The organism is Paenibacillus sp. FSL R5-0473 (genome assembly GCF_038004565.1).
Taxonomy (GTDB): domain Bacteria; phylum Bacillota; class Bacilli; order Paenibacillales; family Paenibacillaceae; genus Paenibacillus; species Paenibacillus amylolyticus.
The window spans coordinates 6,286,182-6,401,524 of record NZ_JBBORL010000001.1; the positions used below are offsets into that span (position 1 = coordinate 6,286,182).

Below are 115,343 nucleotides of genomic sequence, written 5' to 3' on the forward strand. Positions count from 1 at the left end.
ATCAGGTGGCGGACGGTTTGGATATCGCCAAGGCACACTATGGTTGGCGCTTTGGTTCCCTGTCTGGTGGGGAGCAGACTCGGGTGGTGCTGGCTTCACAGCTAATCGTAAGACCCGACCTGTTATTGCTGGATGAGCCGACAAACCATCTTGATCTGGAGCGGGTTGAGTGGCTGGAAGGATTTTTACGAGAATATCCCGGCACCATTGTCCTGATCTCGCATGATCGCTATTTTCTGGATCGGGTCGTGAATCGAACACTGGAGCTGGAGGATGGAGAAGCGGAAACATCTGCTGGCGGTTATACGGAATATATGAAAGTGAAGGAACAACGGCTGTTGCAGCAATTCGAGGAGTTCAAGGAGCAACAGAAGGTTATCAAGAAAATGAAGGAAACAATTCGCCAGTTAGAGGAGTGGGGCCGGGTTGGTGGGAATGAAAAGTTCTTCAGACGGGCGGCTTCTATGCGCAAGGCGCTGGAGCGGATGGAACAGGTGAAGCGTCCTGTACTGGAGCGCCGCAATGCCGAGTTCGATGTGCGTCCTACGGATCGAACGGGTAAACGGGTAGCGGTATTGGAACAGGTCGAGAAGAGCTATGGCGAGCGTGAAATCCTGCGCGGAATCTCGGGTCTGTTGGAATATGGGGATAAAATTGCACTCATTGGACGCAATGGCTCCGGCAAGACGACCCTGTTCAAGCTGTTGCTTGGTGACGAGCAGCCCAATGCGGGCAAGCTGGAGTGGGGAGCACGCGTGGATGTAGGGTATCTGGCTCAACAGGAGGAACCCACGAATCCAAAGCTGAACGTACTCGAATACTTCCGTCTGGAAGCAGGCGTGGAAGAGGGAGAGGCTCGCGGAATTCTGGCCCGATACCTGTTCTATGGAGCGGATGTATTCCGCTCTGTCGGGCAATTATCTGGTGGGGAATGGACGCGTCTGCGGCTAGCTCTGCTGGTGCAGCGCAAACCCAATGTACTGTTGCTCGATGAGCCAACCAACCATCTGGATATCGCATCGAGAGAAGCGCTGGAAGAGTCACTGGTTGATTTTGAAGGAACCGTACTTGCCATCTCGCATGATCGGTACTTCGTCAATCGCCTCGCTTCCCGTGTGTGGGAACTGGAGGACGGTCAGATGACCGCTTACCTGGGAGACTATGAGGCGTATCGTGAGAAGAAGCTTGATTTGCAAGCTCGTGCGGCGGCGACAACTCAGGCTACAGCAGGCGTGGGCGTTTCTTCTCGTGGGAACACCAAGTCAGAGATGAAGTCAGGTTTAACGTCCGCGCCCGGCGGGACTGCCAGATCAGGGAAGAAGCCAGGAGCAACCTCGACAATGAACGGATCCACTGTTGTAGCTGCCGGTGGAAGTCATGATCATAAAGCTTCTACTGAATCAGGTAAGGCGTTGACTCCTTCGGCAGCAACTGCATCGAAACATAGAAGTGGCAGTGGCAACCAACAATCTGCGGAGAAGCTGGAACAGACGTTGGCTCGTCTTGAGGCAGAGATTCAGGTGCTGGATCAACAGTTGGAAATGGTGCAGAACAATCCGCTTGAACTGGAACAAATCTGGAATGATCGCGAGCAATTGTCCGCTGAATATAATGATGTATTGGCACAGTGGGCTGAGTTATAAGTCAGAATGGCATGAGCATAAGATTAAACAAGTGCGGTCGGAGAGTCTTCTCCGGCCTTTTTGAACTGAATTACATACCAAACGCGGAATCCACTTGTTAGCCAAGTTTCGTTGATCCAGAAACGGGCGTGAAAACCTGTTCTATTTTAGTTAAACCACATAATGCATTATCATCAACAGTGCCTCGAACAGTAGCTTTTATTACATGTCATGGTGAATAAAATCAATTTCATAAATCACTAAAAATGGAGTTTTGTAACTAGACATAGACAAATTAAACCATTTTGATCTATGTCTAGCCTTGATTTGAAGCAGCTAAAGGTACTATGAAATTGATTCACTAGTGTAACTTTTTTCCTTCGGATGCGTTAAATACGTTTGTATGAATTGAAACGGCTCACCTAAGAGCTCGCAAAAAGGGAGGTTATCGGTATCTATTATTCATTGACGTATCGGAGTTGGTCGGATGATCGACAAGCGGAGACAGGGGTGCTGGAACAGACTTCAGTCACACGAGATGAACTGTTCATGCGCAAACTGGTGGATGCCACCTTGGTGAAAAACAAACTCTGGGCGCATCTGTCCAATGAATGCCAGGATGGGCGGGAACATGCAGTATATGTAACGCCATATGACCAACAGATGCCGGATGTGTACGGTGCGGCGATTGCGGACGCTGCGCTGGCAATGTGCAAAATGTCCTCCATGTACAGTGCAGAGTATATGCTGTGGAATGGAAGATCATTTCAGGAGTTGGAGCTCACAGCGTCATCCACCTATACGATGGAGCTTGCCGAGCAACTGCTGGACCATTACATGGTTCGCAGTGGCAAGACGTATGAGTTCCTGTATTCCGTGCTGGATGCAGATCGCAAGAAAGTATTGTTTTATATGAAAGAGGTGGATCTGTGATGAGTGACCAAGAGCGGGGGCAAGCATCGAAACCCGGGTCAAAAGCAAAGCTGGTTGCTTTCTCCCTGATGCTGGCGGTTCCTGCCGTGTTATCCGGTTGTGGCAGCAACAATGATGAATGTGACCCGGAGTATGATACCGGATGTGAATATGATTCCAGCAGTGGGCACTATTACTACGGTGGGTCGTCATATCGAAGCAATAAGGACAGTAACAGCTCCTATAGCAAATCCAAGTCCAAATCAAGCGGCTTCGGTAGCTTCTTCCGCAGCTCGGGAGGATAACCGGATGAGGCAAGTGGTTCAACTGCCGTTAAGTCACGAAGAGGTATTTCAGGGTGAAACGGAACAACAGATTCCATATCATCGAATGTACGGGAAGCAATATTGTGTGCCAGCATTAACGGTCTACTCTCCCTCGGAGGTGCTGGAACTGCATACCGCAGCCGAGGCGGTAGACGGCATTTACTGTAAAGTGATGCGATTTATCCAGCAATATATGCCGGATTCTTTTTTAGAGCATCAGTTGGGTATTCATCCGGGGCTTATCCCGGCGGCACGTATGGAGTTGGTAACTGGAGGCATTACCCGTCAGGACTGGATTATCGGAGAAGCTGGGCCCAAGTGTATTGAAAATAATACGGACACTCCAACGGGCATACCGGAGGCTGCTGCATTGGAAAATATCCTGGTCGGTCTTGCTGAGGATGCCGCGTTAACTGCGCCATCTGCCGAGATGGATACACGTATTCGGGAATGTTTCAAGATGTGGCTGGAATTCTATACAGAGCAGGGATTAAAGGGTCCGGTGACATTCACTTCTTTTGGTGAACATGTCGAAGACCGAACGAATACGGAATACCTGATGAGACGTTGTCAGGAAGCGGGATACGAAGTCTTCTATGCTCCACTTGAGGAACTGGAGATTGTTCCGGGAGAGGCGCTTTACCATAAGGGTCGGGAGATTAATCTACTGTATCGCCTTTATCCACTGGAGTATCTGATCGATGATCGGGATGAGACGACAGGGGTGGAGATTGGGGCTGCGCTGCTTGAACTTGTACGGGAGGGACGACTAGGCCTGATGAATCCGGTTCAGCATGTACTGATGCAGAGCAAAGGTTTCATGGCGGCAATCTGGTCGCTCTACGAGCGGAACGAGCAAACCCCGGAATATTGCGGGTTTACCCTCTTTGATGAAGCAGAGATGGACGTGATTTCCCGATATCTGCTGCCCACCTATTTTTCGGCAGAGCCTTTCGAGCTGAACGCCACGCCATATGTAGCGAAGAGTTATTGGGGGCGCGAAGGCAGAGGAACTCTTTTGCTGGATGAAGGAACGGACAATGCCTTTGGAAAGCAGGATATGGAGCATCCTCTTAACGAGGCGCTGGAATCCAATCTTGCATCTGGGGCAACAGACGAGGATGAAGAGATCACAGCTTATTACGAAAATCAGCCCAAAATCTATCAGCAACTGGTTCCGATGGAACAGGTTGTGATCGAGACGGAAGCTGGAGCATACAGCGGCTATCTGCTTACAGGGGTGTTTGTTATCGGTGGGCGTTTGGCTGGGATACTACCACGGGTCGGGGAGAAAGTAACCGGAGATATGGCCTATTATTGCGCGGCTACGGTTCGTGAACGGATGAATGATGAGGAGGAGAAGGAATGGAAAACTTGGGATTAAACCTCGTGAATGTGGCGGTGGGTGTAGGCATTCTGCTGGTGGTATTGGTATGTGGATATTTCGCTTTTAGCAAATTGACCCGGTATAACGATAGTGAGGAAATCGCCAAAGGTAACGAGGCGGCAGGCATGTACATGGGCAGCAAATTGCTGGGGCTGTGTATTATTGTGGGCATGGTATCTTTCTCGACGCATTCGTGGCTGGATATGCTGCTGTGGTCGGCGTTTGGAATTATTGTGCTGTGCCTGGTCTATATTATATTTGATTTCCTGATTCCGAAGATGCGGGTGTGTGACGAAATTGCACGAGGCAATATGGCGGTAGCACAGCTGCTGCGTTCGATTATCATCGGCGTTTCCATCGTCATCGGTACGTTTTTGATGTAAAATAAGACATAGTGTTTTATGGAGTTTACTATCAAACGGAAGAAGGAGCGCGGCATCATGAGAAGAGTCATCATCGATACAGATACAGCAGGAGACGATACGATTGCGATCCTGACGGCATTGCATCACTTTCAGGTGGAAGGCATCACCATTACGGGCGGTAACGTACAATTCGACCAGGAGGTTGAAAATGCCCTGTACACGGTACAGGTTGCTGGACATGGCGGCAAGGTACCTGTGTATAAAGGTTGCGAGCGTCCGCTAATGGCCTACGGTAAAGCTCAGCACCGCACAGTGGAAGATGTGCATGGCAATGATGGCATGGGCGGCGCGCATTTCCCGAAGGCGGATCAGCGTCCCGAGAGCGGGCATGCGGTTGATTTTATCATTGAGAAGGTGCACGCACATCCGGGCGAAATTGAACTTCTGGCGATTGCCCCGTTGACTAATATTGCAATGGCGATTCAGAAAGACCCTACGATTATTCCGGAGATTGCTCACCTGTACATCATGGGCGGAACGAATAATGCACTGGGCAATATCACACCGGCGGCGGAGTATAACTTCTACGTGGACCCGGAAGCAGCGAAAATTGTACTGCATGCAGGCATTCCAATCACGATGGTTGGCTGGGAGATGTGCACGCAATATTCAGTGATGGACGATGACGATCATGCAGAGATTGCGGCTCTGGGTACATCGGGTGCCGATTTCTTCACTGCAATCAACAAAGTGGTTATGCAGTTCAACAAGTCGGTACATAAACTCAATGGCACCACTCATCCGGATACATTGTTGATGGCTGTAGCGGCAGATGAATCCATCATGACCAAGTCGGGTCAATATTATGTGGATGTGGAAGCGGCAGGAGAACTGACACGTGGATACAGTGTGGTTGATATCAACGGACGTTTTGGCAAAGAGCCGAATGTACGTGTCTGTGAAGCCATTGATCGGCCCAAATTCAAATCTATGCTTCTGGACGTTCTCTCAGCGATCCAATAAAACGCAAGAATTTAACTGCAGGAAAAAGAAGAAAATCCGTGCCTATCCCAGGTACGGATTTTTTATTGCCTATTTTAATCTAACTCTGCTGCAACAAAAACGAGCGAATGCCTGTCGTGACCAGATCATGGTCTTCCTCATCAGGCAAACCCGATACTGTAATGGTGCCGACCTGTCCCTCATTTTCCAGAATCAGCGGGAAAGCACCACCAGCCAGAACATAGTCCGATGCAGGCAGATTGAAGTCTTGCTCAAGTGTCTGGTTTTCGCTTCTCAACCGCAGGGCGGTATGCCAAGAACTGGAGGAGAAATGATTCACCACGTTGTTTTTGCGTCGAATCCAGTCTTCGTTGTCGGGATGAGTGCCTTCCATCGCATGCAAAAAGAGACGATGCCCCTCCAGGGTGATGTCGATGGTCACGGCTTGGGAACGACGCTTCGCTTCTTCAACCAGATGCAGGCCAAGGTTAAGTGCCATTTCAGAATCAAATGTGTCAAATACCAAGTCCTTTTCTTCCTGTTGCATTTCCTTTAATTTCTCTGTCGTGGTCAGGTTCAAATTACAGGCATCCCCTTTACGTATATGATTGATGTCTACATTCGACATGGATTAGTGTAGTCCCTTCTGGATGCAGTCTGAACGATGTTAGTGGACGTTATTTGCGTGGTTAAAGACCGTTCATTTGGAGACCGTACATCGGCTGTGGTAAAGTGAAGGGAAACTAATATACATAACTCTTAAAGTTAAAATAAGTTATTGCTACGTAGGCAGGAGGAGAAGCACGATGCTGTTTTATTTTGTAGCACTGCTGGTGACTTTGGTGGACCAGGGAACCAAGATTGCAGTGAGGATGTATATGGAAGTTGGCGACGTCATGAGACTGGGTAACTCAGGCATGCAGTTACAGCATTACGAGAACAGTGGAATGGCGGGCAGCATGTTTCAGGGAAATGCGCGTTTGTTTGGTGTGATTGCTGTTCTGTTCATAGCAGGCATGCTGTATTACCGGAGTAAAGGTGAGATTCGCGGTTTCTGGATGCAAGCTGGCGCGGGTTTTATGGTTGGCGGGGCGTTGGGAAATGCAATCGATCGATTTATCTATGCCCGGGTAACGGATTTCCTCGTATTTCCGTCAGGACGCGGGATTTTGAATCTCGCTGATGTCGCAATTAACATCGGTGTGGTCATGATTATCATTGGCATGTTGATTCGTGCATATCAGAGTTATCGGGCCAAGCGTTTACGTAATGCTTTGCCGAAAGCAGAACGTTCGTAATAGGTTGGATAAAAGCGTTACAGTGGCTGAATATAAGCTTATTAAATGAGGGACATTGGATATCATCCAGTGTCCTTTTTGTTATGCCTGATTCAGGTCATGGGAAGAACTGCCGTGATTCATTTTTACCGAAACCGTTTTAGAAATAATAAAGACCTATATCATCCATTCAGATTGAAGTCGGTTTGGAAGGATTAACCAAATGGTTATTTCACCATTTGAATGGGTAAATTCTTACGTATAAAGCTGAGGGAGGTACAACATGAGAACAACGCTTACCAAGGCTCTCGGGACAATGTTGCTGTGTGGAATGATGGCTGTACTTTTATCTTCCTGTACCAGTGGAGATAGCGCGAATGGCAAAGTGCAGATTGAATTTTTCCAGAACAAGCCTGAAGCCAAAACAACCTTTGATGAATTAATTAAAACGTTTAATGCGGAGCATGACGATATCCAAGTGACACAGGTGAATCCGCCCGATGCGGAGACAGTACTGAAGACGCGTGTCGTCAAAAATGATATCCCGGATATTATGGCCATGGGGGCAACCGACACCTATTCCATTCTGGCCCAGAGTGATATTTTCACCGATCTGACGGATAGCACATTACTCCAGACGATTGATCCGAACTACATACAAATGCTGAATGATCTCACAGGTATGGACGAAGTGACTGGTATTCCTTACGCGACTAATGCAAACGGCATCATGTACAACAAAACGCTGTTTAAGGAAATGGGATTGGATGTGCCCAAGACGTGGGATGAACTCATTACGACCGCCCAAAAGATTAAGGATGCAGGTGAGATTCCATTTTATTTCACATACAAGGATGACTGGCAGACGAGCCTGCCGTTCAATGCACTAGCCTCCAATCTGGTCGGTATTGATTTCTACCAAGAGCGACGCGATAACAAAGTGACGTTCAAGGAGAAGTACCGCGAGGTAGCTGAGAAGCAACTGGAACTCATGAAATACGGTCACGGCGATAACTTTGGTAAAGCTTATTCGGACGGTAACCGTGCCTTTGCTAACGGTGAAGCCTTCATGTACATCCAGGGAACCTGGGCCATCTCGGAGATTCGCAAAGCGAACCCAAATGTTGACATCGGTTTCTTCCCATTCCCTACGGGCAACGATGCAAGCGAGATCAAGCTGGTGAACGGGATCGACTCCCTGTTTACCATTGCGGAGGACACGCCTAATCGCGAGCAGGCAGAGACGTTTATTGCGTTTCTATTAGAGCCTGAAAATATCGGAAGATACATTGACGAACAGACGCTGTTCTCTGCGGTAAAAGGCGTGAAGCAGGATGATCCTGCCGTACAGGAATTGATGCCTTATATCGAGAAGGGCAAGGTTATTGACTTTCCCGATCACTATATTCCGGCTGCCGTGCAGCTGAATTCCATCGTACAGTCCTTTTTGCAGAACCAAAACATCGACAACTATCTAGATACACTCGACAAAGAATGGGACAAGGTTGCTAATCGGCGCTAAGCCTTGTCAGAAGGAGGATGGAGTATGAACAAGCGTATCGCACCTTATTACTGGATGACGGTTCCGGCGGTTGTATTGTTCTTTGTATTTATGACGCTGCCGGCCCTCCAGGGCATCTATTATTCATTTACGAATTATAACGGATTCGGGAAAGAGTATGATTTTGTTGGTTTCAAAAACTATTTCAACTTGTTCCAGGATGACAATGTAGGCAATGCCTACTGGTTTACGTTCAAATTTGCGATCGTGGTGACGATCCTGACCAATATTCTGAGCCTGCTCATTGCACTCGGGCTGAATGCCAAGATTAAGTTCCGTAACTTTTTCCGCGGAATCTACTTCCTGCCCAATATTCTGAGTGTGCTGATCGTAGGTTACATATTTAACTACCTGTTCTCCAACGTATTCCCGATCTGGGGACAAAATCTGGGCATCAATGCGCTATCCACCAACATTCTCGGCAGCGAGAGTCTGGCTTGGATCGGTATCGTCATTGTTGCAGTATGGCAATCGGTGGCCCTGAATACAATTCTGTATTTGGCTGGTCTGCAAACGATACCAACGACACTATACGAGGCATCCAACCTCGACGGCGCAGGCAAATGGCGTGAATTCTGGAGTATTACCTTCCCGCTCATTGCTCCATTCTTCACCATTAATATGGTGCTGGCGATGAAAAATTCACTTATGGTCTTCGACCAAATCGTAGCCTTGACCAACGGTGGTCCCGGACGGGCGACGCAGTCCATCTCCCATCTGATCTACACCGGTGGATTTGAAGGCGGCGAATATGCATATCAATCTGCGAACTCGGTTATTTACTTCATCGTTATTGCGGTGATTTCAATCCTGCAAATCCGGTTCCTGCAAAGAAGGGAGATGGATCTGTAATGAGAAGCCGTACACGAATCAATTGGCCCGTTATGTTGCTTGTTGTGTTGGGTACCTTGTTTATCCTGTTCCCATTGTATATGACCGTTACGATTGCTTTGAAAAATCCGGAACAGATGGCCCAATCGGTCTTTGCCATTCCGACCACACTTCATTGGGAGAATTTTGCGAGGGCCATCGACATGACAAACTTCTTCCAATCGTTCCGTAACAGTGCAATCGTTACCGCATCCACCGTGCTTTTGACGTTGCTCAGTAACTCGATGGTAGCCTATGCGATTGCACGGAATATGGAGAAACGCAAGTTTTTCAAAGGACTCTATTATTACTTCGTTAGCGCGATGTTCATTCCGTTCCCAATCATCATGCTGCCGATTGTTAAACTGACCGCATCGCTGGAGATGACAAATCTGGTAGGTCTGATTCTGCTTCACACGGTCTATGGTCTGGCATTCAACGTATTTGTGTACGTTGGATACATCCGTTCCATTCCGGTAGCGCTGGAGGAAGCGGCATTTGTGGATGGGGCGACAACCTGGGGCACGTTCTGGAAAATCATTTTCCCGCTCATGGCACCCATCAGTGCCACGGTTGGTATTCTGACATGCCTATCCACGTACAACGATTTCTTGCTGCCACTCATTATTATCAGTGATCCGGGACAATACACGCTGCCGCTGGTACAGTATGTATTCCAAGGACAGTTTAATACCGAGTTTAACCTTGCGTTTGCATCCTACTTGCTCGCGTTACTGCCGATGATTATCATCTACCTGTTTGCGCAGAAGTGGATCATCAACGGGGTTACACAAGGGTCTGTAAAATAACTGAAGATGTGTCACAGAAAAGGATATGTGTGAAGGGATGTGAACAAAGAGAGGTGGACTTTAAAAGTCCCCTCTCTTTTTTTTGATCCTTTTCATTTAACGTTTGGGAACTCTTCGGGAGGATTGATTAACCTGTAAAACTATGCTATTTTTTAGTCGTTAGTTTAATCGGTAAACAAAGGCTAAGAGAGAAGAAGAGTAAGTTTTATTTCTGCAAGCGCTTTAACTATATAAATTGAACTAAAAATTTGCACGAGAACGGAGAGGGCAGAAATAACCTGAAAAAACGGAGCTAAAAGCTTTCTGAAAGAAAGATGCATCGGAAGCATATGCTTCGCCTTTATCACCGGATTTTCCCCTTTAAAAAGGGAATCAAAAAATCTGGGGATAACAGCGATTGGAAGGTTATTCTGTCATCGTAGTGGCTAGTGTAAATATTCTTTTGTTCATTTTATATAGAAGAACTGAATAGGTAGATAATCCGGCATCGTTTGTACCCAGTCTTCAAGAGCACGGGCGTAAGGTGGTGGGTTCTTTTACATGCCAAAAAGAGAGGAGAATGGGGAAGTTGCACGGGAAAAAAGGACATTTTAACTCACTTCGGAATCAGATCTTCATTGGTTTTGTTATGGTGATGCTTGTTGTTCTTTTGCTCGCAGGCATATCGGCCTATGATCGGGTAGCTGCCCTGCTGAAAAGCAATGCGGAGAAACATATTCATCAAACCGCCGTCCAAGCCAGTGGAAGATTGGATGCACTCATTGCACAAGTGAATTCGCTGACCGCCCAAGTGGCGGATGATTCATACGTGCAGCGTCTGCTTAGCGATGAGAAACAAGGCAACCCGGCAACCTTTAATCAGCGCCAAGCTCTCTTGCAGATTGCAGGCAGTTATCAGTCTTTCATCAACGGAGCGCAGAGTATGGAGATATACACCACGGGTTATAACCGCATCTTTCCGATGGATGACCGATCCCTCGATCTCAGAGTGGAGCGCAACTGGATCAACCTGGCGGATGAAGGAAAAGGCAGACTGGTATGGGCAGGCGCTGACCCTGAAGATCCGGGTGTGCTCCTGGCTATTCGGCGGATTAACCTGCTGGATCATTCTTTCGAACATGGAGGTTATGTGGTGGTGCGGATGCAGCGCAGTTTTTTTCAACTCAATGATTCGAATGGGACAGATGGTTCGCAGGACTCTATCATGCTCTTGGATGGGGCAGGCGAAGTGGTGACTTCCGATCTGGAGATTAATCTCAATCCCAAAGCCATATTGGACAGCGGATCAGTCGTGCAGAACGGGGAGGAATCCTATATCGTCGTCCGGCAAAAATCGGAGTTAACGGGATGGACACTTGCTGTCCTGACCCCGCTGCGGGAGACAACGGAAGGTGTATCCATCCTGAGAACAGCGTTGCTCGTCTCGGGAATGATTGGTGTTGTTTTGTTCCTTATCATGTCCTTCTTTCTGTCCACAATGATTACACGTCCACTCATACGGCTGATGCGGGCCATGCGCAGTGCACAGCCAGGAGCAATGAGACCTAATCTAATGGTCAGCTCTACGATGGAGATCAATGAACTCAACGACGTATATAACCAGATGGTCTACAGGCAGAATGAATTGACCCGTGTGGTTCATGAGAAGGAAGTCATGCAGTCCCGGGCTGAGCTGAAGGCGTTGCAGTCTCAGATTAATCCCCATTTTCTATTCAACACACTGGAGGCATTCTATTGGTCCCTTGAGGAGAAGGGAGACGAGGAGATGGCACGTATGGTTGTGGCCATGTCCCGATTATTTCGTTATATCATCTCCAGTTCGCAGCAGGATGAATGGGTTACGATTGCCGACGAGCTGGAACACGCCGAGCGTTATCTTCAAATTATGCAGATGCGGTTGGGAGAGAGAATGCAATGGGAGATTCAGCTGAGTGATACGGTGCGTAAGGTCGCAATACCGAAACTGCTCATACAGCCCTTAGTGGAAAATGCGATTCTCCATGGGATTGAAAGTAAACTGGGCCCGGGAAAGATAAGCGTCCATGTGGATGCTTCGACCGAGGAGAATCTGGTTCGCATTGAGGTTCGGGATGATGGTCCCGGTATGGATGAATCACGGCTTCAATCTGTAATTCATGCCTTACATGGTGGCCCCGCTGTATCTAACAAGGGTACAGGCGTAGGTCTAATCAACGTACATCGGCGACTGAAGCTTTACTTTGGCAGCCAACTTGGCGAACGTTGCAAGCTTTCTATAACAAGTAAGGTTGGGGAAGGAACTGTCATTTGCTTTGAGATTCCCATGGGAACGGAGGGGTGCATATGATTCATGACAAAACGATTCTTATCGTGGATGATGAGCCGCGTACAAGAGAGGGTATTCGCAAAACACTGGAAGGATGGTCGGCAGGACGAAATCACATTCAGACTGCAGAAAGTGGCGTCGAGGCTGTGGAATGGCTCAAGAAAAAGCCGGCAGATCTGTTAATAACGGATATTCGCATGCCGGAATTCTCTGGCTTGTCTCTGATTGAAGCCATTCAGCACTTTTCGAACAAGCCTGTTGTCCTGATTATGTCTGGACATGCCGATTTTCAGTATGCCCAGCAGGCCATTAAGTTGGGTGTTGTGGAGTATATGTTGAAACCGATTGATAAGGAACAATTGCTGCAGACCGTCGAAAAAGCCTTGAAGTTTAGCGAACAACAGCGACGTATTCAAACGATGCAGGAAATGGTTGACCCTAAGTTGCTGGATGTTAAAGAGCGCGGGGAGCAGAGGCTCAATAGCCAGATCAGTGAAGCTTTGGCCTATGTGGATGCCCATCTGGGTGAACATGTGACCATGCGTGAAATCGCTGATCTACTCCATCTCAACTCCAGTTACTTCAGCGTATTGTTCAAGGAACAGATCGGCATCAATTTTAGTGAATATCTTACCCGCAAACGCATTCAGCGCGCGAAGGAGTTGCTTGTACAGACAACGATGCCCATCTCGGAGATTGCCGAACAGGTGGGTTATCAGACGGATAAGTATTTTATCACAGTATTTAAAAGTCTTGAGGGGCTTAGTCCAAGCAAATATCGGCATTCCCTATCTGAACGAAATAACAAATAACCTCAAAAAAGTGGAGTTTTTCCAAATTACTCTGGTCTTATAGGTGTGATAGGCCCGTGCTACAATTTGGTTAAAGCGGTTACATTAACCGAAAAAACCAAGGGGGTTGGAATAATGAGCAAAAAGACGATGGCCATTCTTCTGTCATGGACGCTGGTTCTCGCCGTAATTTTATCCGGATGTAACAGTTCAAGTTCGGATGAAGAGGGTGAAACAGGCAGCAACGGCACAGATGGGAAAGTAACCCTCAAATTCATGCACCTCTGGCCAGCAGGCAGTTCCGCACAGCAAAACAAACTGGTCAACGATATCATCAAGCAGTATCAAACGGATCATCCGAATGTAACCATTAAGCAGGAAGTGCTGGAGAATGAACAATATAAGAACAAATTGAAAATTCTGTCGGCATCCAATGAACTTCCCGATGTTGGTGTAACTTGGGCTGCTGGATTTCTGGAGCCTTATGTGAAGGGGAACCTGTTCGCACCGGTCGATGATCTGCTGAGTGACTCGCTGGGCGAGAAATTCATAGCCGGAACAACAGAAGCTTATGCGATAGACGGTAAAACATATGCGCTACCAATTGAGTTGAATATCTCCCCCATTTATTATAACAAAGCCATTTTTGCAAAATATAACTTGCAGCCGCCAGCAACGTACGATGAATTCCTGAGTGTGCTGAAGACATTGACAGAGAACGGTGAGGTTCCGATCGCACTGGGCAATAAAGACCGCTGGACCGGCTCACTCTGGTATATGTATCTGGCGAATCGGTTAGGTGGAGATGCACTGGAAAAGGCGATCAATGGCTCTGGCAAGTTTGATGATCCTGCGCTGACTCAAGCTGCTGCCGAGGTACAAAAACTGGTGGATATGAATGCTTTCAACAAAGGCTTCAACGGGTTGTCTAACGATGAGGGCAAATCCGAATTCATGAACGAAAAAGCTGCCATGTATCTGATGGGTACCTGGGAACTGCCAAACTTTACGACCAACCCGGACATCCCGCAGGAATTTAAAGACAAGATCGGATTTTTCAAATTCCCAACGATGGAAGATGGCAAGAGCGATATTAACAGCTGGGTAGGTGGTCCAGGTGTAGGACTGTTCGTGGCCCAGAACTCCAAAGTGAAGGAAGAAGCGCAGAAGTTTGTGCAATACTTTGTGGAAAAATGGGGTGAAAGTTCGGTAACTGAAGCAGGCGTCATCCCGGCTACCAAAGTGGATACGGCGGCAGTACAGCTGCCACAGCTCTATATTGACCTGCTGAACGAATTGAACCAGGCCAGCAGCCTTACACTCTTTGCAGATGTACAGATGAAACCGGCAGCCGCTCAGGCACATCTGGACATGATTCAAGCATTGTTTGGCAAAGCGGTGACACCAGAGGATTTTGTGAAGAATCATCAGGCTGCAATTGATAAAGGCAATTGACGTACACGTGCTTGAACGCTTGAAGGGAGGATAATGTGATGGACAAAGTCATGTCTAACCGTCTCGTTGCTGCGTTGTACGTGCTTCCTGCACTGCTTCTGCTGCTGGTCTTGGTCTACATCCCGATCGTGCTCACCGGGTATTATGGGTTGATGCAATGGGACGGGATCGGTGCAATGACCTTTATTGGATTGGATAATTACGCCAGACTGCTTCAAGACGGGACATTCTGGCAGAGTGCGAACCATACTTTTTTGCTTGCTTTGTTCTCTGCGCTGAGTCTGATCGGTTATCTGATGATTGCTTTGGTGCTGTCAGGCAAGATCAAGGGGGCCAATCTGTTCCGTAAAATATATTTGATCCCGATGCTGCTGTCTTCGGTCGCGATCGCCCAGTTATGGCTGAAGATCTATCATCCCAGCAATGGTGTGCTAAACACCTTTCTGGAAGCGATCGGCTTCAGCAATCCGCCAGCCTGGCTGGCGGAGCCATCCCTGGTGTTGTATGCACTGTTCGTGCCGATTCTATGGCAGTATGCAGGCTTCTATATTTTGATCTATTATGCGGCCCTCAAAAATATTCCGGAATCTCTGGTGGAAGCAGCCCGGATTGATGGAGCAAGCCCTTGGCAGATCGCTTTTCGAATCAAGCTGCCCCTTATTACAGAAGTCATCAAGGTGACTGTGGTACTGGCTGTGGTAGGCTCACTCAAGTATTTTGATCTCATCTACGTGATGACCGATGGCGGACCGAATGGTTCCAGCGAAGTGATGGCCTCCTATATGTATCGTCAGGCGTTCCGTAGCTTCGACTTTGGTTACGGCAGTGCTGTAGGGTTCTTCCTGCTCTTGATCTGTCTGCTTGTTACCTGGCTGCTTCGAAAAGCGACAGCATCCAAAGATACGATCCAGTATTCCTGACGCTAGTTCGTGTCTGAAAACTCGCTGAAGTGCATCTTTTACCGCCTTTTCGCCCCCTGCTGCGTCACTTTCCCTTGACGTGCCCCGGCACGCCTGCGGAAAATTTCCTTGCTTGGAACGAAAATTCGGCAAAATCTGCCACCTTCGGAGTTTCCAGACACGCCCTAGTGAAATGAAAGGAGGTCCATCCCGGTGAAGACGGATACGGCCGTTAGATTGCCAACTTACCCGGGGACAAGCCGAGGTTCGGCATGGTTAAGGAGATTTGGCTATATTCTGCTGTATTTCCTTTTGTCCCTGGTAGCTTTGCTGCAAATTTTACCTTTGGTATGGCTACTGTTGTTCTCGCTTAAAAATAATCAGGAAGTATTCGACATGGCGCCTTTTTCCCTTCCTGCCACTCCGCGTTGGGAAAACTATGTCAAGGTATGGACAGAGGGAAATATCAGCTTGTACTTCTTCAACAGTGTATGGATTACGGTGGTCTCGGTGGTGATCACCGTGCTGTTCGCCAGTCTGGTGACCTTTGCCATTACACGTATGCGCTGGAAAGGTCGTTCGCTGGTGCTGGGGCTGTTCATGGTGGGTCTGATGATCCCTGTACACTCCACGTTGATCCCGCTGTTCAGCTTGTTCCTGAAGCTTCATCTCACAGATCATCCTTTGTCAGTCATCCTGTCTTATATTGCCTTTAATATGCCAATTACCATTATGATTCTACTTGGATTCTACTACGCTCTCCCCCGGGAAGTGGAAGAAGCCGCAGTGATGGATGGTTGCTCCGTGCATCGGATTTTCTTTCGGATTGTGCTGCCGATGACGTCTTCGGTCATTTCCACAACGGCGATCATTAACATGATCTATAACTGGAATGAATTCATCTTTGTTAATACGTTCATCAGTACAGATTCGTACAAAACCCTGACTGTTGGGGTACAGAACTTTATTGGTCAATACACAACGGATTGGGGAGCCATTGGTGCAACGCTGATGATTAGCATTATGCCAATCCTGATTGCTTTTCTCATCTTGAGTAATCGAATTGTGGAGGGCATTGCTGCGGGTTCTGTTAAAGGTTAAAAGGTTGAGGGTCCAAGGTCCTTCCATTACTTGCTTAAAAGCGAGTTGGGAGGGGCCTTTTTTGTCTTCTGAAACCTCTGATAAGCTTACGGAAATGGGGCTTTATGAAAGCAGTGAAAATACCTATTTATGGAATTACAAAAAACTTTCAACTATTTTCGCAAAACTACTGCATTTTCAAACCACCTGTGCTAACATACCCTAAGAATTAAAGCCCACATGGGAAAGGTGAGAAAATGACAGCAATATCCTCAACCAAAGAGTCCCTTCGTTCTGATGCCAAGGATCTGAATCTGATTCGACTTACATGGCCTATTTTCTTGGAACTCTTCTTATTTATGTTGATGGGGAGCGTGGATACGCTCATGCTCAGCTCGGTGTCCGATAATGCGGTCTCCGGCGTTGGAGCAGCCAATCAGATTATTTCTATCGCTATACTTGTATTGGAAGTCATTGGACATGGTGCTGCGATTGTAGTCGCACAATATATCGGATCCAAAAAGTTAAGTGAAGCAGCACAAGTTACGGGTAATGCGATCACACTGAATCTTATCGTAGGTCTGGTCCTGAGCGGAATTTTCCTTCTGTTCGGAGGACATTTGTTATCACTCCTGAACATTCAAGGCGAAATTTATGATTTTGCCCGTTCGTATATAAATATCGTTGGTGGCGGTATCTTCCTTCAGGCGCTCATTAATGCGCTGGCTGCGACGATTCGTACACATGGTTACACCAAAGAAACGATGTATGTTGCTGTATTCATGAACGTGATTCACGTTGTTGGTAACTATGCATTGATCTTTGGACACTTCGGCCTGCCGAAGCTTGGGGTGGAAGGGGCAGCGATCTCCACAGTGGGAAGCCGGTTTATCTGCCTGCTGATCTTCTTCTGGTTGTTGTATCGTGTGAGCGAGGTGCGGGTGGATTTTGAATACTACATTAAGTTGTCCAAGAAATTCATTGGCAAAATTCTGCGGATTGGCATTCCGTCTGCGATGGAATCGATGGTATATCATTCCTGCCAGCTCGTGTTCACGCTGTATGTGACCTATCTGGGCGCAGAAGCTATGGCAACCAAGCAGTATGCGGGTAATATCTCCAGCTATATCTACTTGTTCAGCATGGCGATTGGTATGGGGACATCGATCATTGTAGGTCGGCTTGTGGGTGCGCGGCGCAAAGACGATGCGTACAAACGTGTTTTTGACAGTGTAAAATGGGCCCTTCTTGCCACGGTTATCATTGATGTAATCATCATTTTTTTCCGTGTACCGCTGATGAGCATCTTTACGGATAATCCGGAAATTATCAAGCTGGGGGCTCAAGTGATTCTGCTCAGTCTTTTGCTCGAAACCGGGCGTACCTGCAATATTGTGATCATTGGTTCCCTGCGTGCGGCAGGGGATGCAAAGTTCCCGGTATACATGGGTCTGATCTCCATGGTCTGCATGAGTCTGCCTCTGGGATACCTGCTCATATTCAAGCTTCATCTGGGGCTCGCTGGTGTGTGGCTTGCCATTGCGGCGGATGAGTGGACCCGCGCGGTCATTATGTACTTCCGCTGGAAGAGTAGAGCTTGGGAGAAACATGAACTGGTGGAGCATGATGATGAAGAGACCGTTCCTCAGACTGTTCCTGCCGTTTAGGACAGCGAACACTAAAATTATCGATCAATCATCACTGAGAAAGGGAGCAACGATCCTTTGCTCGTTTTTTTGTTGAGCCAAGGATCAAGCTTCAATTTCCAAAATAATGACCAAAACGCGCAGTGTTACTTCCTATCCGAACAACGGAGAGCCGGTCCCGAGGTAACCGAATAAAGGCCGCTACGTTGCTTGGATAGTAGCGGTAACTAATTGTATTGCAGAGCTTGATGATAATGAATCGTGGATGCGTCTAGGGTCAGTAAATGATCGTTTTTTTTAATTTATTTTATCAATAATACTTGATCCCATTCAGGACTTTTATCCGATAATAATGATGCCAAGACCAGAGAGACCCCAGCTGCTCCGTTTAAAAGGCCTGCTTCATCAATATATTGAAGTTTATTATCAATCCAGTTTATGTCGCAATATCCAAATATAGAGTCCGGCTTGTAGAAATCTAGAGTCTTTTCTACAAGGCGGTCACGCATCATTCTTAAACGTTCTTCTCCGGTTTCAGAGTACATCCGTTGGATGAGTAGAAGCCAACCTGAAAGGCCATGACAAACGGTTGGTGAGATTAGCCCTCCGTCCATCTCTATGCGTTTTTCCATATCCAGATATGATTCAAGTGCAAGATTAGATAATTCTTTATTTTCCAAAGCATTGCCTGCCAACCATATTGCACGTGCAATTCCAGGAGTTCCGTAGCACCACGAATCTCTTGGATGCATTTTATTTTCAACATGCAGATGACCTAATTTCCATTCTTCATAAGAAACCCTGCCAGGCCAGTATATTCCATCTTCACCATTGACCTTCCACTGAACAAGCCAATCAGTTAGTTTACTTAATTGATCCTTAAAGGGTTCGGCAGGTAGTCCTTTAAGGATCGCAATGCTCATAAGTGCAATGGGCCCTGCTATTCCATGGGAAAGTCCTAAATTGAAGTTTCCAGAAGGATACTGATTTGTCTCACTAGCATGAAATTGGCTCCGAGCAGAAATATGCCATCCTGGGACGGTTTCTTCTCCTATTTCCTTTTTTGCACAATATAATTTGAACCAATTTACAATCTGTTCCCATACCTTTTTCATTCCCGGGCGATCATAATATGATAAAATAACTCTTCCAAGCCCACTTAGACCAAGAATCGTATCATAATCTCCTATTTTTAAATCAGTACTTCCCCAATTTTCAACTAGTTCATCAACTTTTTTAATTGCTAGTTCTTCCATCCAAGTTGCAATACCTTCTGTCATTGACTGGTAACGGGTGCCTCTCCGGGATAGGGAACGTATGGCCACTAGAACACCAGGCAATCCGCCGTATAATGACAAATCATGCAACCCCGTTTGTTCAAGCTTATTCTGCAATTCCTTTAAATACTGATGCCCTACATAATCCCAACCAGCATCCGGTTGGAGATAATCCAATTCACCCATTAATAGACAAATTCCGGAATGTCCGTTACTTAGACTTTCTTCCGTCCACCGTTCTACTTCGAATCCATCAACTGCTAATATAGAATTTTGAGATTTCATTGAAATTTCGCTTGGAGTTTTATATCTGTTTGCAACAGACGCCAAAGTGCTTGCAACGTTGTTTCTTAAGTCGCCTTCTAAGCCCAACCATCTATCCAGATTAGGGTTTATTACAATACTCAATGCTGATATACCTCCTCAATGTTGTTTTCCTGAAAGGTCTTAGCTTGTATACGATACATCTCTGCATACGTACCATTATCATTAAGCAATTTCTCGTGTGTTCCCTGTTCGATAATCTCACCGTTCTCCATGACAATTATTTGATGAGCAAGGCGTGCAGAAGATAGCCGATGCGTAATGAATACACCGATCTTATCTTTCATTAAATCAAGAAATAACTCCAACAAATCTCGTTCTGCAACCGGGTCCAAAAACGCGCTAGGTTCATCTAAAATGTATAAATCGGCATTACGCATGAAAGCTCTGGCTATGGCTAACCTCTGCCATTGACCACCAGATAATTGCTGACCTTCTTCAAACCATTTACCCAACTGCGTATCAAGGCCTTGGGGCAAAGAATGGATTACATCATCAATAGATGCGTACTTGGCTGCATTTAGTATCATTTCGTCTTGGTCCAACTGATCCAATGAACCAAAACCTATGTTGCTTCTGGCGGACATTTCATAATGAACGAAATCTTGAAAAACAGTACCGATTTTTTTTTGATACATATTCAGATCATAATCGGTTATGTTTTTTCCGTTTATGATAATTTCACCTTCGTAATTGTCATAAAGTTGCATTAATACTTTCATTAACGTTGTTTTTCCCGATCCGTTTTTCCCAACTATTGCTATGGTCTGCCCCCTTCGTAACGATAAGGAAATGTTCTTCAACGCTATCTTGTCATTCCCAGTGTACTGAAAAGAAACATTCTTGAGTTCTAGGTGTTCTAAGCTAAAATCAGATTTTTTGTTTTGCAGAGAAGATCGAGCAACAGGGTCAGATGTTGGTAACTCAAAGAACAGGAACAATTGCTCCATATAGAGATGATTTTGGGAAAATTGCAATAAACTCCTCATTATGGATTGTATCTGACTTTGTGTAAGTACTATTGCCTGAATATACCCGTACAAACTGCCAATCATCAAGGTACTTAACAAAGTTTCTTGAATGACAAACCAAACCAACCAAAGCATTACTGCAAGCTCGAAAAAATTGTAAATAAATGTGTGTTTAGTTAGCTTTCCTAACATTCTCTTGTCTACTTTATAAAAGCTTTCGAGCAATTCAGAGTAACGGTTGAGTAAATGAGTGCTCAATTGAAAAACCTTAACTTCCTTAACTGCTCGATCATTTGTAAGCAAATGCGTCAGATACCATGATTGACGATATAAAGGGGTCCTTTTCATATAGATATCGAATTGTTGTTTGTTTAATTTGAATAAAGAATACAGTGATGTCAAAGAGACTACGAGAATGATCGGTACAGTCCACCATTTCCATAGAAACAACCAAGTTGAAGATGAAATTACAGTGATAAGACCAGAGATAATACCTGCTAATTGGCTATATAGCTGATATGGCCGAAATGCTGCTTCCTGAGTTGCACGTTTTAATTGATCGTTGATAGACGAATTTTCGAAGTCAGCAAGTCCAAGTTGTGTTGATTTTTTCCCGATCATGATATTCAAAGACTTCGCTAATGATGCTTCTAAATTCCCCTCCACATTGGTTTGTCCTGAATTAATGATTAATTTTACTGCGTACACAATAACAAACAAGATAAAAGGTATGCGTACTAGATCCGCTCCATGCATCAAAGAATATGAAATCCCATTCAACATATTCTGCATTACAACCAAACTAAAAAAGGGAATCAAACCTTGCAGGATATGCAATATTGCACTAATTATGAACAATACTTTATTAGTCTGAAAAATTAGTGAAAATAACTTCATGCTGCTTTTCGCTGAATTCCACATAATGACTCCATTTTCCGTTTATAAATTTTTTGTTTACAAAAAAAAAATCATATCCTGCTCAAATTTTCTGTTCTTTTTCTTTTATGGTATTGTATCAAGCTGTTCATCGCATGGCGTGTCAATATCATTATTTTCTGTTCCAGCTTTCGATCAGTTCCAACTAGTCGATTCAAGTGCATGTGAATAATGCTAAACACGATGTCATCTTTGCTATTTGTCAATGAAACTTCTGAACGATGTTGCTCCAGCTTTTGATAGTATGTTAAACAGCTGTTTGCTCTTGCTTCGAAAACTGGCAATAATTCTTGTGAAAAGTTTCCTGAAGCAGAGGTTTGGGAAGCATTCAAACAAAAAAAAGTATTAAGCATATCCATATATGTGATGCGTATCTTACGAAAATCTTGAAGGTAATCTTTAACATCAAACTTTTCATTTAAAGTTTCGAAACATTCACTTTTGTTGTACCCTAAATGAGTAAGAAGATGAATTACACTAAGTACACCTATTTGTTCAATCTCAAGCTCACGTCTCTCGAAACGGTTTAGACGAATTAATCCAGCCACCACATAACTATCTTCGGAGAACAGAGATTCTGCTAACTTCATTAACTCAATTCCGCCATATCTTTCTATTTCAGGTTCATAAGTTTCTAAGGTGAATTTTGTTATATAACCATCCTTAAACCACTCGTCACTCCATTTTTGAAATAATTGAGCGAATAGCTGAGATTTATCATTGGATTTAAACTTGAACCTTACCCTAACATGCGGATCAGGATCGGCGTAGCGTATAAAATAAGCTTGTTCTATTAAACCAGTATCTTTAGCTTCGTTCACACATTCCTCCCAATAAAGAGCAAGGAATTCATTTTGTCTGCTATCCAATCCATATAATTTAGCATAAAACCACTCATTGCCAGGAAGATAGATATCTTTCTCTAAACCCCCTCTGTCCGATAGCGTTTTGAAAGGGAAAAGGAATGAACTGCCTTTCGGCATAGCATCATCTATAATGAGTGGAAACACAAATTCAGCAGCTAAACAACCATCACTACGATTGATAGGCGAATTTTCAAATCCACCGACGTGTTCGATTAAATTGATATGTCGTGTTGTTTTTAAATTTTTTAATAATTCATTTAGATGTAGCGGATGGTCCAAATCCAGCAAAATGCGATAATCTGAATCAATTAAATAAACATATCTTGGAACATTCCATTCACTCAAGAATATTAAAACCCAATTTTTTAATTTATCTGCATTAATACTTTCTTTTAGATTACTAATTGGGTAACGAAGACTCCATTTTGCGGGAGACAACACAATTTTTTTGTATTGAATTCGTGGCATAAATGGAGCATGCATCAAATACCCAAAGTCTGGGGCGGACCATTGATCAAATCTCATCAAGCCAACCTCCATCAGGAATCTATAGATGTTCGGCGCATGATGATAATTGAACATATGACCTGCGATTGGAATTACTTCTTTGTTTTGGGATACGGACCTAATATATAACCTTCCTTCTCTCGCACCTACGACAAGATCAGACATAGCTATGATTTGTTCGTTTGGAGTTATCGAACCATGACTAAGCGAAAGTTCATGGTCACGGTAGTTCTTCGTAAGCATTACATTCGCAGATTTACCCGAAGTGGGAAGAAAAGATGTTTCCGCCCACATTACATCAGGGTACAAGTCCTTTTCCTTTTTTGAAATCAGTGTTAAATCTTTTTGGAGATTGGGTTCAAGGATATCTAAAAAACGACCAAAAGTTTTCCCCGCTCCGTTTGAACCAGGATTGGGCGCCAACACCAGTTTGTACTCCCCACGATCAAGACTGTTTTGATCCATCGTGTGAAGGGAAAAATACAATTCCATAGATGGTAACGGTGGCAATTGGGCATCATTGAATTCTTCCAGTTGTTGTATAACGTTTTCATCCAACTCCACTGTATGTTGGCCTTTATGTATTGCAGATACCAACAGTTCCATAAATAATTGTTCCTGTTTCATTTTACCCTGAGAATCCCTGCGCTTTAACGCATATGAGTTCTTACGATTTTCAGGATAACGGTACGTCGCTGGAGCACCCAATCCAAGCTCATCATCAATCAATTCTAAAACGGGGACTTCTTTATGATCGCCATACTTTTCTAAAAAATCTTCTACATACTTTTTCAGGTGCTCTTCTGAATAGTGTGAAAGCATATTAAGTATGTATGCTGCCTCTTCCACGTCCTTGCGAATATGCTCATTGAGTCTGATAGACTGATCTGCAAGTGACAAATCAACTTGCATAGTGGGTGTCTCCATCGGAATTAGATCATTCGTCAGTCTACTAAGTTGTTCGAAAGTCTCTACCCCTTTTCCAACAGCAGTCTCGTTATAAAACATTATTGTTTCGTGAATCTCATACAATTTTTTTCCGATATCATTTACTCCCTGCAGCCCATCCACAAGGCTGAAAACATGGTGGAATGGATCTTTATCTACAGTGGATGGTCGCAGTTCAGTAAGGAGGAACTCTTCTTTTATGAGTTGTTGCAGGTAATTATTGATAATTTCGCGGTCTGTTCCCGGAAACTCCAGCTCCATTTGGTTTAATACCTTGGAAAACTTTTGGGGTGTAGACAAATAATTCATAATCCAGTCAAATACAATGGTCGCCTTAACAGAAATGCTATCATTTGCTCCACTCTTCATTTTCCCATATCTCGTTAAGAAGGGTAGCTTAGCCCTATTACCTTGTTTATATATTAATGCATTTGGGTAAATAGTTAGTTGTTCCAATATCTGTGGATCGTTTTCGAGTTGTTCTATTAGTTTGAGAATCCATCCCATATCAGGTCGTGCTCGTTTACGATAATGAGATATCTCCTTAATATCAAGTTGAGATTCGGCTGAGAACCTTCCAACAGTAATGCCTGAGAATAATCCAAAAGGGGTAGGTCTACTCATCATCCGGATTACATACTTCATTACGCTTGATACAACTTGCGCTTCAGTCACATTAGGCTTATTGTTGAATTCATCAATTTTAGAAAGTGATCTGTATAGGCTAGGGCTTGCAACAAGGATCGCTTCCCTGATCTCAGGTTTACGAGATAGTTTTATCAAATTTTCCAAAGAATAACTAGCAACATTCTCAATAAGAGAATGTTGCTCGGGGAAACAAGAAAAAAATTCATTTAAGGGTAAAACTGGAGTTCTCAACATGAAAAAATCCAGAGTTTTATACGAATAACGTTTCATCATATTCTCCTCCCACTAGATACCAGACATGAGAACCTTCTCATATTACTTTCCTTTGCCAACCCCAAAAACTGATTGTCCCAAAAAGAATGCTGGATCCAGTTAAATATAGCCAAAAACTGATTGAACCTCCTGATTGAAGAGAAAGCAAAATTGGACGAAAAGGGTCAAATAAAAAAACCAATTCTGTTGCTATATAATGATAAAGTACAATAGATAATCCAAAAATCACGAGAAAGGCTATGATTGGTCTTGAGATAAACACACAGATAGCACTACAGAATAGTAACTTAGCAAGACAGGTAAGTAGAAAAATACCATAAAATTTGATCGTATACCATTCTGCTGGTAACCTTCCTACTTCATTCTTAAAACCGTAAAGTGCTGCTGTATCGCTGCTGGAAAAAAAGGCTTTTGATCCAATCATAGAAATAATGTAAACAATTCCGATCCCAACAACAGTCGTTGCAGCCAGCGCCAATAGTTTTCCCAGCCAAAGTTCGAACCGTCGGTATGGACGAAGTGCATACAATCTGTATGCGCCAGAATTCAATTCGCCACTTAACTGATCAATATAAAAAATAGGCAGCATTGCGGCCATCATTAATAATGACATTCCATCCATCATAAACCAGGGAGCGTTAAGATTGTTTAGCATAATACTGCCTTCTCCAAAACGAAATACTCCCTTTTGTGATGAGCTTAAACCCCAAATATTGAAAATAATTACAATTAAAAAAGAGGAGAATAGTACAATTTTAGACTTTTTTTTCCAGTCTCGTTCCAATTCACTAATCCATATGCCTAACATGTTTACCCCCTAATATAAGTAGTCACTTCTCACAAAGCGATGGTAGGCTCCCCACAGGAAAACAATAAGATGTACAACGACAACGGATAATATAGCCACAATTACACTCATATTTCCGTCTATAACTTCGTTCAAACCAGTATGTTGCAGAAAAGGTATCAAGGAATAGGTAATGCAGAGTTCTAATAGAGGAATGTCACTGAATAATGCCGCAAGTTGAATAACTGCACCGTCCAGTAACAATGATGCTAAAATGTAAAGCATACAGCCTCCGATAGCATATGTGACATTTTTGCTGTACATCGAAATACAAATAAACAAACTGGATATCCCCAAGAGTGAAACAAATGCAAACCCGTAATATACAAAAGTGTAGCTAAGAGCCTCAAGAGAATAATTCAGCAAACCATTTTCATTGAACTGAAAAAAATAACCAGTAACTATCAGACAAACTGCAAACAAGATGAGCATCAGAACAATACAAACACAAATCAATAATAGTTTGCTGAAAAAGATTTGCCTGCGGGTAAATTGACGAAGAAAAACATACCTCAACTGACCGCCTCTATATTCCTCGGTGAATATAGAAGCTGCAAATACAGCCATAATGATATCAACGGGAAAATACAAGTTATTTCGTAAACCTGTAAGAACAAATAGCTGAGATAGAGTATCATGATCAACTTGAAGCGTTTCAAAAAAACTAGCTGTCATATAAGCAAGACCAGGGATAGCCAAAACCAATAGCCATGTCCAACGTTTGGACCAAAGTCGTTCCCACTCACTATTGAATAACGTAATCATGCTCTCATTAACTCCACGAAAGCATCTTCTAACCTTTCGCCATCACGGATCAACTCGGCAGTAGGACCTTTCCAAATAACTTTTCCACTTTTTATGATTATTAATTCATCACACATCTGCTGGAGCTCATCCAGTAAATGGCTTGAGATAAAAAAAGCGTAGTTAAATTCGTTTCTCAAACTAAGGATGATATCTCTTAATGCTCTCATCCCCATGGGATCAAGACCGTTAGAGGGTTCATCTAGAAGTAGAAGTTTCGGGTTTCCTAGCAGTGCCTGAGCAATTCCCAAACGTTGCTTCATTCCAAGCGAGTACCCCTTAACTCGATCATTCGCTCTATCTCCCAACCCAACCCTTTCAAGCAACTCTTGAATATGATTTTCCCTATCAGATTTAGGCAGATCAGGATGAAGTCGTGCCAAATTGCGCAATACTTGCCTACCTGTCATATACTCGAAAAAAATGGGCGATTCTATAATTGCTCCCACCTGTGCCAATGCATTTTTTCGGTTTTTGTTTATTTCGTATGAATCTATCTTTACATGGCCATTACTTGGATGCATCAATCCTGTCATCATGCGCATCATCGTAGTTTTGCCTGCACCATTCGGGCCAATAAAACCATAAATTTTTCCTTTTTCCAAGTTGAACGAAGTATCTTGAATGATTTCACGTTTGCCTATCACTTTAGTTAGATTGTTGACTTCCATAACAATATCAGGCATTATGACCCTCCTTCTAGAGCGTTTCTTCAAATGGATTAAATGGTAATACATGAGATAATTATGTTAAATGCGTACAAGATACGAAATTCACTAGAGAAAATTGTGTCTAATTCAAGATTTGTCCACCTGAACGAAAACCACAAGGAGGACGTCTCGCAGCCATACCAGTCATTCCCAAAATAAAAAATCGCCAATTGATCCTAAAATATGATTGTGATATCTACAAAGAGTCATTGGGTGGAATGCTTCTTTATTAAAGTAAAGAGTTATCTTCGTTTGGAGAATCGTTATGATAAATTAACGTGTACATTCAAGTCTCTTTTTAGCTTTGGTGTCCATTATGGTGCAGCTTGCTTAAACTTGAAGACACGCTCTAGTAAAAAAAATGTTGTTCAAAATAACAAGAAGAGACTTATTCAGTCTCTTCAAGTAGTTGAACGAAAAAATATGATTGTGAAAAAATTAACAAAGTGCTCCAATATTAGAGAAACATTTTACTCCTGCAGTAGGAGCGCAAGTATTGGCAGTTCTTGTTTGCTCTCCGCAACCACCAGTACAGTTCCAAATACTTAAAGCTTGTGGCTGAACTGTACCTTCTGATTTTTTAATTTGTACATCAAGATCAAAGATTCCTTTTTCCATTTTCGTTACACTCCTCTAATTTTTTTGAAAATTCGAATTATGTAATATCCTAGGTGATGTATGAAAAAATATAAAAAGATCGTCATCTTTCTATATATTCCATAAAAAAGTATTAACATAAAACAATGTAACATGAGGAAATAATAAAGTAAAGAATATAATTCCAAATATTGAATTTATATCAAATTAAGGATGATTATCATAAAACTAAATAGGGGATATGTGCACTTATTATACATTTAATACAATATTGGAATTATAATAAATATATATTCTTATAATCAAATATTTTACATAATTTAATTCTGGAAATCTAGTCAATAGTGAGTTTTTTAGCAGTAACGATTGATAGTGTTGGCGAATCCGTGACTCCTTGTTAACATAGATGCAGAAAGCGTTTGATGACATTACAGCAAAGGATGAATCCCATGAATAAAAAAGTGCTCGTGGTAGATGACGAATCAAGCATCGTCAGTGCCATTGCTTACGCGCTGCGGCGGGAAGGATATGAAGTAGATACTGCGAGTGACGGCGAAGAGGCCTTGGTCAAGGTCGCATCGTTTCACCCACAGGTCATGATTCTGGACGTGATGATGCCAAGGCTTGATGGATACGGCGTATGCCGCAGGCTGGAGGACCGGGATGATATCGGCATTATTTTGCTAACAGTCAAAAATGATATCGTGGACAAAATCGTTGGTCTGGAGATGGGCGCGGATGATTACATGACCAAACCATTCGAGATCCGTGAACTGCTCGCAAGGGTGAAAGCGCTCATGCGCCGTGTCGAGAAAAGCAGTCCACCACCTGACGATTCGAAGAATCAGGCCATCGTGAATGGCACACTGCGTATTCATGTTGCTCACCGCACGGTGACCGTGAATGAGGAGAAGCTGGATCTGACACCAAAAGAGTTCGACCTGCTGACCATTCTTATGTCCAATCCCGAGCGTGTGTACACACGAGACGATCTGCTGGATCGAGTGTGGGGCATGGAGTATGCGGGTGGTACACGAACCGTAGACATTCACATCCAGCGTTTGCGTAAAAAAATTGGAGATACGGATCAGCAAAAATTACAGACTGTATACGGGATTGGCTACAAAGCATCTGCACCTGAAACAGGCGGGGCCATATGAGAGTCAGCATCAAGCTGAAGTTCAGTGTTTTTCTGGCAGCATTGCTTATCCTGACGGTGGTTGTGCTTAGTTCACTGGTCCTGCGCGGTATTGAACGCAATCAGCAGTCACAGATTGAAGGTATCTTATCACAGCAGACACGACTGGTGAATCTGAATGTGCGACAAGCCTACTATACGGAGTCCGTTCATCTTGAACAGGACGTTTTTTTACAACAAAACGGCCGCAGGCTTGCACAGGAACTGGCCAACTCTACCGGATTGCCGATAGCGCTTTATGATATGAAAGGCCAGCAAGTCGGCTCATCGATCAGCTCTGGGGAGAGTGCGATTGTTCAGGATACGCTCAACTATGCACTGCAAAATAAAATTGCCTATCATGAACAAGGGGATACCTTGCTCTATGCCGCACCACTGGACGGTCCGGACGGACAGATGGGTGCCGTATGGATGCAATATCCGGTCCAAAGCTACCATGAATTCTATACTCGCATCCTTCAATTGTTCATATGGGCAGGAATTACCGTTGTTGCGCTGAGCTTCATATTAGGTTATCTGTTCTACAATCGGTTTGCCGTTGCGATTACTCGGCTGAAAAAGTCCGCAGATTCCATTCGCGAAGGGAATTACATTACGGAGTCTCCTTTAAAGCGCAAGGATGAGTTGGGGGAGCTGGGGCAGGGCATTTATTATATGAGTACATCCATTCAGCAAAATATCACAGCCATGCATGCGGAGCAGCAGAAGCTGCAACTGGCGATTGAGAAACTTCAGGCGCTGGAACAGCAGCAGAAACAATATATCGGTAACATTAGCCATGAATTCAAGACACCACTGACATCGATCAAAGCTTATGTGGAGCTGCTCGACATGTATAAGGATGATCCGCAACTGCTTGATGATGCCACGAGTAACATTGGCAAAGAAACGGAGCGGCTGTACGAGATGGTCGAGAAAGTACTACATTTATCTGCTCTGGAGAAGTATGACTTCGAGAACCAGGCCGAAGATGTAGAGGTCAGCGCTCTGCTGGAGGATGCCTGTGGCCGGATGCGTGGGAAAGCGGAGAAGTTTGCGCTGAACATGGAACTGGATCTTGAACCGGCGGTGATCCGCAGCGATCGGGAGAGTCTTATGCATATTTTCATCAACATGCTGGATAATGCCATCAAATATAACGTTCCGGATGGTGTGATCCGGGTGAAGAATGAATTACGGATGCAGGAGCGTCAAGCAGTCATTCGCATCTACAACTCGGGTACGCCGATTCCGGCAGAGGCGCGGGAGAAAATTTTTGAACCCTTTTACACCGTGAACAAAGACAGAGCCAGAAAAACCGGCGGAACCGGACTGGGGCTATCTCTCGTGAAGCAGTTTGTTGAAAAACAGGGCGGTACAATCACCCTGCTGTCGGGCGATCCAGAAGATGGGGAAGGTGTGACGTTCCAGCTCATGTTCCCTTTGGCTGATTCAAGTTTACAAGTTCGAAACAAGTCTGAATAACTTTGGAAGTATGCGATGTATATGCTTGGTCTATAGCAAGAGAAACCAGGGGGGACCATCATGAATTGGAAACAAGCAGCTATGGGCACGTTCGGAGCCATTGCCCTGTTAACGACAGCGGCATGCGGGGGAACAACGGAGCCGGGGGGCAACGCACAAGGCGGGAAAACGGGCACGGATATTACGGTAAAAGATAATACCAACACGTCCGTGTACCAGAGCTTCAAGCTGGAGAAAATTGATAAATTGCCGAATATGCGCGGGATCGCATGGCTAAGTGACGACTGGATTGTATCCGACAAAGAGAACAAGTCCTTGAAACCCGTCACGGTTGAAGGCCAGGAAAGATACCCGCATAATTTATATATGTATGATCTGACGAAAGGCACAGACACGCCGCTCAAAGAAAGTGAAGCCAGTCTGGGTGCACCGCTGGTATCACCGGATGGTCAGTACCTGTTCTACCGCGAGCCGGAGGAAAATACGGGCAAAGGCTACTTCCTGAACCTGCATAACGGGGAGACAACCCCTGCTGGCAAGGAGGATGGATTCATCCAAGAAGGCGCATGGCTGGATAATGAACATGTCGTTTTCCCCAATATGAAGGGTGATCTGATCTCGGCAAGTGTGGACGGTACAACGAAAGTGCTGGTGGAGACAGGTAATTTCAATGTGCGGAGTATCAAGGTGTCAGGCAATATGCTCTATTATATTACGGGCGAAGATGGCCAGTTGAATGCATACGATGCGAAGACGGGTGACGTGAAACAGGTGCTGAAAAGTGTGGAGTGGGTCATCCCTTCTAATGATGGAACAAGGCTTGCGATTGTGAAAAGAACAGCGGATACCAAACGGGCGCTGGTGCTCACCGATCTGGAAGGCAATGAGAAGGCCACTCTCGCCAGAGGTACACAGGTTTTCGGCACAAGCTGGTCGGGTGATGATTCCAAGATTGCATACACCATCAATTCTGAGAATGATAATGAGAAAGGGCTATTTGTCTCCAACACGGAGTCGGCAGAACAGTTCCAGATCTCGGCCGATATGGACAACGCTTCTGACCCACTCGCCTGGAGCCCGAAAGGAAATAAAATCCTGTTATCGCAGGCGGTATTGGAGATTGAATCGTATCACTTTGTAACCTCGGTCATTACGATCTCGGAATAGGGTGAATGGTGCAGAAAGATATGTTCCATATCTTTCATGCCTTTCTATACATTTATATTGACTAAGCTGTTCCGCTTCCGATAAACTAGAATGCAGGAATAAAAGTCGAATGTCAGGCAGCAGTTCGAGACGATGTTTCGGGCGGCTGTTTATTTTCTTTTTAACAGTAAGGGTGCAAAGTAGTCGTCTTGCCGGATGATCCGGCTAATAACAACATGGAATAGGAACAGGTGATATACATGTGTAACAGCGCGTACCGCGTGCTTTTATATTATAAGTTCGTGAAGATTGAAGACCCCGAGACGTTTACACAAGAGCATCTGCAATACTGTAAGGACCTTGGTGTGAAAGGCCGTATTCTGATCGCATCCGAAGGCATTAACGGTACGGTATCCGGAACGCCAGAACAGACGGAACAGTACATGAAAGACATGCTGGCTAATCCGCTATTCAGCGACATGGTGTTCAAGATTGATGATGTCGAGGAGCATGCGTTCAAAAAAATCTTTGTTCGTCACAAAGCAGAGCTGGTAACCTTCCGTGTGGAAGATGAACTTGACCCAAATGTGACTAGCGGCAAACGCCTTTCGCCGAAAGAGTTCCATGAACATCTGCAACGTGATGACGTTATCGTTATCGATGGTCGCAATGATTATGAATACGAAATTGGTCATTTCCGCGGGGCCATCCGTCCAGATGTGGAGTCGTTCCGTGAGTTTCCGGAGTGGATTCGGGAGAACCTGGGTGACATGAAAGACAAAACGATTATTACCTATTGCACTGGCGGCATTCGCTGCGAGAAGCTGACTGGGTTCATGATCAATGAAGGATTCCAGGACGTGGCTCAATTGGACGGTGGTATTGTCACGTACGGTAAAGATCCGGAAGTACAAGGCCATCTGTTCGATGGTAAGTGTTACGTGTTTGACGAGCGGATCTCTGTACCGATTAACCGGACAGAAGAGGATGTTGTCATTGCCAGCTGTTATCACTGTGGAACGACACATGACCGATATATTAATTGTCCAACCTGCAACCTACAGCATGTAAGCTGTGAGGATTGCGAAGAGACGCATAACCGCTTTTGCTCGGATGCCTGCCGGGAGGCAGCACCGGTACACGCATAAGCAGGAGAGCAGGTGCTGATCGTGAAGCGCGAAGAGGAACGAACGACGCGTGAACGGATTTTGTTCATGCTGAAGCAGCAAGGTACATTGACCGCGAGGGAAATGACAGCTGATCTGGGTCTGACCGGCATGGCCATTCGCCGTCATCTGACGGCACTGGAGCAGGACGGCTGGATTGAGGTTCGGGAGGCCCGGGCTACGGCCGGACGTCCGTCCTCGGTGTACCAATTGACGGTACGTGGGGACAGCTTTTTTCCAAAATCATATTCCTCCCTTACGCTGGAACTGCTTGAAGAATTGTCTGACTCAGCCGGGAGCGGTGTGGTAGATGCATTGTTCGAGAGTCGCCGGGACAAGTTGCTTCGCAGCGGATTGCCACAGATGGAGGGCCAGGATCTGGCTGGACGGGTGGAGGAACTCGCTCGAATCCAGAATGCCAACGGATATATGGCGGATGCGTCTAGAGATGCAGATGGAACCTACGTCATTACGGAAATGAACTGCCCGATTGTGCAAGTCGCGAGTGTCTACAAGCAGGCTTGCCGCTGTGAACTGGAACTGTTCCGCTCGCTACTTCAAGCTGAGGTGGAGCGTACCGAATGTTACGCCGATGGCGGCAAAAGGTGCAAGTATGAGATTCGCGAAGCGTCGGGGAATTAACTGGGTGAGAGTTTGAAAAAAAGATAATAAAAGATATTCAAAGTGTAAAGAAGAAGAGATGGTATCGAGTTTCGTCGAGGCCATCTCTTTTTTTATATCCTGCGTTACGTGAAACTGTATGAAAGAAATTTCTCTAACGAACCCTATAGACGCTATTTTCCTTTCCAAAGATCTTTTCAAAATTTAACGAATCGTAAAGGCGCTATTTTGCTTAATTTGGCCGATTCTCGGTATCGAATTCTAATATTAGAATGAATAACGAGTGTGAGGTTCGTTAGGATTTGCATATCGTGATTATTCCCCCAATAAGATGTCTCGGGTTCGTTAGCATTGGAGAAAGGGCAATTTTATTGTTTGGCGCTAACACGTTGGCTTGGTGCAGCTGGTCAACGTGATGCGCTAAGCACATTACAGCTTCTTGACTAGGCAACTCGCATAACTTGCGGGTTGCTTTTTTTCTTTATGTAATGTTTTCTATCACAACCATACGATGAAACTAAATTGGAAGCGGTTCAACCATTGACGGATATCGGGACGCCCCTTAATATTAGGGGAACAATAAAACACCAACACGGGTCATGGACTTCAGTCGCATGAGAAAAGTCTATATTTGTCTGCTTTTGTCGATCAAAGCAACAATGCGTTGAAGCGTTTGTTTTGTCCCGCCCTATCGTGTCAATGGAATCTCGATAAGGGTAACCACATTTTATAAGATGGAGAGGGGTTCTCACACATGAAAAAGAAATTTTGGATGTCACTGATGATGGTTGCTTCAATGATCGTTGCAGCAGGTTGCGGAAATAACAGCGGTACAGGCTCGGAATCCGAAGGATCGGGGACTACAACAGGTGGAGGCAGCGAGGAAAAATCATATCAGATTGCCATCTCGCAGATTGTTGAACATCCATCCCTGGATGCAACACGCGAAGGTTTCATCGCAGCCCTGAAGGAAGCAGGCATTGAAGAGAACAAGAACCTCAAAATTGATTACAATAACGCGCAAGGTGATTCGACGAACAACTTGTCCATTGCACAGAAAATTTCGGGTGATTCCAAAAACGATCTCGTACTTGGCATCGCAACACCATCTGCGCTGGCGCTGGCTCAACAAGTGAAGGACAAGCCATTGTTGTTTGCAGCAGTGACAGACCCACTGGGTGCCAAACTGGTGACCGATATGGATAAGCCGGGCGGCAATGTTACAGGTGCATCCGACACGAATCCGGAGGCTATCGTACAATTGGCTGACTTTATCGCTAAAAATCTGCCGGATGTGAAAACGGTGGGCTTGGTCATTAACGAAGGTGAACCAAATGCGGTGGTTATGGCAGATAACGCTGAAAAGGCGCTGGCAACACATAATATCAAGCTGGTGAAAGCACCAGTTACGAATACATCTGAAGTAAAACAGGCAACGGATTCTCTGGTTGGCAAAGTAGACGCCTTCTACATTACGCTGGATAATTCTGTGGTGAGTGCGGTTGATACGATCATCCAAACGGCAAACAGTAATAAAATTCCGTTCTTCTCCAGTGATCGGGATACCGTTGAAAAAGGAGCTTTTGCAACGGTTGGCTTCAAATATTATGACCACGGATATCAGGTGGGTGAGATGGCTGCAGATATTCTGAAAAATGGTACAAAACCTGGTGATATGAAAGTCACCGTTCCGGACAAACTGGATCTGATCCTGAACCTGAAAGCGGCTGAAGCCCAAGGTATCACGGTTACGGATGAGATGAAAGCGGAAGTAAAAGACCAGGAAAACAACATTATTCAATAGAATCAATTCATAAATTTAATGAGTTATGAGATTGATTCAATAATCTGACCGGAGTCTAATCCGGCAGTATGAATGCGAGGCGAACATGCAACGGGTTCGCCTCATTCTTTTCGATAGACAGGGAGGAAGTAGTGTGAGTATAAGCTGGAATTCAATTGAAGGGGCGATCGAGCTGGGGCTTCTATACGCACTGATGGCACTTGGTGTTTATATTACGTTCCGCATACTCGATTTTCCTGACCTTACCGTAGACGGAAGTTTTACAACAGGAGGCGCAATCGCGGCGGTTATGATCTCCAATGACTTCTCTCCTTGGCTTGCCTGTTTGGCGGCAATGGCTGGCGGCATGGTGGCTGGGGCTTGTACAGGTCTGCTTCATACCAAAGGCAAAATCAACGGATTATTATCCGGGATTTTGATGATGATCGCGCTCTACTCCATTAATATGCGTATTCTTGGCGCACCGAATAAATCCATTATGGGTATGGATAATCCATTCTCAGGTGAGCATGTCATGGTGTTAATTATCATCGTCGTGCTGGTGTTTAAAATTATGCTCGATCTGTTCATGAAAACAGATGTTGGACTGGCACTCCGCGCGACAGGTGATAACAAACGTATGATTCGCAGCTTTGGTGCAAATACGGATGTGACTACGATTGTAGGGGTCAGCTTATCCAATGGATTGGTTGCCCTGTCCGGTGCATTTATTGCACAGCAATCAGGTTTTGCAGACATCACGATGGGCATCGGTATGATCGTTATCGGACTGGCTTCCGTGATTATCGGTGAGGCCATTCTTGGAGCAAGAACGGTATTCTGGGCTACACTTGCAGCGATCGTTGGTTCAATCATTTATCGGATTGTGGTCGCGCTTGCCCTTCAAGTCGAATGGTTTGATACATCTGATCTGAAGTTGATCACCGCGGTGATCGTCATTATTGCTCTTGTATTCCCAACGATGCAGCGCTCCATGAAGCAGCGTAGTCTGGCTCGCAAACGAACGGAAGAGTTGATGCGATCCGGGGGTCATCAGGCGAAGGGAGGTATGTGATCATGCTGGAGATTACGCAAGTAACCAAGCTGTTCAACCCAGGTACAACGGATGAGAAGACCGCGCTGGTTGGTGTGAATCTGACGATGAATCCGGGAGACTTTGTGACGGTGATTGGTAGTAACGGGGCCGGTAAATCTACGCTGATGAACATCATTTCGGGTGTGATGAAGCCGGATATGGGCGATGTACTGATCAATGACCGCTCCATCAAAAACCTGCCGGAGCATAAACGCAGCAGCTGGATTGGCCGGGTGTTTCAGGACCCGATGGCAGGAACAGCACCACATATGTCCATTGAAGAGAATATGGCGATGGCATACAAACGTGGCAAAGGACGCGGACTAGGCTTCGGAGTTACCCGTGCCAGACGGGAGATTTTTAACACGCAACTGGAGAAGCTGGGAATTGGACTGGAGAAGCGTCCGAATGCAAAAGTGGGTCTCTTGTCTGGTGGGGAGCGGCAGGCACTTAGCCTGTTAATGGCTACGTTTACCCAGCCGCAAATTTTGCTATTGGATGAGCATACGGCAGCCCTTGACCCATCACGTGCCGAACTGATCACGGAACTAACGGAGACACTTGTGCGTGAGATGAGACTGACTACATTGATGGTGACGCACAATATGGAGCAGGCCATTCGTCTGGGTAACCGTCTGATCATGATGGACAAAGGCCGAATAATTCTGGATGTCAGCGAAGAGCGCAAGCGTACGTTGACTGTCCCTGAGTTGCTTGGTGAATTCGAACGGATTAGCGGCAAAAAAATGGCAGATGATCGTGTCGTGCTGGGTTAAGACGAGGGAACACTTGTTCGTGGGTGCGGGAATCGGACAACATTTTTTATCATCATTGCATCTACAATATAAAGAACAGCCGCTTTCGGTACTCATCCGAAGGCGGCTGTTTGCACGTTGCCTTTGTTATACATCGTTGAACAAATCACACTTCCCACCAAGCAAAATAAGCAGTGGAGGCCATCAGCCCACCAACCGAAAGTGATCCGTTGACAGAGAGGTTAATAGCTTGACCCGGAGGAACCACGTAACGGCCAAATTCATTGGACAGAAACGGCCCTGCTTGAAGGGGCATAGCCATCAATGGCGTCGCTCCTGAAGGTGTAGTAGCAGAGAATCGTACCGTGGCTACGCTGGTATTGCTGCTGGAAAGATTGCTGTTTACCGATGTGAGTGTGGTGGGCGATGTCAGTGTTCCATTAGCGCTCAGACTCATGGAACCGCTGAAGGAAGATAATAGATTGAGTGATACCGTAATTCCACCAGAGAGCCGCGATACGTATAGGTTTTTCCCACTCCCTGCGGGATTGGCCAATTGTACGGTGGCGATAACTGTTCCTCCCAGCAACCCCAGTGTTGTGGAGTTGGTGGAACCTGCATTGTACAGATTGCCTGTACTGCCAGCATTATTCTCCGGAGGTGCAACAATACCGGGAGAAATATACGTGTTGGTGTTGGACGTATAGACGGGCTGGCTTAACGGATTGAATACATTATTATTTGGCACAGTGTGCACCTCCTTTTATCAGGATCAAACTCAGAATTCCCACCAGAACAGATTAATGGCTGCGGTCTGATTCCCCGTGCCTACGCTAATGGATAATGTTTGTCCCGGTGGAACAATAATGGAGCCATTCAGACCCAGTGAATACATTCCTGCAGTGAGCGGAATACTTGCAATGCTCGTGAAGGTTCCCCCCAGAGTACCTGTATTTTGTCTTGTGGTAACTACACTGGCGTTGGTATTTCCGAGTAACGTATTGACGGGCACTGGTGTGCTACCAACAGTCACGGTTCCTCCTGAATAGATAACAAGAGTAGCTGCCGCTGTTGTGCCTCCTGTGAGGCTGGATATACGTATTGTTCGGCCGCTGCCAGCCGCATTCAAGATCTGTAGAAGAAGATTCTGGTTGGAAGGAATTAAGGTATTGTTGGTCGTTAGGGCAAAAAAACTGCCTGCAGCAGCTGCACCGCTGTCTGGTGACGCTTCAATGCCCGGGGCTGAGAAGGTATTGGTCAGTTGAGTAAACAGGGGACGATTAGATTGGTTGAATACATTATAGTTGGTCATCTCATCCACCTCCCATAGACCAGTTCATTTGAGCAACATTCCGATTGATTCGCATTTCATTGTACTTGCAGTGTATGTGAAAGAAGCAAAATGGATTGGGGACTGAGCCGTATATCTGGAAATAACGGCGGTTGCCGTGCCCGTATATCCAATCCGGGCATACGATGCGTAAGCACATTTTTTAAGGGGAAATCGAGATGAGTCGAACAGCGAAGCAAAGCAAGAAGAGAACGAAGCAACCAACTAAATATGTCAGTCGCCGCCGCTCCCGTCATTCCTGCCGCGCTAAATTGCTGAAACCCCCTTGTTCCCGGATTACTCGTCCCCGGTTCAAGCAGGGTGCTTCCTCACGTACGAAACTCCCTGGTGCTATTCATTGTTTTACAGAGCATACGTATGTCGGAGCCGAAACCAGTAGCAGCATGGATTCACTCCCGGCACAAGACACCTCATCACTCAGCATGTATACCTATGGCGTTGTGAATCGGGGAAAACATCCGGCTCTTGTACAGATCCAGATCAGCCCCAATGCCGTGGATTATGCTGTGGACAGCCAGGAGGTGGTCGCGGGAGGCCAGACCAAAGCGCTGGTACCATTGCGATTTTTGCACTATACCCGGCTTGCAATTCGATCCGTTGAACCGGATCAGCCGACCCGGCTCGATGTTTACTTTCAGGCGCAGCGTATGCCATAAGGGAGTATGATCTCACAGATTTGACCAGGGAGGAGGACGAGGCACATGCCTAACTTTACAACGTTTAATACGAATCCGGATAATCTGAGAACGTTGATTTTTGGCCAGGATAGTACAGGCACAGCCCAGCCTGTCAGAACAGATACGAGCGGGAACGTGGTTGGCATTATTTTGGACGGAACGATCAGTAACATCTCAGGTCTGACCACGGTTACAATTAACGCCGGAACCATTACCAACATTCTGAACGGAACGATCACGAGTGTACTTGGAGCGACGATAACAGCAGGTACGATCAACAGTGTGCTTGGAGCCACAGTAACAGCAGGTACATTGACGAATTTGCTGAATGGTACGATCACAAGTGTATTGGGAGCAACGATCACGGCGGGAACGATTACAAGTGTACTCGGGGCAACCGTAACAGCAGGAACGCTGACAAACTTGTTGAACGGTACAATCACGAGTGTGCTCGGAGCCACGGTGACCGCAGGAACACTCACAAACTTACTGAATGGTACGATCACAAGTGTATTGGGAGCAACGATTACGGCGGGAACGATCACGAGTGTGCTCGGGGCCACGGTGACCGCAGGAACATTAACGAACTTACTGAATGGTACGATCACAAGTGTATTGGGAGCGACGATTACCGCCGGAACGATCACAAGTGTGCTTGGAGCAACGATTACAGCGGGTACCATCACAGGTATACTCGGAGCGACAATTACAGCAGGAACAATGACGAACCTGCTGAACGGAACCATTACCAGTGTACTCGGTGCAACGGTAACAGCGGGGACGTTGACGAACTTGCTGAATGGTACGATCACGAGTGTATTGGGAGCAACGATTACCGCAGGAACACTGACAAACTTATTGAACGGAACCATTACAAGCGTACTTGGCGCAACGGTAACTGCGGGGACGTTGACAAACCTGCTAAATGGTACAATCACCAGTGTGCTCGGTGCTACAATTACCGCGGGAACACTTAGCAGTGTGACGTCCATTTCACAGAAGAGTTTCCAGGAGTCCCAACTCATAAGCACCCCGACCGCCAACACCTTCACAGCGCTCCCGGCGGTTACGACCAGTGTATTTGGCACGTATTCTTTCTTTGTATATAACCGGGGGCCGGGTGTAAACCGGGTAGATGCTCTTGTTGAGATTAGCGCCAACGGAACGAACTGGTACACGGATGTGACGACGGTAACGGGCATTTTGTCCGGGTCAGTCGATGTATTGGTACCGCAGCGTTTTCTCAAATACACGCGTCTTTCCTATCGCTCCAGCCTAATCGGCGCACCAAGCACGATTGATGTGTTCTTCAATGGACAAGGCACATAACCCATTTATTTGTCATATAGGTACATGGAGTTCCTTTGGTGGACTTCATGTACTTTTTTTGTATTGGAGGTGGTTTGATTTGAAGAACCGTTTACTTGGAATCCATATGATTGTGCAAAATGAAGAACATCACCTGCCCCGCTGTCTCGACAGCTTGAAGCATATCAGCACGGAATGTTTTATCACCGATACTGGCTCATCTGACCGTACACCCGAGATCGCCAGAACGTACGGAGCAACGGTGTTGCACGCCTGTTGGGAAGATGACTTTGCCCATGCACGAAATATCACTTTGCCTCTGGCGAGCACAGAATGGGTCCTGTGTTTGGATGCCGATGAGTACGTTACGCAGGGATTGGAAGAACTGCTGAATTATTTACCTAAAGTCCATAAAAGCATTTCAAGATTACGTATTACCATAGAGAATCGATACGGTGAAGGGGTGGAAGAGAGGGTAATCTCCCAGCCGGTGAGACTATTCCGTGCTCATCAAGGATATCGATACAAGGGGCGTATTCATGAGCAATTGGTTCGTAGTGGCCCAAGCGAGCTTGTCCAAGAAGTGGCTGGTGATATGGATAAGAGCGAGACCTGCACAGGTGAGGAACATATGTTGATCGAGACTGAACCGCTTGCTCCATTATGTCTGATACATGATGGATATCTGGCCTCAACGATTGCGAAGGAACACAAACCAAGACGTAATTTAAAGCTGATTGAGCGGGAACTCGCAGATGAGCCTGCACAGCCTTTTCACCTGTACAATCTGGGAGTAACGTATTGCCAGCTTGGTCAGATTGAACAGGCAATTGAAGCGTTCCGTGAATCATTGTGCTTGACAGAGCTGCTTGCACCATATCGACCTACACTGGTTAGGGATTATGCGAAGGCCCTTGTGGGATCGGAACATTACGACGAGGCGCATGCAATTCTGGCTGTGGAAAGACAGCGTTATCCATCCTATGCTGATCTGCACCTGTTGTATGGGGAGACGTTGGAGCAGCAAGGTTTGGAGGAGCGTGCATATCAATCCTATGCCCGAGCAACGGACTGCCGGGAGGGAACAGACCGTGTTGGACAGAGTGATAGCGGTAGCACGTTAGGCGCGTCATATATAACGGAAGCGGGTTCTAACAGTTACAGAGCCTATACCGCCATGGCAAGACTTGCACAGAAACGGGGATTCCTGAATGAGTCTGCACATCTGTACGGGCTGGCTCTGGACGGCATGTTCACATATGCTCCGGCATGGACGGGGTTGGCAGATGTGCTGCAGCAATCCGGTGAAACGGATGAGAATATAGCAGAAGCATTGCTTGCCAGATGCCGAAGAATCGAGGAATCGGGCCACGGTGATTCGATTCGTGGTGAAATGCCCCATTCATATAAAGTTACAAATGAGGATCATCTGGTGCAAGTGATTTATGTTCTGGCAGGATGTGGGGCATATAAGCAGGCAATGAAAATGCTGGATACAGATGCGCGTACTGCTCGTATCCATGTAGCGGATCGAATACATTGGATGTTATGTATGAATAGGGTTTCCGAAGCACTGCAACTGGCAGAAGAACACTGGAGCGTGGGGTGTGTGCATGAAGTCAATCTGCCGGCTGAGCACAGAATGGATTGGGCACTGGCTTGTTGGACCAACGGATTACGATTATCCGAGGCATTCCTCGCAACTACGCTTCCACAAGAAAAGAACGTTTGGAAGGTCATGGATCGACTGCTGGATCAGTTGATCAAAGAGCCGCGAAGCATGAAACCTGCTTCACAAGAACAAAAGCTTATGCAATGGGGTCCGCAGGCAGAGATGGTAGCAGAGAAGGTTGTGCAGCAAGCCGTAAAGACAGGACAGCTTACACTTGCTGAGCAACTGCATGAGTTGCGGGCCATGATGATGTGTGATCATTGGGGAACGACTTTAACTCGAAGGCGAAAGTTTGCAAGTCTGCTGTATCGTCAGGGGTATACCATGGTAGCCGCGAACATCCTGATTCAGTGCATGACCGAGAGTGAGCTGGATGCTGAAGGTTTGTTCTGGCTAGGTGAAACGCTGTATGCCAAAGGCCACAACGATCAAGCGCTCTCTCTGTTCGAGCAGGCATTGGAGCGGGAGCCTGATATGTGGCAGGCCCGAGCTGGAGCTGCTGTATGTTACTTGCGATTGGCAATAGAGGCGATTCGGAAGGAATTGGTTCGATCTCCTTCTTCAGGCGTACTCGCTGCACAACATAATGCACTGGAACAAAGGCTGCGAACGACCGAGGGTATGCCGTGGCGTACGCTTTTCCATGCAAAGGAAAGGAGGAATCAGCTTGCGAGCGGAACGAATTTCCCTATGCATGATCGTGAAGGATGAGGAAGAGTTGCTGCCTCATTGTCTTGCCAGTGTCCAGGGAGCGGTGGACGAAATTATTGTGGTGGACACCGGTTCGTCGGACCGAAGCGCAGAGATTGCGCAGCAATATGGCGCGTTGGTTGTGGGGTTTGAGTGGTGCGAAGATTTTGCCGCAGCACGGAATGCTGGCCTGGAGCACGCTTCCGGCGACTGGATTCTCTTTCTTGATGCGGACGAGGCGCTCGATAGGGTTGCGCGGGAGCAGATCAGGAGCTGGACGTCGGTCAGCGGATGTGACGGATTGTTTTTAAACATTCATAACTATACAGGTACGGGTCAGCAGGGGGTCACCGTGAATCCGGTTTTGCGTCTCTTCCGTAATGCCCTGGAGCATCGGTTCGAAGGTCGGATTCATGAGCAGATTGCGGCGGCGATTTGCCGTAGGAATTCAGAGGCTGCTTTTCATGTGACGGACATGGTCATCCATCATTATGGGTATCAGACGGCGATTGTGGAGCGCAAAGATAAGGTGAACCGTAATGTTCGCCTGCTGCAACAGGCAGTGCAGGAAGAACCTAATCAACCGTTCCATCACTATAATCTGGGTGTCGAGTATCTGCGTGTGGGGGAAGCGGAGCGGGCCTTGGAGACGTTTGGTGTGGCTCGGATGGGGATTGATCCTGCGGTGACCAGTTACGCGCATTTGCTGTTCAAATATGAAGTTCGTTGTCTCCAGCATCTGAATCGCTGGCAGGAGGCATTAGATCGCATCGATGCTGCGCTTGAACTCTTTCCAGAGTACACGGATCTGATGCACCATCGCGGGGTATGTGCAGACGCATTGGGTGATGCAGATCGGGCAGAATATTCGCTCCGTGAAGCTGTCCGTATGGGACCACCTCCACCCATATACCATACGGAAGAAGGAATAGGCACCTATCAGACGTGGTATACGTTAGGACGATTACTGGAAGGAAGGGCAGATCTGGAGGGTGCGGTAGATGCTTACGTGGAAGCGGTACGTGCCAAATCGAGTCTGTTACCGCCGCTCTATCGGATATTCCGAATTATGCGAGTCTCCGGGCAGGAACATCAGATTCCAGAGCTGGTGAGGGAGCGCTTTGCACTCAGTTCGGAAGAGGCCACACACAAAGTATTGGGTATTCTGGAGCAATCTCGTTGTTATGATGCGGCTCTGCAATTGTTATCGGGTATATCCTCACAACCCTCTGCAGAGATGAGGGAGCGTTTATCTGTGGCGGAGGCGATGCTCCAAATCCAACAGGGAAGATGGAATAAGGCGCGTCTGAAATTGGAACCTGTGCAGCGGAAAAAAGGGCTGCTCGCGATCTCGTCTGCACGATGGCTCGAACGTTTGGAGTGGATCGAGGGGAAGAAAGCCAACGGAGATGATCCATTAACCTTGTGGTTGAAGCGTAGTTCGCAGGTGGGTGAAGGAACGAATGAGGAACCTGATGTGAAGACAGGACGAATTGCTGGTCTGAGAGCGACAAAGAAGAAGGACATGGACTCCAGCATAGACGGAACGGTCGCAGGAACAGAGTATGATGGCTGGCAGGCCCTTGGACTGATGATGGAAGGATGTGTACAGTCCGGGAGATGGCAAGAGCTGCATAGCCTGATTCAGATGTGTCGACAGCAATTGGCGGGAGCAGGGTTATCGGTGGGAGAGAGCGTTCGAGTGGGAGAGAAGGAGAAAGAGATGGAAGGGAAAAAGGAAAACGGGAAGGTGAGTGACATTGAGTCGTTCCCTGGGGCTTCGGATACCCTGACGGGAACAAGCTGGCTGGTGAGTGGATTGGTCAGTGCTGCGGATCATCATCTGGAGGTGTTCGCTCAGCATGCAGATGGACAGCGGCACCGTTGTTGGCCTGTCGTTCAGCATATTCGGCTGGAGTTGCCGGGAGCGGACGGGTTTGAGAGCTGAGAGGGGATCAGGCAGGTCCGGGGTCAAACTTAAATCAGCAGGCTAATGGGTGGGGTGAACTCCGTTGGTGAGGGGTGGTGACGAATATGGGCATAGGGATTAGTTTGTGTATGATCGTGAAGGATGAAGCCGGGTCACTCCAGCGGTGCTTGAATGCAGTCAGGGATGTTGTGGATGAGATCATCGTTGTGGACACAGGCTCGGTAGACGATACAACTGAAATTGCTCGTCTCCAGGGGGCCGTTGTAATTCGTACGGAGTGGAACGGAGATTTCAGTGAAGCCCGTAATCTGTCACTGGCCGCTGCTACGAAACCGTGGATTCTGGTGCTTGATGCGGATGAGGTATGGGTACAGACCTCTCAGATGAAGACAGAACTCATGCGGTTGTTAGCGGCAAGTAGGGATGACGTGTGGGGATACTGGATACAGGTCACAAGTCTGCTGGGTGTGTCCGGTGAAGAGCTTGTGACGGATGCGGTGTGTCGTTTGTTCCGAAATGATCCCCGAATTGCTTTTCAGGGCAGAATTCATGAAGAGATTGCTTCTTCCATCATGTCACTGGCTCCGCAAGGTGTGCTTCATTCTGGACTTGAAGTCATTCATTACGGATATCTGGAGCAGGTGATTACCGACAAAAATAAAGGCGCACGGAACATGCAGTTGATTCGTTTCGCGTTGAATCAGGAGGGCGATCAACCGGAGTTGTTATATGCTCTGGCTGCAGAATGGTTTCAGCAAGCGAAGTATGATGAAGCACTCCGTTTGTTACAGCCATTATTGGCACAGCTTAAGCCGGAGTGTGGATATCACTCGGATCTGGTGCTGAAAACGGCTTACGCCTGGCGAGAGATTGGCAGCCCGGAACGGGCGCTTGCTGTAGTGGAAGCATGGGCGCCCGTGTATGAGGATTTTCCGGATTTGTTGGAGTTTGGTGCTGTACTTGAACTGGATCAAGGGAGAGAGGACGTGGCCTTGAATTGGTTAAAACAGGCTAAATCAGCTGCTTCCACGGCCAGCAGGTATACATCAGTCTCTGGTGCTGGGACCTATCGTAGCCTGACGCTGGAAGGCATGGCATATGAGCGGGCTGGCCGTTGGGCAGAGGCAGAAACCGCGTACACGGCGGCGCTGAGCATGCAACCCGGCAGCTTGCCTGCATGGCAGCGGCTGTTGTTGCTGGCCGCAGCCACAGGGCGGCCGCATGCCATCGCCAGCGTTGCCGCTCGGGTAAGCTTGACACCTGCGGCATGGCAAGCGTTGATCCCGGCCGCGCTTGCCGCGCATCGGCCGGAGTGGCTGCTGCGCCATACGGCGGCGCTTGCTGGCCCGCTGCGGGCACAGCCGCTGGCCGCCGGGCTTGCGCTGGCCCAGTTGGGCGAGGACGCCGCGGCTCGGGCGGCTTTGCAGCCCTGGGCGGCCCATGCGCAGCACGGGCCAGAGGTGGCCCTTGCGCTGTGGGCGCTGGGCCACAAGCAGCCCGGCGGGCGCAACGCCCGAGCGGCGGCTCGCCATGCGGCAGCGCTGCCCGCAGCGGCCCACGCCGCCGAGGCGCTGCTGCAGCGCGGGGCCTTGGCCCGCGGCAGCGGCAGGGCATGCAGCCCGCCCCGCGGCGCAACGCCAGGCCCGGCCGCGCCCGCGCCTAGCGGCGTGCTCGCGGCTGCGCAAGCGCTCGCCTGCGTAGGCGCCTGGGCCGCATGGCTGCGCCTGCTGGAAGCCCTGCCGCCTCGCGGCGCGCTGGCGTTGCTTGCAGCGCTTCCGCCTGCGGCCCGCTGCGGGCTGCTGCGCGCACCCGCGAGCGTCCGCGAAGGGCTGCTTGCGCTATGCGGCACGCCTGACGGCGCGCAGCAGCCCCACGCGGACGAAGTGCCCGCCCCGGAGCGTACCGCTCACGCGCTCCTCGCGGGCACGCTCGCGCTGCTCGCCGGGCGGCAGAACCTGGCGCGTGAGTGGGCCAAATCGGCCCAACTCACTGCGCGGCAACCTGCCGCCACAGGTCGCCCGGCGAAGACAATCCCGCCGGGCCTGCAAACCCTGTTGCGCCTGACAGCACCCGGCGCAGCCTATGCCAAAGAGTACACCAACCAGTGCAACATGTTACTGGTACACCTATAATTTCCTTTAATCTTTAATCTTTAATCTTTAATCTTTAATCTTTAATCTTTAATCACTAATCTCTTATCCCTAGTCTCTAGTCCCGAACCTCCAACCCCTCTACATCCCCATATATTCCCGCACTAGCCCATCCGATTGAAATTGCAAAAGCAACGGAGCTACAGGTAATCGGAGCATTGCCCGAACCGTGTATTGTTCCGTTGCTAATGGGTCGAGCCCTTAAGCCCTCAATTTTCCACTCTGCACTTAACTCAACGTAACCCAATTCGTCTCAACCTTTGCATATCACCGCTCGAAAACAGCGGATCGGCGTGCCGTACATGTCAGACCAGATGGCATCGTCCGGCTCTTTCACATTCAGTTTATCTTCAATGGTTAATCCGGTGACAGCCATGATTGTCTCCAGCAGATCCGGCCGCATCTCGGGTACATCGAAGGTGGCGATCAACTGTCCGTTTGGTTTCAGCACCCGAGCGAATTCACGAAAAGCTCGCAGCATCGTGCCTGTATCCAGATGCTCCAGTACAGAGATACAGAACACCCGATCAAACTTACCCGACTCGTACGGAAGCTGGGCCAGATTAGCCTTTGCACGGTGCAATCGGTCGAGAGTTGATTCCGGCAGATCCTGAGCGGCCTGCTCGCCAAAATCAGAAACAATATCCAGTCTTATCGCCTCTTCAGACAAAATACGTTCATCCCAGTCACAAGCGTGAACCTCGCGGCAGTGTTCGGCAAGCCAGAATTTGAACGGATGGGAGATGCCGCAGGCTGCATCAAGGACGACATCATCTGGACGTGCAAACCGCCGGGCCCATTCATATTCGTAGGGACGGCTCCACCATGCCGGATGCAGCGGGAAGACCAATGTGTCCGTTTTAGGGTCACTTTGCCGAATGTATCTTGATTCCATGAATTCCGTTGCCTTGGGCGTATCCATCATCCCCGAATTCCCTCCTTTAATCCTGTCTCTGCCAAAAAAGATTCCAACACCGTGCTCCACCGGCTCCGCCACCTGGCAAGATCATAGGACAGTGCAGTCTCGCGCGCATAGATTCCCAGTCGTTCTCGCTCGGCCCGATCCTGTACAAGACGTACCAGTGCAGCGGTTAGTTCCTGCTCACCAGGAGGTACCAGTAGCCCATTAAAACCATCCTGAATCAGATCATTCAATCCGCCAACATTGGAGGCAATTACCGGAAGTCCACAGCTCATCGCTTCCAGACAGGCATAGGAGGTGCCTTCCGAGAACACAGTTGGAATCACAGCGATATCTGCCTGATGGTAGGCCTCCCGAATATCCCGGAAATCATACGTGCGCTGGTTAATTCGCTCCGCATGTGGATGAGTACGATGCCAGTAACGAAAGACTCTCCCGGCCGTGCTGCCTTCGACCAGTTCCCCGGCAAATTCAATCTCCAGATCTGGAAAGGCTCCAAGTAGTTTATCCGCTGCCAGCATCATTGGAATAATACCCCGTTCCATGCTGATGCGGCGTGGATAGATAATGCGAATTGGACGGGGAGAGGTTATACGGGCATCCACAGTTTCCTTTTCAACCTGTCCCTGAATCGGACCATTAACCTGATACTCAGCATCTGCTTCTACCAGAATCTCCGTAGCCCAATCCTTTGAATTCCGGTGATTATGAGCAAACCTATACGTTTCGCCATCTACCTCAGCTTCTTCCAGTTTTGATAACTGCAAATGGAGATCTACCGTTCCTTTCTCCTCTCGTTCTTGATCGCTATCTGTATCCCCACCTCCATCTCCGTTAGCCTTACCACTGTCTGCTTCATCACGACTCGTTCCACCCTTGCCTTCTACAGCTTGCACTCCTGATATAACTGCACCAGCACTGTCTACATGACTTGCCAGATCATTCCTCCATGCGACAAGCCATTCGTCTTCCTGTTCTTGCTCAAAGGTCCGCGTTGGTGGGGCAGGTGTGAAATAGGACGTATCCACCGCATTGGGAATCAGGACAACCTGCCTTGGATCGGTATAGGTGCACGCAGCTCGGCAAAAGGTCTGGAAGTGAGAATCCACGGATACAATGCGCACGAGTCCATCCAGAGCCAGTTGAATATGTTCCGCCACTTGTTGTTTGGTCTCCAGTGGAAGTCCGGGACGATCCCAATTAATGCCGTGACAGATGCCAAGACTGCCGGGTTTGTAGGTGATGGGTTGCCACAGACAGCTGGCATAGATCACTGGGCCGCGCGCTGCGGCTGCCATCCGCTCAAAGGCTTCCGGTACATTATCCATGTCGTACGAATAACCAAATACGTCAATCTGCTCCGTCCGAGTCTGGAATGCTTCAAAATAAGAGAGCTGATGAACTTCGGGAATATGTCCGAGCCCTCGGATGACACTGCACAGATCCAGAATGTAGCGTTCCAGTCCACCACCAAATACCCGGCCGAATTCCCGGTTGTACCCGTCGGTGAAACTATGCGTCAGAATACTCACCACGCCCATCTCACGGTCCCTCCTTCCAGGGAATCAGCCGAGGTTCCGGATCGAGAATAGACTCGTAATGTGCAAGATTGCCCCACTCACCGCTAGGATCAATGCGCTTGTAACGCAAATATTTACGAACCCGATCCTCCAGGCTGCCTGCCCATCCGAGATGCTGAACCTTCAATTCCGTGCTGACCCCAGGCAATACCGTGCAGGACAAGGGAAGGCGGGGAACATGATGATTCTGTTGTGGATAAAAATAAGGATATCCAGGCATATACCGTACAAGTGAAGCAGTATGCCGTTTATGCAGACACCAGAGATCATCTTCCCGGTAGTGGGTCCGGCCACCCCACATATCGTAGAATCGGAATGCAAACCAGTCCGCATACTCCTGATTAATCAGAGTGCGTATGGCTTTCTTGGCCTCTGAGCTGTACAGCTCATCCGCATCAACTGAGAGCAACCAGTCGGGACATGTTCCCGCAGCCGCTTGCCATAAGGTGTTGCGAAGCCGCCATTCCTCCGCGAACAGTGGTTTCTCCAATACCTCCAGACGGACCACCTTTGGATAGGCTTTGCATATGTCCGGTGTTCCGTCTGTGCTGGCATCGTCCACAATGACGATCTCATCCACGAATTCACTCAGATCATGCAATACTTCTTCAAGGTATCGGCCACGTTCATTGCGAACCTGGAGCATGGCGGTCAGCTTGTTGCCTTTGCTTTTGCGAACCCGACGAATGGAAAAGGGTTCTTTGAATACACTTGTTTCCTCTTGTGTTACAGCAGCATTCTGTTCTGCCTGACCTTGTGAATCATTCCAGTGATGCACTTGGCTTCGGATGTCCTGCGTTGGTTGTGCATGATCCGGGGTGTGATCTCCATTTTCCAATGCATCTGTATGTGTTCGATCGACTGTTTCGGTTGGCGTGTAAGTGGTTTCGGTTCGGATATCCCTGTGCACCATTGGCCCATTCAACTGTTGTCTACGCTTCTTCGGGTCCAGCATCATGGCACCTCCCCAAGCAATTGCTGTACAGCATGATCCAACAGCTCCAGCTCCACAATCCGGGCCAGCGCATCTTCATCCTCCAGTGCTGTCTCAAGGAAATGTCGGACTGCCCCGTGTCGTTCCCCTCGCAGTGCCAGCGCACTGCCGGATAATTGCTGATAATCCCGGCGACTGGCATCATCCTGAATATCGACTGCATGCACCAGAGCTAGTGCTTCTTCCACACGTCCAGTCTCCTGGTAAATGCGGAATTTCCAATGTCGCGCCGTTTCTCCGCCAAGTTCGTCCAGGATGCGCAGCGCGGTTCCGTAGTCATCGTTCATACGCAGTAATTCCGCTCGTACAAGTTGATCTTCTCCTGCCTCAAACCAGCGACAGAGCTGTTCATAATGATGCCGTTCTTGTTCGTCTGCTGCACTAATTCCATATACCCGCAGGGCGTCCTCCAACTGTCCAGCCCGGGCATGGATGGCAGACAGGAATCGATAATGGGAGACCACACAATCACTGCGACCATTCATGACCGCATGGGTGAAGGCCTCTTGCAACGAATGCACGGCCCGCGGATCTTCAAGCAAGTACTCATAGGCTGCCAGCAAAAAGGATATCGTCTCATGTGCACCTGCTTTGGCACGGAGCTGACGGTAGAAGTCGGCACGTACACTGCATTGAAGCAGTGTGACGCTATCTGGAGTGCCTGACAGGATCTGCCGCAGCGCATGCAGGAAGAGCAGTTCGTAGTCCCGGAGGGGGACTTCGAGATCATCCTTTTGCATCGTCCCCGCAGGTGCAGGGTCTTCGCCGCCCAGCCAGATGGCACGTACGCCTTGGAATAACAGCTTCATATAACGTGTTTCGGAGGATGTGCCGACCAGATCGGCGATGCCGACGAGTTTGGAAATACTGCTCTCCCATAACGGAGATTCTGCTTCGTTTCCAGCAGGCTCAGGGAGCAGGGCAATACATAGCTCAGGCTCCAGCGAAGCCGTAGCTATTAGCCAGTAGGGATGGGCGACCACGGCTACGGTGCGAGGTTCCAGCAATAGCTGCTCAGCCTCAGGGAGGGAGATGGCGGTAATGACCGGAGGTACATCTTCTGTTTGCGTCAGGCTGCTGACATAGTAGACCTCTCCCTCGATCGACAGCAGTGCAGCAATATCGGGATAGGGAAAGGATGACCAGCCTCCTTTGCGAGGGAAGAGAACATACCGGACAGGGGGCTGTGTTGTACTGGCCTTATCCAGGCTGGCTTCGGCGTCTTCACCTGGTAGTGGTGCAGGTTTTTCCATGAATAGTTCACCTCACCTTGACTGTAATATGGAGCGTCTTCGCTCTGCATGTGCTTCATGCTTTCACTTCATATGTAAAGCCCTCACGGTACTTCGCATGATATGCCTGAGACTAACATATGGGCATTCCGTCCCAAACATGAGTATCTTCCATGAATAGATGCAGTTGGCAAGCTGTGATAATAGGCTGAATTTTATCTTTTGTGTGACCAGGATCACTTTTTTTTGCTCTAGAGACGAAGATTGTGATAATTCTCACATGTATAAAATAGGTAATCTGGCACAATACGTTCATCAACGTATTTGGCGGACAGACAGCGAAGGTGCAGCTTCAATGCCAAATACGCATACTGCGAAGTGAACAGAAAGAAGGGGTAACGGTATGGATCCGATTATGTTATCGCGTATCCAATATGCACTTACAACGATTTTCCATTTCTTTTTTGTCCCGCTATCCATCGGTCTTGTACTGTTGGTTGCAATCATGGAGACGTTGTACGTTGTTAAGGGTAAGGAGATCTACAAAACGATGGCGAAGTTCTGGGGCAAACTGTTCCTGATTAACTTTGCCGTCGGGGTAGTCACAGGTATTCTGCAAGAGTTCCAGTTTGGTATGAACTGGTCCGAGTACTCCCGATTTGTCGGGGACGTGTTCGGTGCGCCACTGGCTATTGAAGCGCTACTGGCGTTTTTTATGGAGTCTACATTTATTGGATTGTGGATATTTGGATGGGATCGTTTGTCCAAAAGAGTGCATCTGGCCTGCATCTGGCTGGTGTTTGTCGGCACATTCCTGTCCGCGCTGTGGATTCTGGCAGCCAATTCATTTATGCAACATCCTGTTGGGTTTGAGATTAACAACGGCCGAGCCGAGATGAATGATTTTTTTGCACTCATCACAAATGGTCAGCTTCTCGTTGAGTTCCCACATACAGTCTTTGGGGCATTGATGACAGGGGCCTTCGTCGTAACCGGGATCAGTGCCTACAAATTGATGAAAAAGCAGGATGTGGAGATCTTCCGCAAATCGTTTAATATTGCGATCATTATCGCTCTTGTTTCTTCATTCGGCGTCGCATTCTCGGGTCACTTCCAGGCGCAATATCTGGTGGAGACACAGCCGATGAAGATGGCAGCCAGTGAGGGCACATGGACAACGACAGAAGATCCGGCGCCATGGACGGTGGTCGCTTTTATTGACCCAGATAAACAGGAGAGTACGGGTGAGATCAAAATCCCTGGATTGCTCAGTTATCTGTCCTACAGCAAGTTCTCCGGTAGTGTCAAAGGTATGAAGGAGCTTCAAGCTGAGTATGAACAGACGTATGGACCGGGGGACTACATCCCGCCGGTACGGACAACATTCTGGAGTTTCCGCATTATGATCGCAGCGGGTGGTTTAATGATTGCATTGGCGCTATACGGTACGTTCCTAGCCATGCGTAAGAAGCTGGAGGTCGCTGGAAAGTGGTTTATGCGTCTGATGGTGTTCGCCATCTCCCTGCCGTTTATCGCCAATACGTCAGGTTGGATTATGACCGAGGTAGGAAGACAGCCATGGACAGTATTTGGCTATATGACAACCGAAGCCGGGGTCTCGCCGAACGTATCCGCAGGAACGATCCTGTTCTCGACCATCGCTTTTACCGCTGCGTATACGGTTCTCGGAATCGTGATGGTATACCTGTTCGTACGTGAGATCAAAGCAGGACCGTTTGCGGTCGAGAAGCCAGAAGATCACGATGAATCGGCCGATCCGTTCGGCGTGGATGGAGGTTATTCCGTTGTCACTAAGTGAGTTGTGGTTTTTGCTGATTGCCGTATTGTTTGTTGGTTTCTTCTTTTTGGAAGGTTTTGATTTTGGTGTGGGGATGTCTACAGGCATTATCGCCAAAACAGACCGTGAACGTCGGACTCTGATCAACTCGATCGGTCCGTTCTGGGATGGTAATGAAGTATGGCTGATTACGGCGGGGGGAGCAATGTTTGCTGCCTTCCCGCACTGGTATGCCACGTTGTTCAGTGGTTTTTACCTGCCACTTGTGGTGGTGTTGCTTGCCTTGATTGGCCGCGGAGTTGCTTTCGAATTCCGCAGTAAAATGAAACAGCAACGCTGGCGCAAAACATGGGACATCATCATTGTTGTCTCCAGCGCGCTCTTGCCTTTCCTGTTCGGCGTGGTCTTTGCCACATTGATGAAAGGTCTGCCCATTGATGGGGAGATGCAATTGCGTGCAGGATTCCTCGATATTGTTAATCCGTACACCGTGATTGGCGGCTTGAGCGTAACGCTACTGTGTCTGGTTCATGGATTGCTGTTTGCATCACTACGAACAGTAGGTGATCTCAGAGAGCGTGCCTTGAAGACAGCGCAAAAATTGATGCTGCCGCTGGCTGCACTGCTCGCTGTTTACGCGTTAATGACGTATTTCATGACCGATGTGTTCGCCGTACGCGGCTGGGCTCTTTGGATCATGGTTGTACTTGGCGCAGTTTCGCTTGCACTTGCGGCATACTTTGTTCGTCAGAAGCGTGAAGGCTGGGCTTTTGGTATGACAGGGGCAGTGATTGCAATTGCCTTTGCCTCGGTCTTTATCGGACTTTTCCCAAGAGTGATGGTGAGTTCCTTTGGGGCGGCATATGACCTGACTGTATACAATGCTGCATCTGGTGCTTATTCATTGAAAGTAATGACCATTGTAGCTTGCACTTTGCTGCCGTTTGTTCTCGGTTATCAGATCTGGAGCTATTATATCTTCCGCAAACGTCTGAACGAGCAGCACCACCTGGAGTACTGATATGGGACGGGGGCTGATGAAGCTGCCGGGCATCCGGCCGGTACTTGCGCTGGCCTCAGCGCTGGTGCTGCTACAGGCGATGACGATCATTATGCAAGCCAAATGGCTGGCACAGGCCATCACGGCATTGTTTGAAGGTTCATCCGTAACGGAGCAGTACCCTGTACTGCTGCTGTTCCTGGCTGCTTTTGCCGCCCGCTACGCCCTATCCTTCTGGTTACAACTCGTGACTTCGCGATATGCGGAGAGGACAGGGACCGATCTGCGCAGAAAGATGGTGGAGCAGTGGTTCAGACTTGGACCGCGTTATGCGAAGACGGAGGGCACAGGCCATCTGGTCACGCTGGCACGTGAGGGGACAGCTCAATACAAGACGTATCTTGAACTATTCATTCCTCGCATGCTGGGCATAGGATTCACACCTATCGTCATTCTGCTGTATGTGTTCAAGCTGGATCTGATGTCCGGGGTTATTCTGATGCTGACACTCCCGATTCTGATCGTGTTCATGATTCTGATTGGCCTCGCAGCTCAGCGTAAGATAGACGGACAATTCAGATCTTACAAAGCACTCGCTAACCATTTTGTTGATACCTTGCGTGGACTAGAAACGCTAAAAACATTGGGACAGAGCAAAACACATGAAGGGTCCATTTTGCGGGTCAGTCAGCGGTATCGGAAAGCAACGATGTCTACTCTGCGCATGGCTTTTCTTTCTTCGTTTGCACTCGATTTCTTTACGATGTTGTCCGTTGCTTCCGTAGCAGTTGGTCTGGGATTACGTCTGACAGAAGGGCATATGCTACTTGGCCCTGCGCTGACGGTACTGATCTTGGCACCCGAATATTTCCTGCCTGTACGTATGCTCGGCGCTGATTATCATGCCACATTGGACGGTAAGGAAGCTGGAGCGGCTATCAACCAAGTGATTGAACGGGGGAAAGCTGCTGAACAGAAACAAAAAGAAGCCTATGCAAATGTTGTTGCGCATGCGGACATGGCAGAGGATGGGACGGGATATGCATCATTGTCTTTGGGTAAAAGGAAAGCCGCTACTTCGACCATACGTGTCGTGTTGAATGATAAAATGGCTGCGGGGCATCTTGCTCCTGATTCTGCTTCTGTTTCTACTACTCCTGAGCTTGTTTCTTCCTCTTCCTCAGTGTTCTCTTGGAATGAGAGTAGCAGACTAGCACTAACGGATGTACAGGTACGGCATGATGATGAAGGTCCTTATTCGCTAAAGGATGTCACATTTCAGATCACGGGTCTTGGCAAAATTGGTGTTATTGGTGCCAGCGGAGCAGGAAAGTCCACGTTGATTGACGTATTGGCTGGATTTCAGCTGCCTTCTTCAGGTCAAGTACTGGCTAACGGCCAGCCGGTTACACCAGATATGCTCGAATCTTGGCAAAGACAGACGGCAGCTATCCCACAGCATCCGTATATTTTCAGTGGAAGCCTGGCCGATAACGTTCGTTTCTATATGCCGGAGGCTTCGGATGCGGAAGTGGCCAAGGCCATTAGCGCAGCTGGATTAACCAAGCTTCTGACCTCATTATCCGGTGGGCTGCATGAGCTCATTGGGGCTGGCGGCAGACAACTCAGTGGTGGGCAGGAGCAACGGGTAGCGCTGGCAAGAGCCTTGCTTAGTAAACGCAACATTCTGTTGCTTGATGAACCGACAGCACATCTGGATGTGGAAACAGAGTATGAACTGAAGCAGACGATGTTGCCGCTGTTTGAAGGAAAACTTGTATTTTTGGCTACCCATCGTCTGCATTGGATGCCACATATGGATCGAATTATTGTCATGGATGGCGGCACAGTGGCAGAGACGGGAACACATCAGGAATTGCTGGCACGACAAGGTGTATATTATCAGATGATTCAGGCCCAGATGGAGGCGATATAAAATGAAGTCCGGATATGAACATATGGAGAACGTCCGTAACGGAAAAGAAAAAAATAGCTGGATTGCTCCGTATGTGGCACAGTACCGCTGGAGATTCATCGCAGTCATTGCGCTAGGTACATGCGCTACACTGTGTGCGGTACTGCTGCTGTTTACCTCCGGATTTCTGATCTCCAAGTCTGCGCTGCGTCCTGAAAATATTTTGATGGTGTATGTACCTATTGTTGGTGTACGTGCATTTGGGATATTCCGCGCCGTGTTTCGATATATCGAGCGATTGGCAGGACATGATGCCGTACTGCGGGTGTTGGCCGATCAACGGGTGAAATTATATCGCATTCTGGAGCCACAGGCCTTGTTCCTGCGTTCTCGTATGCAGACCGGGGATGTACTTGGAGCACTCGCCGATGATGTGGAGCGGTTACAGGATATTTATCTGCGTACTGTTTTTCCCGCCGTTACCGCACTTGTAATGTACGGTGGGGCTGTGATTGCCTTTGGCAGTGTTGATCTGGGATTTGCGGTGTGGATGGGCTTGTATATGTTATTTCTCGTTGCCGTGTTACCTGCGATCTCCCTGAAAGTGACGTGGAAATGGCGTGTACGGCTGAAAAAGGAAAACAGCAGGTTGTATACCCGTCTGACCGACGGTGTACTTGGACTGGGAGATTGGCTTGCAAGTGGACGAGCGGCCGAATTTGTTCAGCAGCAGGAAGAAGCGGAAGAACAGGTCGACGCGATTCGTCGCAAGTTGCGGCGCTGGACACGCTGGCGTGATCTGATGGCTCAGTCTGTCATTGGCCTGCTGGTGGTATCGGTTACGTTATGGGCCGGAAATGCCGCTTCTATCGGGCAATTGCCTGCCGTGATGATTGCTGCTTTTGTATTGGTATTATTTCCGCTCACGGAATCAATTCTGCCTGTAGGGGATGCGGTGGAGCATCTTCCCCAGTATCGAGAATCACTGGATCGCTTGAAACAGCTCGAAGGGAAAGGGTATCTTCCGTTGCAGAATGGAGTTGGTGATGCGGATGGAACGGGCGAATCGATCTCTGTAGTAAAAAACGGCAACGTGATGGCCGGACAGACATCGGAGTCCTTGCCAGCTGCGAAGGTTATCCCGGACAGACGAATTCGTCTTCGCATTCCACCCAAACTCAGAGCAGACATCGAGATTAATCGCGTAAGTTACCGTTATACAGCGGATGATTCCTACGCCGTACAGGATGTATCTCTTCATCTGCCACAAGGCAAACGATTAGCCATTCTTGGACGAAGCGGCGGTGGCAAATCAACCTTGTTGAAGCTGATTCAGGGGGCATTACTTCCGTCTGCGGGGAAAGTTCTGATCAATAATATGCCTGTGCAGACCTTGGGTGAGAGTGTCACTGATGTCATCGCAGTGCTGAATCAGAGTCCACACCTGTTCGACACCACGGTAGCCAATAATTTGCGGATTGGTCGTCCACATGCAACGGATGAGGAGATTCGTCAGGTAGCCGCCCAAGTAGGGTTATCCGGTCTGATCGAATCCTTGCCGCAGGGATATGATACGCCAATGCTGGAGACAGGTCTGCGTTTCTCCGGTGGGGAAAGGCAACGAATTGCACTGGCCCGGGTACTGCTTCGGGAGACACCTGTTATTATATTGGATGAACCAACCGTAGGGCTTGATCCGGTGACGGAACGAGAGTTGATGCGCACCATTCTGGACAGCTTGCAAGGCAAAACGATGATCTGGGTCACCCATCACCTGATTGGTGCGGAACAGATGGACGAACTTATTTTTATGGAAAATGGAAAGATTGCCATGCAGGGTTCTCACGAACAATTGCTGGCTGGGGAAGAGCGATACCGCCGTCTCATTGAACTTGATCGACCCGGATGGTCTGACTTGCAGACAGTAGAGGGCAAGCTGCCTACTGCCGCTTCCAGATAGCAGGAACTTTCTCGGCAAATGGGAGCGGATAGCGTGTCTCAGGTACATTAAAACAAATAACACAAACAAGGGATGTCCCCTGTCATATTCATGACTTATGGGACATCCCCTTTTCGTTTCTTGATGTGGAGTTTTATGAAAAATCGCTATGTCTATGATGTGAATTGATCTGCAGCAGCCAGTCCTAAGGACTTAACGCTCAGATTTCCTGTGCCAGCAGCATGGCTGTGCCACAGGATTGACGCACAACCAGTTCCGGCTCAACTTTAATGCAACGATTATCCATTTGTTTGTTCATCAGATCAAACAGAATCATGGCAGCAAGGCGTCCAATTTTGTCGGTATCCTGCTTGACGGTTGTTAGCGGTGGATCGGTATAACGGCAGGCTTCGATGTCGTCACAACCTGCCACAGCTATATCTTCTGGAATGCGTAACCCCACTTCCTTAAAGGCGCGAATAGCTCCAAAGGCAAGTAGATCTGTGGCTGCAAACACGGCACGTGGCAGAGTCTTGCAGGCGAGCATTTTCTTGGCCGCTTCGTATCCATCCGCTGCAGCATAATCTTTGCTGTATACAACCCACTCGGGTTTTTCATCAAGACTAAACTGATTTAGTGAACGTTTGAAAGCCATCTCTCTCTGTTGCATCACAAGAGAGGCGCGCTCCAGCCCGATAAAACCAACATCTCGATAACCGTTCATATAAAATTGTTCTACAACTTTGGTTGAGATCTTATCGTTATCGGACATGATGTAACAGGAGCTTTGTCCTGTTAGCTCGATATCTATTCCGATACAAGGAATCGGGCTGGCATCCAGGTCGAATATGCTGCTCTCGACCTCATCCCCCGCAATAATAATACAGCCATCCACTTGAAAATACTTGGATCTCGCCAAGTAGTCCTCACCCTGATCCAGAAACTTCTCATTCGAGAAGAAGAGTAGATCGTATCCAAGCAAGCCAATTTGTTTCTTAAACGCATTGATAACCTGTACGAAGAAAGGGTGGCTGAAATCCACGTTCAGCTTCCCTGCAAACACAACGCCAACGAGGCTGGATTTTTTGGTTGCCAGTGTTTTGGCTGAAGAAGATGGACGATAGCCTGTCTCTTCCATAATTTTAAGCACACGCTGGCGCGTTTCCTCGCTAATATCTGGATAGTTATTGATAATCTTGGACACCGTGGCTACAGACACGCCGGCTAAACTCGCTATCGTTTTGATATTCATAAACATCCCTCGGATTCCTAAACTGGTTTCGTAAACTGGGGCTGTATCGGTTTTTTCGCTTTCTTGCAAGTATTCTATGCTACATAGACCGGAGAGTCAACAGCAGAGAGAGGGTTTTACACTTGAAATGATATGCATCCATAGGTTTGAAGTGATCAAGGAGGTTTGTCGCGAAAATAAGGACGAATTTTAGCTCGTAATCTTAATTATTTTACAGATTTTGAGTCCATTTAAAGGAATGCCGGGTTGTCTGGGGCTTAAATGAAATTATGTCATGTGCTGTGTTTCGTAACTTTCGTGACTATCGTAAAGGGTACCTTGATTTCAACGTATACAGCAATAAATAAAGCTTTTATCAAGCGTGTTAAAGCATGGAAATCAAAAAAACAAAATGACTATTTACAAAATAAAGATCTGAAGTCATAATAAGGGTGGAATTAACGAAACTGATTTCGTAGATTTAATTCAAAAATATGGGGGACAACGAAAATGAAGAAAATGACTTTAACCATTGTACTTGTAACCGCTTTATTATGTGTGCTCGCCGCTTGTAGTAACAGCTCTTCGGAATCAGAAGGAACTCAGGCTACAGACAGCAGCAAAAAAGTTACCTTGAAGATCATTCACTGGCAGCAAGAGAATATTAACAACTACATCAAAGAGTTTAATACGAAATTTGAAGCGAAATATCCGGACGTAAAGGTGGAATATACTACGGTTCCGGCAGACGCGACATACGATCAGTTGATGCAAACACGGATGAACGCCGGAAGTAATGGGGACGTAGATATCATTCCACTCAAATCAAGCTTTGTAGGCGCTCCGCAGGAATGGTCCAGTGGTGCTGCTGATCCGATGTGGAAGCAATGGATCGATGCCGGGTTAATCGGTGATCTGTCTGATCAATCTTTTATCAAAAACTACAATGAAGCGGATGTACAGAACGCAATGACGTATAACGATAAGGTGTACGGTGTAAACATGGGCAAGGTGGCATTCACAGGACTGTTCTACAATAAGGAACTCTTCGCAAAATATAATCTGGAAATCCCTACAACCTGGGATGAATTGCAACATGTTATCAAAGTGTTCAAAGACAATGGTGTCGAAGCGCTGGGTCTGGCGGGTAAAGATGTATGGCCAATAGGTCTTGCGGTGCAAGGGCTTCAGGCCTCTATTCATGAAGATCAGCTTGCTTATATCAAAGGTCTATGGACTGGTGAAACCAAGCTGACGGATCCGGTTCAACTTGAAGTCTTGCAGAAATCTCAGGATCTGATGAACAATGCAATGCCTGGTTTCATGGGTATTGACTACGGAACATTGCCCAGTTTGTTCGCTACAGGCAAGGTGGCTATGATTGCTGACGGCACTTGGGATGCAACAACAATTCAAACGGCCAACCCTGATCTGAAGTTTGGATATTTCCCAATTCCAGGTAGCAATGATGCAGCCAAGAACAAAAATCTGGCGGGTAAATACGATATGACTTGGATGGTGGTGGATAACTCACCGAACAAGGATTACGCAATGAAATGGCTTGATATGTTATCGGAGAAAGAGAACTACACGGAATTTGTGAATGCAGCCGGCTTCCTGCCTACACAGCCTGATGTGGAGATGACAAGTGAGTTTATCCAAGGCATTCAGCCTTACCTGGAGGACTTTAAACTTTCTTGGGATCAGTTGTTCATTAACCGTCAGAATGTAGGACAGTACATTTCTGAGGCCAGCGTTCACGCAGAGATGCTCAAGCCAGCCGGACCGATTGCAACACCGGAAGAGCTTGCGGGTAAATCCCAAGCGGACTGGGATGCTGCTGCTCCAAAGTAATTCATAATCATTCATATTCATGGCACAAGTTGGCCGCATGCGCCGGAATAGCGCTCGGGTCTGAGCCTTCAGGCCAGACAAGGCTGTTATTCCGGTTTTCTTATGTCTTAGTTTTACCCCATGAAAGGTGTGAGGATGATGTATCCGTTTGGGAAAGGTAAGGCAAGACTTATTCCTTATCTGTATTTGAGCATTCCGTTGTTACTTTATGTCGTGTTTGGCTTCGGTCCATCACTTGTGACGATACTGTTTTCGTTTACAGATGCTACTGGTGTTCGGGGCCAGGAATGGAGCTTTATCGGCTTTGAAAACTATAAAACATTTTTTGGTGCATCCAATGCTGGAGACCGAATGGATGCTATTGGGCGATCCTTATACTTTGCGTTTGCTGTTGTGATCATACAAAATGCAGTGGGTTTGTTTATAGCGATTTTGATCAATAAAAAGCTTAGAGGCGATAAATTTTATCGCGCGGTATTCTTTTTGCCAGTGGTGCTGGGGGTTACTGTGTCTGGACTCATTTGGCAACTCGTTGCAAATCCGCTGGGCGGACCAGCCCAGTCCTTTCTGAATTTCTTGGGTACCAGTTCCAACTTTTTTGGCGATTATAATATCGCCTTCGAACTGATTATTTTTGTTCAGATCTGGATGTACATGGGTTACTCCATGACGATTTTTCTTGCAGGTCTGCAGTCTATTCCGAGCGATCTGTATGAGGCGGGTTACATGGATGGTGCTTCGGGGTGGAAAGCATTTACAAACATTACATTCCCCATGATTGCTCCTGCATTCACGGTTAACATGCTCTTGTCTATCATAGGGGCATTGCAAACCTTTGATATTATCTATGTACTTACAGGCGGCAAGTTCAATACAACGACGCTTGCATTTGATGTTTATGCTACGGCATTTGGCACAGGAACGGCTGATTACGGTTTGGCTTCTGCTGTCGCGATGATTCAGTTCCTCTTTGTATTTACCATATCGATGGTCGCTTTATTTTACCTTCGCAGAAGAGAGGTGGAAGCGTAATGAAACAGAGCCAAACGTCCAGAATGGTCAGCTACGTTATCGTTCTGCTCATGCTTGCGTTGTACGTTTTCCCTCTATTCTATCTGTTCAATGTATCCATGAAGACACAGACAGAGTATCTGCTCGATCCTGTAGCTCTTACTGAAGGGATCCGGCTTGAGAACTTTTCCGAAGCATGGAACAAAGGGAACTTCTCTCAGTATATGTGGAACAGTGTGCTCTATACAGGGATGTCCACCCTGCTGACGTTGATTTTATCTATATTTGCTGCATTCCCGCTCGCACGCAGATATGTTAAATTCAGCACACTCATTTATATTTTCTTTCTGATTTCCATGTACCTTCCCAACCCGCTCATTCCGCAGTTTTCCCTGATCAATAATCTGGGTCTTTACAACACCCAAATCGGGTACATCTTATTGAAGACGACAGGTACGGGCATTGCCTTTCTCATGTTTGTGGGTTATATCAAATCAATATCGCGTGAACTGGATGAGGCCTCTGCCATGGACGGGTGCGGGTATACAAGGTATCTGTTCACCATCCTTGTTCCGTTAATGAAACCAATCCTGGCAACAGGTATTATTCTTACCGCGATTGGTGTATGGAACGATATTATCGGGCCGACCATTTATTTATCTGATCCGAATTATCAGCCGGTAACCAAAGGACTCTTTACATTTTATGGACAGTACATGAACAACTGGCCGCTGCTCGCGTGTGGCATTCTGATTGTTACCTTGCCACTGGTTGTCCTGTATGTTGCTTTGCAACGTTTCATTGTTGGAGGTGCTATGGCAGGGGCTGTTAAATCGTAAGTTAGAATCACTCCGCTTTAACTGAAACGAAAAAAGGCAAGCGATCCAAAAAAAACATCATAAGAAAGCCACCCTCAACGCAATGAAGGTGGCTTCTATTATTTTCATCGTTATTTTGGTTTTACAACTCTACTAACATCAGAATAATGGAGGATAGACACAGACATGTGCTGACTAGATACAGCACACCCACCACCTGATTTTGATTCAATCCGGCACGCAGCAACCGATAATGAGCTTGACTCGCATCGGCCTGATAGATCGCTTTACCTTGAATGAAACGTTTGATAACGACAAAGATGTTGTCGAAGATCGGTACACCCAGCGCCAGAATGGGAATGAAGATGGACAACATGGTCGCTTGTTTGAATGCACCATCCAGAGCGATAACCGCCAGAATGAAGCCAAGGAACGTAGCGCCTGCATCACCCATGAACACTTTGGCAGGAGCTTTGTTGTACTTCAGATAACCAATCGTTACACCGACCAGAATGATCGACATGAGTGCGGAATCACTTTGACCTTTGGCAAGCGCCACGATGAACAGGGTAATTGCCGAGATGGCCGATAACCCGCCAGCCAGTCCGTCCATGCCGTCCGAGAAGTTGATGACTGTTGTCACCCCGAAGATCCACAGGATCGTGAGAATGAATTGCAGCCAGATCGGAAGCATGACATATTCCGCGTTGAAGGGATTCACAAATCCGGTGAACGCAATGCCAGAAGCAAATACGAGTACTGCCGCAGAGACTTGTACGAGCATTTTGGGCAGGGCAGGAAAATCTTTGCCTTTTGTTTTGTACCAGTCGTCGACGGTACCAATCGTTAGCAGAAGCATACCACCAGCGACTAGAGCCGCTGTTTCCCATGTGATTTCTTTTGTAAGAGCAATGTATGTCAGGAAAAATCCAGTAAATATCGCGTAACTCGCCGTGAGCGGGATAGGTTGCCTGTGTAGCTTACGCTCCACATCTTCCCGAGGCTTGTCCACAAAATCGAGCCGGTGAGCCAATCGACCAAGCGGTGGAATAAGCAGAACCACGACAGCAAAAGACACTATAAAAGCCAGTATGTATACCATAAACTCGCTTGTTTCACTCCCATCTACCAATTTCCCCTTATTATACGAGTTAAACAGGAAATCTGTCGATGTCATTATTGTAACCAGACGTACGCAAAGGTGAGCAAAAGTTCAGGTTTTATTGCATGTGAGGAAGATAGGAGCCGAAATAATGTTTTACGGCTTCTGTATGATATCCATCATCACCTTGCCAGGTTGCTGCAAAGACAAAATCACTGGAACCACCTTTGCGTTTTCTTGGTTTATCTCCAGGAGCCAGTATGCCGGCTGCCGCCCAGATTTCCAGCAGGGCATCCCGCTCCTGTTTGCTGGAAGGGAAGAGATCCTTCCACTTCTTCTCAAGTGAGCGAGCACTGTCTTTGGGGTCTTCCGTCTGAGCTGCTTCAAGCAGGTTGACCAGGATGGCTTGGTCTTCAGGGGTTACTTCATATTTCGCATCGTTGTCCTGAAGCAGTAATTCCAGATCCATCAGGCAATAGATAAGCCAGCCGTGACGCACGCCGCCCCACTTAATCCGTTCAAAATTAAGGACGTTTAAGTCGACGTTGGAATATTCCTTGTCTGACTGCAAACGCAGGAAGTTACAATCTCCACAGGCACTGGTGTTAGGGTGAAGGGCAGGGCGTTCCGCATAGGTGTGTAAAGGCACGTTCGATGTTAAAGCCCAGCTGGATAATGCGCTGCGCAGATAGACTTTTTTGGTGGACAGACTGTGTAGAAAGGCCGAAATCACCCGTTCCTTGAACGAGTCATCCTGATGCATGTCGTATAGACGCTGGACAATCTCGTCATGCGTGATCGTGAGTGGATCAAACATAACACCTTTGCTTTTGGCATATTCAAATTCATCTCCAGAGAAGGGTAGAGAGGTTGTTTTCCAGCCGCCACCTCCCCAGAAGGTGCTCAGCAGTATCTTTGCCGCCTTTTTGTCCATATGGTTAGCCTCCTTTATGGGAATTGCGATTATGATCATTGTGATTCTTCAATCTTAGACCTGCTTACTTTAATTTACGTATTCCTCGTTTGTATTCAGAATCATGTCGACGAGGCCTGGAAAACGTACGTTTAATTCTTCCTTTCGTAGGGAATAAAAGTGCTGTTTACCTTCAATGCGTGGCTGGATCACGCCAGCTTCACGTAAAATTTTGATGTGATGGGACAACGTGGATTTGGAAATATGGTCAACTTCGAAGGCGGAGCAGTTTTTCTCGCCAGAACTGGCCAGACAGTGTGCAATTTTCATGCGGATTGGATCGCCCAATGCATTGCAGACCGTGGTCAACTTCAATTCCGAAGCCATAGGTATCGTTGGAGTTCTCATATCTATGACGTTAGCATATTCGGCTTTCTCTTTCAATGTTTGAAATATTTCGAACTATAGAAGTTGAACTTGTAACTATTACACTTGTTTACTCCGATTGCAGTACCATCTTTCGATCGCTCTTATCCCCAGATTTTCTTTATTCCCTTGGTCCAAGGGAAAAATCCGGTGATAAAGGCGAACGCTTCGCTTCTTCAGATTGGTTCTGCACTCTCCGTGTTAGTGTAAAAGTCGGTCTCAACTTATATATTTCTTGCAGGCAGTATAAGAAGTATGATACATTTCTTTTCAATAGTTCGAAAATATTCGAACTGAAAGATTGGAAAACGGCTTTTTATTCTAGGAGGAATATAAATGAGTACCACTACACTGTTGAACAACTATTTCCGTTTATTTGATGCTTCACGTACAGACGAGCGCGCCATGCAGGACTTATTGTCCCTGTTTACACCGGACGCGGAGATTGTGCTTAACGGCACCAGCCGAACAGGATTCGATGGTTTTATGAAAGCTTTCTACGAATACAATAAGGATGTAAAACATATGTGGGATGCGTGGGTGCAACAGCCCGACGGCAGTTACCAAACGAACTGGGCGGTATGCGGACAAGCGGCAGACGGAACGGTATATGCCAAAGCAGGCATCGATATCGCACGTGTAAATGATGCGGGACAGATTGTGTATCTGGAGAATGTACAGGCCGACCAGAATGCGTTCAGCAAGTATAATCAGTAATAGCGGAGTATAAATGGTAATAATGAAACGTTAGGAAACGAAGCTCTACAGTCTTTCAAGCTGTGGGGCTTTTTTTGGTCGCATATTTAGGTGATTTGAACGGCGCTGAGGACGAGGGCTTCATCATTCTGTTAGCACAGTTTCTACAGGTAAATTGGTACACAAAAACTGTACATGAAGATTTGTACATAAAAATCTGTTCATGAAAAAGACCCTCCCACCTGTTTTAAACATGGCGGACGGTCCTCATGAACGTGCATAAGACGTAGTCGCTAGAGCCTTAGTTTATTCTTAGCCAGACGCAGCTTAGGAGATGGTGTCTTGCTGCATGGAAACGATGTTCTTTCAATTCTAACGAATCTGAGACGTGCTATTGGAGGATATTTGGAGAAAATAAATTTCTAACGAACCACAGACACGTTAATTGGCTACATATTAGGTTCTAGAGCAGTTTTGTGCCCATGTAAGCCGATATAAGGTGGCTCAGGTTCGTTAGATTTTGAAAACATGCTATAAACCTCATATAAGATGTCTACGATTCGTTAGCTATTCCATGCTCAACTTTTGACCGTCCAACGTGTTGCAACATCCTAGGCTTTTAACCTTCTAGCCCTCACACCGTCCCGTTCTCCGGTTATCCTGCATGCGGTCCCACGCCTTCCCTACCCCTGCATCGTCTTATTCTGAAAGGCAGCGATATCCGCATACTCTTCTTCGAATTTGCGGGAGATGCGGATGAAGATCGGCAGCAGTTCACGGTACACGCGGACACTGTCCGGGTCTGGTTGGTGCCGATGTGTTGATCCAATCATGCCGGAGACGGCACTCAGGGAATCGATGCGGCCAAGAGCGTACAAGCCCAGTACGGCTGCGCCGAGACAGGAGCTTTCAATACTTTCGGGGATGATGACATCCTGATCGAAAATATCGGCCATCATCTGGCGCCACAACTCAGAGCGGGCGAAGCCGCCTGTCGCCTGAATTTTTTTCGGACGGCCAATCTTTTCTTCGATTGCCAGCATGACCGTGTACAGGTTAAACAACACACCTTCGAGCGCGGCGCGAATCATATGTTCTTTCTTATGATGCAGCGTCAGGCCGAAAAACGAACCCCGTGCATTGGGATTCCAGAGCGGAGCCCGCTCACCTGTCATATACGGATGGAACAAGAGACCTTCCGAACCCGGAGGTACATTTTCCGCGACACGAGTGAGCACTTCATATGGATCGATGCCAAGTCGTTTCGCAGTCTCCACCTCGGAAGCTGCAAACTCGTCCCGAATCCAGCGGAAAATAACACCGCCATTGTTCACCGGTCCGCCAATGACCCAGGCATCCTCCGTGAGCGCATAACAGAAGAAGCGTCCTTTGGGATCGGTCACCGGTTTATCTACGACTGTACGAATCGCTCCACTGGTACCAATGGTCACGGCCACGACGCCCGGATCAATGGCGTTCACGCCCAGATTGGAGAGCACACCATCACTTGCACCGATGACAAATGGTGTGGTGACCGCAATGCCCATTTCCTTGGCGTACTCCGGGTGCAACCCATGTTTCAGCACATGTGTGGTTGGGACCAATCGGGACAAGTGTTCCGGCGTAATGCCCGCTACATGCAGCGCTTCAGCATCCCAGTCGAGTTTCTCCAGATTCATGAGTCCGGTTGCGGAGGCCATGGAGTGATCAATGACGTATTCAGAAAATAATTTATAGAAAACATATTCTTTCATGGATATGAATTTGTGCGTCTGTCTGAACAATTCAGGCTGATCCCGGGTGAGCCACATGATCTTGGTGAGAGGGGACATCGGATGAATCGGCGTACCTGTTCTCAGGTATATTTCGTGACCATTCATCTCGGATTTGAGTACTTCCGTCCACTCGGCACTGCGATTATCTGCCCATGTCATGGCCCGCATCAGCGGTTTGCCGTGTTGATCGACTGGCAGAATGCTGTGCATGGCCGAACTGAAGGATACAAACAGGATGTCCTCTGGCTTCACTCCCGCTTTGGAAGTGGCCTGTTTAACGGACTCGATGACTGCTTTGAAAATATCTTCCGCATCCTGCTCCGCAATCGCAGGTGTGGGGGTGTATAGCGGATAGTCGGCACTGCCTTGAGCCACAATGGTTCCGTTCTGTTCGAACAAGACGGCCTTGGTGGAGGTCGTGCCGATATCTACGCCGATCATATAGGGTGAAGAAGCCATTTTGTCATCCCTCTTTCTTAAATATATAAGTGAAATGAATGCTGTTACACGTTAACACTTCGGGTACAGAAAGCCTTCCGATCGCGTAAATGCGAAGCATATGCTTTCGAAGTAGCTTTCCTCTGGAAAGCTTTTAACTCCATTTCTTCAGGCCCTTTCTGTCCCCTTCGTGCACGTGGTGCTATTCATCCAACTTATATGGCATCTGTTATTTCATCTATAGATAAGAATATCAGACTTGAGGGATGGATCAAAATGCCACAATCTTAGTCCTTCACCGCCCCTGCGGCAATATCCGAAATAAACTGGCGACTGATGAACAGGAACATAACGATGAGCGGAATGACGGCAAGCAACGTACCAGCGATAACCATTGCATAGTCTGTGTTATACAACCCGTTTAATTGAGACAACGCAATCTGCAACGTATATTTGCGTTCATCCGTCAGGACGATCAAAGGCCACAGATAATCATTCCATACGCCGATAAAGGTGAACGCGCCGAGGAAAGCAAAGGCAGGTCGCAGGATTGGCAGCGCCACGTTCCAATAGAGTCGGAAGAAATTACAGCCGTCGATGCGGCCCGCATCCAGCAGATCGTTGGGAATGGACTCTGTTGCATACTGGCGAATCCAGAAGATGCCGAAGGCGTTCACCATGCCCGGAATAATGAGAGCTTTGAAGGAACCGACCCAACCGAACGTAGCCATGAGTACGAAGGAAGGCACCAGCGACAGCTGGGAAGGTACCATCATGGTTGCGAGCAGCAAGATGAAGAGCCACTTTTTGCCGGGAAATTCAAACTTCGCAAACGCAAACCCCGCCAGTGAGTCAAAAAACAGTACAAGTATGGTCACGAGGGCCGACACAAACAACGTATTCAGAAAGGCGCCCCAGAAGTCAATCTGCTGTAACACCCGCGTAATATTATTCCACAATTCGCCCCCGAACCAGAGCTGGGGTGGAAACTTGTAGATATCGGACGTTGTCCGGGTAGACATTACAATCAGCCAATAGAACGGGAACATGGATATGAGCATGCCCCCGATAAGACCGGTATACAACACCAGCGATTTGAGGTGTTTGGTCGCCATGTGCGCTCCCCCTTATCACATCAGGATGATTTGCCTTGAACAAGCTTCCAGTTCACAATCGAGAACAGGGCGATAATGAGGAACATGCCCCAACCAACGGCAGCGCCATATCCGAAGTAATTGTTAATGAAGGATTCACGGTAGAGGTACAGTACAATCGTCATGCCTGCTGCACCTGCGCCACCGTCATTACCTACCAATACTTGTGGCTCGGTGAACAGCTGCATACCGCCGATCGTTGACGTAATGACCGTGAACAGGATCACAGGACGCAGCATCGGAATTGTAATTCGGAAAAAGGACTGTATCGCTGAGGCGCCGTCAATCTTGGCCGCTTCGTATAACGTCTGCGGAATACTCTGAAGTCCGGCCAGATAGATGACGGCGTTATATCCGGTCCAGCGCCAGACCACCATGGAGGAGATTGCGACTTTAATGCCCCATGGTGCATTAAGCCACTCCACAACAGGTAGCCCGACCGACTGCAACAGATAATTGAGAAAGCCATAATTGTTGGCAAATAAAGCACCGAAGATAATGGCTACCGCCACGATGGATGTGACGTTTGGCAGAAAATAACCGACCCGAAACAGGGTACGGAACTTCACAAATGGTGCATGCAGCAAAAAGGCAATAATCAGGGCGAAGAAGAGCATCGGAATCGTCGAATAGATCCAGATCATGAACGTGTTACCCACGGCTTGCCAGAACTCGGCATCGGTCAGCATGTATTTGAAATTGTTGAGTCCGTTAAACGTCATGACACCGATGCCATCCCATTTATGAAAAGCCAGATAGAGTGAGAATCCGATTGGGAACAGTCCAAATACCGCAAACAGAATATAAAACGGCGATATCGCAACATAAAGTGCACGATGCTCCCACATTCTCGCCCATAGTGACTTCTGCCGATCCAGATCAGGTCTTTCATTTCCGGGATCGGGAGTAAGACGAGGTTCAGTTACAGCCATATGAATTCCTCCTTTGCGGATAACGAAACCACACGTTCTTCAGGTTAACGCTGCAATTCCCGCTCGACGCGGTGTACTGTATCTGTCCAGACCTGCTGTGGATCGGCATTTTGCTTCGCGACATCATTCAGCCGCCGGGTGATAATGTTGTGTACGGATGGATATCTTTCGCCAAAGAAAGCATCCGGCACATCCTGTGCCGATTCGGCAAATACAGGCCCTGTCGCCTGTCCACCGAAGAAAGGTTCTTTTTCTTTCATGGCAGGATCATCAAATACACCTGGTGCAGAAGGGAAAAGGTTCAATGTCTGATATTGCTCCAGTTGATTTTCGGGACTTTGCAGCCAGCGAACCAGTTCGAAGGCTTCCTGAGGATGTTCACTCGACTTTAGGATGGACAGGAATGATCCTCCGTTGTTGCCATCTCCCCCCGGTGCCCGAGCAACCCGCCATTTCCCGGAGGTGTCCGGAGCGGCTTCCTGAAGAACTTGTTTCATCCAGACAGCACCTACAAAAGAGGCGATTTCGCCATTATTCATCGCGGCGTTCCAGCTTGGAGTCCAGCCATCTGCATTGGCAAGCAGTCCCTTCTCTTTGAAAGCAACGGCCGTATCCCAGCTCTTGCCCACAATAGGGGAATCCATGCCGATAAAGGACCCGTCCGGCCGGAAATAACGCTCCGCAGACTGCGATATGACTTGATTGTAAACGGTTGCAATATTGTCGGTTAGAAAAACCTTGCCTCCGAATTTTTCCTTGAGCTGTTCTCCGGCAGCAGCATATGCATCCCAGCTGTTGATCTGGCGTGTAACGTCTTCGGGATCAGATGGCAATCCGGCCTCCTTGAACAGATCTTCTCGGTAGAAGAGGGCTGTTGGGCCCGTATCCATCGGGAAACCGATCATCTGTCCGCTTGGCGTAACGCCTTGCTTCCATTTCCACGGCAGATATTGGTCTTCAATATCTCCTGCACCGAGATCATACAGATTATAGAAACGGTCCTCACTGGGGAATAGCTCCATGATCCAGTCGTTCAATGCCACAATGTCTGGTTCACCTGAGCGTGCAGCGAGTGTTGTTTTGAGTTTTGCTTTGAAATCACCGCCGATTTTCTGAGCTGTCAGTTCGATATTGGGGAACTTTTCCTTAGCCCTAGCAATCAACTTATCGTCGATGGAACGATTCCAGTACCACAATGTAAGCGCTACCTTTTTATTGCTCGCTGAATCGTCTTGTCCGGGCCAGATGGAGCATCCGCTTATGAGCAGGACGCAGACCATCAGTATGGCTGTCCAGCATGTTCTTTTCCGGCGGATCATGTGTATTACCCCCTCATCATTAAGTTCGAGGCATGAAGTGCTTTGGACTACAACATTAGTGTATGAGCAGTTTATAAACTCATACCCAATATTCCTGAAATGAAACACATATTTGTGTCGATTGCGTAACATAAATTGGGTAGTTACTTTAAAAATAAAAGTTACTTGACACATTATAATTTTTATTCTAAACTAACTTACATAAAGTAACTAATGATGATGAGAATAATATAGATACGTACTATATAACATCCAAGTGATCCAATTTCATGCTGGATGCGAATCAATCAACAGACAAGTTGGCCTAAACAGGAGGAACGACAATGATCAATTCACATATTATTCAACTGCTTGCCCCCAAAATTCAGACTTTTCCGAGTGGAAAAGAGTTCATATACCTGGTGGGGCCAATCAAACTCCCGGTTAACCTCGATGGGGAGACCAAGACATTCCAGTGGTATAGCTGGATGAAGTCAGACAAAGCGATGGAGAGCGGCGAGTTAATCGAATCCCTTGCTGAGGCTGAACTGGCAGAGCGTCAACAATCCAGTGTTCTGGTGTATGGTGACTTTGCTGAAGCACAAGAAGCGCTGATTCGGATGCATAGCATCTGTCATACAGGCGACATCTTTGGCAGCAAACGCTGTGATTGCGGCTTCCAATTGGAGCAATCCATGAAAATGATCGCCGCTCACGGAGCGGGTGCACTGTTCTATCTTGCGAACCATGAGGGACGTGGCATTGGTCTGTTCAGCAAAGCCATGGCGTACATTTTGCAAGAAGAAGGTCTGGATACGGTAGATGCAAACTTGCAACTCGGATTCACAGACGATGCTCGTAATTATGACGATGCGATTGCTGTGCTGCGTACACTTCGCTCCGCACCGGTTACATTGATCACCAACAATCCACGGAAGCTGGCTGCTTTGCAGGAAGCGGGATTAAATGTGGGCGGACGTGTGCCACTATGGGGAGATCGCTCTGCTTTCAACGAGAAATATCTGCAAACGAAAGTGAACCGTTCCGGTCACTTGGCAGAAAGTGATGGTTGGGCTGGGGCAGAGACGCTGCTTCCGCATGCGCAGGGTTAATCATTATTTATAGACGTATACGAATAGATGGCTAGCCGTTGATGTACTCTCTGTTATGGAGAAGTACAACAGCGGCTTTTTGCTATGGATGATAGGGTAGCGATCAGGTTTTCCTGATTCACGGAATGGCTTGCCGTTCCCGCAGTGCGGATTATACAATATAGTCATCTGATGAATGCGGGAGGAACCAAGGTGCCATTTGAGGGACAACGTATATTGCCGGCTGCAAAGAGCATGAAGCAGTTTGAAGCGATGATTGAAGGCCCTTATACCTATGGGGTGATGCTGGAAACGCATATTGCACAGCTTCAGAGTGTAATGGACGAGGCTCGGCGGTACGACAAAAAGATACTTTTGCATGCAGATCTGGTCCAAGGATTGAAGAATGATGAGTATGCGGCAGAGTATCTGTGTCAGCACATTCGCCCGGCAGGACTGATCTCTACGCGAGCGAGTGTCATTCAGAAGGCAAAGCAGAAAGGCATTACAGCGATTCAACGTATTTTTCTGCTCGATACCCATGCACTGGAGAAAAGTTATCTGCTGCTGGCCAAAACCCAACCGGATTATATTGAAGTATTACCTGGCGTCATTCCGCATATTATTGCGGAAGTATCTGTGCGTACAGGGATACCCATTATTGCAGGGGGATTGATCCGTTCACCGGAAGAGGTTGAACTTGCGCTTGGCGTCGGGGCTACGGCAGTGACCACATCCAACGCAGATCTGATCCGACACTTCGAGAAATCGCTTACACCTTAAAAAGAACCCACAACAGGAGGTTGGCTGTATGGAAAAATATATATTGGCTCTGGATCAGGGAACAACAAGCTCCCGAGCTATTCTATTTAACCGTGGCGGGGAGATTGTGCACATTGCACAGCAGGAATTCCCTCAATATTTTCCCAAACCGGGCTGGGTAGAGCAGAATGCCAACGAAATCTGGAGTTCCATTCTTGCCGTAATGGCTTCATGTCTGGCAGAGAGCGGAATTAAGCCTGTCCAGATTGCCGGAATTGGAATTACGAATCAACGTGAGACCGTTGTGGTATGGGACAAAGAAACAGGCAGACCCATCTATAATGCAGTGGTATGGCAATCCAGACAGACCGCAGATATCTGTGAAGAACTGAAGACACAGGGTCTCGGGGACCTTTTCCGCCGTAAAACAGGATTACTGATCGATCCCTACTTCTCGGGAACAAAGGTGAAGTGGATTCTGGATCATGTCCCTGGTGCCCGGGAGCGGGCAGAGAAGGGTGAACTGCTGTTTGGCACGATTGATAGCTGGCTGATCTGGAAACTGAGCGGGGGTACACATGTCACGGATATATCCAATGCCTCACGTACCCTGATCTATAACATCTATGATCTGCAATGGGATGACGAATTGTTGGATATCCTCGACATTCCCAAGGCTATGCTACCAGAAGTGCGAGGTTCATCCGAGGTGTATGCACACACAACAGACTATCATTTCTTCGGTCATCGGATTCCGATTGCGGGAGCGGCAGGAGATCAACAGGCAGCGATGTTTGGTCAGGGCTGTTACACCAAGGGTAGTATGAAAAATACATATGGTACCGGTTGTTTCATGCTTATGAACACGGGAGAGAACCCGGTACAATCCAATCACGGACTGATTACAACGATTGCCTGGGGGATGAATGGCAAGGTTGAATATGCGCTCGAAGGCAGCATTTTTGTTGCAGGTTCAGCGGTTCAGTGGCTGCGTGACGGATTAAGGATGCTTCGCTCTTCAAAAGATAGCGAGGATTACGCCTCACGTGTGCCTTCGACAGACGGCGTTTATATGGTACCTGCATTTGTGGGATTGGGCAGTCCGTATTGGGATAGTGAGGTTAAGGGTGCGGTGTTTGGCCTGACACGAGGCACGACAAAGGAACACTTTATCCGTGCTACGCTTGAGGCATTGGCGTATCAGACCAAAGATGTACTGGAGGCAATGGAATCCGACTCGGGTATTCCCGTGCATGCTCTGCGTGTGGATGGAGGAGCGGCGGCCAATGATTTCCTCATGCAGTTCCAGAGTGATATTCTGGGCATTCCTGTCGAACGCCCAACGGTGAATGAAACGACTGCATTGGGTGCGGCTTATCTGGCAGGATTGGCGGTAGGATATTGGACGAGTGCGGATGAATTGACGGATCATGAAAATACGGAGCGTGTCTTCCAGCCTGTTATGGCTGAGCAACAACGAACAGAACTGTATACAGGCTGGAAGCGTGCAGTGAATGCAGCAATGGCTTTTAAATAAAAGAAATGAAATGAATATTTCTTGGTGTGGGTATTTGTACTTTTTAACTAAACATATGTTATAAATGATATTTACTGGTGGAAAATGATGCATGATTTACAGGGTTATTCTTCCTGGAGAAGGTGAAATATATATCCACTATAAGGAAAAAAACAAGGTTAGTGGATTCATTTGAAATTCCATCCTTTGGCAGAACAACTTTTTGAATTTTTTTTGAATAATGTGTCATTTCAGGACTTCACGCCGTCAAAAATCTGTGATAGGATAAAGGCACAAGTTAAAAAATGATGTCTGGAGATCGGGAGGGACCACGTGCCGCTCAGCAATTGCTGAGCGAATGACGTGGTCCTTTTTTTGTTTTTTTACGGAAAAATCGAGAAAATCAATAGGAGGTTCAAGAATGACAGAAACGTTCTCGTCAGCACACCGGACCGAATATTTGCAAAGCATGGCGAATGCACATTTTGACGTATTAATTATTGGTGGTGGGATTACAGGCGCAGGGATTGCATTGGACGCGGCTTCGCGTGGATTGAAGACAGCGCTTGTTGAAATGCAGGATTTTGCAGCAGGTACATCCAGTCGTTCGACCAAACTTGTCCATGGCGGATTGCGTTATTTGAAGCAATATGAAGTGAAGATGGTTGCTGAGGTAGGACGGGAGCGGGCTGTAGTCTATGAAAATGGGCCACATGTGACAACACCGGAACCGATGTTGTTACCGATCTATACGGCTGGCACGTTCGGCCGCTTCAGCACATCCATTGGGCTGATGGTGTATGATCGGCTCGCCGGGGTGAAGCGCAGTGAACGGCGCCAAATGTTGAATGCCGGAGCGGTATCAGACAGTGAACCTCTGTTACGCAAACAGGGGTTGTTGGGTGGTGGACTCTATGTGGAGTACCGGACTGATGATGCCAGGCTCACCATAGAGGTTATGAAAGAAGCTGTCAAACGTGGGGCACAGGCAGTGAACTACGTTAAGGCGAAAGGTTTCCTGAAGGAGAATGGCAAGATTACAGGTATTGAAGCCGTGGATCAGATCGATGGGCAGATCTATACGCTAAAAGCAAGCAAGGTGATCAACGCTTCCGGTCCATGGGTGGACGGTCTGCGGGAATTGGACGGTTCACGCCATGGGAAAACACTGCAGATGACCAAAGGCATTCATTTGGTCTTTGATGGTGAACGATTCCCATTAAGACAGGCCGTCTATTTTGATACACCAGATGGTCGAATGGTCTTTGCTGTCCCACGTGATGGAAAAACCTATGTAGGCACAACCGACACTGTATATCAGGATGATCCTGCACACCCGCAAATTTCCGACTCGGATCGCGATTATGTGATTGATGCAGTTAATGGCATGTTTCCAGATGTACACATTGGTACCGAGGACGTGGAATCCGGATGGGCGGGTGTACGTCCACTAATTCATGAGGAAGGCAAGAATCCTTCCGAAATATCACGTAAAGATGAAGTCTGGGTATCCGAATCCAATCTGATTACGATTGCCGGGGGCAAGTTAACTGGATACCGTAAAATGGCCGAGATGGTTGTTGATCTGGTCGCACGCCAGATGGAGCAGGAGAGTGGGCATTCTATAGGTCCTTGTGTAACGAAGAAGATGCCCATCTCCGGCGGTGATGTAGGGGGATCGGCTGGATTTGTATCGTATGCGGAGCGCAAGATCAAGGACGGTGTTGCTCTCGGGCTTGCCCGACCTGCTGCGGAGCGGCTGGTTCGCACGTATGGTTCCAATGTGGAGGCACTGTATGAGCGAATGCCCGATCCACGCATCAAGTCCGAGCTTCATGGCATGCCACAGGAGTTATTGCTTATGCTACATTACGCGATTGATGAAGAGATGGCTGTAACCCCATCTGACTTTTTGGTACGAAGAACAGGTGATTTATTCTTCCGTATTGATGAAGTTCGTCGCTATAAAGCAGCGGTTATCTCGTATATGGCAGGTCGTTTGGACTGGTCGGAAGAGGAAGAGGTTAAACATACACAGGAACTGGATCAGCTGTTGCTGGAAGCATCCGGCAAAATCTGAGGCAGGATTTCAAGATCGAGAGTCGAATGGAACATGTAAGCGTGTAACATAGAGAGGGGACTACATCCATGACATTACAGATCGGAATCATTGGAACAGGCTGGTTCAGTATGGTACACGCGGATATTCTCGCACGGATGGAAGGTGTTCGTGTTGCGAGTGTCTGTGGAACTTCGCTCGAAAAGGCAGAGGCTATGGCCTTCGTTTATGATGCTGTTGGTTACGGGGAACTTGAACATATGCTGGATGGTGAGAAGCTGGATGCGGTGTATATCTGTGTGCCTCCGATGTCTCACGGATCAATTGAGTCCGAATTAATCCGCCGCGGTATTCCATTCCTGGTGGAGAAACCGCTGAGTACTGGAATGGACGTTCCACGTCAGGTGTTGGATCAGGTGCAAAAGAGTGGATTGTTAACCTCTGTAGGATACCATTTCCGTTATCAGGAGGCTGCGCAGGTCCTGCGGCAAGCGATGAAAGAACAGACGGTCGGCATGGCTCTTGGCCGCTGGATGGGCGGAATGCCAGGGGTTGCCTGGTGGCGGCGTCAGGACGGTTCAGGAGGGCAATTCGTAGAGCAGACTACACATATTGTAGACTTGCTTCGGTATTGTGCAGGAGAAGTTACGGAGGTATATGCTGTAGCAGCTCAGCGAAGCATGCATGAGAAGCATGAACATGTGACCGTAGCCGATGTGGCAAATGTGACGCTTAAGCTGGAAAGTGGAGCGATTGCCAGTATCGCCAATACATGTCTGTTGCCAGACGGAGAGGGCGGCGCAGGGCTCCAGTTCTACACGGATGCAGGTGTGTGGGATTGGACGCCAGAACGTTTGCTTCTGCCAAGTGCCGCAAAACATGCGATGGCAGGTCTGGAGATTCCGGCAGGACATAACCCATACGAGCGTGAGAATGAAGCGTTCATTCACGCCCTGCGTACGGGAGACCGTTCACGAATTCTGTCCGATTATGCGGATGCCTGCCGTACACAGGAGATTACGACGGCGGCGCTGGCATCGGCAGATTCCGGTCTGCCGGTACAGCTTCAGCCTTCAAAACATCTCTCTCATTAAAAGGTTGAAGGTAATATAAATACGCCTGAATCAGGGAATGATCCGCAGATCAGCCTGATTCAGGCGTATTTGTGTTGAGTAGAGATTATTAAGTAGCAATTCAACTACTCGGATTTCTGCTGTTTCAACCAGTCGGATGACCAACTGTAGATCTGATCAATGACAGGTTCAATGGCTCTGCCTTTCGGTGTCAATTCATACTCTACACGGGGAGGTATCTCGGGAAACATGTGTCGGGTTACGATACCTTCCGTCTCCATTTCCTTCAATCTCTCCGATAAAAGTCGCCCACTGATCGCCATCTCTGCTTCAAGCTCCGTAAACCGCTTGGGTCCGGACAACAGTTGGTACATGATTAACAGTACCCACTTCTTGCCTATGATGTCTATGGCTTGAGTGATCATACAGGGACTTGGTGATTTTACTTTTTTCAGCTTCAACGTGTTCACCTCGATTCATAATGATTTTCTTCAAAGTTGTATATGAAAGGACATGATTTCTGCCGCTTTAAGAATATAGGACATCCAAGTAAATGAGGGTTACTACAAAATATACTGTAACATACCTTTTGTATGTATTATACATCATACAGTGAAAAATTACTTGAAGAAATTATATTATTATTATATACTAACTTCACAAAAGTAAGTTGGTGATAAATAATACGTATAATATGAACGCGTACTATTCTGAAAATTGAACTGGGCTGAACGGTTGAAAACAGAGTGACCTTTGGGAACTTTTACATAGATTCTTTTTTTACAATGTGCAGCAAAAATAATCATTACATAGTAGGAACATATAATTTGTTATAGGAGGATCTACATATGAACAAGATTTTGGGTTACGTTTTTCTGGTTGTGTTAGCAGGTGTCTTCGTCATGACGGGGTTTAACAAGATTAGTGGGGCAGACATGATGATTCAGACATTCGAAAGTTTCTCTTATCCTACATGGACGATGTATCTGCTGGGCGCTGCGGAGTTGCTTAGTGCTGTAGGACTGCTGATTCCACGGACTCGCATCCTGGCTTCTGGCATACTGACCTTCATTCTGATTGGGGCCGTGGGAAGTCATCTGATCTATGCACAATACGCTGCTGTTCCGTTCCCGGCTGTGTTGTTGGTAGCTAACATTATTGTTTTGGTTGTGGGCATGCGCAGATTGGAAGCGGAAGAAGAAGGCCAGATGGACGCGATTCAGGCGTAAGTTAAAGATAAGAGGGAACGTAATTGGGCTGTTCAACGTGGAAAAGGTATTCCTGTCAAAAGGAATGTAAACGCGGATGCCTATGCAGAAGATGACCACTGCCAGTAAGCGGTGGTCATCTTTTTTTATGTAAGACTTCGCGTGGCACGTGTAACGATTCGCCGCGTATGTTGGGTATCCGACTGCTGCGTCCAAGTGGCACAGACCTGCCGCACCCACTCTGGATTGGTCTTGCTGGCGTCGTTCAGCCAGTTACTTACCGAATCCTGTACATACTTATGGGCATCGGATTTTACCGCGTCAAGCAAGGGAAGGGCCATGGCCGGATTTTCTTTTAACTCCTGAATATGCTTGGCCCAGACGCCACGAGGTCTGATTGATTCTATGGCAAATCGACGGATCAGTGGATCAGGGTCAACGCTCCATGGGATTAACTGCTGCAAGGCTAAGGATAATTCGGCAGAGATGGACTCCCGTACAGCCATCCAGGCGATTTCTCTTACACCAAAGTGATGATCTGCTGCAAAGGGCCGAATATGCTCCAACTTTTCAGTCAGGTTCAGACCGGAATCTAGCCCAATGATATAAGCCGCCCAGCAGCGAACACTGTCTGAACGATGCTCTGCAATGGAACAAAAGAGATTCGTTTTTTCATTGACTGATGGACGTTTCAACAGATCAAGCCATTGCATGGCTATGGCCGGGATGATTTTCATGATCCGCTGCTCATCCATCTGTGTTAACTGCTCTGTAATTGCTCTGGTTTCGGCATCCATTCCCCATTCATGGGTAACCTTCTGAAAAAGAGAAACATGATCTACAGCCAGCCATTCGGTCAGATTGACCGATTCGATATGTCCTGCTTGTAGCCAATTGCGGATATGCTCAGGAATTTCCGTTGCTTTACGGGCACCTTTGCGAAGAAAAATGTCTTCAGGGATAAATAGATCTGGTTTAGCATCCAACGGTATACTCCTCCTTGGTTGTATAACATCATGAGTTATACAGTACAACTTGCTGGAGAACAGGGATGTAAGGCATCTTACAAGTGGTCAGTGATTTTCCGGAGGTTAGCGATTTCGTCACGATGAAGGGAGACTGATTTGAATCCGGTACGAATACGGCCAGATTTTGCCAAGTCTTGCATGACAATCGTAACCGATTCCCGTGTGGCTCCTGCCATCCAGGCAATCTCCTGATGGGTAAGCCCGAGTTGAATCCGGCAGTATTCATCTTCTTCGATGCATCCCATCTGTTCAGCCAGCCGGAAGAGATTATGTATCACCTTTTCATGCAGGTTTCCGAGTGCAAGCGTCTGTGTCAACTCGCTCATTCGTTTGATCCGCTCGCTTAGTACGTTCATCAGTCTCATCATAAATTCTGGATGTTCAATCAGAAACTGTTCAAAACGTTGTTTGTTCATCAGGCAAATATCACACTCCTCCATCGTTTCGATATAAACGGCGCGTGTTCCGAGTGAGATTCCGTTCATTTCTCCAAACACGTTACCTTCCGTCAAAATATCGAGAGTGAACTGCTTGCCCTCCGGATTTAATGTATATAAACGAACCTTTCCCCGTTTTACAAAATAGAAACCTTCTGTAAACGTATCGGGTGTCTGGATCTGTCTGTTTTTAGGTATGGTCGTAATAGAAGTCATCCCATCCATTTCAATCAGGTCTGCCTCGGATAAGGAGGACATGAGGTCGAATTGTGATAAATACAGAATTTTATCCATAGAACTCCTTTCCATTACAATATGAATATAAAAAAAAGAAGAACCCACGAAAAACAACGGGTTCTCTTGCAGCGGGACTTCCTGATCGGAAGGTCTTCTGACTATAAATGATCAAATGCCATTTTGATTATAGTAACTTTTTTAATTGAGAGACGCGTCCTTGGCTGATGCCAAGCTTTTCCGCAATTTGCTGTTGAGCCAAACCGGGATTCTGTTCAACAATTTCTTTCATCTGTTGCAGCATACGTGCCGTCTTTGGCCGCAGGTCCGGGTATTCTTGGTTGTCAGCTGTGGTCCCTTCTTCCCTAGCGGGAGATGAGACTGGGGCGGATTTGGAAGCAGGACGCTCCACGGGTGCAGGAGCCTGTTTGTTCTGAGGTACGAACCAGTTGGGAGAGTCATCCGGGTGTTTTAATTGAATTGCACAAGTCCGGCAGATGAATTGTTCTTTGAAATACATTTCCGTATCTACATCACCGCAAAAAATACATAATGTTGATTTGTACTTTCTTAAAATCAACTCTTTTCCTTCAATGAAAAACTCAAGCGGATCGCCGATATGGATTTCCATCGTATCCCGCATTTCTTTGGGAAGGACAATTCGTCCAAGACGGTCCAGAGATCTCTTCATTCCGGTTCTTTTCATCGCATCTCCCCCGCAATATTCACAATTAAAAACCTGTCCTTATTGTAAGGAAGAAAGGGCTTTAATACAACAATAATATTTCAAAAAAGTGGATAATTCCATCCATTATGGGAAAATAAGTTTAGAAAGCACGGGTGCAACCGCTAAAGTGAACAATGCAGCGAGCACCATGGAGATGCTGGAGATGGTACCGGTCAGGGAACTCAGTTCAAACGCCTTGGATGTCCCTGTGCCATGGGCACCGGTTCCAAACAGTGTGCCTCGTGCAATCTCCCCATCGATGCGCAGCATTTTGACGATGGAAGGGCCCATAATTACTCCGAGCAGACCAGTCATAATAACAAAAACAGCTGTCACTGCGGGTATGCCACCGATAGTGGCGGATACGTTCATGGCAATTGGGGTGGTGATCGATCTTGGGATCAGACTATGAATGAGACCGGAATCCAGGCGCAACCATTTGGCGAGCAGGGCAGAAGAAAGTACGGCAACGACCGAACCGGTCATGACACTGAAGACAATCTCGGAAATATGTTTTTTGAGTACATGGAAAAAGGTATAGAGCGGTACGGCAAAAGCCACCGTGGCTGGTTGAAGAAGCAGACTCAGCCATTTGCCACCACTGCTATACGTGGCATAATCCGTTCCGGTTGCAAGCAATATGCCAACAACAAGAAGCGGTGTAATGAGCAACGGAGACAGATATACTTTAGGCAGATTGCGATACATTCGTTTGGTAACCCAATAGATACCGACGGTTAACAACAGGCAGAGGAATCCAATCATCCGGTGTGACGCTCCTTTCGTTTGGCGATTCGTGTAGCCACCAGGCCTGTGCAGGACATGACCAAGAAAGTACTAAGTAGTACGATGAATAAAATTTGCAATCCGTCATGCTCCAGCATGGGCATATAGTTCATAATGCCAACGGCTGACGGGATAAAAAATAACAGTAGTTCACCGAGCAACCAGGCAGCTCCAACTTCAATCCAGCGCAACTTCACGACACGAGTCTGAAGCAGAATGAATAACACAACCATACCGAGTATTGAACCTGGTACAGGAAGATGGAGAGTACGGGCCAGCAGGTCCATGAGCAGTGAAAAAACCATTAAGAGCGCAACCTGTGCAATACCAAGGCCCCATTTTTTCACTTCAATCCCTCCTTGTATAATCAACGTAATCGTTTAAGTTATTATGAAAATGAAAATGATTCATTTGATATCACAAATTTTACATGGCATTCTTTCATGAGTAAAATGCATATTAAGAATGTTTACTATTCCATTTGTCTATGAGAGGTGAGTATCAACCGATGGATATCCGCCATTTGCAATATTTTCTGGAAGTTGCCCGGCAGCAGAGCTTCACTAAAGCCGCCGAAGTCCTGTATATCACCCAGCCTACGATCAGCAAGACGGTCAAGAGTCTTGAAGAGGAATTGGGTATCACTTTACTGGACCGTTATGGGAAGAAAGTTGAACTAACCGATGCAGGTCATGTGTTTTTTCGGCAGGCACTTGAGATCGAAAAATCATTCCGCAGTCTGTCATCCGAATTGGACGATCTGATGAATTTGAAGAAAGGCCACCTGAGGATCGGTCTGCCGCCGATGGTAGGATCAAGCTTTTTCCCCATGATCATTGGTGAATTTCACAAAGCCTACCCGCAGGTGACCATTCAACTATTTGAGGATGGTGCCAAAAAAGTGGAGGCCGATGTGATCAGTGGTGCACTGGATATTGGCGTTGCCGTACTGCCAACCGTGGATGAGCTGTTGGATCATTTTGTGTTTGTGAAAGAGAAGCTGAACCTGCTTGTACACCCTTCACATCCACTTGCGGGGAAAGAGTCGGTTGCATTGCATGAACTGGAAAACGACGCCTTTGTGCTGTTTAGGGAGGATTTTGCATTGCATGACCGGATTATTGTGGCCTGTCAGCATGCTGGGTTCCAGCCCCGTGTGGTATATGAGAGCTCCCAGTGGGATCTGCTCAGCGCGATGGTTGCTGCCAATTTGGGGGTAGCTCTACTGCCGGAGACGATCTGTCGTGAGGTAGACCATATGCGCGTGCGCATTATACCCGTGGTGGAACCGGTGATTCCATGGCAGCTCGGCATGATCTGGCGGAAGGATCGTTATCTTTCATTTGCCACGAGAGAGTGGATTGGATTCACTCAGTCGATGCTGGGTGAGTAAGGGAAGCGATCGGAAGGTTGTTCTGTCATTGTAATGCTCCGTGTAAATACTCTTTTGTTGACCCCGGATCGTTGTTACAATGGAAGCATAATCATGATGGAGGTGTACGAACATGAAACTGCGGGTATCCGCTGTACAATACCAATTGCACACAATCAGCTCGTTTGAGCAGTTCGCCGCTCAGGCTGAGCATTACATACGGACAGCGAGTGAATACGGAACCGAATTTGTCCTGTTCCCGGAATTTTTCACAACGCAGTTAATGTCCATTGGGGACAAACAAGGCAATGCACTGACAATTGAGGATCTGCCAAACTTTACGGAACAATATGAACAACTGTTCACGTCACTCGCTGCCAAGTACGGCATGCACGTCATCGGGGGAACCCACGTCATTCGCCGTGAAGGGAAGTTGTATAATACAGCCCACATGTTCTACCCGGATGGTCGCATCGCGCGTCAGGACAAGATTCACATTACACCAACCGAAGTACAGGAATGGAATATGGCTCCCGGAGATGGACTTGAGGTGTTCGACACCGATAAAGGCCGTATTGCCATGCTGACCTGTTATGATATTGAATTCCCGGAAATTGTACGGATGGCGAAAGCCAAAGGCGCTGACGTGATTTTCTGTCCTTCCTGCACGGACGATCGTCATGGATTCTACCGTGTGCGTTATACGAGTCATGCCCGCGCGGTGGAGAATCAGGTGTATGTTGTGTTAACCGGAACAGTGGGTAACCTGCCGACCGTTGACTTCATGCGTGCCAACTATGGACAGGCTGCAATTATTACGCCGAATGATATCCCATTCCCGCCACGTGGCATTCTGGCCGAGGGTGAGATTAACAACGATATGATCGTGACCGCCGATCTGGATCTGGACTTGTTGTATGAGGTGCGCGAACGTGGATCGGTAACGACCTGGCGTGACCGCCGTACTGATCTATATACCGATTGGGAGTAGGCAACCTTATAGAGGTTGTTCAAAAAGCCCGCTTTTGATTACGAAGGATGCCTAGTGGCATCATCAGCATCGAATATGGAATTCAGCCGAAATGTCCGTTGCTCACGTAGTCTTCCCTACGCTCCGCTACTCCATTTCTAGCTTCATCCCATCTTCTCGGTACTGAAAACCGACCTTTTTGAACACATAATTAAAACCGAAGCGAAACAGAGTAGGGAATTCATTTTGTCAGTGGAAAGGGGTGAACCGGCAACATGTATACCAAAGAAATGCTGATTACCGACCCGGAGCGAAGTGGCAAAAGGGTAAAAGCAGTCGTTCGCAATTATGTTACTGCCGACTTTGAGGAACTCATTCGCATTCAGGCGGAGAGTTTCCCTCCTCCTTATCCGGAAGAACTGCTCTGGAGTCACGAGCAGCTCACCAGTCATGTACAGCATTACCCGGAGGGTGCCATCTGTATTGAAGTCGATGGAGAATTGGCTGGCTCAATGACCTCGCTACGGATGCAGTGGGACCCTGCACATCCAGCAAGTCATACCTGGGCCGAAGTAACGGATGACGGTTATATTCGTAACCACCAGCCGGATGGCAACACGCTGTATATTGTTGATCTCTGTGTTCGTCCAAAGTACCGCAAATGGGGACTGGCTCAGCTTATGATGCAGGCGATGTACCACCTTGTCATCGCTCAGGGGATGGATCGGTTACTTGGTGCTGGTAGAATGCCCGGTTATCATTTGGTTGCAGACCAACTGTCTGCGCAGGAATATCTGGATCAGGTAGCAGCGGGAGAGAGGCGTGACCCGGTGATATCGTTCCTGCTTCGCTGTGGCCGCATGCCTGTTGGTGTGACCGCAGACTATCTGGACGATGAGGAATCCTGCAACTATGCAGCCCTGATGGAGTGGCGGAATCCGTTCAGATAAAGAAATGTTAAATGAAATACATTATCAATCGAGGGGGTATTTATTCATGGAATTCACGCGTATTACATCCATTAAAGATCCATTGTTTGCCCAAATGCACAAGTTGATGCAGGAGATTTTCCCGCGGGAAGAAGTGCTGGACTTCTCCCTATGGGAAGAACCGCTGGAAGATCCGGGTATTCGGGTGTTCGTGGCTGTACATGAGGGACAGGTTGTTGGAGCGACGGAGTACCGTTATTACGAGGACTGGAACGTAGCCATGACGGACTTCACGATTATTGGGCGTGAAGGTCTGGGGATCGGCAGTTTCCTGGCGAATCACCGCAAGCGTGATCTGCAAAAGCTGGCTGCAGCAAACGGGAAAGAATTGTTCGGTATGTTTGCCGAAATCTACAACCCTTATCTGAGTCAGGATCACGAGTTTGGCGGCATCAAGCCGATGGACCCGTATGTGCGTCGCGAAGTTCTGTCCCATCTGGGATATCAGCGTCTGGACTTCCCATATGTTCATCCATCTTGGCAAGGTGACGGTGAAGCGGTTGGCGGCTTGGACCTGTGCTTCATGCCAGGTGATGAGTCGCTTGGTGAACTGCCAGCAAGCCTAGTGGCTGATTTCCTGAATCGATATTATGCAGTGCTTCCTAACAAACCACAAGAATGGCTTGCCATGGTAGAGCAATTGACTGCTCGCAAGTCGGTTGCGCTACTGCCGTTGTAAACAGGACGGGATAGAACATTAAATCATAGTGGCGTTGCAAGTACCTTGAAGAATGATGACAGATGCAAAAAGCCCGTAGAACAGGCCATTATTGGACCTGCTTTCTACGGGCTTTTTCTATTTAGTTCGAGGTTGAGATTGAGCCAATGTAAGTTGGTTTTAAAATATTTTCTTTAAGAAGTGGTGAATGAGCTCATGGATCTCTGTCACATGTGTTTCGAGAGCAAAATGCCCAGTATCAAGTAAATGCACTTCTGCAGATGGGATATCACGCTTATAAGCTAAAGCTCCAGCAGGAAGAAAAGCAGGATCATTTTTACCCCATACAGCTAGAAGAGGAGGTTGATAATTGCGGAAATAAGTCTGGAATTCAGGATAAAGATCCACGTTTGTTCTATAATCGAGGATTAAATCCAGTTGGATTTCTTCAGCTTCCGGGCGTGACATGTAGGCAATATCCAGTGAATATCCGTCTGGTGAAACAAGGCTAGCATCAGTTCCATGAAGATACTGAAAGTTACGGATAGTTTCGGGGGTTAAGGAATCACGACATGCTTCACGATTTTCAGGTGTTGGAGAGTGCCAATACATCTCCCAAGGTCCCCATGCGTCACTAAACCCTTCGACATATGCGTTGCCATTCTGACTAATAATGGCTTGAACTTGTTCCGGGTGAGCCACTGCCAAGCGATAACCGACAGGCGCCCCATAATCAAACACATACATTACATATTTCTTAAGAGCTAATGCTTCAGTGAAACCTTCAATAACTCGAAACAGGCTGTCAAATGTGAAGTCAAACTGACTACGGGCTGGAGTTGTTGTACGACCAAACCCAGCAAGATCAGGGGCAATGACACGGTATTGTTCTGCGAGTTTGGGAATAAGGTCGCGAAACATATGACTAGAGGATGGAAACCCGTGTAATAGTAAAATAACTTGGCCATCCTTAGGCCCGGCTTCACGATAAAAAACTTCGACATCTCCAACTTTCTGGTGCTGATAACTAATCTTCATTTTTTACATCTCCTTCTGGATTCATTAAGAAGTCCAATATTATTTCTCTTACTTACTTGTAGAACTGGTGATGACGTGTTTTTATTGTATAATTAAACTATTCATTTGAATAACGAATAGATTGAATACTAGCTATTTCAAATCAAAATACAAAAGGGTGAAAGATATGATAAATTCCTTAGAGGGTCGTTTTTTTCAGGCATTTATTGCTTTGCTTGAAGAGAAGAGTTTCAGCCGAGCTGGGGAGCGCTTAGGTTATGTCCAGTCCACAGTAACAACTCATATTCAACAGCTGGAGAAGATCTGCGGACAGAAGTTGTTTCATCGATTTCCACGAGGGGTGGAACCTACGGAAGCTGGAAAAGTATTTTCCAAATATGCTTATCAGTATGTCCACTTAAGTGAATCTCTTAAAGAAAGTATGAATGATATGAATCAGCCGTGCGGAACAATAAATATTAGACTACAGGAATCCTTTTTTCTTACACGCATGCTTCCATTTGTACAGGAATATACGAGAAACTTTCCAAGCGTAAATTTACGTGTTGAACAAGGGGCGCATCAAGATATTCTAAAAAGTGTGCTGGATTATGCCCTGGATTTTGGCATTGTTCCTCAAAACCCTGAGCGACATGACATTCTCTTTTATCCGATTATGGAAGAGACTATTGTTTTTGTTGCATCTGAGGATTTGGTTCGGAAAGTGGAAAGTGTAGGGGCGCAGATTCTAAATGACGAGGTGTTTATCAGTAACGGCACATCTTGTTTGTATCATACGACTGCTGTAGATGTTCTAAAGAATGAAGGGATTGTGGTTAAGAATGCGTTAGAGCTTTCAAGTCTTGAGATGATCAAGGAACTTGTATGCTGTGGAAAAGGTTTTGCCTTGGTCCCTAAAATAGCGATCAAAAACGAACTAAAGATGGGTAGATTAAAAATTCTTCCTTTTACTTCTAAAATAAGCTTTACGCATGGTCTGATTGTTCACAAAAATCGAGAGCGTAGTTTTACTGCTGAAAGTTTCCAATCGGAACTACTGAAATATTTTAAAGAATATTGATCCATCAGCTCTTGTAGCCTTCTGAAATGGAAAAAGGTTGAATGCCGATTGTGTGTAATTCAAATAACGCACATGTTCATCCTCGTAAGATGGATCATGTGCGTTATAGATGTGTAATCTTGAAGAAACTTCAGTACTTGGTGATTCACTATGAAGCTCTTTTTAGAATATTAAAAAAATAAAATCAGTTCGCGTCCTTTCGATCCGGGAGCTGGCTCAAATAACTGTTGGACAAGTGTGCAAGATCCAATGCTCGATCATATTGTTCCTTGGTTATAAACCGCGAAGGAGACACCTCACTGTTATTGGGTGTGGCGATAGTTGGAGATTCCTCTTCTCCTGAATTCTTCGGCATCTCTTCCGAAGGAACACCCGTCTGCTGTTGCTCGGCATCTTGTCTGCCCGCATCAGCTAGGGAATAATGCGTTCCGTCCCCGTATTCTTTCGCCGGTATGAAGAGAGAAGCATCGTTTAGCACGGAACCGGAAGGAAGATAATATCGTTCGGGTAGGAGATTTCCACCTTCATGCAACAAATCCTGTCCGAAGTGTAATTGGTCCTTCAGCGATACTCCGGTGAGTCCCGCAATCGTTGGCAGAATGTCCACCTGGCCTCCGATCTGCTCCAGCTGTACACCCGGAGTAACGCCCGGGGCCGAGATAACGAGTGGAATATTAATCATATCTGCTGATGTGTATTCCCGACCATACAACTCTTTCATAAGGACTTTGTCATCCCGATCCAGTGAGTAGATGGGAAGTCCCAGGTGATCCCCGTACAAGACAAACAAGCTATTTTCCCATAATCCCCGTTCTTTCAATCCAGCAATCAACTGTCCAACCGCCTCATCCGCATAATGCTGTGATATCAGATAATTACCGGGCAACGTATCCTTGTAACGCTCTGGCAGCGTCAGCTTCACCTTGTTTTTAGGCAAAGTGTACGGGTGGTGGGCTGACATGGAGATGATATGGGCATAGAAGGGATCGCCCGAAGACTGCATGGATTCCAGCTTATCCAGTGTTTTGGAATACAGTACTTCATCCGAGGCCGAAAAGGCGATAGAGTCCTGTGTGCCGAAATAATTAATATCATAATACCGGTCGTATCCAAGTGCCTTGTATAACTGATCCCGATTCCAGAAACGAACATCATTTGTATGGAATGTGGCTGTCTGATATCCGTTTGCTGACATCAACTTGGGTAGACTCGGCAGAGCTTTATCCGCATATACAGTTGTTGCTGCCCCTTTCGGCGGGGTGTAGAACGATGTGTTCACAACAAATTCTGCATCCGATGTATTTCCCTGTCCCACTTGCTGATAAAAGTTCGGAAAATACAGGCTCTGTCTAGCCAATTGATTCAGATTAGGCGTAATTTCCTGTCCATCTACCTCTAATCCAATCAGAAAGTTCTGGAACGATTCCAACTGGAGCATAATCACATTGCGTCCGCTCGCGGCACCCTGCTCCACAATTGCAGGAAGTTCGGTCGTTTGTTTCAGCTGGTCGATGTCAGTCTGATCAATGTGAGCGATGGGCACAGGTTTATCAGGTCGATCCAGGATGGTATACGCCTCGTAACCGAGGATGCCCATCTGTTCTGCTTGTGTAAGCTCACTCATGCTGGCCCGATTGGGATAGATGTTGAGCATGCACAGGATCATGGACAGGGTCAGAATGACCGAGGCAACCCGTCTTCTGGCACGTCGTTCAAGTGGAATACGGTTCGGGCGTTCTGTACTCCCGAGCTTGATCCGACGACGAATGAGTATCCCCCCGATAATCAGAACGTCTGCAAAAATAAACAAATAATAGGGGTCAAGCAAAGAGAACATGCTACTCTTGACCGAGGTCACCTGATTCACTTGTGCCAACGCATGATAGTTAACGATTACGCCATAGTATTTGTAGTACATGATGGCTGCAAAGAAAATCCCTGAGAGCAGCAAATTCATGGCAAGGTATATCCACATTCGCCGCTTGGCAGCAAACCACTCGATTAGACAGAAGCCGATCCAGATGAGCGGCAATTCGGTCAGCAGTGGTTTCCAGACAGGGATGTCATCAAAGATAACAATCCAGGCCAGTGAACTTTTGATCATCATGATAATGGTAAAGAATATAAACGGTCCGCTTAGAAATCGGGTGAGTGAACTGCGTGACAAGGTACCGCCTTCCCTTCCGAAGTTTCATTTAACAAGTATTATCCTATCTGAGCATGGCTGTGTCAAAAATGAGAGCCTTCTACAATTGAAGGCAAAAAACCTCTTCCATGCAGGAAGAGGTTTGAAAAAACATGGGCTACTGCGATAAAAGATAGATGCGACCCAATTTCGTTATTCTATAGTGTACGTTGTGACGTAAGAAGGTCTGGGGAACATGGTGGGCTTCTGTGCGGTCAGCCCTTCGCTTGTACTGCGGTTACGGTGAGCGTGACTATATGCTTGGGATTCCTGCCAGCCTTTGAAATGTTCCTCCGACTGCCAGAGTGTAAGTACGACATATGTGTCATCCTTCAGAGGACGAAGCACACGAATACCGACAAAGCCAGGCTCGTCTTCTACCTTGCGGGCACGGTTCTTAAACCGTTCTTCGAAATCGTTACGACCATCCTCTGTGACAGGGATATTGTTGAGAACAGCGTAACCTCCGCCAGTCCATGAGCCTGCTGCATCGAAAGCTTCATATGCGGCTACCTTATCATCAGACTCAATATTCATCAGGCGTTCTGCGGATTCAATAGCCAGACGCACGTGCTCTTCGCTTCGCAAAGTCAGATGCGGGTATGCAGCAAGTGCATCCGGAATCGGTGAAGGAACCAAATAGATATACATAGAAGCTGCCTCCTTATTAAGTACATTCTATCTCAACATAGCATATGGGATTGTGCGAGTCCAATCGGCGGATCAACTGGTTTGAGTACGTCTTTTCATGATAAAGTATAGTCACTACAAACAGAACGGGTGATCGTATGACAACAACAATTCGGATATCGGTTAGACCTTTGGTGGAGTATGTGTACCGCAGCGGCAGCATACGTCCAGGGTTCCGTACCAATGCCTCGATGCAGGAGGGAACTCGAATTCATCAGCGGGTACAGAAGGAGTACACGGAAGAGGATTTAAAAGAGATTGTGCTCGAAGCTGAGATTCAACATGGGGATCTGACCTATGTGGTGGAGGGACGATGTGATGGCCTGATCCGGTTGGAGGGTCAGTTGACGGTGGATGAGATCAAATCAACTGCGGGCAATCTGGATGATCTGGGAGAAGGTCTTCCCGTACACTGGGCGCAGGCGATGATGTATGCCTATATGTACGCCGTTCAGCAAGACGAACCACGTATGCAAGTTCAGTTGACGTATGTGCATTCGGTTACCCATGAAGAAAGACGGTTTCGCCGAATGGCAGAACGACAGGAACTGGAGCAGTTTGCGGCAGAAGTGATTGCCGGTTATGCGCCATATGCAGAGATGATCGCTGCATATGAAGAAAAGCGTGATATCAGTGTGAAAGAGCTGCCGTTTCCTTTTCGCAAATACAGGGAGGGACAGCGAAAGCTGGCAGGAGCCGTTTACAAAACAATCCGTGAGGGTCAGGGATTGATGGCCAAAGCACCAACAGGCATTGGTAAAACGATGTCCGTACTGTTCCCCACGGTCAAAGCGATTGGCGAAGGCGAAGCAAGCCGATTGTTCTATCTGACCGCGAGGACGACGACACGGGTGGCGGCAGAAGAAGCTTTTGCCCGGATGCAATCGGAAGGATTGAAGATGCATGTGATCAGTCTGACCGCGAAGGACAAGATTTGTTTTAAGGAAGAAGAAGCTTGTGATACGGGGCAATGCGGCATGTGTGAAGGGTATTATGACCGTATTAACGGTGCTGTGCTGGACATGCTGGAACATGAGACGTTGATGACACGTCCGGTCATCGAGCAGTATGCGCGCAAACATCGGGTGTGTCCGTTTGAGTTTTCACTGGATGCGGCATATGCAGCCGATGCGGTGATCTGCGATTATAACTATATTTTCGATCCACGGATCTCTCTGAAAAGAATGTTGGAGGAGCAGAAACGCAAGACGGTGTTACTGGTGGACGAGGCTCATAATCTGGTCGATCGTGGCCGAATGATGTTTTCCGCTGAGCTGGAGAAGGCAGTATTTCTGGATGTGAAAAGAGAGTTCCAGTCGCTGGCCAGCAGTGTACCTGCTGCCAAAGCTATTGTTGACTACACCGGGGCCATTGATAAGTATCTGATTACCCTTCGGAAAAACGGTGGAGAAGAAGGAAAGATCATCCAGCAGGAAGCACCGGAGGAACTGATTGAACGACTTGAGCCTTTTGTCATGGTTGCGGAGCAATGTCTTGTTGAAGGTGGTTCGGGGAATGCCGAGACGGATCAGTTGTTGTTGGATGCCTACTTCACGGCACAGAATTTCCTGCGCATTGCCAAGCTGTATGATGAACGTTTTATTACGTATGCAGAGTGTGTTCGAAGTGAAGTGAGAGTGAAGTTATTTTGTCTCGATCCTTCGGTACTGCTTCGTCAGACGGCCAAAGGATTCCGCTCCCTCATTCATTTTTCGGCCACATTGTCACCCCTTCGCTATTATCGGGATATGCTGGGTGCAGAGGAAGAGGATTATACATTGCAGATTCCATCACCATTTCAGCGTGAACAATTGGATGTGAGACTCCTGCCCTTATCCGTGCGTTATAAGGACAGGGAACAGTCTCGGCGCCCCATTGCGGAGATGCTGCAACAGCTGGTAAGTGAATGGCCGCGCAGCAATCTGATGGTCTTCTTCCCTTCCTATCCTTATATGCGCGAGATATATGAAACCTATGCACAACTTCCGAATGAAGCGGATACGGTCATACAAAAGCAAGGCATGAACGAACTGGAACGGGAGCAGTTTTTGGATGGATTTCAGCCGAATCCTGAACGAACACGCTTGGTGTTTGCCGTCATGGGTGGCGTATTCTCGGAGGGTGTCGATCTGCCGGGAGACCGCTTGAATGGCGTCGTTGTGGTAGGCGCGGGGCTGCCGCAGATTGGTCTGGAGAACAACGTATTACGTGATTACTATGATCGGACAGGACGCAACGGATTCAATTATGCCTATATTTTCCCCGGTATGAACAAGGTGCTGCAGGCAGGAGGAAGGCTGATTCGGACAGAGGAAGACAGGGGCGTGTTGGTGCTGGTCGACGATCGTTTTATCCAGGAACCGTATCGTTCCCTGCTGCCCGAGGAGTGGCAGGATTATAAGCGAATTTGATGAAAGAACTATGAATGAAATGATGCATGTATATAAGTTGAACTAATCATTTACACGATAACGGAGAGGACAGAAAAAACCTGAAAAAGCGAAGCGTTCGCCTTTATCCTCGGATTTTCCCCTTCGAAAAAGGGAATCAAAAAATCTGGGGATAACAGCGATTGGAAGGTTATTCTGTCATCGTAGTGTCAGTGTAAATAATCTTTGTTAAGCTTATACAGCATATATTTTTTGATTTTCTTTCCTTTATATGATTGAAGGGTAGGGTGAAAGGGTTATAACTTGGTTAGCAACGAACGAACAACGGCGATTACCCTATCCGTTCCGCGGTCCGCTTCGAAAGCAATCAAGGAGGTCGATTATAATGAAGAGAAATCATACCATGATGCAGTTTTTTGAATGGCACCTGGCTGCAGACGGAGATCATTGGAAGCGACTGGCTGAAATGGCCCCGGAACTGAAAGCCAAAGGCATTGACTCGGTATGGGTGCCACCCGTAACCAAGGCAGTGTCAGCAGAAGATACAGGTTATGGTGTATATGATCTGTACGATCTGGGCGAATTTGATCAAAAGGGTACCGTACGGACCAAATATGGCACCAAGCAGGAACTGGTGGAGGCCATTGCCGAGTGTCAGAAAAACGGCATTGCCGTCTATGTGGATCTGGTTATGAATCACAAGGCCGGAGCAGATGAGACGGAAGTGTTCAAAGTGATCGAGGTTGATCCCAATGATCGAACGAAGGAAATTTCTGAGCCGTTTGAGATTGAGGGCTGGACCAAATTCACATTCCCGGGTCGCGGGGATCAATACTCCTCTTTTAAATGGAACTCTGAACACTTCAACGGCACGGACTTTGATGCCAAGGGAGAACGAACGGGTGTATTCCGCATCGCAGGAGAGAATAAAAAATGGAATGAGAATGTCGATGATGAGTTTGGTAACTATGACTATCTGATGTTCGCCAATATAGATTATAACCACCCGGATGTTCGGCGCGAGATGATCGATTGGGGGAAATGGCTGATCGATACCCTCCAGTGTGGTGGGTTCCGGCTGGATGCGATTAAACATATCAACCATGAATTCATTAAGGAATTCGCAGCAGAGATGATCCGCAAACGCGGTCAGGATTTCTACATCGTAGGCGAGTTCTGGAATTCAAACCTGGATGCATGTCGTGAATTCCTCGATACGGTAGACTATCAGATCGACTTGTTTGACGTGTCTCTTCACTACAAGTTGCATGAGGCTTCGCTTGCAGGTAGAGACTTTGATCTCTCCAAAATTTTTGATGATACCTTGGTTCAGACACATCCTACCCATGCGGTAACTTTTGTAGATAACCATGACTCCCAACCTCATGAAGCGTTGGAATCATGGATTGGAGACTGGTTTAAGCCAAGCGCCTATGCGTTGACGCTATTACGTCGCGATGGTTATCCGGTTGTATTTTACGGGGATTATTATGGCATTGGTGGTCCTGAACCTGTGGATGGCAAAAAAGAGATTTTGGACATTCTGCTGTCTGCCCGTTGCACCAAGGCGTATGGAGAGCAGGAAGATTACTTCGATCACGCCAATACGATTGGCTGGGTACGTCGTGGCGTAGAGGAAATCGAAGGTTCCGGTTGTGCAGTGGTCATCTCCAACGGGGATGACGGTGAGAAGAGAATGCTCGTCGGAGAGCATCGTGCTGGTGAAGTCTGGGTGGATCTGACGAACAGCTGTGATGATCAGATTACCATTGAGGAAGATGGTTGGGCCACCTTCCATGTGTGCGGTGGAGGCGTCTCGGTATGGGCTCTTCCTGAACAGAATGAGGACTGTGCTGACGCTGAGTAACGGCATGTGCCAGGCAGGATAAGAAAAGGTACACGGATGGATATGAAAACAGTATATATAGATCGTTGAATCACCTGAACAGGAGAGCAAGCATGCCTGTGTTCAGGTGGTTTTTTTGCATTTTTCTATGTACAAGGAAAACTCCATCCTAACGAACCGAGGGCAACTTATTTGCACTGAATTAGCGTTATTGGAATTCTAACGAATCTCAGTAACCTTATTACCCTCAAGAACGATTGAAATAACGCCAATTGGAGCAACATCACCAGATTAACGCGTTTGAGATTCGTTAGAATACTGGTAACTCGGATTTCAGCCGAATAAGGTCTCTCAGATTCGTTAGCTTAACGTGGGTTAAGTGTCGCCGCCATAGGCAAACGAATGACTGCTACAAGTAAAAACATGAAATGAGAAAGGAATCAGCTTAGATTTAACAGCAGGATAAGATTATTACTCTTCAAAATACTGATTCATCGTATCCCACATTCGATTGAACTCACTTCGTTCCATTGAAAATGCTCCAGGCTTCTCAGGTTTATGATGAGAAGTTGGCTCAAAGTTTAAGTATTCATGGTGTGTAGTACACTCATAGTTTTTGCTGTTAATGAGGAATTCAATTCTGTCCTTAAAGGGTCTTTCCAGTAATTTAACCACCATGATGTCTCCACTACTGGTGCTTCTTGCAGGAGAATATATCAGAAAGTAACCTTGTTCAATTCGATATTCCATAGCAATGACCTCCATTAGAATATAGGTCCAAATACGATAATATCCGATGCCCTCTCTCCGTACCTACTCCAGTTCAAATGATTCCAACGTGCCAACCATCCGCAGATTATGCTCGCGGTTGAACTGATCCCGTCTGTCCGCATCCGCGTACTCATCATGATAATGCATCAGTACGGTTTTCTGTCTCACTTCCGCGGGTAACTGCTCCAGATCTTTCAATGAAGTATGGGATTTGATGACCAGATCGTGCATATGGCATTCATGGAAAATCAGCTGCACATCAGCGGCAACTTGCTCCACACGTTCCTGGTCGAGTGTACTGTCAGCACTGTAATAGAAGTAAGGCTTGGCGAGTAGCCCATTGCTGACCATACCGGGAACATGCTGTGTCCGAAACGTCTCAAACGTCACGCCGCCCAGTTCGAATGTGCCTCCATCTGGCAGGGGAACGACATCGTAGTAATCGCTCATGGTACGTTCACCATCCGTTGTGTAGCGCATGCCGGGGGATAGAATGTTCCAGAGCGGATCTACCAATTGTTCGTGTATGAACAGACGGGGTTTGCGGTCGCCTACGATCTGTGCGTAATAACCCAGCATCTGTACACCATTAATATGATCTTCATGTAGATGCGTAATGAACACGTTGTGGATATCGGTCATGGCGAATCCATATTCCTTGAGTGCTTTAGCATTTGATTCTGGAAAATCAATGACCAGATGCGTGTCTCCGAATTCAGCCAACATACTATTGTGGTGCTGCTCCACGCTGAACATATCTCCAGTGCCGAGAAAAGTGATTTTCAATTCATTTCATCTCCTTGTGTGATCTTCAGATCAGCATCCTTGCGTTAAATCCAGTATACCTTGTTCCCGAATATATGCCTAAATCAACCTTTTTTGATAACGCTATCATTTTATATTGAACTTTGATGATAAACAGTGTAGCGTAAAGATGGGAAGTGAACCCATATGAACGTAAACTCACCTAAAGGGAGCGTGCGAGGCGAATGAAATCTTTTCTGGATGAACAATTTTTGCTGCACAATGAAACGGCGATCAAGTTATATGAGGATTATGCCAAAGACATGCCGATTATTGATTATCATTGCCACCTCAGTCCTCAGGAGATCTACGAGAACAAAACCTTTGGCAATCTTACAGAGGCTTGGTTATACGGTGATCACTATAAGTGGCGGCTCATGCGCGCAAACGGAATTGAAGAGCAATATGTGACCGGCGGCGAGGGAGTAACCGATTACGATCGTTTCCTGGCTTATGCCAAAACGGTACCGATGATGATTGGTAATCCGCTGTACGCCTGGTCTCACTTGGAATTACAGCGATATTTCGGCGTCTACGAAGTATTGAATGAGACAAGTGCCCCAGCCATCTGGGAAAAAGTAAATGCCAAACTGAACAGTGACGGATTCGGTGCACGCGATCTGATTACCAAATCCAATGTCACTGTTGTGTGCACAACCGATGATCCAACGGATTCTCTGGAGTATCATCTGAAAATTCAGGAAATCGAAGGCTTTGATACGGCGGTATTACCTTCTTTCCGCCCGGATAAAGGCTTGGAATTGAACCGGGATACCTTCGTGGAATGGGTGGGCAAGCTGTCGCAGGCATCTGGCACTGCCATTTCAGATTATGAATCCTTCCTTGCTGCGCTGGAGTCACGTGTGGAATTCTTCCATTCTGTCGGCGGTAGAGTCTCTGACCATGCACTTGATTATGTTCCTTACGGTGTGGCTACACGCGAAGAGGCGGGTGCCATCTTTGCCAAGGTACTTGCGGGTCAGAAGGTAACTCGTGAGGAAGAGGACAAGTACAAGACGGTAACGCTGACGTTCCTTGGCAAACTGTATGCAGATCGGGGCTGGGTGATGCAGTTCCACATTAATGCAGCCCGTAACAACAACACACGGATGTTTGCCAAACTTGGGCCGGATACTGGTTACGATGCCGTGAATGATACGCCGCTTTCCGCAGCGATGATTGGATTGCTCGACGCGTTGGAGCAGCAACAAGCACTGCCCAAAACGATTCTGTATTCTCTGAATCCAAGGGACAACGAAGTGCTCGCGGCGATCATCGGCAGCTTCCAGGGCGGGGGCATTCCGGGCAAAATCCAGCTTGGTGCCGCCTGGTGGTTCAATGATACGAAGGATGGCATGCTCGCTCAGATGAAAGCCTTGGCGAATGTTGGTCTGCTAAGCCGTTTTGTTGGCATGCTGACCGATTCACGCAGCTTCCTGTCCTACACCCGGCATGAGTATTTCCGTCGTCTGGTCTGCAACCTAATTGGTGAATGGGCCGAACAAGGGGAGGCACCGCAGGATATGGAGTTGCTCGGTCAGATCGTACAGGGCATTGCCTACAACAATGCAAAAGAATATTTCCCGTTTGCCTCAGTGCTTAAAACAGTCTCTGCTTCACAGTCCTGATGATTAACAAGCGCATCTAATCATGCAAGTTATGCAATTTAGGAGATTCTCTAATTTCTAATTTTCAATCGTTATAAAAATGCTCCCATTTCTTACCTCGGGTCATCATCCACCGGAGTAATGAACGGGAGTTTCTTTATAAGTTGAATTCATGGAATTGTACATAATAACTATAGTGGGCTCCAATGGAGGCCATATGACAAAACCCATAATCAAGCGCGTGTATGCTCTTGGTTATGGGTTTATGTTGGTTATTTTTAGATGTTTGACAATGGCTTCTTACGATAATATACTTAGTACACCTAATTAATTGTGCATCTATTTAATTGTATTACTATTTAATAGATGTCCTATGATGTTGGATGTCTATGGAATGATAAAGAAAGAAGGAGGGACCCATTATGACTGGTATAGATCCGGTCGCTCAGAAGCTTTTGTACTCCATTATGCAGTTTAATAAAGGCAAATGGAGGCAACATAAACCTCATGGGCGCAATCACAATGAAATTATGGTGCTGGGTTGTTTACTCCACGGGATGCATCCGGGAGAACAATTGAACTGGCAGGACAATCCGCCTGATTTCAATGACACGATCGAATCCAATCATCCCGGGATGAAAGTCTCGGAAATTAGCGCATTGCTACGAGTGAAGTCACCGACCATTACACCTGTTATTCGTGGCCTTGAAGATGAGGGGCTGGTCAAACGGACGATGGACCCGGAGGATCGCCGTGCTGTCCGCATCACGATTACTGAAGCAGGTCGTGAAATTATTCGGGCTGCTCACCAAGAACGCATGGAAATATTCAATAAGTTAGTTGAGCATTTGGGTGAGCAAGACAGTACTCAGCTGGCTGAGTTGTTGACCAAGGTATACACCTTTTTTGATACATTAACTTCCTTGCAAAAGGATGATTCGACAAGAGGAGATGATAAGCCATGATGAAACTGTTTCGCATGCTGAAGCCATACCAAATTCCGATTATTTTTATTCTGGTGTTGGTACTGTTTCAGTCGCTTGCTGAATTGTACCTGCCTACGTTAATGGCAGATATTGTGAATGACGGCATCATTAAAGGGGATATCCCGTATATCTGGCAGATTGGTGGATGGATGTTGGTCATCGCGATTGGCGGAACAGCGTGTTCGGTGATTGCCAGTTATCTCTCATCTCGAACAGCGGGTGGATTTGCCAAACAACTGCGTAGCAGAGTATTCCGCCATGTGGAGAATTTCTCTCTCCAAGAGTTCGATAAGATGGGTACTGCTTCGCTGATTACGCGTACGACGAATGACATCACACAGGTACAGAATGTACTTACAATGATGCTGCGCATGATGATTATGGCTCCGCTCATGTGTATCGGGGGTATCTTCATGGCGGTATCTCAGGACGCCAAATTATCTACGATTTTCCTGGTCGTGCTTCCGGTACTCGGTGGAGCTATTGCGCTGATTGGTGCCAAGGGTTTACCTTTGTTCAAAACCATTCAGAAAAAGCTGGACCGACTCAACCTGGTGCTGCGTGAGCAGTTAACAGGGATTCGGGTTGTTCGTTCCTTTAACCGTGGGGAGCATGAGAAAGTGCGCTTTAACGGGGCCAATACAGAACTGAGAGATTCATCGATCAAAGTTAATGTGCTCATGGCGACCATCATGCCTGTGATGATGCTGGTTATGAACTTTTCGATGATTGCCATCCTTTATTTTGGTGGAATGCGGATCGACAGCGGCAATATGAACATCGGTGCGTTGATTGCCTTCATCCAATATGCAATGCAGATCATGTTCTCACTGATTATGGTTTCGATGATCTTTGTTATGATTCCAAGAGCTTCAGCATCGGCAGAACGGATCAACGAAGTGCTCGATATGCAGCCGGATCTTAGCAATCCCGAGCAGCCTCGTGGTATGAAATCCATGCAGGGTATGATTGAGTTTGACAATGTAACTTTCCGTTATCCGGGCGCAGAGAATCCAGCTTTGTCCAATATCTCCTTCACAGCTCGCTCAGGTGAGACAACAGCCATCATAGGCGGTACGGGTTCTGGGAAATCGACATTGCTCAGTCTTATTCCACGATTTTATGATGTGACCGAAGGCAGTGTTCGGGTAAATGGTACGGATGTGCGTGAAATTCGGCAGGAAGATCTGCGTGCCAAAATTGGCTTTGTACCACAAAAAGCAGTCCTCTTTACGGGTACGATTACGGAGAATATTCGTCACGGGAAAGACGATGCCACAATGGATGAAGTTGTTCATGCGGCCCGTACGGCTCAGGCGGAGAACTTCATTACCGAGATGAAAGAGGGATATGACAGCCTTATCGCACAAGGTGGTAACAACGTATCTGGTGGACAAAAGCAACGTCTGTCCATCGCTCGCGCACTTGTTCGCCGTCCGGAAGTTTATATCTTTGATGACAGTTTCTCTGCTCTCGATTTCAAAACGGATGCTAAACTTCGTGCTGCGCTGAAGTCCGAAACGACAGAAGCGGCTGTGCTAATTGTTGCGCAACGCGTAAGTACAGTAATGGATGCCGATCGCATTCTGGTTATGGATGAGGGCCGAATTGTCGGTTCAGGAACACATAAAGAGCTGCTGGAGCACAATGAAGTGTATCGCGAGATTGTATCCTCCCAGCTGACAGAGGAGGAGATCGCATGAGTGAACGTACAGAACGTAAGTCGCCTCGTCCCCATGGTGGGCCGGGTCCAGGTCCCGGAATGGGCATGCGACCTCCCGCTGAGAAAGCAAAAGATTTCAAAGGCACACTGCGTCGCTTGATTCGTTATCTCCAGCCCCATAGTTCTCGTCTGTTAGGTGTGCTGGTTGCAGCCATTTTGAGTACCGTATTCAGCATCATCAGTCCAAAAGTTATGGCCGAAGGAACGGATATTCTCAGTAAAGGCGCCATTGCCATCCTTCAGGGTGTACAGGGAGCCGGGATTGATTTTCCTGCATTGATGAAAGTGTTATACCTGCTTGGCGGACTCTATCTGTTCAGTGCTGCATTTATGTATGTTCAGCAATACCTGATGGCCGGTGTGGCCCAACGTGTTGTGTATGACATGCGTGAGCAGATCAGTGCGAAGGTTGGACGTCTTCCTTTGAAATATTTTGACTCCCGCACAACTGGGGAGACACTTAGCCGTGCCACGAATGACGTGGACAATATCAGTAATACACTTCAGCAAAGTTTGGCACAGTTCATTACGTCCATCGTCACAATTGTCGGCGTAATTATCATGATGCTGACGATTAGTCCATGGATGACGCTGATCACGATTTTGACGTTGCCACTCAGTGTGGTTGTTGTCATGCTGGTTGCATCCCGTTCGCAAAAACACTTTGCGGGTCAACAGAAATCCCTTGGGGAACTGAATGGTCATGTCGAAGAGATGTACACGGGACACAAGGTTGTCAAAGCATTTGGACGCGAAGAACAATCCGTACAGCAATTTGAGAAGGTCAATGAAGAACTGTATGAATCCGGCTGGAAAGCCCAGTTTATCTCGGGTATTATTATGCCGCTCATGAGTTTCGTTGGTAACTTGGGTTATGTACTGATCTGTGTGGTTGGTGGGATTTTCGTTACACGCGGATCTATCTCTATTGGGGATATTCTGGCCTTCACACAATATTCCCGTCAATTTACACAACCGATTAACCAGATTGCGAATATCTCGAATATTATTCAATCAACGATTGCTTCGGCAGAACGGGTATTCGAGTTGCTGGATGAAGAGGAAGAAGTTCCGGAGTCCAAACAACCCGTGCAATTACAGCAGCCTAAAGGTGCGGTTGCATTCCAAGGTGTTAATTTTGGATATAAAGAAAATGAACTGCTCATTCATAACATGAATATTGATGTAAAACCGGGACAGACGGTAGCCATTGTTGGACCAACGGGAGCCGGTAAAACCACCCTGATCAACCTGTTAATGCGTTTCTACGAAATTCAGGATGGTCGGATTACGATTGACGGTGCAGACATTAAGGACATGGAGCGTGGTAAGCTGCGCAGTCTGTTCGGCATGGTGCTTCAGGATACCTGGTTGTTTAACGGAACGATTCGGGACAACATCGCCTATGGTCGAGAAGGTTCTACGGAAGAGGATGTAATCAAGGCAGCCGTTGCGGCACATGCGGATCACTTTATCCGTACACTGCCTGATGGTTATGATACGGTGCTGAATGAAGAGGCGTCGAACATCTCTCAAGGGCAGAAACAGTTGCTGACCATTGCAAGAGCGATTCTGGCGAACCCGGCCATCCTCATTCTGGATGAAGCGACGAGTAGCGTGGATACACGGACCGAAGTATTTATCCAGAAAGCAATGAATGATCTGATGAAAGATCGCACAAGCTTTGTCATTGCACACCGTTTGTCTACCATTCGCGGCGCCGATCTGATCCTGGTTATGGATCATGGTAACGTGATTGAACAGGGTAATCATGATGAATTGATGGCAAGTCAGGGCTTCTACGCCGATCTGTACAATAGTCAGTTTGCGGAGCAACAACCGCAGGCGATCTGATTACACTGTAACTAACTAGAATAGCCGGGAGCACTCTTAGGGGTGCTCCCGGCTATTTGTCGTGTATCCAGAGGAGTCGATTCTAATGTGGAGCAGATTGGATCCGTTTGGATACGATGGATCTATAAGATATGAAGGAACGTTGGCATAGTAATTGGAGTGTGGTGCTCGTCAGCCTTTCAGTTGTTTGCGTGAGGTGCAGACAGGATGAGGGTTCATCCTTCGTCCATGCTAACGAATCGTAGACACCTTATATGGAGGATTATCAAGCACTCCCAACTCTAACGAACTTGAGACATGTTATTTCTCGGATAAGCAGCGCAAAACGGTAAAATAAACTGCAGATTGAGGAAATAAAGTGTCTACGATTCGTTAGAACGCCGGTATTGTGGAATTGTGCTTATTAGAGTGTGCTGAGTTCGTTAAAATATTCTAGTAAGCCTTAGTCATGATTGTCTTACATATGCCATGCTGTACAAAATAAAAACGGGACGAAGCGGTGTAACTACACTGCTTTGTCCCGTTTATTTATATTTTGAATTCATTGTACATCAATCTAGATACAAGCATACGAGCATAAGCTCACCGAGTGGGACATCCAGATTAGTCATAAGATACTTTGTAAGCCTCAGTTTGGGCATAGCATGACCCGCATTTTACTGATCCTTAGAATCGTTCGCAGGTTCATCAGTGTCATTGCTAGAGACCGACCTTACTTCTGCCTTCACGTCGTCGCTGTTAGCTTCCTCCAGCGCAGACGGAGCGGGTTCACCCGGGATTAATTCGCGCTGCTCAATCATGCGTTTGACAACCTCATAACAGTCATCTACATGTTTGTTACCTACATAGCGCATGGCTGTGAAGCTGAGTGCGGCAGCCAATCCCTGTCCTGCAAATGGGACAAATTTGGCGACGGATTTGGTGGCTACGCGTACGCCGACTCTTTTCAGAACCTGGACAACCAATTCCTTGGTGATCATACGACCAATGACTTTGCTTCCGATGGACATCACGAATCCATAGATCATGGATTTGGTCTCGGGGTCCATGCCGTCCAACTGTTTTTGTGATAATCCGAATTTATTGTTAATGGCAGGCAACAGCTGCATCAGCATCCCCACATCAGCCAGTACGTCTGTACCGGGCAGCGGAACGAGTGTTGTACCGGCAGAAGCGGTAGCTCTTTTGCGAACCATGGTACGGCATTCCTTGCGAACTTGCTCCAATTGTTCCAACGTTGCCGGAATCATAGGGAATCCCTCCATTCGTATATGGTATAGATATAACCGTTTTGACTCAATTTGAATGGGTTCTCACCAGCAAAATTTGCGGCCTTATGACATTAAGGTGCGGAGAAACCCTTTTTTCCATGCATACATCTGGTTAAACAAGGAAATGGTTTGTGGATAAACGGGCCATCTAGCTATTACGAATGAATGAGGATTAGGATGCATACCTGATTGGGAAACCTATTTGGAATCATGATGTGTACTTAGCGAAGGGCTTGTTTACGGCTTCAACCTTTGTGGGTAAAGGGTAACAAGCATTGGAATGGAGGAAGAGGGATGGAGTTTAACAAAGCGTTGTTAATTCATCATCATCATTCGGGCAAGGCCAGTCGTGAGAATACAGTGGGCCTTGTGGCTGGTGTGCTGGCTCCCGCTGTCCATGAACTCGTCATTGTGCGTACGGATGAAGCTGGTGAAGGAGAGAAGTTGTGTCGTGAACGCGGGGAGCAATTCAATGTGGTGTTTATCCTGGGTGGGGATGGCACGGTGCATGAATGCGTGAATGGACTGGCCGATCTGCAACATCCTCCGTTGATTGGTATATTGCCTGGAGGCACCTGTAATGACTTTGCGCGTTCGCTCGGGATTTCACCGGATGCAGAGATTGCGGCACAAGAAATGCTGGCAGGTCGGGTGGTATCTATTGATGTTGGACGAGCTAATGATCGGGTGTTCACGAACTTTTTTGGCATTGGCTTGATCAGTGATGCATCGCAGAATATTAACGAGAATCTGAAAGGCGCGCTGGGGAAGCTCAGTTATTTTATCAGCACTTTACAGACAATTAGTCATACAGAGCCATTTCGTTACCAACTGGAGGCGGATGGGAAAGAGATGGAAGGCGAAGCGGTGATGATCTATGCAGCCAATGGCCGTTTTCTGGGAACAAATGCATTACCCTTTGCACCGGATGCGTTGCAGGATGGCAAACTGGACGTGCTCATTATTCATGAGACAGGCATTCCGCTGCTGCGAGAGGTTCTGTCACACAAGCCAGAGGGAGAATGGCAACCTCAGAGTGAGAGTATTTCATACTTCAAGGCATCTACGTTAAAAGTGAAGACGGATGCGCCGATGTCAGCTGACACGGACGGCGAATTGTATATGAAGACACCCGCCGAGCTGTCGGTGCTGACGGGTCATCTGAAGTTTCTAACCGGGGAGGGTTATTAAATCCCCCGGTTTTTTAGTTTGATTTTAGCTGATCGAAAACTTAAACATTCCCTGGCTGATCTCTCATATCACGTTGCCTGAACTCATCCTCCAGCATACTCATCTGAATGGCATCATGGTATTGATGATTGTAGAACAAGACATCCCGCTTCACACCCTCGCGCTGGAATCCGAGTTTCTCATACGTGCGAATGGCTCGATCGTTGAAGGCGTACACCTCAAGCTCGATTCGATGCAAGTTACAGATGCCGAAGCCGTAGTCCAGCATAAGCAACAACGCCTCGCTACCGTAACCTTTTCCTTGATGCTTCGCCTGATCGATGGCAACCCGGATATGTGCACTGCGATTCTTGGCATGCATGTCCATCAGGACGACATCTCCGATGATCTGGTCATTTTCCTGTAAAGCAATAAGTAGCATGAGTCTGGTGTCATCTTGTGCAGCGCTCTCAACATAACGTTCAACCTGAGCACGTGTGAAACTGTTCTGTGTTCCCGTCAGCCTACGCATCTCGGCGTCAAACAGACCGGGGAAGTATGCATCCACATCTGTAATCTCGAAGGGACGCAGATATATGCGCGACGTTTCCAGCAGACGTGGGATACGTGGGGAAGGTTTTGATTGGGACATAAGTTGTTCCTCCTAAAATGTGATGGAATAAAGGTCCAACATTCCGTATATCATCTTGTGCTGTTTATCGGCCAACGTATAGAAGAGTCTTTAGTTACGCTTAACCGCTCCATCCAGAAACAGCGCCACCAGTTCCTGCGCAAGTTCCTCGATGCTGCCGCCATTCATGTTGCGTACATCTTCGCGGTTCGCGAGCATCAGCAGTGACGTAAATGCATGGGCAAGCAGCATAGGGTTCCCGACCCGCAAATAACCATTATCCATCTCCTTCTGAAAATGGGTAGCTAGTACTTCAAAAATACGAACCTCCGCTTCCCGAATCTGAGCGAGTTGCTCCGTGTCCAGATGTTTCTCGGCTTCTCGCATCATGCTCTCCGTTTCAATATGGGAGTGTTGCATCTTTGCTTCCGCAACCTTAACCAGTCGTTCTTGCAACGTACCAGGTTCATCCAGACGGAGCGAAGTCTTCTGCATGCCCATCGCCATCATGCGGGTGATGGCAACGGTGAACAGGTCGGCTTTGCTGGTGAAATGATAATAGATCGATGCTTTGGTTACATTGCATAATGAAGCAATCTGCTGGAGAGACACAGGTTCATACCCGTATTCCATAAACAGACGTGACGCGGTCATCAATATGTTGGTTTGAACAGATGCTTGATCCACACCAGTTTTGGGTCTACCCGGTGAACGGGGAATGTTTGTTTTTTTGCTCATAAGTACATACCTCTTTACGTATTTAATTGCTTGTTAGAAGTGTTCACAAAATTAGGCATTGCAAAATTAACCTTCCGGTATATATAATTAACTCGATTATACTATGACCCGTGGTTCATTACTACACCATCATATATATTAGGGCTTCATAGAAACAGAATAGGGAGATGAAGAGACAATGCAGGAAGGTTCGGGTTACGGCCGTTGGGTTGCCGGCAAACGAAGCAAATGGATTACACTGTTGGTATGGATCATTATCGCGGTTGTGCTTGGTATGGTATGGCCTGCTGTAGGTGATCGTGAAACCAATAACGCGCAGGATCTGAGTGAATCCAAACCATCGGTTCAGGCAGCTGCACTTGCCGAGAAGGAATTCCCTGGCGGTGAGGGATTGCCCGCGCTGATCGTATGGCGTCAAGCCGGCGGTCTGACGGATGAGCAGATTCAGAACATTCAGGCATTAACGGAGCGACTGGATCAAGATCCGGTAGAACAACAGCAGTCCGTTGTGCCACTTTATCAATTGCCACCACAGGCATTGAAAGGCCAGCTTTCGGATGACGGAAGCACCTTGGTTATGCCACTTTTCTTCAATGAGGGTGCCGATTCGGAACAATTGAAGGAAGGTATTGAAGCACTTGAGCAAAAAACACAAGACATCTTCGGGGCGAACCCGTTCGATGTAGCTATAGATGATACCAATACATTGGTTGCCCGTGTGACAGGGCCAGTAGGGATATCCATTGACGCAAGCGGACTGTTCTCTTCCGCCGATGTATCCTTGCTGATCGCTACCGTTGTACTGGTATTAGTACTGCTGTTGTTGATCTATCGCTCGCCGGTACTGGCGATTATCCCGATCATTGCCGTTGGATTCGCATATATGGTGACAAGCCCCATTCTCGGATTCATGGCGGATCAGGGCTGGATTACGGTGGATGCACAGTCGATCTCGATCATGACCGTATTGTTATTCGGAGCAGGAACGGATTACTGCCTGTTCATGATCTCCAGATACCGCCAAATTCTCTATCATGAGCCGGACAAAAAGAAAGCCATCTTCCAGGCAATCACCGGATCTTCCGGTGCCATTGCCATGAGTGGATTCACGGTCGTTGCAGCACTACTGGTGCTGTTGCTGGCTGAATATGGTGCATATCATCGCTTTGCCGTACCATTCAGTCTGTCCATCTTCATCATGTTTATTGCAAGTCTGACGCTGGTTCCGGCGCTTCTTGCAATCTTCGGTCGGGGTTCATTCTACCCGTTCGTACCGCGTACACATGAGATGGAAGTCGAACGTGCGAAGAAAAAAGGCAAACCGGCTCCTGCCCCGCGCAAAGTGAAGGAAAGCTGGATTGGCCGTATAGTAGTAACGAAGCCATGGACCGTTCTTGCAATTACGTTGGTATTGCTGGGAGGACTAGCGACATTTTCTACTCAGGTTAAATTCACGTATGATCTGTTGTCTTCATTCCCGGAGGATGTGCCTTCCCGCGAAGGTTTCACCGTCATTGGCGAACAATTCTCCCAAGGTGAGCTGGCTCCAGTCAAAGTGATCGTTGATGCCGAAGGCAAAGAAACTGATCTGAAGCAGCGTCTCGAATCGCTGGATTACATTAGCAAAGTAGGCGATGCTCAGCAGGGTGCCGAGAATGCCAACATTACCGCCTTTGATGTGGAATTTAATCTGAATCCATATTCCATGGAGGCAATGCAGCATATCCCGGATCTGCAAGCTACTGCGGAACAGGCGCTTCAAGATGCTGGAGTAACCAATGCGGACAGTAATGTCTGGCTCGATGGTCAGACGGCTGAACAGTATGACATTGAAGTGGCTGGAGAACGGGATGCCAAGATCATTATTCCAGTGGTCATCGGCATGATTACTTTGTTGTTACTATTATACTTGCGTTCCGTTGTGGCCACGGCGTATCTGATTGCAACGGTCGTTCTGTCGTATTTCTCTGCACTGGGTCTGGGTTGGATCATCATTCACTATGGCCTTGGCGCAGATGCCATCCAGGGAGCGATTCCATTGTATTCCTTCGTATTCCTCGTGGCACTGGGTGAAGACTACAACATCTTCATGATCTCTAGCATCTGGCAGAAACGTAAAACGATGCCGCTTCGTCAAGCGATTAGAGAAGGTGTTGGCGAGACAAGCTCTGTTATTACATCTGCAGGTCTGATCTTGGCAGGAACATTTGCGGTACTTGCTACATTGCCAATTCAGGTGTTGGTGCAGTTTGGTATTATCACAGCCGTTGGTGTGATGTTGGATACCTTCCTGGTTCGTCCGTTCATGGTACCGGCGATCACCGCATTGCTGGGCAAATGGGCCTTCTGGCCAGGCAAATATGTGCCGATTGCAGAGAAGAATGAAGAGAAACAGAACCAGTCTATGTAATACATGGATTGGGTCAGATGGACGGCGGGGCTTCAAGCCTGCTGTCCATTTCTTTATTTTCCGAACGATAATGACCTCTACCAGTTGTCCTCCTGAGATGGAATGGTGGAACTGTAAAATATCCGCAGGATGAGGCATGATCCTTGTTTTCTTTGTATGGGGAAGGTTTACGTAGCCAAGTGTTTTGGGACATAATAGAGGAAGCGTCGGCTTAGGGCAGACGGAAGAATTAACAACAATGGGACAACCAGGGGAAGGATGAAAGCAAGCATGACGAACCAACTTAATGTGTATTTCAACCATGACGGCGGCGTAGATGACCTCGTATCGCTGTTCATGCTTCTGCAAATGGACAATGTACATGTAACCGGCGTATCGGTTATTCCGGCAGACGGATATCTGGAGCCAGCAACAGATGCCAGCCGTAAAATTATCGATCGTTTCGGTACATATTCCGTAGAGGTATCCAAATCCAACTCCAGAGGGAAAAATCCATTTCCTGCGGCGTGGAGACTGCATTCCTTCTATGTAGATGCACTTCCTGTACTGAACGAGTCCGGCAAAATGGAAGCACCACTCTCTGACGTTCCTGCACACCAGCATCTGATCGAGAAAGTACGCAATACTGAAGGCAAAACGCTGCTCCTGTTCACAGGCCCACTGACTGACCTTGCGCGTGCACTGGACGAAGCACCAGACATTGAAGAGAAAATCGACAAGCTGGTATGGATGGGTGGTACATTCGAGCGTGGTAACGTAGAAGAGCCTGAGCATGATGGCACAGCAGAGTGGAACGTATTCTGGGACCCGGAAGCGGCTTATCGTGTGTGGCAAAGTGGCATCCAGATTGATCTGGTTGCACTGGAAAGCACGAACAAAGTACCTCTGACTCCAGCCGTTCGTAACCGCTGGGCAGCAGAGCGTCGCTTCGAAGGCGTTGACTTCCTGGGTAACTGTTACGCAGGTTGTCCGCCACTGGTGTACAGTGAGACAAATTCCACATACTATCTGTGGGATGTGCTGACAACGGCTTCCGTTGGACGCGAGGACATCGTGAAGAAGAAAACCGTAAACTGTATTGTTATCCCGGATGGTCCTAGCCAGGGCCGCACGGTGGAGCAAGCAGACGGACGTCCAGTACAACTGGTGTATGATACCGATCCGGAAGCGTTCTTTACGTACATGACGGATTTGGGTAAAAAAGCTGCTCCGCAGCGCTACTAATTCAGGCAGCCGTAAGGCTTGCCAACATTAAAGGTACAAAAATAAAGCCGCAGGCAGTGGTCTGGATATGGGGTTGACCCCCATGTTCCCGTCCCTGCCGTGCGGCTTTTTGTTTTGGGCTGATCTATATAGATTGATAACAGCGATCGGAAGGTTGTTCTGTCATCGAAGTGGCAAGTGTAAATATTCTTTAGTTCAATCTATATAGTAATCTAGCTGCCCGCTATATTTTAAATCGACCAATCAATCCGTTCAGCTCACTGGACAATACCCGCAGAGATTCGGCGGATGCACTCATCTCATCCATGGATTGCAGCTGGCTTCCGGTAGCGTGCGATACCTTCTGGATGCTCGAAGAGGATTCGCGTGAGATATGTTCCATATCCTCCACGGAAGCGGATACTTCTTCTGCACTGGCAGACAGCTGCTCGGATGCTGCGGATACTTCGTGCAGACGTTCATTCATCGTCTCAATCCCGGTATGAATGGATGTGAATGAACGGCCTGCCTCCTGAACAACAGCGAGACCGGATTGGACTGCTGATGTGCTGGCAGACATATGTTCTGACAACAGGGCAGTCTGGCGTGTCATCTCGGCGATCAGTTCGGTTACATGCTGGGACGATTGCTCCGATTCCCCCGCAAGCTTGCGAACCTCTGAGGCAACCACCGCAAACCCGCTGCCATACTCTCCTGCACGAGCCGCTTCAATACTTGCATTAAGTGCGAGCAGATTGGTCTGTGAAGCGATGCCTTTCATCAGATGTGCTACCGACTCAATTTTACCTGAGTACTGCTCCAGCTGAGAGGTGGAGGCCACCATCTGTACATTTGCTTGATGAATTTTGTCCATGCTGTCAATCGCCGTGTTGATGTTGGCTTGACCTTGCACCGCATTATTGGTCGTTTCCTGTGATACATCGGCGACCATAGAAGAAGAATTCGCAATGTGCTGCATGCTGCGTGTGATCTCTTCCATGGCTACCGTAACTTCACCCGCACGAGCCACCTGTTCAGCAGCTCCACTGGCCGTATGATTGGTATGTTCGGCAATACGCTGGCTAGCTTCGGCAGTTGCCTGCGAATGTTTGGATACTCCTTCTGCAGCTTGTAGCAGAGAATCGGAGCTTTGACGGATGCCCGTCATGACATCACGAGTACCTGTAACCAGATGTTTGAACTCGGAAGCGAGTTGTCCTACCTCGTCCTTGCGACTAAGTTCAACGTTGACGGTCAGGTCGCCTTTTCCAACCTGGGTGATTAACTTCTTCAACTTCACCAATGGTCGGGTCAAGTAATGGGCGAATCCATATACCAGCAAGACACTCAACAAAACAATAGCCAAGGCTGTCCAGATCATGGTCATACGGTTGCGGGACATCAGTTCATAGACCGCAGTGGAGTCCAGATCCGCACCGACCAATCCTAGTACTTTCCCGTCAACCCCATGGATCGGCACATATGCTGTAATGGTAGCGCCATATTCATCCTGTGTGAGTTCGCCCCGAATAGGCTCATTCTGTTCAAAAGCTTGCAGCATTCCTTCATAATGGGTCTCTTCTGCGGAACCGTAAGGGGAGAAGTCATCCTCTGCCACATCGGCAGCAGCCCCATCCACAACGTAGAAATATGTATTTGTTCCATTTTCTTCGCGTGTACCAAGGGTATACAGATACTTGAGTCCATTGGCCTCGCGCAGCTGACTGAGCTGCTCACGCAATGTGCCGTAATACGCAGTCTCGGCCTGTCCGGTACTGAGTGGTGCATACAGAGAGGTGTCAATTAATGCAGCTGCCCGTTCACCCACAGCCTGTGCCTGCATCCCCATGGATTGCTCGACCAGTTGGGCCGATGAACGGTACATGGTAATGCCAAGAACCGCACCCGCGGCTAGCATCAGACAGGAAAAAAATAAAAAGATCCTCATAAACAAACTGTTCATTGGTAAAAGTGTTCCCCCTTGATCTGTTGAATCAATCGTCTCTTTGTCTCTTTACTTGGTGTTTGTCGTTCTTCTTTGGTTCGTATGTATTGTATATCCAATATACAGTTTTCTACTTGAAATATCGGCATCCGGTCCATAAAGAATTAGCTCCCGAGTCAATTTGATCCGGGAGCTGGTTTTGTTTCAATCCTATATTGACCATGCTCATCATTGGAACACATCTCATTGTCACTACATAGAGGGGCTTCACATGACTGGGTGATTACGTCATTACATCGTTCCGCCGCCCTGGCGAACAGAGGCAGGAATCTTTTCAGGTCCCTGATTAATATATTTATTGATAAAAGTACCCACCTTGGCATCGTCGAATTGGTCGAGTTTCATCGTTTTGGTCCATGCGGTCACCACGACTTCACTGCCTTCGGGAATATCCTTGTTGGGTACAGCCAGAATACCTGCTCCAGCTTCGCGGAATTTGGCGAGGTATTTCAGATGTTCCTTCAAATCCTCGCTTGCGTTCTCACGATAATAGATGATGATGTCCCCGTGCTCCAGATTGTGTACCAGATAATTATAGCCCGGGAAGTCGGTGTAAAATCCAAACTTGATATCATGCGGATTATGCGGCCCTGAAGTCGGGATCTTCATCTCATACTGAATAGGGTCCTCCGTATGGTCAGCCCCATAATATTTATCGTCCGTCACGTCGATTGTCGCGTTGGACTCCAGATCGGCTACATTATATGTTTTACCTGCTCCTTGCATGAAGAACAGGCCAAACGTAATAATCGACACAGCCATCATTACATGTGCAGCCAGCCGAAGGGATCGACTTTTTTTCTGGATGTCCGCCCGCTCTTTCTTTTTCATGTGGCCCAGGATTTTGCCCTGTGTGCGTGATGCCCAGATATAGGCGGCGATGGAGAACAGCAACACGATTACACCTACGATGAGCCACAGGTAGGATGTACCTGCCTCGTGCTCCATTTGCATATGATTCATATGAGTCATGTCCATAGAGAGTTCCTCTGCTTTCTTTGTAAAATGAGTGATTAATACACTACACACTGTAGTGTTTGTGGCAATGGTGAATCCACTCATTACGTAACGTGAGTTGCTGGTTCCGTGTTTGTTACGTAAATAAGAACATACCTGTTGCACTACACATTATAGTGTATGAAACATGCCTAGCGCAATGCTGCCTTGGTAAACCAAAAAAAGACCTTCCCCGCGCGAGCAGGGAAAGCCTTAATACAAATCTAATGAGATAACAGCGATCGGAAGGTTGTTCTGTCATCGAAGTAACGAGTGTAAACAGCTTTATTCCAACTGATATAGTTTACAGACGTCCAAAAGGCGAAAGCATCATGCCAATCAGTCCAATGATAATCTCACCCAACAATCGATACAGAATAAAGAATACGACCACATTGGCGATCAGCACGCTGTACATGCTGTCGATGGCTGCTTGGGTACGATTCAGTGGATACTGGAACAGCACCGCGTTCAGAGCAACAAAGATAATGATATACGAGACAGCAAGCAATGAAATCGCGATGGAATATGAGATGATAATAAACAGATTCGCCAGAACAAGGGATACGACAGCAGGAACAAGCAATGTACCAAACTGGGCAACCAGTGTTTTGGGACGGAAGGTTATTTTTTCAATCTTCAGAATAGCGTACATCAGTGCAATAGAGGCAATCAGGATAATGACGGTGAACAACAACGGTCTTAAAAATCCACCAATGAACAAGCCGTCCATGCCTATGCGACTAAAGGTAATTAAGAAGTATGTAGAAGATAGAACTGCAATTAGCGCCATCGTTAGCCATCCGTTTAGGGAATGCTGGTCGCCAACGGTTTTCATCGTCTGATAAGGACGGGCCAATACACTGAGGAAATAGGATAGATACTGTTTGCTTACTTCTTTGGCTTGCTGAACTTTCTCATTCTGCACAATATTATTCCACTGATTGGAGCTATTGTCTCCTGCAGAAGCATGGTCATTGGTACCTGTTGATTCTCTCGCCTGTT

96 protein-coding genes (2 of these 96 cut by a window edge) are annotated in these 115,343 nt (G+C 47.3%); 57 read left to right on the forward strand and 39 right to left on the reverse strand.

The genetic code is table 11. From position 1 onward, the window contains the following. From abc-f to MKY28_RS27670, 6 genes are all read left to right on the forward strand, one after another. Positions 1–1,643, forward strand: the 3' portion of a protein-coding gene (gene abc-f / locus MKY28_RS27645) for a ribosomal protection-like ABC-F family protein (RefSeq protein ID WP_340937553.1). Its footprint begins 439 nt before the window's first position; only the last 1,643 of its 2,082 coding nucleotides appear in the window; its start codon lies beyond the left edge, outside the window; the stop codon is at positions 1,641–1,643. Between the two features lie 444 nt (positions 1,644–2,087). Then, positions 2,088–2,555: a hypothetical protein gene (locus tag MKY28_RS27650; protein WP_340937554.1), complete on the forward strand. Its 468-nt coding sequence runs from the start codon at positions 2,088–2,090 to the stop codon at positions 2,553–2,555. Beyond that, positions 2,555–2,839: a hypothetical protein gene (locus MKY28_RS27655; protein ID WP_036671603.1), complete on the forward strand. Its 285-nt coding sequence runs from the start codon at positions 2,555–2,557 to the stop codon at positions 2,837–2,839. The genes MKY28_RS27650 and MKY28_RS27655 overlap by 1 nt, the downstream gene beginning before the upstream one ends. Before the next feature lie 4 nt (positions 2,840–2,843). Beyond that, positions 2,844–4,244, forward strand: coding sequence for a glutathionylspermidine synthase family protein (locus MKY28_RS27660; RefSeq protein WP_340937555.1), 1,401 nt, complete (start codon positions 2,844–2,846; stop codon positions 4,242–4,244). Next, positions 4,226–4,630 carry a DUF350 domain-containing protein gene (locus MKY28_RS27665; protein ID WP_017691702.1) on the forward strand — a complete coding sequence of 135 codons (405 nt, stop codon included), beginning with the start codon at positions 4,226–4,228 and terminating at the stop codon, positions 4,628–4,630. The genes MKY28_RS27660 and MKY28_RS27665 overlap by 19 nt, the downstream gene beginning before the upstream one ends. A 57-nt stretch (positions 4,631–4,687) precedes the next feature. Continuing rightward, a complete protein-coding gene (locus MKY28_RS27670; protein ID WP_340937556.1) occupies positions 4,688–5,635 on the forward strand; it encodes a nucleoside hydrolase in 948 nt (315 codons plus the stop codon). A gap of 79 nt (positions 5,636–5,714) precedes the next feature. On the opposite strand, the gene MKY28_RS27675 is transcribed toward MKY28_RS27670, so the two are convergent. Beyond that, positions 5,715–6,194, reverse strand: coding sequence for a heme-degrading domain-containing protein (locus MKY28_RS27675; RefSeq protein WP_340937557.1), 480 nt, complete (start codon positions 6,192–6,194; stop codon positions 5,715–5,717). Positions 6,195–6,420: 226 nt separating this feature from the next. On the opposite strand from MKY28_RS27675, the gene lspA reads away from it, so the two are divergent. The 10 genes from lspA to MKY28_RS27725 all read left to right on the forward strand — a co-directional run bounded on the left by lspA (position 6,421) and on the right by MKY28_RS27725 (position 18,328). After that, positions 6,421–6,912, forward strand: a complete 492-nt coding sequence (gene lspA / locus MKY28_RS27680; protein WP_036606631.1) for a signal peptidase II — start codon at positions 6,421–6,423, stop codon at positions 6,910–6,912. Positions 6,913–7,222: 310 nt separating this feature from the next. Continuing rightward, positions 7,223–8,413 (forward strand): ABC transporter substrate-binding protein, encoded by a 1,191-nt coding sequence (locus MKY28_RS27685; RefSeq protein ID WP_445670938.1) that lies wholly within the window; start codon positions 7,223–7,225, stop codon positions 8,411–8,413. Positions 8,414–8,437: 24 nt separating this feature from the next. Continuing rightward, complete coding sequence (locus MKY28_RS27690; RefSeq protein ID WP_036606633.1) at positions 8,438–9,304, forward strand: carbohydrate ABC transporter permease; 867 nt, start codon at positions 8,438–8,440, stop codon at positions 9,302–9,304. Beyond that, positions 9,304–10,131, forward strand: a complete 828-nt coding sequence (locus MKY28_RS27695; protein ID WP_076251848.1) for a carbohydrate ABC transporter permease — start codon at positions 9,304–9,306, stop codon at positions 10,129–10,131. The genes MKY28_RS27690 and MKY28_RS27695 overlap by 1 nt, the downstream gene beginning before the upstream one ends. A 568-nt stretch (positions 10,132–10,699) precedes the next feature. After that, positions 10,700–12,457, forward strand: coding sequence for a cache domain-containing sensor histidine kinase (locus MKY28_RS27700; RefSeq protein ID WP_340937559.1), 1,758 nt, complete (start codon positions 10,700–10,702; stop codon positions 12,455–12,457). After that, on the forward strand, positions 12,454–13,248 hold the full coding sequence (locus MKY28_RS27705; protein WP_340937560.1) for a response regulator transcription factor: 795 nt from the start codon (positions 12,454–12,456) through the stop codon (positions 13,246–13,248). The genes MKY28_RS27700 and MKY28_RS27705 overlap by 4 nt, the downstream gene beginning before the upstream one ends. 114 nt (positions 13,249–13,362) lie before the next feature. Next, positions 13,363–14,682, forward strand: coding sequence for an extracellular solute-binding protein (locus MKY28_RS27710; protein WP_036671596.1), 1,320 nt, complete (start codon positions 13,363–13,365; stop codon positions 14,680–14,682). Between the two features lie 38 nt (positions 14,683–14,720). Beyond that, positions 14,721–15,602 (forward strand): carbohydrate ABC transporter permease, encoded by an 882-nt coding sequence (locus MKY28_RS27715; protein WP_036606643.1) that lies wholly within the window; start codon positions 14,721–14,723, stop codon positions 15,600–15,602. Between the two features lie 216 nt (positions 15,603–15,818). Then, on the forward strand, positions 15,819–16,682 hold the full coding sequence (locus tag MKY28_RS27720; RefSeq protein WP_036606719.1) for a carbohydrate ABC transporter permease: 864 nt from the start codon (positions 15,819–15,821) through the stop codon (positions 16,680–16,682). A gap of 236 nt (positions 16,683–16,918) precedes the next feature. Beyond that, entirely contained in the window at positions 16,919–18,328 is a 1,410-nt protein-coding gene (locus tag MKY28_RS27725; protein WP_076251839.1) for an MATE family efflux transporter, read from the forward strand. A gap of 281 nt (positions 18,329–18,609) precedes the next feature. On the opposite strand, the gene MKY28_RS27730 is transcribed toward MKY28_RS27725, so the two are convergent. The 7 genes from MKY28_RS27730 to MKY28_RS27760 all read right to left on the reverse strand — a co-directional run bounded on the left by MKY28_RS27730 (position 18,610) and on the right by MKY28_RS27760 (position 28,036). Further along, complete coding sequence (locus tag MKY28_RS27730; protein WP_340937561.1) at positions 18,610–19,992, reverse strand: lanthionine synthetase C family protein; 1,383 nt, start codon at positions 19,990–19,992, stop codon at positions 18,610–18,612. Continuing rightward, positions 19,989–21,776 (reverse strand): ABC transporter ATP-binding protein, encoded by a 1,788-nt coding sequence (locus MKY28_RS27735; RefSeq protein ID WP_340937562.1) that lies wholly within the window; start codon positions 21,774–21,776, stop codon positions 19,989–19,991. The genes MKY28_RS27730 and MKY28_RS27735 overlap by 4 nt, the downstream gene beginning before the upstream one ends. A 71-nt stretch (positions 21,777–21,847) precedes the next feature. Continuing rightward, positions 21,848–25,054, reverse strand: a complete 3,207-nt coding sequence (locus MKY28_RS27740) for a lantibiotic dehydratase (RefSeq protein ID WP_076251833.1) — start codon at positions 25,052–25,054, stop codon at positions 21,848–21,850. Between the two features lie 40 nt (positions 25,055–25,094). Then, positions 25,095–25,865, reverse strand: a complete 771-nt coding sequence (locus MKY28_RS27745; protein ID WP_076251831.1) for an ABC transporter permease — start codon at positions 25,863–25,865, stop codon at positions 25,095–25,097. Between the two features lie 9 nt (positions 25,866–25,874). Next, positions 25,875–26,669 carry an ABC transporter permease gene (locus tag MKY28_RS27750; RefSeq protein WP_076251829.1) on the reverse strand — a complete coding sequence of 265 codons (795 nt, stop codon included), beginning with the start codon at positions 26,667–26,669 and terminating at the stop codon, positions 25,875–25,877. Continuing rightward, positions 26,666–27,394 (reverse strand): ABC transporter ATP-binding protein, encoded by a 729-nt coding sequence (locus tag MKY28_RS27755; RefSeq protein WP_076251826.1) that lies wholly within the window; start codon positions 27,392–27,394, stop codon positions 26,666–26,668. Before MKY28_RS27755 ends, MKY28_RS27750 begins: the two co-directional genes overlap by 4 nt. Positions 27,395–27,856: 462 nt before the next feature. Beyond that, positions 27,857–28,036 carry an FDLD family class I lanthipeptide gene (locus tag MKY28_RS27760; protein WP_064641713.1) on the reverse strand — a complete coding sequence of 60 codons (180 nt, stop codon included), beginning with the start codon at positions 28,034–28,036 and terminating at the stop codon, positions 27,857–27,859. 428 nt (positions 28,037–28,464) lie between these two features. Here MKY28_RS27760 and MKY28_RS27765 point away from each other — a divergent pair, with 428 nt between their 5' ends. The 8 genes from MKY28_RS27765 to MKY28_RS27800 all read left to right on the forward strand — a co-directional run bounded on the left by MKY28_RS27765 (position 28,465) and on the right by MKY28_RS27800 (position 37,265). Further along, positions 28,465–29,175 carry a response regulator transcription factor gene (locus MKY28_RS27765; protein WP_340937564.1) on the forward strand — a complete coding sequence of 237 codons (711 nt, stop codon included), beginning with the start codon at positions 28,465–28,467 and terminating at the stop codon, positions 29,173–29,175. Continuing rightward, positions 29,172–30,677: a sensor histidine kinase gene (locus MKY28_RS27770; RefSeq protein WP_340937565.1), complete on the forward strand. Its 1,506-nt coding sequence runs from the start codon at positions 29,172–29,174 to the stop codon at positions 30,675–30,677. Before MKY28_RS27765 ends, MKY28_RS27770 begins: the two co-directional genes overlap by 4 nt. Before the next feature lie 60 nt (positions 30,678–30,737). Then, positions 30,738–31,844 carry a TolB family protein gene (locus MKY28_RS27775; protein ID WP_340937566.1) on the forward strand — a complete coding sequence of 369 codons (1,107 nt, stop codon included), beginning with the start codon at positions 30,738–30,740 and terminating at the stop codon, positions 31,842–31,844. Positions 31,845–32,083: 239 nt separating this feature from the next. Further along, complete coding sequence (gene trhO / locus MKY28_RS27780; protein WP_338707282.1) at positions 32,084–32,971, forward strand: oxygen-dependent tRNA uridine(34) hydroxylase TrhO; 888 nt, start codon at positions 32,084–32,086, stop codon at positions 32,969–32,971. A gap of 21 nt (positions 32,972–32,992) precedes the next feature. Next, positions 32,993–33,631: a helix-turn-helix transcriptional regulator gene (locus MKY28_RS27785; protein WP_036671680.1), complete on the forward strand. Its 639-nt coding sequence runs from the start codon at positions 32,993–32,995 to the stop codon at positions 33,629–33,631. A 733-nt stretch (positions 33,632–34,364) separates the two neighbouring features. Continuing rightward, positions 34,365–35,414 (forward strand): ABC transporter substrate-binding protein, encoded by a 1,050-nt coding sequence (locus tag MKY28_RS27790; RefSeq protein WP_047840843.1) that lies wholly within the window; start codon positions 34,365–34,367, stop codon positions 35,412–35,414. A 193-nt stretch (positions 35,415–35,607) separates the two neighbouring features. After that, positions 35,608–36,468 (forward strand): ABC transporter permease, encoded by an 861-nt coding sequence (locus MKY28_RS27795; protein ID WP_051154091.1) that lies wholly within the window; start codon positions 35,608–35,610, stop codon positions 36,466–36,468. 2 nt (positions 36,469–36,470) lie between these two features. Beyond that, positions 36,471–37,265 (forward strand): ABC transporter ATP-binding protein, encoded by a 795-nt coding sequence (locus tag MKY28_RS27800; protein WP_036606660.1) that lies wholly within the window; start codon positions 36,471–36,473, stop codon positions 37,263–37,265. A gap of 145 nt (positions 37,266–37,410) precedes the next feature. Here MKY28_RS27800 and MKY28_RS27805 read toward each other — a convergent pair whose 3' ends face one another. Together MKY28_RS27805 and MKY28_RS27810 are read right to left on the reverse strand one after the other, a co-directional pair. Then, complete coding sequence (locus MKY28_RS27805; protein ID WP_340937568.1) at positions 37,411–37,992, reverse strand: hypothetical protein; 582 nt, start codon at positions 37,990–37,992, stop codon at positions 37,411–37,413. A 30-nt stretch (positions 37,993–38,022) separates the two neighbouring features. Continuing rightward, on the reverse strand, positions 38,023–38,556 hold the full coding sequence (locus MKY28_RS27810) for a hypothetical protein (protein ID WP_047840839.1): 534 nt from the start codon (positions 38,554–38,556) through the stop codon (positions 38,023–38,025). Between the two features lie 197 nt (positions 38,557–38,753). On the opposite strand from MKY28_RS27810, the gene MKY28_RS27815 reads away from it, so the two are divergent. The 5 genes from MKY28_RS27815 to MKY28_RS27835 all read left to right on the forward strand — a co-directional run bounded on the left by MKY28_RS27815 (position 38,754) and on the right by MKY28_RS27835 (position 47,004). Further along, on the forward strand, positions 38,754–39,251 hold the full coding sequence (locus MKY28_RS27815; RefSeq protein ID WP_091012617.1) for a DUF6385 domain-containing protein: 498 nt from the start codon (positions 38,754–38,756) through the stop codon (positions 39,249–39,251). Between the two features lie 45 nt (positions 39,252–39,296). Beyond that, positions 39,297–40,601 carry a DUF6385 domain-containing protein gene (locus tag MKY28_RS27820; RefSeq protein ID WP_340937569.1) on the forward strand — a complete coding sequence of 435 codons (1,305 nt, stop codon included), beginning with the start codon at positions 39,297–39,299 and terminating at the stop codon, positions 40,599–40,601. Positions 40,602–40,680: 79 nt separating this feature from the next. Continuing rightward, entirely contained in the window at positions 40,681–42,963 is a 2,283-nt protein-coding gene (locus tag MKY28_RS27825; protein ID WP_340937570.1) for a glycosyltransferase, read from the forward strand. Then, positions 42,920–44,890, forward strand: coding sequence for a tetratricopeptide repeat-containing glycosyltransferase family 2 protein (locus tag MKY28_RS27830; RefSeq protein ID WP_340937572.1), 1,971 nt, complete (start codon positions 42,920–42,922; stop codon positions 44,888–44,890). Before MKY28_RS27825 ends, MKY28_RS27830 begins: the two co-directional genes overlap by 44 nt. 110 nt (positions 44,891–45,000) lie before the next feature. Continuing rightward, positions 45,001–47,004, forward strand: coding sequence for a glycosyltransferase family 2 protein (locus MKY28_RS27835; RefSeq protein ID WP_340937573.1), 2,004 nt, complete (start codon positions 45,001–45,003; stop codon positions 47,002–47,004). Positions 47,005–47,275: 271 nt separating this feature from the next. On the opposite strand, the gene MKY28_RS27840 is transcribed toward MKY28_RS27835, so the two are convergent. Genes MKY28_RS27840 through MKY28_RS27855 form a run of 4 tightly spaced genes read right to left on the reverse strand, consistent with a single transcriptional unit; the run spans position 47,276 to position 51,771 of the window. Beyond that, positions 47,276–47,947 carry a class I SAM-dependent methyltransferase gene (locus MKY28_RS27840; RefSeq protein ID WP_081745988.1) on the reverse strand — a complete coding sequence of 224 codons (672 nt, stop codon included), beginning with the start codon at positions 47,945–47,947 and terminating at the stop codon, positions 47,276–47,278. Next, the gene (locus MKY28_RS27845; RefSeq protein WP_340937575.1) at positions 47,944–49,485 is read right to left on the reverse strand and encodes a glycosyltransferase family 4 protein; all 1,542 of its coding nucleotides are present in this window, start codon (positions 49,483–49,485) and stop codon (positions 47,944–47,946) included. Before MKY28_RS27845 ends, MKY28_RS27840 begins: the two co-directional genes overlap by 4 nt. A 1-nt stretch (position 49,486) precedes the next feature. Further along, positions 49,487–50,479 carry a glycosyltransferase gene (locus MKY28_RS27850; protein WP_081745987.1) on the reverse strand — a complete coding sequence of 331 codons (993 nt, stop codon included), beginning with the start codon at positions 50,477–50,479 and terminating at the stop codon, positions 49,487–49,489. Beyond that, positions 50,479–51,771, reverse strand: coding sequence for a tetratricopeptide repeat protein (locus tag MKY28_RS27855; RefSeq protein WP_340937576.1), 1,293 nt, complete (start codon positions 51,769–51,771; stop codon positions 50,479–50,481). Before MKY28_RS27855 ends, MKY28_RS27850 begins: the two co-directional genes overlap by 1 nt. Positions 51,772–52,153: 382 nt before the next feature. Between MKY28_RS27855 and MKY28_RS27860 the strand changes: the two genes are divergently transcribed. The 4 genes from MKY28_RS27860 to cydC are packed head-to-tail and all read left to right on the forward strand — an operon-like array spanning position 52,154 to position 58,423. Next, the gene (locus MKY28_RS27860) at positions 52,154–53,569 is read left to right on the forward strand and encodes a cytochrome ubiquinol oxidase subunit I (RefSeq protein ID WP_340937577.1); all 1,416 of its coding nucleotides are present in this window, start codon (positions 52,154–52,156) and stop codon (positions 53,567–53,569) included. Next, positions 53,514–54,569, forward strand: coding sequence for a cytochrome d ubiquinol oxidase subunit II (gene cydB / locus MKY28_RS27865; RefSeq protein WP_244898245.1), 1,056 nt, complete (start codon positions 53,514–53,516; stop codon positions 54,567–54,569). Before MKY28_RS27860 ends, cydB begins: the two co-directional genes overlap by 56 nt. 1 nt (position 54,570) lies before the next feature. Next, the gene (gene cydD / locus MKY28_RS27870; protein ID WP_340937578.1) at positions 54,571–56,484 is read left to right on the forward strand and encodes a thiol reductant ABC exporter subunit CydD; all 1,914 of its coding nucleotides are present in this window, start codon (positions 54,571–54,573) and stop codon (positions 56,482–56,484) included. Between the two features lies 1 nt (position 56,485). Beyond that, positions 56,486–58,423, forward strand: a complete 1,938-nt coding sequence (cydC, locus tag MKY28_RS27875; RefSeq protein ID WP_340937579.1) for a thiol reductant ABC exporter subunit CydC — start codon at positions 56,486–56,488, stop codon at positions 58,421–58,423. Between the two features lie 199 nt (positions 58,424–58,622). On the opposite strand, the gene MKY28_RS27880 is transcribed toward cydC, so the two are convergent. Continuing rightward, complete coding sequence (locus MKY28_RS27880) at positions 58,623–59,654, reverse strand: LacI family DNA-binding transcriptional regulator (RefSeq protein ID WP_036667984.1); 1,032 nt, start codon at positions 59,652–59,654, stop codon at positions 58,623–58,625. Between the two features lie 489 nt (positions 59,655–60,143). Here MKY28_RS27880 and MKY28_RS27885 point away from each other — a divergent pair, with 489 nt between their 5' ends. The 3 genes from MKY28_RS27885 to MKY28_RS27895 all read left to right on the forward strand — a co-directional run bounded on the left by MKY28_RS27885 (position 60,144) and on the right by MKY28_RS27895 (position 63,337). Next, positions 60,144–61,487 carry an ABC transporter substrate-binding protein gene (locus MKY28_RS27885; protein WP_340937580.1) on the forward strand — a complete coding sequence of 448 codons (1,344 nt, stop codon included), beginning with the start codon at positions 60,144–60,146 and terminating at the stop codon, positions 61,485–61,487. 138 nt (positions 61,488–61,625) lie between these two features. Further along, a complete protein-coding gene (locus MKY28_RS27890; RefSeq protein ID WP_340033069.1) occupies positions 61,626–62,519 on the forward strand; it encodes a carbohydrate ABC transporter permease in 894 nt (297 codons plus the stop codon). Further along, complete coding sequence (locus MKY28_RS27895; protein ID WP_074092669.1) at positions 62,519–63,337, forward strand: carbohydrate ABC transporter permease; 819 nt, start codon at positions 62,519–62,521, stop codon at positions 63,335–63,337. The genes MKY28_RS27890 and MKY28_RS27895 overlap by 1 nt, the downstream gene beginning before the upstream one ends. Before the next feature lie 121 nt (positions 63,338–63,458). Here the strand turns inward: MKY28_RS27895 and MKY28_RS27900 are convergent, their stop codons facing one another. From MKY28_RS27900 to MKY28_RS27910, 3 genes are all read right to left on the reverse strand, one after another. Next, positions 63,459–64,418 carry an MraY family glycosyltransferase gene (locus MKY28_RS27900; RefSeq protein WP_036613004.1) on the reverse strand — a complete coding sequence of 320 codons (960 nt, stop codon included), beginning with the start codon at positions 64,416–64,418 and terminating at the stop codon, positions 63,459–63,461. Between the two features lie 118 nt (positions 64,419–64,536). Further along, positions 64,537–65,352, reverse strand: coding sequence for a hypothetical protein (locus MKY28_RS27905; RefSeq protein ID WP_340937581.1), 816 nt, complete (start codon positions 65,350–65,352; stop codon positions 64,537–64,539). A gap of 69 nt (positions 65,353–65,421) precedes the next feature. Continuing rightward, the gene (locus tag MKY28_RS27910; protein WP_047840829.1) at positions 65,422–65,739 is read right to left on the reverse strand and encodes an ArsR/SmtB family transcription factor; all 318 of its coding nucleotides are present in this window, start codon (positions 65,737–65,739) and stop codon (positions 65,422–65,424) included. 354 nt (positions 65,740–66,093) lie between these two features. Between MKY28_RS27910 and MKY28_RS27915 the strand changes: the two genes are divergently transcribed. Then, on the forward strand, positions 66,094–66,474 hold the full coding sequence (locus MKY28_RS27915; RefSeq protein WP_076209652.1) for a nuclear transport factor 2 family protein: 381 nt from the start codon (positions 66,094–66,096) through the stop codon (positions 66,472–66,474). Between the two features lie 662 nt (positions 66,475–67,136). Here the strand turns inward: MKY28_RS27915 and gntK are convergent. The 4 genes from gntK to MKY28_RS27935 form a co-directional block, all read right to left on the reverse strand. After that, positions 67,137–68,687, reverse strand: coding sequence for a gluconokinase (gntK, locus tag MKY28_RS27920; protein ID WP_340937582.1), 1,551 nt, complete (start codon positions 68,685–68,687; stop codon positions 67,137–67,139). 266 nt (positions 68,688–68,953) lie between these two features. Then, a complete protein-coding gene (locus tag MKY28_RS27925; RefSeq protein ID WP_340937583.1) occupies positions 68,954–69,781 on the reverse strand; it encodes a carbohydrate ABC transporter permease in 828 nt (275 codons plus the stop codon). A 20-nt stretch (positions 69,782–69,801) separates the two neighbouring features. Continuing rightward, a complete protein-coding gene (locus MKY28_RS27930; protein WP_036613110.1) occupies positions 69,802–70,668 on the reverse strand; it encodes a carbohydrate ABC transporter permease in 867 nt (288 codons plus the stop codon). A gap of 128 nt (positions 70,669–70,796) precedes the next feature. Continuing rightward, positions 70,797–72,071 (reverse strand): ABC transporter substrate-binding protein, encoded by a 1,275-nt coding sequence (locus MKY28_RS27935; RefSeq protein ID WP_076329271.1) that lies wholly within the window; start codon positions 72,069–72,071, stop codon positions 70,797–70,799. 323 nt (positions 72,072–72,394) lie between these two features. Here MKY28_RS27935 and MKY28_RS27940 point away from each other — a divergent pair, with 323 nt between their 5' ends. The 5 genes from MKY28_RS27940 to MKY28_RS27960 all read left to right on the forward strand — a co-directional run bounded on the left by MKY28_RS27940 (position 72,395) and on the right by MKY28_RS27960 (position 78,572). Beyond that, on the forward strand, positions 72,395–73,162 hold the full coding sequence (locus MKY28_RS27940; RefSeq protein WP_315372491.1) for a GTP cyclohydrolase II: 768 nt from the start codon (positions 72,395–72,397) through the stop codon (positions 73,160–73,162). Between the two features lie 192 nt (positions 73,163–73,354). After that, positions 73,355–73,924 carry a glycerol-3-phosphate responsive antiterminator gene (locus MKY28_RS27945; protein ID WP_026081418.1) on the forward strand — a complete coding sequence of 190 codons (570 nt, stop codon included), beginning with the start codon at positions 73,355–73,357 and terminating at the stop codon, positions 73,922–73,924. 28 nt (positions 73,925–73,952) lie between these two features. Continuing rightward, the gene (glpK, locus tag MKY28_RS27950; RefSeq protein WP_036667919.1) at positions 73,953–75,440 is read left to right on the forward strand and encodes a glycerol kinase GlpK; all 1,488 of its coding nucleotides are present in this window, start codon (positions 73,953–73,955) and stop codon (positions 75,438–75,440) included. Between the two features lie 400 nt (positions 75,441–75,840). Beyond that, the gene (locus MKY28_RS27955; RefSeq protein ID WP_340937585.1) at positions 75,841–77,499 is read left to right on the forward strand and encodes a glycerol-3-phosphate dehydrogenase/oxidase; all 1,659 of its coding nucleotides are present in this window, start codon (positions 75,841–75,843) and stop codon (positions 77,497–77,499) included. Positions 77,500–77,567: 68 nt separating this feature from the next. Then, the gene (locus MKY28_RS27960) at positions 77,568–78,572 is read left to right on the forward strand and encodes a Gfo/Idh/MocA family protein (protein WP_340937587.1); all 1,005 of its coding nucleotides are present in this window, start codon (positions 77,568–77,570) and stop codon (positions 78,570–78,572) included. A 104-nt stretch (positions 78,573–78,676) separates the two neighbouring features. Here MKY28_RS27960 and MKY28_RS27965 read toward each other — a convergent pair whose 3' ends face one another. Next, on the reverse strand, positions 78,677–78,976 hold the full coding sequence (locus tag MKY28_RS27965; RefSeq protein ID WP_026081419.1) for a winged helix-turn-helix transcriptional regulator: 300 nt from the start codon (positions 78,974–78,976) through the stop codon (positions 78,677–78,679). Between the two features lie 423 nt (positions 78,977–79,399). Between MKY28_RS27965 and MKY28_RS27970 the strand changes: the two genes are divergently transcribed. Next, on the forward strand, positions 79,400–79,780 hold the full coding sequence (locus MKY28_RS27970; RefSeq protein ID WP_051447288.1) for a DoxX family protein: 381 nt from the start codon (positions 79,400–79,402) through the stop codon (positions 79,778–79,780). A 125-nt stretch (positions 79,781–79,905) separates the two neighbouring features. On the opposite strand, the gene MKY28_RS27975 is transcribed toward MKY28_RS27970, so the two are convergent. From MKY28_RS27975 to MKY28_RS27995, 5 genes are all read right to left on the reverse strand, one after another. Then, positions 79,906–80,745 carry a DNA alkylation repair protein gene (locus MKY28_RS27975; protein ID WP_340937588.1) on the reverse strand — a complete coding sequence of 280 codons (840 nt, stop codon included), beginning with the start codon at positions 80,743–80,745 and terminating at the stop codon, positions 79,906–79,908. Between the two features lie 77 nt (positions 80,746–80,822). Beyond that, positions 80,823–81,518, reverse strand: coding sequence for a Crp/Fnr family transcriptional regulator (locus MKY28_RS27980; RefSeq protein ID WP_036667910.1), 696 nt, complete (start codon positions 81,516–81,518; stop codon positions 80,823–80,825). 127 nt (positions 81,519–81,645) lie between these two features. Then, positions 81,646–82,164 (reverse strand): AbrB/MazE/SpoVT family DNA-binding domain-containing protein, encoded by a 519-nt coding sequence (locus tag MKY28_RS27985; protein ID WP_036612972.1) that lies wholly within the window; start codon positions 82,162–82,164, stop codon positions 81,646–81,648. 105 nt (positions 82,165–82,269) lie between these two features. Then, positions 82,270–82,950, reverse strand: coding sequence for a CidB/LrgB family autolysis modulator (locus MKY28_RS27990; RefSeq protein ID WP_076251772.1), 681 nt, complete (start codon positions 82,948–82,950; stop codon positions 82,270–82,272). Further along, a complete protein-coding gene (locus tag MKY28_RS27995; RefSeq protein WP_017691758.1) occupies positions 82,947–83,318 on the reverse strand; it encodes a CidA/LrgA family protein in 372 nt (123 codons plus the stop codon). The genes MKY28_RS27990 and MKY28_RS27995 overlap by 4 nt, the downstream gene beginning before the upstream one ends. Positions 83,319–83,479: 161 nt before the next feature. Here MKY28_RS27995 and cidR point away from each other — a divergent pair, with 161 nt between their 5' ends. From cidR to MKY28_RS28015, 4 genes are all read left to right on the forward strand, one after another. Beyond that, positions 83,480–84,364, forward strand: a complete 885-nt coding sequence (cidR, locus tag MKY28_RS28000) for a cidABC operon transcriptional activator CidR (protein WP_047840818.1) — start codon at positions 83,480–83,482, stop codon at positions 84,362–84,364. 112 nt (positions 84,365–84,476) lie between these two features. Beyond that, positions 84,477–85,334, forward strand: a complete 858-nt coding sequence (locus tag MKY28_RS28005; RefSeq protein ID WP_221819709.1) for a carbon-nitrogen hydrolase family protein — start codon at positions 84,477–84,479, stop codon at positions 85,332–85,334. A 254-nt stretch (positions 85,335–85,588) separates the two neighbouring features. Next, positions 85,589–86,263 (forward strand): GNAT family N-acetyltransferase, encoded by a 675-nt coding sequence (locus tag MKY28_RS28010; RefSeq protein ID WP_338707252.1) that lies wholly within the window; start codon positions 85,589–85,591, stop codon positions 86,261–86,263. 46 nt (positions 86,264–86,309) lie between these two features. Continuing rightward, complete coding sequence (locus MKY28_RS28015; RefSeq protein WP_149846850.1) at positions 86,310–86,981, forward strand: GNAT family N-acetyltransferase; 672 nt, start codon at positions 86,310–86,312, stop codon at positions 86,979–86,981. A 159-nt stretch (positions 86,982–87,140) separates the two neighbouring features. On the opposite strand, the gene MKY28_RS28020 is transcribed toward MKY28_RS28015, so the two are convergent. Continuing rightward, the gene (locus MKY28_RS28020; protein WP_340937589.1) at positions 87,141–87,998 is read right to left on the reverse strand and encodes an alpha/beta fold hydrolase; all 858 of its coding nucleotides are present in this window, start codon (positions 87,996–87,998) and stop codon (positions 87,141–87,143) included. Positions 87,999–88,164: 166 nt separating this feature from the next. Between MKY28_RS28020 and MKY28_RS28025 the strand changes: the two genes are divergently transcribed. Beyond that, positions 88,165–89,058: a LysR family transcriptional regulator gene (locus tag MKY28_RS28025; protein ID WP_340938065.1), complete on the forward strand. Its 894-nt coding sequence runs from the start codon at positions 88,165–88,167 to the stop codon at positions 89,056–89,058. A gap of 184 nt (positions 89,059–89,242) precedes the next feature. Here MKY28_RS28025 and MKY28_RS28030 read toward each other — a convergent pair whose 3' ends face one another. Then, a complete protein-coding gene (locus tag MKY28_RS28030; protein WP_340937590.1) occupies positions 89,243–91,225 on the reverse strand; it encodes an LTA synthase family protein in 1,983 nt (660 codons plus the stop codon). Positions 91,226–91,396: 171 nt separating this feature from the next. Beyond that, on the reverse strand, positions 91,397–91,894 hold the full coding sequence (locus MKY28_RS28035) for an antibiotic biosynthesis monooxygenase family protein (RefSeq protein WP_036612926.1): 498 nt from the start codon (positions 91,892–91,894) through the stop codon (positions 91,397–91,399). A gap of 137 nt (positions 91,895–92,031) precedes the next feature. On the opposite strand from MKY28_RS28035, the gene MKY28_RS28040 reads away from it, so the two are divergent. Next, positions 92,032–94,344, forward strand: coding sequence for an ATP-dependent DNA helicase (locus MKY28_RS28040; RefSeq protein ID WP_340937591.1), 2,313 nt, complete (start codon positions 92,032–92,034; stop codon positions 94,342–94,344). A 364-nt stretch (positions 94,345–94,708) separates the two neighbouring features. Beyond that, positions 94,709–96,190: an alpha-amylase gene (locus MKY28_RS28045; protein WP_340937592.1), complete on the forward strand. Its 1,482-nt coding sequence runs from the start codon at positions 94,709–94,711 to the stop codon at positions 96,188–96,190. A gap of 450 nt (positions 96,191–96,640) precedes the next feature. Here MKY28_RS28045 and MKY28_RS28050 read toward each other — a convergent pair whose 3' ends face one another. Together MKY28_RS28050 and MKY28_RS28055 are read right to left on the reverse strand one after the other, a co-directional pair. Beyond that, positions 96,641–96,919, reverse strand: a complete 279-nt coding sequence (locus MKY28_RS28050; RefSeq protein ID WP_340937593.1) for a hypothetical protein — start codon at positions 96,917–96,919, stop codon at positions 96,641–96,643. 63 nt (positions 96,920–96,982) lie between these two features. After that, positions 96,983–97,726 (reverse strand): MBL fold metallo-hydrolase, encoded by a 744-nt coding sequence (locus tag MKY28_RS28055; protein WP_036612911.1) that lies wholly within the window; start codon positions 97,724–97,726, stop codon positions 96,983–96,985. 203 nt (positions 97,727–97,929) lie between these two features. Between MKY28_RS28055 and uxaC the strand changes: the two genes are divergently transcribed. From uxaC to MKY28_RS28075, 4 genes are all read left to right on the forward strand, one after another. Further along, complete coding sequence (uxaC, locus tag MKY28_RS28060) at positions 97,930–99,372, forward strand: glucuronate isomerase (RefSeq protein ID WP_340937594.1); 1,443 nt, start codon at positions 97,930–97,932, stop codon at positions 99,370–99,372. A gap of 401 nt (positions 99,373–99,773) precedes the next feature. Further along, positions 99,774–100,316, forward strand: a complete 543-nt coding sequence (locus MKY28_RS28065) for a MarR family winged helix-turn-helix transcriptional regulator (protein WP_036612904.1) — start codon at positions 99,774–99,776, stop codon at positions 100,314–100,316. Further along, positions 100,313–102,040: an ABC transporter ATP-binding protein gene (locus MKY28_RS28070; protein ID WP_211085268.1), complete on the forward strand. Its 1,728-nt coding sequence runs from the start codon at positions 100,313–100,315 to the stop codon at positions 102,038–102,040. Before MKY28_RS28065 ends, MKY28_RS28070 begins: the two co-directional genes overlap by 4 nt. Then, positions 102,037–103,914, forward strand: a complete 1,878-nt coding sequence (locus tag MKY28_RS28075; RefSeq protein WP_036612899.1) for an ABC transporter ATP-binding protein — start codon at positions 102,037–102,039, stop codon at positions 103,912–103,914. The genes MKY28_RS28070 and MKY28_RS28075 overlap by 4 nt, the downstream gene beginning before the upstream one ends. 656 nt (positions 103,915–104,570) lie before the next feature. On the opposite strand, the gene MKY28_RS28080 is transcribed toward MKY28_RS28075, so the two are convergent. Continuing rightward, positions 104,571–105,164, reverse strand: a complete 594-nt coding sequence (locus tag MKY28_RS28080) for a hypothetical protein (protein WP_036612896.1) — start codon at positions 105,162–105,164, stop codon at positions 104,571–104,573. A 315-nt stretch (positions 105,165–105,479) separates the two neighbouring features. Here MKY28_RS28080 and MKY28_RS28085 point away from each other — a divergent pair, with 315 nt between their 5' ends. Next, on the forward strand, positions 105,480–106,376 hold the full coding sequence (locus MKY28_RS28085) for a diacylglycerol/lipid kinase family protein (protein WP_340937595.1): 897 nt from the start codon (positions 105,480–105,482) through the stop codon (positions 106,374–106,376). Between the two features lie 40 nt (positions 106,377–106,416). Here the strand turns inward: MKY28_RS28085 and MKY28_RS28090 are convergent, their stop codons facing one another. Further along, positions 106,417–107,007 carry a GNAT family N-acetyltransferase gene (locus tag MKY28_RS28090; protein ID WP_340937596.1) on the reverse strand — a complete coding sequence of 197 codons (591 nt, stop codon included), beginning with the start codon at positions 107,005–107,007 and terminating at the stop codon, positions 106,417–106,419. Between the two features lie 90 nt (positions 107,008–107,097). Further along, on the reverse strand, positions 107,098–107,724 hold the full coding sequence (locus tag MKY28_RS28095) for a TetR/AcrR family transcriptional regulator (protein ID WP_340937597.1): 627 nt from the start codon (positions 107,722–107,724) through the stop codon (positions 107,098–107,100). A gap of 178 nt (positions 107,725–107,902) precedes the next feature. Between MKY28_RS28095 and MKY28_RS28100 the strand changes: the two genes are divergently transcribed. Together MKY28_RS28100 and MKY28_RS28105 are read left to right on the forward strand one after the other, a co-directional pair. Beyond that, positions 107,903–110,134, forward strand: a complete 2,232-nt coding sequence (locus MKY28_RS28100; RefSeq protein ID WP_340937599.1) for an MMPL family transporter — start codon at positions 107,903–107,905, stop codon at positions 110,132–110,134. A gap of 270 nt (positions 110,135–110,404) precedes the next feature. Next, positions 110,405–111,358, forward strand: coding sequence for a nucleoside hydrolase (locus tag MKY28_RS28105; RefSeq protein ID WP_340937600.1), 954 nt, complete (start codon positions 110,405–110,407; stop codon positions 111,356–111,358). A 223-nt stretch (positions 111,359–111,581) separates the two neighbouring features. Here MKY28_RS28105 and MKY28_RS28110 read toward each other — a convergent pair whose 3' ends face one another. The 3 genes from MKY28_RS28110 to MKY28_RS28120 all read right to left on the reverse strand — a co-directional run. Beyond that, positions 111,582–113,300 carry a methyl-accepting chemotaxis protein gene (locus MKY28_RS28110; protein WP_340937601.1) on the reverse strand — a complete coding sequence of 573 codons (1,719 nt, stop codon included), beginning with the start codon at positions 113,298–113,300 and terminating at the stop codon, positions 111,582–111,584. A 273-nt stretch (positions 113,301–113,573) separates the two neighbouring features. Further along, a complete protein-coding gene (locus tag MKY28_RS28115) occupies positions 113,574–114,305 on the reverse strand; it encodes a DUF3105 domain-containing protein (protein ID WP_340937602.1) in 732 nt (243 codons plus the stop codon). A 337-nt stretch (positions 114,306–114,642) separates the two neighbouring features. After that, positions 114,643–115,343, reverse strand: partial view of a hypothetical protein gene (locus MKY28_RS28120; RefSeq protein WP_340937603.1) — the 3' portion only. It continues 214 nt past the right edge of the window; 701 of the gene's 915 nt are visible here — the last part of the coding sequence; the start codon falls outside the window, past its right edge; its stop codon occupies positions 114,643–114,645.

What these genes read in the sequence shown, in the direction of transcription:
- MKY28_RS27655 (WP_036671603.1), top strand. Translation starts at nt 2,555, where the DNA reads ATGAGTGACCAAGAGCGGGGGCAAGCATCGAAACCCGGGTCAAAAGCA.
- MKY28_RS27660 (WP_340937555.1), top strand. Translation starts at nt 2,844, where the DNA reads ATGAGGCAAGTGGTTCAACTGCCGTTAAGTCACGAAGAGGTATTTCAG.
- MKY28_RS27665 (WP_017691702.1), top strand. Translation starts at nt 4,226, where the DNA reads ATGGAAAACTTGGGATTAAACCTCGTGAATGTGGCGGTGGGTGTAGGC.
- MKY28_RS27670 (WP_340937556.1), top strand. Translation starts at nt 4,688, where the DNA reads ATGAGAAGAGTCATCATCGATACAGATACAGCAGGAGACGATACGATT.
- lspA (WP_036606631.1), top strand. Translation starts at nt 6,421, where the DNA reads ATGCTGTTTTATTTTGTAGCACTGCTGGTGACTTTGGTGGACCAGGGA.
- MKY28_RS27685 (WP_445670938.1), top strand. Translation starts at nt 7,223, where the DNA reads ATGATGGCTGTACTTTTATCTTCCTGTACCAGTGGAGATAGCGCGAAT.
- MKY28_RS27690 (WP_036606633.1), top strand. Translation starts at nt 8,438, where the DNA reads ATGAACAAGCGTATCGCACCTTATTACTGGATGACGGTTCCGGCGGTT.
- MKY28_RS27695 (WP_076251848.1), top strand. Translation starts at nt 9,304, where the DNA reads ATGAGAAGCCGTACACGAATCAATTGGCCCGTTATGTTGCTTGTTGTG.
- MKY28_RS27705 (WP_340937560.1), top strand. Translation starts at nt 12,454, where the DNA reads ATGATTCATGACAAAACGATTCTTATCGTGGATGATGAGCCGCGTACA.
- MKY28_RS27710 (WP_036671596.1), top strand. Translation starts at nt 13,363, where the DNA reads ATGAGCAAAAAGACGATGGCCATTCTTCTGTCATGGACGCTGGTTCTC.
- MKY28_RS27715 (WP_036606643.1), top strand. Translation starts at nt 14,721, where the DNA reads ATGGACAAAGTCATGTCTAACCGTCTCGTTGCTGCGTTGTACGTGCTT.
- MKY28_RS27725 (WP_076251839.1), top strand. Translation starts at nt 16,919, where the DNA reads ATGACAGCAATATCCTCAACCAAAGAGTCCCTTCGTTCTGATGCCAAG.
- MKY28_RS27735 (WP_340937562.1), bottom strand. Translation starts at nt 21,776, where the DNA reads ATGAAGTTATTTTCACTAATTTTTCAGACTAATAAAGTATTGTTCATA.
- MKY28_RS27740 (WP_076251833.1), bottom strand. Translation starts at nt 25,054, where the DNA reads ATGAAACGTTATTCGTATAAAACTCTGGATTTTTTCATGTTGAGAACT.
- MKY28_RS27745 (WP_076251831.1), bottom strand. Translation starts at nt 25,865, where the DNA reads ATGTTAGGCATATGGATTAGTGAATTGGAACGAGACTGGAAAAAAAAG.
- MKY28_RS27750 (WP_076251829.1), bottom strand. Translation starts at nt 26,669, where the DNA reads ATGATTACGTTATTCAATAGTGAGTGGGAACGACTTTGGTCCAAACGT.
- MKY28_RS27755 (WP_076251826.1), bottom strand. Translation starts at nt 27,394, where the DNA reads ATGCCTGATATTGTTATGGAAGTCAACAATCTAACTAAAGTGATAGGC.
- MKY28_RS27760 (WP_064641713.1), bottom strand. Translation starts at nt 28,036, where the DNA reads ATGGAAAAAGGAATCTTTGATCTTGATGTACAAATTAAAAAATCAGAA.
- MKY28_RS27765 (WP_340937564.1), top strand. Translation starts at nt 28,465, where the DNA reads ATGAATAAAAAAGTGCTCGTGGTAGATGACGAATCAAGCATCGTCAGT.
- MKY28_RS27770 (WP_340937565.1), top strand. Translation starts at nt 29,172, where the DNA reads ATGAGAGTCAGCATCAAGCTGAAGTTCAGTGTTTTTCTGGCAGCATTG.
- MKY28_RS27775 (WP_340937566.1), top strand. Translation starts at nt 30,738, where the DNA reads ATGAATTGGAAACAAGCAGCTATGGGCACGTTCGGAGCCATTGCCCTG.
- trhO (WP_338707282.1), top strand. Translation starts at nt 32,084, where the DNA reads ATGTGTAACAGCGCGTACCGCGTGCTTTTATATTATAAGTTCGTGAAG.
- MKY28_RS27790 (WP_047840843.1), top strand. Translation starts at nt 34,365, where the DNA reads ATGAAAAAGAAATTTTGGATGTCACTGATGATGGTTGCTTCAATGATC.
- MKY28_RS27795 (WP_051154091.1), top strand. Translation starts at nt 35,608, where the DNA reads ATGGCACTTGGTGTTTATATTACGTTCCGCATACTCGATTTTCCTGAC.
- MKY28_RS27800 (WP_036606660.1), top strand. Translation starts at nt 36,471, where the DNA reads ATGCTGGAGATTACGCAAGTAACCAAGCTGTTCAACCCAGGTACAACG.
- MKY28_RS27810 (WP_047840839.1), bottom strand. Translation starts at nt 38,556, where the DNA reads ATGACCAACTATAATGTATTCAACCAATCTAATCGTCCCCTGTTTACT.
- MKY28_RS27815 (WP_091012617.1), top strand. Translation starts at nt 38,754, where the DNA reads ATGAGTCGAACAGCGAAGCAAAGCAAGAAGAGAACGAAGCAACCAACT.
- MKY28_RS27820 (WP_340937569.1), top strand. Translation starts at nt 39,297, where the DNA reads ATGCCTAACTTTACAACGTTTAATACGAATCCGGATAATCTGAGAACG.
- MKY28_RS27835 (WP_340937573.1), top strand. Translation starts at nt 45,001, where the DNA reads ATGATCGTGAAGGATGAAGCCGGGTCACTCCAGCGGTGCTTGAATGCA.
- MKY28_RS27840 (WP_081745988.1), bottom strand. Translation starts at nt 47,947, where the DNA reads ATGATGGATACGCCCAAGGCAACGGAATTCATGGAATCAAGATACATT.
- MKY28_RS27845 (WP_340937575.1), bottom strand. Translation starts at nt 49,485, where the DNA reads ATGGGCGTGGTGAGTATTCTGACGCATAGTTTCACCGACGGGTACAAC.
- MKY28_RS27850 (WP_081745987.1), bottom strand. Translation starts at nt 50,479, where the DNA reads ATGCTGGACCCGAAGAAGCGTAGACAACAGTTGAATGGGCCAATGGTG.
- MKY28_RS27855 (WP_340937576.1), bottom strand. Translation starts at nt 51,771, where the DNA reads ATGGAAAAACCTGCACCACTACCAGGTGAAGACGCCGAAGCCAGCCTG.
- MKY28_RS27860 (WP_340937577.1), top strand. Translation starts at nt 52,154, where the DNA reads ATGGATCCGATTATGTTATCGCGTATCCAATATGCACTTACAACGATT.
- cydB (WP_244898245.1), top strand. Translation starts at nt 53,514, where the DNA reads ATGAATCGGCCGATCCGTTCGGCGTGGATGGAGGTTATTCCGTTGTCA.
- cydD (WP_340937578.1), top strand. Translation starts at nt 54,571, where the DNA reads ATGGGACGGGGGCTGATGAAGCTGCCGGGCATCCGGCCGGTACTTGCG.
- cydC (WP_340937579.1), top strand. Translation starts at nt 56,486, where the DNA reads ATGAAGTCCGGATATGAACATATGGAGAACGTCCGTAACGGAAAAGAA.
- MKY28_RS27880 (WP_036667984.1), bottom strand. Translation starts at nt 59,654, where the DNA reads ATGAATATCAAAACGATAGCGAGTTTAGCCGGCGTGTCTGTAGCCACG.
- MKY28_RS27885 (WP_340937580.1), top strand. Translation starts at nt 60,144, where the DNA reads ATGAAGAAAATGACTTTAACCATTGTACTTGTAACCGCTTTATTATGT.
- MKY28_RS27890 (WP_340033069.1), top strand. Translation starts at nt 61,626, where the DNA reads ATGTATCCGTTTGGGAAAGGTAAGGCAAGACTTATTCCTTATCTGTAT.
- MKY28_RS27895 (WP_074092669.1), top strand. Translation starts at nt 62,519, where the DNA reads ATGAAACAGAGCCAAACGTCCAGAATGGTCAGCTACGTTATCGTTCTG.
- MKY28_RS27900 (WP_036613004.1), bottom strand. Translation starts at nt 64,418, where the DNA reads ATGGTATACATACTGGCTTTTATAGTGTCTTTTGCTGTCGTGGTTCTG.
- MKY28_RS27905 (WP_340937581.1), bottom strand. Translation starts at nt 65,352, where the DNA reads ATGGACAAAAAGGCGGCAAAGATACTGCTGAGCACCTTCTGGGGAGGT.
- MKY28_RS27910 (WP_047840829.1), bottom strand. Translation starts at nt 65,739, where the DNA reads ATGAGAACTCCAACGATACCTATGGCTTCGGAATTGAAGTTGACCACG.
- MKY28_RS27915 (WP_076209652.1), top strand. Translation starts at nt 66,094, where the DNA reads ATGAGTACCACTACACTGTTGAACAACTATTTCCGTTTATTTGATGCT.
- gntK (WP_340937582.1), bottom strand. Translation starts at nt 68,687, where the DNA reads ATGGCTTCTTCACCCTATATGATCGGCGTAGATATCGGCACGACCTCC.
- MKY28_RS27925 (WP_340937583.1), bottom strand. Translation starts at nt 69,781, where the DNA reads ATGGCGACCAAACACCTCAAATCGCTGGTGTTGTATACCGGTCTTATC.
- MKY28_RS27930 (WP_036613110.1), bottom strand. Translation starts at nt 70,668, where the DNA reads ATGTGGGAGCATCGTGCACTTTATGTTGCGATATCGCCGTTTTATATT.
- MKY28_RS27935 (WP_076329271.1), bottom strand. Translation starts at nt 72,071, where the DNA reads ATGATCCGCCGGAAAAGAACATGCTGGACAGCCATACTGATGGTCTGC.
- MKY28_RS27940 (WP_315372491.1), top strand. Translation starts at nt 72,395, where the DNA reads ATGATCAATTCACATATTATTCAACTGCTTGCCCCCAAAATTCAGACT.
- glpK (WP_036667919.1), top strand. Translation starts at nt 73,953, where the DNA reads ATGGAAAAATATATATTGGCTCTGGATCAGGGAACAACAAGCTCCCGA.
- MKY28_RS27955 (WP_340937585.1), top strand. Translation starts at nt 75,841, where the DNA reads ATGACAGAAACGTTCTCGTCAGCACACCGGACCGAATATTTGCAAAGC.
- MKY28_RS27960 (WP_340937587.1), top strand. Translation starts at nt 77,568, where the DNA reads ATGACATTACAGATCGGAATCATTGGAACAGGCTGGTTCAGTATGGTA.
- MKY28_RS27965 (WP_026081419.1), bottom strand. Translation starts at nt 78,976, where the DNA reads ATGATCACTCAAGCCATAGACATCATAGGCAAGAAGTGGGTACTGTTA.
- MKY28_RS27970 (WP_051447288.1), top strand. Translation starts at nt 79,400, where the DNA reads ATGAACAAGATTTTGGGTTACGTTTTTCTGGTTGTGTTAGCAGGTGTC.
- MKY28_RS27980 (WP_036667910.1), bottom strand. Translation starts at nt 81,518, where the DNA reads ATGGATAAAATTCTGTATTTATCACAATTCGACCTCATGTCCTCCTTA.
- MKY28_RS27985 (WP_036612972.1), bottom strand. Translation starts at nt 82,164, where the DNA reads ATGAAAAGAACCGGAATGAAGAGATCTCTGGACCGTCTTGGACGAATT.
- MKY28_RS27990 (WP_076251772.1), bottom strand. Translation starts at nt 82,950, where the DNA reads ATGATTGGATTCCTCTGCCTGTTGTTAACCGTCGGTATCTATTGGGTT.
- cidR (WP_047840818.1), top strand. Translation starts at nt 83,480, where the DNA reads ATGGATATCCGCCATTTGCAATATTTTCTGGAAGTTGCCCGGCAGCAG.
- MKY28_RS28005 (WP_221819709.1), top strand. Translation starts at nt 84,477, where the DNA reads ATGAAACTGCGGGTATCCGCTGTACAATACCAATTGCACACAATCAGC.
- MKY28_RS28010 (WP_338707252.1), top strand. Translation starts at nt 85,589, where the DNA reads ATGTATACCAAAGAAATGCTGATTACCGACCCGGAGCGAAGTGGCAAA.
- MKY28_RS28015 (WP_149846850.1), top strand. Translation starts at nt 86,310, where the DNA reads ATGGAATTCACGCGTATTACATCCATTAAAGATCCATTGTTTGCCCAA.
- MKY28_RS28020 (WP_340937589.1), bottom strand. Translation starts at nt 87,998, where the DNA reads ATGAAGATTAGTTATCAGCACCAGAAAGTTGGAGATGTCGAAGTTTTT.
- MKY28_RS28025 (WP_340938065.1), top strand. Translation starts at nt 88,165, where the DNA reads ATGATAAATTCCTTAGAGGGTCGTTTTTTTCAGGCATTTATTGCTTTG.
- MKY28_RS28035 (WP_036612926.1), bottom strand. Translation starts at nt 91,894, where the DNA reads ATGTATATCTATTTGGTTCCTTCACCGATTCCGGATGCACTTGCTGCA.
- MKY28_RS28040 (WP_340937591.1), top strand. Translation starts at nt 92,032, where the DNA reads ATGACAACAACAATTCGGATATCGGTTAGACCTTTGGTGGAGTATGTG.
- MKY28_RS28045 (WP_340937592.1), top strand. Translation starts at nt 94,709, where the DNA reads ATGAAGAGAAATCATACCATGATGCAGTTTTTTGAATGGCACCTGGCT.
- MKY28_RS28050 (WP_340937593.1), bottom strand. Translation starts at nt 96,919, where the DNA reads ATGGAATATCGAATTGAACAAGGTTACTTTCTGATATATTCTCCTGCA.
- uxaC (WP_340937594.1), top strand. Translation starts at nt 97,930, where the DNA reads ATGAAATCTTTTCTGGATGAACAATTTTTGCTGCACAATGAAACGGCG.
- MKY28_RS28065 (WP_036612904.1), top strand. Translation starts at nt 99,774, where the DNA reads ATGACTGGTATAGATCCGGTCGCTCAGAAGCTTTTGTACTCCATTATG.
- MKY28_RS28070 (WP_211085268.1), top strand. Translation starts at nt 100,313, where the DNA reads ATGATGAAACTGTTTCGCATGCTGAAGCCATACCAAATTCCGATTATT.
- MKY28_RS28075 (WP_036612899.1), top strand. Translation starts at nt 102,037, where the DNA reads ATGAGTGAACGTACAGAACGTAAGTCGCCTCGTCCCCATGGTGGGCCG.
- MKY28_RS28080 (WP_036612896.1), bottom strand. Translation starts at nt 105,164, where the DNA reads ATGATTCCGGCAACGTTGGAACAATTGGAGCAAGTTCGCAAGGAATGC.
- MKY28_RS28085 (WP_340937595.1), top strand. Translation starts at nt 105,480, where the DNA reads ATGGAGTTTAACAAAGCGTTGTTAATTCATCATCATCATTCGGGCAAG.
- MKY28_RS28090 (WP_340937596.1), bottom strand. Translation starts at nt 107,007, where the DNA reads ATGTCCCAATCAAAACCTTCCCCACGTATCCCACGTCTGCTGGAAACG.
- MKY28_RS28095 (WP_340937597.1), bottom strand. Translation starts at nt 107,724, where the DNA reads ATGAGCAAAAAAACAAACATTCCCCGTTCACCGGGTAGACCCAAAACT.
- MKY28_RS28100 (WP_340937599.1), top strand. Translation starts at nt 107,903, where the DNA reads ATGCAGGAAGGTTCGGGTTACGGCCGTTGGGTTGCCGGCAAACGAAGC.
- MKY28_RS28105 (WP_340937600.1), top strand. Translation starts at nt 110,405, where the DNA reads ATGACGAACCAACTTAATGTGTATTTCAACCATGACGGCGGCGTAGAT.
- MKY28_RS28110 (WP_340937601.1), bottom strand. Translation starts at nt 113,300, where the DNA reads ATGAACAGTTTGTTTATGAGGATCTTTTTATTTTTTTCCTGTCTGATG.
- MKY28_RS28115 (WP_340937602.1), bottom strand. Translation starts at nt 114,305, where the DNA reads ATGAATCATATGCAAATGGAGCACGAGGCAGGTACATCCTACCTGTGG.